Source organism: Streptomyces sp. NBC_00385 (genome assembly GCF_035917155.1).
GTDB lineage: Bacteria > Actinomycetota > Actinomycetes > Streptomycetales > Streptomycetaceae > Streptomyces > Streptomyces poriferorum.
This window is the reverse complement of sequence record NZ_CP107951.1, coordinates 8,260,431-8,375,773: the sequence shown is the minus strand read 5'-3', so window position 1 is coordinate 8,375,773 and position 115,343 is coordinate 8,260,431. Positions and strand designations below refer to the sequence as shown.

The following is a 115,343-nucleotide window of genomic DNA, read 5'->3' as shown; positions in this document are numbered from 1 at the left end:
GACGGGACCCGGCTGACGACCTACGCGGCCGGGTCCGGCCCCGGCCGGACCCGGCCGAGCAGCGCCCCGGCGGGCGGAGCCGCGCCGGAGGCGACCCGGCTCGTCGACCCCGGCACGCATCCGCCCACCCGGCCGGGTGACGGGTGATGGCCCCCGCCACCGGCCCTCCCGGCGATTCCGCCCTGCCCACCGGGCGGCCCTCCGACCTGATCGGCAGGCAGATCGCCGACTACCTGGTGGAGGACGAGATCGGACGAGGTGGGATGGCCGTCGTCTACCGGGCCAAGGACCTGCGCCTGGACCGCACGGTCGCCCTCAAACTGCTCGCCCCGGAACTCGCGCGCAACGACACCTTCCGCAAGCGCTTCACCCATGAGTCGCGGGTGGCCGCCGCGATCGACCACCCGCACATCGTGCCGGTCTTCGAGGCGGGTGAGACCGAGGGCATCCTCTACATCGCCATGCGCTACGTCGCCGGCCAGGATCTGCGCGCCCTCATCGACCGGCAGGGGCCGCTCCCCCTCGGCACCGCGCTCCGGATCGCCGCCCAGGTGGCGTCCGCGCTCGATGCCGCCCACGATCACGACCTGGTGCACCGGGACGTCAAACCCGGCAACATCCTGGTCGCGGCGGGCACGGACAGCGACCATCCGGAGCATGTGTACCTCACGGACTTCGGCCTCACGAAGAAGTCGCTGTCCCTCACCGGGTTCACCTCCGTGGGCCAGTTCGTCGGAACACTCGACTACGTGGCACCCGAACAGATCTCGGGCCGTCCCGTGGACGGGCGCTGCGACGTCTACAGCCTGGCGTGCGTCGTGCACGAGACGATGGCCGGCGCGCCGCCGTTCCAGCGCGACGACGACATGGCGCTGTTGTGGGCCCATCAGTTCGACCCGCCGCCCGCGCTGACGGGGCTGCGCCCCGATCTTCCGGCCGGCATCGACGCGGTGCTGGCGAAGGCCCTGTCCAAGAGTCCGGACGACCGCTACGACTCGTGCCTCCAGTTCGTGGCCGCGCTGCGTGCCGCGGCACGGGGCGAGGTGGGGGGCGGTCATCCGCCGACGCAGGTGGACCGGAGGATCGGCGCCTGGCGGTCGGGACCCGAACCGCCGCCCGAACCGCCGCGGTGGGCGTCGCCGGTGTTCGGCGGCGGGAGGTCCTAGGGTCTTCCCGCATCCGCCTCGCCGCGCCGGTGGACGCGCAGGGCCAGCAGCCCGCCGAGGAAGCCGGTGACGAGCCCCCACAGCACGGCGATGCCCAGCGCGCCCCACAGCCGCGGTCGCAACAGCACCTCGCCGCCCAGCCCCCCGCCGAGGTCGCCGAGGCCGAGGAGGGACAGACCGTAGTGAGCCGAGATCCGGACGAGCAGGCACACGGCGAGCACGGTGAGGGCGAGCGCCACGGCCATGTGCACGGCATGCTGCCAGGGACGCATCCGGGCCGGTGAACGCGCTGCCGTCAGGAACGCGGCCGCCACGGTGAACAACGCGGCGGCGACGACACACCACCAGACGCGGCCGTCCTGCTCGGCGAGCGTGCCGACGTTCAGCGTGGAGAGGTCCGGTGTCCGCAGGACGGAGTCCAGCACCTGCGGCATCGGCAGTCCGAACGGCCCGTCCACCTTGCCTTCCCAGGAGGCCCCGAGGCCCAGGGTGAACACCAGCCAGACGAGGTTGGGCAGTCCGAGCAGGATCACCGCGAACGTCTCGGCGGGATGTCCCCGGGTCACCACGACGACGAGCGCGATGACCAGACCGACCAGCACGTAGGCGAGCAGCAGCGCCACCATCGCGTACGCGGCCGGGCGCACCGATTCCTGGAATCGCACCAGCCGTGCGGGGAGCGGCGCGCCGCGCGAGACGAGCAGGGCCAGGACGAGGACGCCGGCCAGCCAGAGCAGGCCGAGGACCAGAGTCAGCGGGATCTCGGCACGGAACCCGACCTGCGGCGACGCGTCGAGCACGTCGCCGATGACGCCGCCCGTCGGGTCGGCCGCCGGGACGTCGAAGGTCTGCCGGGCCAGGAGGGACAGCGCGACGAGCACCAGGAGCCACAGCACCGCGATCCGGCCCGCCCATCCGGCCAGTTCGCGAGTGGTGGCGACGGCCCGGTGCCGCAGGGGGCGGAGGAATCCGGCGGCGAGAACGAACGCGCCGACAAGGGTGACCGAGAGCGGCAGTGCCGAGATGTCCGCGTGCGTCCTGGCGAGTTCCCCCGCGTTCCCCGACAGGGCGACCGATCCGCCGGCCGCCATGACGACGACGGCCGCGACCACGCGGGGCAAGGAACCGCCGGGCAGTTCCGCGGCGCCCGCCGCCCACAGTCCGAGGGCGGCGGTGACGCCCATGACCAGCAGCCCGGCGAAAACGGCCAGCAGGGCGTCGCCCCAGCCGTGCGCGGCCCGCGTCCGCGTACGGTCCCGGCCGTCCGATCCCTGTGTGCTCACGGCCCCACGCTAGGCAGCCGCGAGATGCTCCGCCCCTCGGGTGGGCCGCCCGCGTCGGCTTGCGGGCCGCGCGGGTAGCGGGCACACAATGGCTGATACCCGAAGAATCCGGTACCGATCCTGGCGTGGGAAAGAAGAGCCGTGAGTGACCAGCCGCCGTCGTCCGGCCGCCCCACGGGGCCGCCGTCGGGACCGCTTTCGGGCCCTTCCCAGGAGGGCCCCGTCCCGCCGCCTCCCGAGCGCCCGTCCGGCCCGCCGGCGGGCCCGCCCTCCGGAGGCGGCCATGACGGACCTCCCGGCCCCGGCGGTCCGGGCGAGACCCCCGAGAGCCCGGGGCGCGGCCCCCGCACCCCTTGGTGGCGGTCGGTCCCGAAGGTGGCGACGATCGTGGTCGCGCTGGTGGCGGCAGTGGTGCTGGCCGTCGTCCTCACCCGGCCGGGCGGGTCGGACCAGGCGGGCGGGGAGGTGTTCCTCGAGGCGGCCGGATCGACCGGTCCCGATCCGTTCACCGGTTCGACAGCACGCAGCAGCGCCGGGAACGCGACGCCCACCGCCGTACCGAGTCCGGTGGCGAGCGCTTCCCGGACCCGGTCCAACATCACCCAGGGCGTGGACGGTTCGGCGCCCGGCCTGTACGGCGGCACCCGCAAGGTCGCCTCCTGCGACGTGGAGAAGCAGATCACCGCCCTTGCGGACCAGCCGGCCAAGAACAAGGCCTTCGCCTCGGTCGAGGGCATCGCCCCGTCCGGCGTCCCGGCGTATCTGCGCGCCCTCACTCCGGTCCAGTTGCGGCTCGACACCCGCGTGACCAACCACGGTTACGAGAACGGCGCCGCCACGAGCTACCAGGCGGTCCTCCAGGCCGGCACGGCGGTGATGATCGACGACCGCGGAGTGCCCAGGGTCCGGTGCGCCTGCGGCAACCCGCTGTTGCCGCCGGTCGCGCTGAAGGGAACCCCGGAGCAGAAAGGCGAGGCGTGGCCGGGCTACCGGGCCGGAGACGTCGTGGTGGTGGAGCCCGCCGCACGGCCGGTGAACGTGTTCGTCATGTTCGACCCCGGGACCGAGGGGTGGTTCGAGCGGGACGCGGGCGACACGGGTGACAGCGACAAGAAGACCGATCCGCCCGCCGACCCGGACGCCTCACGGTGTCCGCCGCGGTCCGGCGGCGGTTCGGCCGAGCCCTGCCCCTCGGATCCCTCCTCACGTGCCCCGTCGTCCGGGGAGCCGTCGTCGCCCTCGACGGAGCCCGGTGGGTCGACGGAGCCGCCCCCGCCGCCGCCTCCTTCGTCCGAGGAGCCGCCCCCGTCACCGCCGCCCTCCTCCGAGGAGCCCCCGCCGACATCGGAGTCGGCCCCGGAGCCCGTGACCCCGCAGACCGGGGAGTCCGAAGCCCCACCGCCCGCCCCGCCGGCGTCCGGTGACGGGACGGCGGACGGAACGGCGTAGGGCCCGGGTTCCGTCGGCCGGAGACCGAACCGCCCTCGGACGGGCATCGAGCCCCGCCGGCCGGAAACAGGAGAGCGCCAACCGCCCGTACGCTGCCACGATGCACCGCATGGATGCCGAGAACCTCAAGGGACTCCGAGTGGACAGGGCGGACACGGCGGACCGGGCGGCGTTGGCCGCGCTCGACCCTGTCGCGGAAGGGGGCGACCCCGCACGACGGGACGCCATCCGGCGCTGGTGCGAGCGTGGTGTGGTCCTCATGGCCCGGGACGCGTCAGGACCTGTGGGTTACTGCGTGCTGGAGTACACGTTCTTCGAGCAGGGCTTCGTCACCATGCTGATGGTCGCCCCGCGTGCCCGGCGGCGAGGCGTGGGAGCGCATCTCCTCACGGCGGTCGAGACCGCCTGCGCCACCGCGAAGCTGTTCACTTCGACCAACGTCTCCAACCACCCCATGCGGCAGTTGCTGCGACGCGCGCACTGGCACCCCAGCGGTGTGCTCCACGGTCTCGACGACGGAGATCCCGAACTCTTCTTCCGCTGCCCGGGCACTCGCACCGTCCGGGACGCGGGCGCGACTCCCTTCTCCGCCCCCTGACGTGGTCGCCCGGCGAGGAACTCGCCGTCCCGGGGAGCCGGCCGGCGGCTGCGGGTGGTCGCCTGCAGCCGCCTTCCCTTGAGCTCAGGAGGCCCGTGCCCGCGCGGCTAGGGCGTCGACACCGTGGGCCGGGGCGCGGTCGCCATCCCGCTCCCGATGAAGAAGCTCGGGTGGGGCGGCTGGTTGTACGCCGTGTTCTGCCAGGCCAGCGCCGTGCGGTAGGTGGTGTCGTGGAGCAGTGTGGTGATCTTCGTGCCGGTCTCGTACGGCGTGGAGTAGATCCGCAGAGCGGTGTTGTTCGTGGTCGCCCAGACCACTTCCTCACGCCAGTCGCCGAACAGGTCGCCCGAGATCGCGGGGGTCGCCTTGGTGCCGTTGTTCGAGTGGACCGACGCCCCGGTCAGCTGCCTGGTGTCGCCGGAGGTGCCGTACTTGTCGATGTGGGTCCCGTCGAGGAGTTCCCGGGTGGTGTCGCCGTCCCACCAGGACAGGAAGTTGGCGCTGGAGGGCTTACGGCTCGCGACGACGGCGCCTTTGGGGTTGCGTACCCCGTCGGCCGCCGACGACCACGACTCGGCACCGGCGCTGCCGGACCAGATGTCGTCGCTGACGCCGCGTCCGTTGTCGCCGGCGGCGGGCGTCGACCAGATGATCTGGCCGGTCCTGGCGTCCGCCATCCATGACGAGGGTTTCGAGCTGTCCTCGTCGACCTTGAATTCCTCGAGTCCTGATCGGGACGGGTCCAGGTCACCGACGTGCATGGCGTCGCCGTGGCCGTTCTTCGTGGTCCACAGGGCGTTGCCGTTGTCGTCGACGGCCATGGCTCCGTAGACGATCTCGTCCTTGCCGTCCGCGTCCACGTCGGCGACGGACAGCTGGTGGTTGCCCTGGCCGTCGTATCCCTTGCCGGAGTTGGTCGAACTGTTGGTGTCGAAGGTCCACCGCCGGGTGAACGCACCGCCCCGCCAGTCCCAGGCGGCGATCACCGTACGCGTGTAGTAGCCGCGGGCCATGATCAGCGAGGGCCTGGCGCCGTCGAGGTAGGCGGTGCCGGCCAGGAAGCGGTCGACGCGGTTGCCGTAGCTGTCGCCCCACGAGGAGACCGTGCCGCGCGCCGGGACGTAGTCGACGGTGCCCATGGCCGCGCCCGTCTGGCCGTTGAACATGGTCAGGTACTCGGGTCCGGACAGGATGTAGCCGGAGGAGTTGCGGTGGTCGGCCGACGCGCTGCCGATCACCGTTCCCTTGCCGTCGACGCTGCCGTCGGCGGTCTTCATCGCGACCTCGGCCTTGCCGTCGCCGTCGTAGTCGTACACCTGGAACTGGGTGTAGTGCGCGCCGGAGCGGATGTTGCGGCCCAGGTCGACGCGCCACAGCCGGGTGCCGTCGAGCTTGATCCCGTCGACGATCGTGTTGCCCGTGTAGCCGGACTGGGAGTTGTCCTTGGCGTTGGTGGGCTGCCACTTCAGTACGAAGTCGAGTGCGCCGTCGCCGTCGAGGTCGCCGACGGAGGCGTCGTTGGCCTCGTAGGTGTAGGCGACGCCGTCGGGGGTCGTGCCGCCGGCGGGCGGGCTGATGGGCACGTCCTTGTAGCCGCTGCGGAACTGGATCGCGTGCACGGAGTCGCTCTGCTCGACGCCGCCGACGATCGCCCGCACCGTGTAGTCCGCCGAGTTGGGGGCCCCGGCGTGGAAGTAGTTCGTCGAGCCGGTGACCGGTGCGGCGTTGACCTTCGTGCCGGCTCGGTAGACGTTGAAGGACACGTCGTCGGCGTCGGTGGCCAGCCAGCGCCAGCTGATCAGGTTGCCGGCGTCCGTGTGGACGCTGACGACGCCGCGGTCCAGCGCCTCCGCCTGGCGCGCGGTCGCGGCATGCGAGGTCTGACCGGTGACGATCAGGCCGGCGGCGGCCAGCACACCTGCGGTGACGGCGCCGATCAGGGTACGGGTGCGGCGGCCGCGGGGGGATCTGGGTTGCTCAGGAGCCACGGTGCGTGCCTTCCGGAGTGGGGGTGTCGGGTACCTCTCAGTCACCGCCGGGGCCGGAAAGGTTGCCGTCGGGGCGCACCGGATGTGTGCGGAGGTCCGGGCGGGCCGGCTTCACCCGTCTGCCGCAGTGCGGTGGCGGGCCGGGCGGGGTATGCGCAGGCTGTCGGCAGAGCTGCCGATTCGCAGGGGCGGCGGAGCCAGATGGGGGTGCGACGTGCCGGACGCCGGTGCACCGGTCCCGGGGACGCCCTCGGCCGAAGGGATGACGGACGCGCTCCTGGACACGCTGTTCAGCCAGTCCGCGGTGGGACTGCACGTGCTGGACACGGACTTGCGCGTGGAACGGGTCAACTCCCTGTCCGACGCGGTCGCGCCCGAGCGGATCGTGGGACTGCACTTCACCGGGGCGTACCGGGTCGACGACCCCGAAGGGGCGGAGGAACTGCTGCGCGGTGTGCTGGAGAGCGGTGTGCCGGTCCTGAACCACATGATCCGCGGGCAGCTCATGGGGGCGCCCGGACCCGACCGCAGTCTGATGGTCACGGTCCACCGCCTCGACGACCCTTCCGGCCGGCCGCTCGGACTGCTGGCGGCCGTCGTCGACGTCAGCGAACGGGAGAAGTCCCGCGACCGGGTGGACGCTCTGGCCGCGGTCCGCAGGAATGTGGGCCACTCCCTCGACATGGAGGCGATCTGCCAAGGGTTCGTGAGAGCACTCGTGCCCCGTTTCGCGGACTTCGCCGTGGTCGAGGTGGTGGACGACGTACTGCGTGGTTCACGCGCACCGCTCAGCCCGCTGGGATCCGATGTCCCGCTGCGCCGCGCGGCCCAGCTGGGGACCGACGGGGACACCCCGGTGGGCGTGACGCGGCGGTTGCCCGCGGGCACTCCGTACGCGCTCGCCGCCAGCGACCTGAGGCCCCGGCTCGTCCAGCTCGGCCCGGACACTCCTTGGCTGGACTCGGATCCGGTCGCCGGGCACATGGTCACGGCGATCGGTGCCCACTCCCTGATCGTGGCCCCGCTGAAGCTGCACGGGTCCTTCCTCGGCCTCGTGAGCATGTACCGCTGCCCCGGCTCCGAGCCGTTCGACGAGAGAGACCTCACCTTCGCCCTGACTGCGGCCGCCCATACGGCGCTGAGCATCGAGACCTCGCGGCGCTACGCGCGCGACCATGTGATCGCCTCGACCGTCCAGCGCCGGCTGCTGCCCCAGTACAACGGCACCCGGATCGCCGTCGAGACCGCACATGTGCTGCTTCCGGGGCGCAACAGCGGCTGCTGGTTCGACACCATCGGGCTGTCCGGTGCCCGGACCGCGCTGATCATCGGGAACGTCGCCGGGCACGGTCTCCAGACCGCCATCACCATGGGGCAACTGCGTACCGCGCTGCACGCCCTGGCCGGTCTCGACCTGGACCCCGACGAGGTACTGGCCCGCCTCAACGACACGGCCGACCGCCTCGCCCGGGAGCGCCGGTCGCTCCCGCCGGGTGACTCGCTGCACCGCCAGCCGCTGACGGCGACCTGCCTGTACGCCGTCTACGACCCCTTCACCCGGACCTGCACCGTGGCGCGGGCGGGGCATCCGGGGCCGGTCGCCGTCGATCCGGACGGGCGCCCGGTCGCCCTCGACGTGCCCGAGGGGCCGCCCCTGTTCTCGGACGACAGCGCCCCGTTCGCCACCGCGACGGTCGAACTCGCCGAGGGGAGTGTGCTGGCGTTCTTCACCGGTTCCCTGCTGTCCGACGATCAGTCCGTGACCAGGGTCCAGGACGCGCTCGCCTATCCGGACCGCCCCCTGCAGGAGCTGTGCGACGCCGTCGTGTACAACATCCCCGCCGAGACGCACCCGGACGGTGCCGCGCTCCTCCTCGCCAGAACGGGCGTCGTCCCGCCCGACCGGGTCGCCACCTGGGAGCTGGCGCACGACCGGACCACACCCGCCATGGCCCGGACCCTGGTCCGCGACCGGCTCGAGGGCTGGAACCTCGGCGAGGAGACGATCGAGGCGACCGAGCTGATCGTGAGCGAGCTGATCACCAACGCTGTCCGATACGGAACCCCGCCGCTGCATCTGCGGCTCCTGCTGGACCGCACCCTCACCTGCGAGGTCCACGACACGAGCCCGGTGGCCCCGCATCTGCGTCACGCCCGCACCGTCGACGAGGGCGGCCGCGGCCTGTTCATCGTCTCCCAGCTCGCCACGCACTGGGGCACCCGGTACAGCGTCGACGGGAAGGCCCTCTGGACCGAGCAGGAGGTCCCGCCCGACGACGTCTCCTGACGGGGCAACACCCGCCGCGAAAGGAGCCGCGGAAGGCTCCGGCTCGCAGCATCGCCCGGGGAGACGGGGCATGAGGGCACGGGCACGGGCAAGGAGGCCTTCCGCGGGGAGCCGCACCCTCTGCGTGCCGTCGCGTTCGTGCTCGCCGCCCTGTGCACGCTGGTCATGGCCCTGACCGCGACCGCGCGCTCCACCCTGCTCTCGCCGGCCTTCTACCAGCCGGTGCTCGACGACCAGGGGGCCGACGCCCGGCAAGATGGTCGACAGCGGCCGGCGGCTCGTGGTCTTCGCCGAGCAGGCCGACGGGCCGGCGCCCTGGTACCGCAACTTCCACCGGTACGGGATGGAGACGCCGTTCGCATTCCGCTCCCCCGCCGACATGACCTGCGTCCCGCACCTCGGCGACGCCGGCAAGCGGCTGTTCCTGCTGAACCACTTCATCACGGCCGCGGGCGGCAGCCGGCTGGACGCGGGGAAGGTCAACGCCCGTGACCGGGTGCTGGACCGGGCCCACCGGTGCGAGCGGGAGCGGGGAAGTCCGGTGAACTTCGTCGCCGTCGACCACACGACGATCGGCGATGTGCGCGGGGCGGTGGCGGCGCTCGACGAGGAGCGGGCGGCGGCTGCCGGCACCTCGTGACGGACAGGGGTGCGGCGCACCACGGAGGTCGGGCCGTGGTGCGCCGCGGTCAGGACGCCGGCGGCCGCCCCGGGTTCAGTGGGCGGCCGCCGACGGGTCAGTGGCGGCCGCCGTGGCGGTGACCCCAGGACTTGGAGTCGACCTTGTGGCCGTGCGCGTCACGCAGGGTCGCCGTGTCGCTGCTGTCCCAGACGTAGCGGCGCAGGTCCTGGTAGACGTCGGTGCGGGAGTCGCGGCCGACTCCGGTGTGCACACGCACCGAGGAGCGGCCGGGCAGCCGCAGGTCGAACCGGTAGGTACGGCGGCTCTCGTCACGAAGGGTCCAGCCGCGCAGGTTGACCGAGTGGCGGCTCGTGTTGGTGACGGTGACCCACTCGCCGTTCAGGCTGCGGTTCGAACCGTTGTCGCGGCCGGGGCTGTCGTACTGGATCTTGCCCAGAACGACGGCCGAGCGCGGGGCGTGACCGCGGCCGTGGCCGTGGTCATCGGCGACCGCCGGGAGAGCGGCGGCGGCCACCAGCGCGCCGGAAGCGAGAACAACAGCGGTGATCCGTCGTGCGGAACGGGACATGAAGACCCCTCAAGTGCAGGCCCGGGCCTTGCGGTCCGGGCGTTTTTCGGCCCCGGTGTAGTGCCGGGAAGGCATACTTTGACCGGGTTGCCCGGTGTCCGGTAGCCATCCGGGGCCGTGTTACGAGACGCGGACATTTCCGTCACACGCGGTTGTACGCGACATCCACCGAAACATCCGGGTACCTGTCAATCGCTGGCCGCTGCACCCACCCCCACGGCGCCGGGTTGACGGATGCCGGCACCCGAGCGGGTCCCCGCGGGACCGGGGCCCATGAGCTGCCGGTCCTGGCCCGGCATCCGTAACAGCGGCGTCACGGCCGGACCTGAACGCCCGTTCCGTTACCCCGGGAAAGCAGCACGAAGGTTCCCTCGAACACCGTCCGAAGATCCGGTCACGTCCGGCTCGTCCGTCATTCCCCGGCCGTGCGGGCAGGGCGGCCCGCGGTCCCGGCAGGGCGCCTCCCGGACCAGCCGAGCAGGACCACCGAGCAGACCGCGGCGAAGGCGCACCAGGTGGAGATGAATTCCAGCCGCCACAGCGCGGCGCAGACCGCGGCCCCGCCCGCGACCAGCACGCCGAGCCACACCAGCACCCGGTCACCGGACAGGAGCAGCGATCCGACGGTGGCCAGGAGGTAGCCCGCCACGAGCAGTTCGGGCCGCGGCAGGTCGAGGACGTACCCGAGCGTGTGGCCACGGATCTGCGCCGTCACCGGCCGGGTCGCCAGGCTGTACGCGAGCGCCGCCGAGGTCGCCGCCCCCACCACCACCGGCACCGCGAGTCCGCGCCGGGCCCGCGGCGGAGCCGAGCACAGCACGCCCAGCGGCACCCACAGCGCCAGGGCCGGCAGGGCGATGACCGCCCAGGCGACGGTGGCCGGCCCCGTTCCGCCGTCCGCGCGCCAGACCACGGACTCGATGATCTGGTGGGCCCCCAGGAGCAGCGGCAGCGCCGCGAGCGGAAGGTCACGGACCCGACGGGTGCGGAGCACGCAGGCGGCACCGATCGCCGCAATCGCCGTGCCCGCGACGAGGTCGGCGGTCGCACTCCAGCACATGGCGTCACCCTGGGGTTTCTCGTCCGTGGCGACCGGTCTCCGCCGCGGCCGCTCCCCCTGTCACGCTACGGCCCGCCCCGGTGGGTGCCGAACCATGACACTCCCACTTCTTGACCGGTCCATGCCGTTGACGTACCGTCACCGCTGTTCTCATACAAGAACTCGGTTCACCATACGGAACATCACGAGTCGTGGTTCCGATGGTCGAGGGATTGCCTACCACCGCACCAAACCACTCATTGGTGCCTGCGGAGGACACCGCAGGCGGTGAAAGGAATACCCAGTGCGTACCAGAAATCAGCATGCCAGACGCAGGGGCGGCCGGGCAGCCGCCTCGTTCGTCGCGATAGCGTCGCTCGTGCTCGCGGGGCTCACGGCGCTGTTCGCCACCGGCTCCGCGACGGCGGCCCCCGCAGCCGGCTCGTACAGCCTGTCGAACGCCGCGAGCGGACTGTGTCTGGAGGTTCCCGGCGCGGGAACCTCCGACGGCGTCCAGCTCGCCCAGCGGTCCTGCAGTGGTGCCGCGCACCAGACGTGGCAGCTCAAGAGCTCCGGCAGCGGCTACACGCTGACCGCCGCGCACAGCGCCAAGTGCGCCGGTGTCCGCGGCGCCTCGACGAGCGCGGGCAAGGCCGTGGAACAGCAGAGCTGTACCGGTGGGGCCGGCCAGGTGTGGACGCTGACCCAGGTCAGCGGCAGCACGTACCAGGTCGTCAACGCCAATGGCGGCAAGTGCCTGAACGTCAAGGACGGTTCGACCGCGGCCGGTGCCCTGGTCCAGCAGAACTCCTGCGACTCGGTGACCAGCAAGCGCTGGACGTTCACCGCGGCCGGATCGACGCCCACCGACCCGCCCACGGACCCGCCGACCGACCCCGGCTCCGCGCCCGCCTGGCCGACGGCCACCAGCAGCCAGGCCGTGACCTCGACGATGAAGGTCTCCGGCACCTACGACGGCAGCCTGAAGCGCTTCTACGGCAGCGGCGACCTGGGCAGTGACGGCCAGGACGAGGACCAGCCGGCCCTGATCGAGCTGGCCGACGGCGCCACGCTGCAAAACGTCATCCTCGGCTCCCCCGCCGCGGACGGCGTGCACTGCCTGGGCGCCTGCACGCTGAAGAACGTGTGGTGGGAGGACGTGGGCGAGGACGCCGCCACCTTCCTCGGCGGGTCCTCCTCGCTGGTGCGCACGATCGACGGCGGCGGCGCGAAGCTGGCGGACGACAAGGTGTTCCAGCACAACGGCGGAGGCACCCTGATCATCAAGAACTTCCAGGTCAGCGACTTCGGCAAGCTCTACCGCTCCTGTGGCAACTGCTCCACCCAGTACGGCCGCCACGTCCAGGTGCAGAACGTCTGGATCACCGCACCCGGCGACGGCCTCGTGGGGATCAACCCCAACTACGGCGACACGGCCCGCCTCTCCGGCGTGACGATCTACGACGACGGGGACCGTGACATCGACGTCTGCACCAAGTACAAGGGTGTGACCAGCGGCGAGCCCAGCAAGACGGGCACCGGCCCGGACAGTACGAACTGCCTGTACGCCACCTCCGACATCACCTATGTCGACTGATCACCGGTGACGCGCCGGGCCCGCCCGTCCCGGACACCGGGGCGGGCGGGTCCGCGGCGGTGACCTGCCGGCCCGGAGGCCGGCAAGTCCTCAGGCCGTCGCGTCCGACCAGGCGTACGGCGGTGGCACGGGCCCGTCCCCGGGTCCCGCGCCGGCCCGGCCCAGCTCACGGTCGGCCACACTCATCAGCTGACCCGCGACATCGCGCATCGCGCGGCTCGCCGCCAGTTCGTCACCGATGGTGGGCACGTCCGGGTCCTGCGGGCTGCATCGGGCGACCCCGTGGCCGGTGAGTTTCGCCGTACCGGTGTCCAGCACCGCCTCCGCCTTCGTCGTACCGTCGTCCTCCGACAGATCGACACGGACCGTCCACTCCATCGTGCGGTTCATCGTGCACCTCCCGGCCCGTACCGGCAGGCGGGCGCCCGCCGCCGTACGGCTCCGTTTCCAGCATCCACCCAACCGGCGCCGCACGCCCGTCACGGCTCGGCCTGCGAGGACGCCCGGACCGAAATAGGATGCAGGGACCACGCCCGCAGCTGCCGGGCCGGGCGCTTGCCCTCCGGGTCACCGGCGTCGACCTCATGGCTCGACCCGCCCCTGTGGTGCGGACGGCCATCACCTGCCCTGCGGAGCGGCCCATGAACCGGCGTCGTCCTCCCCGCCCGGCCAGTTCCGACGAACTGCTCACCACCCTCCAGGACCTCACCTCGCGGGCGCGCCGGGAGGTGGAGCTGCATCAGGCGCGGGTGGAGCTGGCCGAGGCGTTGCAGCGCGGAATGCTCCCAGCCACCCTTCCCGCGCTGCCCGGCCTGCAGACCGCCGCCCGGTACACCCCCGCGCGCAACGGCCTGGACATCGGCGGCGACTGGTACGACGGGTTCCTGCTGCCGGACGGTTCGCTGGCCTTCGCCATCGGGGACGTGCAGGGCCACGACGTCGAGGCTGCGGCCTTCATGGGCCAGATCCGGATCGCGATGCGCGCGCTGGCGGCCACGGCGGCCGATCCGGGCGAGGTGGTGGGCCGGACCAATGACCTCCTGCTGGGCGTCGACTCCGGTCTCCTGGCGACCTGCACCTTCGTCCGGCTCGATCCGCGGACCCGGGAACTGCAGAGTGCCCGTGCCGGTCATGTGGGCGCGGTGTGGGCCACGGCGGACGGGCGGTCGGGCGTCACGGAGGACGAGGGCGGTCTGCCCCTCGGGATCCAGAGCGGCGAGGAGTACCCGGTGACCACCCGGCGGCTCACAACGGACGGGGCCTTCGTGCTCCTCACCGACGGCGTGATCGAAGGGCCGTCGTACCCGATCGACGAGGGACTGGACGCCGTCGTACGGCTGGTGCGCTCGCGGGTCGGCGACGATGCGGACGAGCTGGCCGACGCGATCCTGGGGACGGCGGAACGTACCGGGCACGAGGACGACGCCGCCGTTCTCGTGCTGCGCCACGCGGCGATTCCCGCCGCCCCCGGATGAGGCCGGGAGAGCGGCGCGTGTCACGCAGCGGCCTCCTGTCACGGCCGGTGTCTCATGAGAACCGTGATCCACAGCGAGAAGAACCGGCTCAGGGCCATGGCTTTACTGCGCGTCCTGGCCGTCGCCGGTGCCTATTACGTGGCCGCGGACCTGGGCCTGCTCCGGCAGGTGACGGTCAACGGGGCGGTGGTCACGCCGCTGTGGCCGCCGACCGGAATCGCGCTGGGTGCCCTGCTGGTCATGGGGCTGCGCGTGTGGCCCGGGATCGCTCTCGGCTCCCTGCTCGTCATCGCCACGCTCAGCGGTTCGGTGTCGGCGTCCACCGCTCTCGTCGTGGCGGGCAACACGCTCGCGCCCGTCTGTGCCTTCCTGCTGCTGCGCGGTGTGGGTTTCCGTCCGGAACTGGCACGGCTGCGCGACGGTGTCGTCCTGGTGTTCCTGGGTGCGATGACCGGCATGGCCATCAGCGCGAGCGCGGGAACCCTGGTACTGCTGGCTGACGGAAAACTGCCCGCGAACGGGTTCTGGCCGGTCTGGGCCGCGTGGTGGGCCGGGGACGTCATGGGCGTCCTCGTGGTCACCCCGCTGCTGCTCGTCCTGCGGCGCCTGCGGATGCCGCGGCTCACCGACCGCTGGATGGAGGGAACCGCGCTGCTGGTCGTCGCGGTGCCGGGCACTCTGCTGGCCACCCGCAGCTCGTTGTCGATGCTCTACCTGGTGTTCCCGATCCTCATCTGGGCGGCGCTGCGCTTCCAGCTCCCGGGCAGCGCTCCGTGCGCCCTGCTGATCTCGGTCCTGGCGGTGGTCGCGGGGACGGACAGGGTGGGCCCGTTCACGGACCACACCATGCTCGAGGTCATGGTCAACCTCACGGTCCTGAACGGGGCCGTCTCGCTGACCGCGCTGCTGCTGGCCGCCCTCGTCGCCGAACAGCAGACCGTCCGGCACCGGATCGAGCGTGCCTGCGAGGAACTGGCCGACCTGGTGGACCAGCTCGCCCCGGGCCGATCGGCGGCCGCCTGGCCGTCCCGGTCGAGGGACGAACGCGAGAGCCGCTGATCCACCCGGGAGGCGGGCCGGGTCACGGCCGGAAGTGCCGGTCCAGGAAGTCGTTGCGGAACATGCCCTCGGGGTCGTAGCGGGTCATCAGCCGCTCGAAGTCCTCGTACCGCCCGTACAGCGCGCGCAGGACGCCGGGATCGGTGCCGAAGACCTTCCCCCAGTGCGGGCGGGCACCGAACGGAGCCAGCGCCTCCTCGATATCCGCGAGCACCGGTGCGACGGCCGCGCCGTCGGGGACCCAGGTGAAGTGGAAGGCCACCGAGTCCCGGCCGGACGCGGGACTCAGCCACAGGTCGTCGCCCGCCACGGTACGGATCTCGGAGATCTGGAGCAGCGGCGTGATCCGCTCGCGGAGCCGGGCCACGGCCTCGTACGCCGCTGCGGCGTCCTCCCGGGCCACGAAGTACTCGGACTGCAGCTCGTCGCCGTTGCTGGGGGTGAACTCCAGCCGGAAGTGCGGCAGCCGTCGGTGCCACGGCCCGGGGACACCCTGCTGACGGGTGCAGTTCCCGGCCGGCACCCCGGGGATCGGGTGGCGCGGGCCGTCGGCGAGCCGCGCGCCGAGCCATGCGGCCGGCGCCTGCTGCGTCCCCTCGTCCCCCACCCGCTGCTTGAGCCACACCTGTCCCACGGGGCCCGGCCGCCAGTCGGTGAAGACGCTGACGCTGTACGCGGCCGACATCACCTCGTCGAACCGGCCGGTCAGCACGGACTCGGGCAGGTCCTCGTAGACCCACTGCCGTACGTCGAAGGCGTCCACCAGGTCGAGGGTCAGCCGGGTCACCACGCCCAGGGCGCCCAGGGACACCACCGCACCCGGAAAGTCGTCGTCACCGCGCCGCAGGGTGGCCGTCCCGCCGTCCGCCGTCACCATGTCGAGGGACCGGACCGCCCCCGCGAGGGAGCGGTTCGCCACACCCGAACCGTGGGTTCCGGTCGCGCAGGCACCGGCCACCGAGATGTGCGGCAGCGAGCCCAGATTGTGCAGGGCGAAGCCGCTCCCGTTCAGCTCGGCGGCGAACTCACCGAACCGGAGCCCCGCGCTGACCGTGACCGCCCGCGCCTCCCGGTCGATGTCGACCACCCGCGGCAGTCCGGCCACGGACACGAGGTCCCCGGTGGTGTCGGCCACCGTGTTGAACGAGTGCCGGGTGCCCAGGGCGCGCACCGTGGTGGAGGCGGCGACCGTTTCCCGCAGCTCGGCCTCGGTACGGGGGATACACACCCGCCTCGCCCCGAACGTGATGTTGCCGGCCCAGTTCGTCTCCGCGGGAGTCACCGTGCGTTCCTCTTTCGCTCGTGCCGGGCGCTGTTCCCCGGCACCGCATTCTCCCAGACGGCAGCGCGTGTCACGGCGGCGAGCAGGGTGTCCCACCCAACCCTGCCGCCGCTGACGGCAGTTGGCGGGCAGTCGTACATATCCGCACACCATCCGATTCCGGTGCGTCCCAAATACCAACAGCCGCCCACAGAACCTGAGATCCAGTACGGAACGGGACGAGTTCCGGTGCGATCGGCCTGTCTGAACTTCACGGGAACTCCAGCGAAATGGCACGTGTGTGGATATCGTGCACCGAGCGAGGGCGCATCCGTCAGTCCACAGGATCGGCGGATGCGCCCCGTTTGTGGCAATGCAACTGTGACTGGGGGGTTCATGGGGCATGTCGAGCTACCCGAATCCGAAATATCAGGACCCGTGGGACTGGCGGGGGCGCCTCGTCCACGGACCGCATCGCACCGGCCTCGCCGCCAGGACTTCGACCGCCTGCGGCAGGGCCCGACCGTACAGCGCGACCGTTCCGACCGGCCCGGGCCGAAGAACAGACCCGGCCGGTATCTGCCACTCGTCATCGCCTTCGACCTCTTCGGCCTGGGGATTCCCGCCTGGCTCGTCCTGCGCACCGACGGACAGCCCAGGGCCCTGGCCGGCGCGGCGGCCGCCGCGATGGTGTGGTCCGGCGTGCGGGCCGTGCGCGGCCGGTACACGGCACGGGACACGGTCCGGCCTCCGGGCGCGCTGACCGCCACCGGCGACTGGCTGCTGCTCATCGGGCTGATGGCGGTGCTCTGGACCGCTGTCGACGGCACCATCGACCCGGCGACGGCCGTCGTGGCCCTGGTCCCGGGCCTGCTGGCGACGGCGGCGGCGTCCGGAGCGCGGCGGCTGCCGTGGTCCGGGCGGCGCAGGACGGCCCGCCGCGTCCTGGTGGTGGGCGAGGCCGCCGGGGTGGACCGGGCGGTGCGGCTGCTCGCCGCCCGGTCGGACCACGGCTACCTCGTGGTGGCCGCCGTGCCCGTCGGGACGACGGCCCTGACCTGCGAGGCACCGGTGCCGGGTCGGCTCGCGCCGCAGCCGGCCGACGACGACGCCTCGACGGTGCTGGGTGCGGCATTCGCCCACGAGGCGGACCTGGCGCTGGTGGTGCCGGGGCCGCAGCTCGCCGAGGAGCGGTTACGGCAGCTGTCTTGGGGGCTGCACGACGGCGGGCTCGACCTGTCGGTGCTCTCGCACCTCTCGGAGATCACCGAAAGCCGGGTCCGGCCCTCGTCGGCCGCAGGGCTGACCCTGCTCCACATAGTGCCGCCCCTGCGGCGCGGTCCGCAGCAGGCCCTCAAGGCCGCGGTGGACCGCACCGGCGCCGCGCTCGGCCTGATCGCACTGGCCCCGCTGCTGGTGGCGGTCGCCGTCTCGGTCCGGTTCACCTCGGCCGGGCCGGTCTTCCACCGGCAGATCCGTCAGGGGCAGCACAACCAGCCGTTCACCATGTGGAAGTTCCGCACGATGGTGGTGGACGCCGAACAGCACAAGGCGCGGCTGGTGACAGCGAACGAGAACGACGGCCCGATGTTCAAGATGCGCCGGGACCCCCGGGTGACCCGCATCGGCCGGCTGTTGCGCCGCTCGTCCCTCGACGAGCTGCCCCAGCTCTTCAACGTGCTGCGGGGTGACATGTCCCTGGTCGGCCCACGGCCGCCGTTGCCCGACGAGGTGTCGCGCTACGACGAGCGTGAGCTCAGGCGGCTCGCCGTCAGGCCGGGACTGACCGGGCTCTGGCAGGTCAGCGGGCGATCCGACCTGTCCTGGCAGGAAACCGTGTCACTCGACCTGTGGTACGTCGACAACTGGTCGGTGGCCACGGACGTGGGACTCATGGCCCGTACGCTGCGCGCCGTCACCGACGGCCGCGGGGCCTACTGAGGGCGGGCGGCACGCATGAGAGGGAAGAGAGCGGGCCGGGTGGAGGGCCGCACTGCCGCGGCCGTCCACCCGGCCCGGGCGCCCGGTGCCGGAGGCCGGTCAGGCCTGTGCGCCCTGCTGGTCCAGCCACCAGGCATAGGTCCGGGCGATTCCGTCACGCAGCGGGACGTGCGGCTTGAAGCCGAGGGAGGACAGCCGGGACACGTCCAGAAGCTTGCGCGGTGTGCCGTCCGGCTTGGCCGTGTCCCACTCGACCTGGCCCTGATACGACGTCACATCGGCGACTGTGGAAGCGAGTTCGCGGATCGTCAGGTCCTCGCCGGAGCCCACGTTGACGGGTGCGTCACCGTCGTACCGCTCCAGCAGCAGGACGCAGGCGGCGGCCAGGTCGTCGACGTGCAGGAACTCCCGGCGGGGGCTGCCCGAGCCCCAGAGCGTGACGGCCGGGGCGTCGCCCTGCCGTGCCTCGTGGAAGCGGCGGATCAGAGCGGGCAGGACGTGCGAGGTCTCCAGGTCGAAGTTGTCACCCGGTCCGTAGAGATTGGTGGGCATGGCGCTGATGTACGCGGCACCGTACTGACGGCGGTAGGACTGGACCTGCACGATTCCGGCGATCTTCGCGAGGGCGTAGGCCTCGTTGGTCGGCTCCAGCGGGCCGGTGAGCAGCGCGGACTCGGGTATGGGCTGCGGGGCCAGCTTGGGGTAGATGCAGGACGAGCCGAGGAAGAGCAGCCGCTCGGTCCCGGCGGTGTGCGCGCCCGCGATCACGCTCAGCTGGATGCGCAGGTTGTCCTCGATGAACTGCACGGGATACGTGCTGTTGGCCATGATTCCGCCGACCTTGGCGGCGGCCAGCACCACGGCGTCGGGGCGGGCGTCGCGCAGGAAGGCCCCGGTGCGCTCGGCGTCGCGCAGGTCGAGGAACTCGCGCCCGCGGGTGATCACTTCATGACCGTCGGCGGTCAGGCGCCGCACCAGCGCCGAGCCCACGAGACCGCGGTGGCCGGCGACGAACACACGGGCGCCGGGGCGTAGCAGGGACGGGACGGATTCCTGGGGAGGGCCGGGGAGATCAGTCGTCATGGCTCGGATTGTGCCAGCAGCTGTATGACGCGGTGACGTTTTACCGCAGATCGCTCAAACTCTGAAATTTCGGTGTTGCCCGTCCGCCTCTCAGGCGGCCGCAGAAGGGGGAGACATGGCGAAGACCGCGCTCATCACCGGCGTGACCGGACAGGACGGTTCGTACCTGTCCGAGCTGCTGCTCCAGAAGGGATACACGGTCCACGGACTCATACGCCGCTCGTCGAGTTTCAACACCGAGCGGATCGACCACATCTACCAGGGGCCGGAGGAGGAGAACCGCTCGTTCGTGCTGCACCACGCCGATCTCGCCGACGGGGTAGCCCTGGTGAACCTGCTGCGCGACATCCGCCCCGACGAGGTCTACAACCTCGGCGCGCAGTCGCACGTCCGGGTCTCCTTCGACGCCCCCCTGTACACGGGTGACGTCACCGGTCTCGGGACGATCCGGCTGCTGGAGGCCGTGCGGGCCAGCGGCATCGACACCCGGGTCTACCAGGCGTCCTCCTCGGAGATGTTCGGCGCCAATCCGCCGCCGCAGAACGAGCAGACCCCCTTCCATCCGCGCAGCCCGTACAGCGTCGCCAAGGTGTACTCGTACTGGGCGACCGTCAACTACCGCGAGGCGTACGGGATGTTCGCGGTCAACGGCATCCTGTTCAACCACGAGTCGCCCCGCCGCGGGGAGACCTTCGTGACCCGGAAGATCACTCGTGGCGTGGCCCGGATCAAGGCGGGACTGCAGACGCATCTGCATCTGGGCAACCTGGAGGCGGTGCGTGACTGGGGGTACGCCCCCGAGTACGTCGACGCGATGTGGCGGATGCTGCAGTGCGACACCCCGGACGACTACGTGGTGGCGACCGGTGAGGGTGTCAGCGTCCGGCAGTTCCTGGAGTACGCCTTCGAGCACGCCGGTCTCGACTGGCGCGAGCATGTCCGCTACGACGCGAAGTACGAGCGCCCCAGTGAGGTCGACGCGCTGATCGGGGACGCGTCCAAGGCCGCGGAGCTGCTGGGCTGGAAGCCTGCCGTGAAGTCGCAGGAGCTGGCCCGGATCATGGTCGACGCCGATGTCCGGCAGCTGGCCGATCAGCTCACCGGAGCAGCTGTGCGGGTGGACCGATGAGATATCCCGGACGTCTCAGACGCAGCCGCGGCGGTGTGTTCGCCGCCGTCCTCGCGCTCACGGGCGGGGTCCTGACCGCTTCCGCGGTGACCGCTCCCGCGGCCGCCGCGCTCACCGATCCGGTCGGCTTCACGGCCGACCACCTCGCCACGTACCAGACGAACGGCATCGTCTGGTCGCTCGCCGAGGCGAACGGGGTCGTCTACGCGGGCGGCACCTTCACCAACGTCCGCCCGGCGGGCTCCCCCGCAGGCAGCAACACCAGATCCGCCGTCAACTTCGCCGCGTTCGACGCGGCCACCGGGGCGCCCACCGGCTGTTCGCTCTCCTTCACCCGCTCCAGCGGCACCGCGACGGTACGGGCGCTCGCGGTCTCCCCCGACAAGTCCACGCTGTACGCGGGTGGTTACTTCAACGCGGTCAACGGGACGCCGGCCAACGGTCTTGTCGCCGTCAACACCGCCACCTGCACCCTGCGTCCGGGTTTCGCTCCGGACTTCGGGGCGACCGTGCGGGCACTCGACGTGGCCGCGAACGGCACCGTCTACGCGGGCGGCGACTTCCAGAGCGTCAACGGGCAGACCCGCCGCTTCTTCGGCGCGGTCACGGCCGCCGGTGCGCTGACGGCCTGGAACCCGGACGCCGATGATCCCGGACGGACGCTGAAGGTCACTCCGGACGGGCAGAGCGTGCTCATCGGCGGGGACTTCTTCACGGTGGGCGGGGCGAACTCGCACGCGCTCGCGGTGACCGCCGCCGGCACCGGGGCGCTGACCCGCGCTTATCCGAACAACTTCATCCCGTCGTCCGCCGTGATCAAGGACATCGTCACGGACTCCGTCTCCGGCGGCTGGTACGTGGGCGGCGAAGGGGCCGGCGGCGCCTCGTTCGACGGCAGGCTCGCGATGGATCTCACCACGTTCGACCAGCGCTGGCGGGACACCTGTCAGGGTGCCACGCAGGCGCTGCGGGTCTACCGGGGGGTGCTGTACGCGGGCAGCCACGTCCATGACTGTTCCACCATGGGCGGCTTCCCCAACCAGGTCCGCAAGCACCTGACCGCACAGGCCGTCGACGATCCGGCGATGCTCGGCTGGCTGCCGGACACCAACGACGGCATCGGTGAGCCGGTGGGGCCGCGCGCGCTGACCGTCTCGTCCCGCGGCGGACACGACTACCTGTGGGTGGGCGGCGAGTTCACCACGGTCAACGGGGTCGCCCAGCAGGCCCTGACCCGGTTCGCCGACTCGCCGGACACCGGGGCACCGTCCGCACCGGTGGTCAGCCTCTCCGCGCCGCGGGCCGGTGAGGTGCGGGTGAGCTGGCGTTCGAGCCTGGACCTGGACGACAGCCGGCTCACCTACCGGGTGTACCGCGACGGCGGCTCGACGCCGGTCCACACGACGACGGGTTCCTCGCTCTTCTTCAGCCGACCGCAGCTGACCTTCACCGACACGAACGTCGTGGCGGGCCGCGCCTACTCCTACCGGATCACCGCGAGCGACGGCACCAACACCAGCGCCCTCTCCGCCAACGCCTCGGTCACCGCGGCCGGTTCGGCGAGTCCGTACGCGGAGCGCGTGCTCGCCGACGGAGCGGAGCTCTACTGGCGTTACGACGAGGCGGGCGGCGCCTTCGCCTCGGACGCCTCGGACAACGACGACGGCGGGGTGTTCGTGAACACCCCGTCGTACCGTTCGACGCCGCCCGCCGTGACCGGCTCCACTGCGCTCACCCTCAACGGCACCGACGAGTACGTCTACAGCGACCAGCTGCATCACTACACCTCACCCACCCCGTACTCCATCGAGACGTGGTTCCGTACGAGCACGACCCGCGGCGGGCGCCTCGTCGGCTACGGCAGCAACATCGGTACCGCTCAGGGGCACACCAGCGGAATCTCCGACAAGATCCTGTATCTCACCGACAACGGGCGCCTCGCCTTCGGGGTCCAGGCCGGCAGCTCCAGCAGCCGCCCGACGATCACCTCCACCGCGTCCTACAACGACAACACCTGGCACCACGTGGTCGCCACCCAGGGCCCGTCCGGCATGCGGCTCTACGTGGACGGGGCGCAGGCCGGCACCAACGCCGCCACCGGCAACCGCTCGTACAACGGGTACTGGCGGGTCGGCGGGGACGCCATGGCCACGGCCTGGCCCAACCGTCCGACCAGCACCTACTTCGCGGGGCAGGTCGACGAGACCGCCGTCTATCCCTCCGCGCTGACCGCCGCCCAGGTGGCCGCGCACCACGATCTGGCGGACACCCCGCCCGGTCCCGGGGACACCACGCTCACGCTGACGCCGACGGAGGACGCGTACGTCAACGGGGTCGCCGCGAACACCACGTACAACGACAACCAGCTCGCCTCCCGGGGCACCACGCCGTACCTCGGCTACCTCCGTTTCGCCCTGCCCGCCGCCCCGGCCGGGCAGGAACTGACGAGTGCCCGGCTCACCTTCCGTACCTCGTCGGACTCCACGGCGGGCTCGGCCGAACCCCACACACTCGTGCCGGTCACCGGCGCGTGGACCGAGTCGGCGGTCACCTACAACACCCGCCCGTCACTCGCCCCGACGGTGCTGGGCACGATCTCCGGCGCAACCGCCGTCTCCACCGACTACTCGGTGGAGCTGAACGCGCCGGTACTGGGCGGGGCCCTGGGCTCCGCCTACTCACTCGCTCTGACCAGCAGCGGGACGGACAGTCTCCGCATCTGGTCCGGCGAAGTCGCAACCGCGGCCTACCGGCCGCAGCTCGTTCTCACCTTCGGAGCTGAATGATGAACGAAAGTACGGGGCGCAGACGCGGCGCCCACGGCCGCGCGCGTGCCGCGGCCGCCGCGCTCTGCCTGCTCGCCGGGGCCCTGAGCGCCGCTGCCGGGGGTTCCCCTGCAGCGGCCCTCACCCCACCGGTCTCGATCACGGCGGACGACCTGACCACCTGGCAGACCAACGGCATCGTCTGGTCGATGGCCGCCTCCGCCGACGGGGTGGTCTACGCGGGCGGCACCTTCTCCACCGTGAGGCCGCCGGACGCACCGGCCGGTACGTCCGAGCAGCCGGCGGTGAACTTCGCGGCGTTCGATGCCGCGAGCGGGGCGCCTACGGGATGCAGCCTGTCGTTCACCCTTTCCTCCGGTACGGCGACCGTGCGGTCCCTCGTCCTGTCCCCGGACGGCGACACCCTTTACGCGGGCGGCCAGTTCGGCGCGGTCAACGGGGTCGGGGTCAGCAACATCGCGGCCGTCGACACGGCCACGTGCACCCCGCGCGAGAACTTCAAGGTCGCTGTGTCCGCGACCGTGCGGGCGCTCGCCGTCACCGATGACACCGTCTATCTCGGCGGTGACTTCAACAGTGTCGCGGGGCAGACCCGCAACAAGTTCGCGGCCGTGACCACCGGCGCCCAGCTCAAGCCGTTCACCGCGAACACGGACGAGGTGGGCCGGGCCGTGGAGGTCACCCCCGACGGCTCGCACGTGGTGATCGGCGGGGACTTCTTCACCGTCAACGGGACGAACTCGCATGCGCTGGCCGTGGTCGACGCCACGACGGGCGCCCTGGACAAGAGCTATCCGGGGTTCATTCCGAACACCTCGACGGTGCAGGACCTGACGTCGGACGCCACCCAGTTCTACACCGCCAACGAAGGCACCGGGGGCGGTGTCTTCGACGGCCGGATCGCCCTCGACCTGGGCACGTTCTCCCAGGTCTGGCGCGACACGTGCCTGGGTGCCACGCAGGCACTGCTGGTGCACAACGGGGTGCTGTACAGCGGCAGTCACGCCCATGACTGCGCGTCCATGGGCGAGTTCCCCGACCAGCCGCGCAAGCACCTGCTGGCGCAGGCGGTCGACGACCCGAAGCTGCTGCCATGGTTCCCGGACACCAATGACGGGATCGGGGAGCCCGTCGGTCCGCGCGTGATGGCGCAGACGGACAAGGGCGGCCGTCACTATCTGTGGGTAGGCGGCGAGTTCACCACGGTCAACGGCTCGGCGCAGCAGGGGCTGACCCGGTTCGCCGACGGTCCCGACACGGGGGCGCCGTGGGTTCCCAACGCCAGTGTCTCCACGGTCCGCCCGGGCGAGGTGGACGTGAACTGGCAGACCAGCTTCGACACCGACGACGGGGAGCTGACCTACCGGATCTACAAGGACGGCGCGAGCACTCCTGTGCACACCGTCACGGGCTTCTCGGTGTTCTGGAACCGTCCCCAACTCACGTGGACGGACCGGACCGTGGCACCTGGTGAGACGCACACCTACCGGATCAGCGCGAGCGACGGCACCAACACCAGCGCCAAGTCGCCGGCGGTGACAGCGGTCGTGGCGTCCGCGTCGGAGGCGTATCCCGCCCGGGTGATCGCCGACGGTGCTTCGCTGTACTGGCGCTACGACGAGGCCACCTCGACGTTCGCCGCCGACGCCTCGGGCAATCTGAACAACGGCTTCCTGCGCAACGCGCCCTCCTACCGCCAGACTCCGGCGGCGATCTCCGGTCCGTCGACCGCCATCGGCTTCAACGGCACGGACGAGTACGCCTACAGCAACCGGAGGCACGCCCAGCCGGCCACTTTCTCCTTGGAGACCTGGATCAGGACGACGACCACCAGGGGAGGGAAGATCATCGGCTTCGGCAACCTGACCATGGAGAACAGCGGCCAGTACGACAAGCACGTCTACATGCGCAACGACGGGCGGCTGATGTTCGGGGTCTACAGCGGTGGCACCCGGACCGTGGCCACCTCCGCCGCGTACAACGACGGGGCCTGGCACCACGTGGTGGCCACCCAGGGCTCCGGCGGCATGGCGCTCTACGTCGACGGGCAGCTCCGCGCCTCCAACCCGCTGTACACCGGCAACGAGAGCTACCCGGGCTACTGGCGGGTCGGCGGGGACAATCTGGCGAGCTGGCCGAACCGCCCGACCAGTAACTTCTTCGCCGGGCAGATCGACGAGACGGCGGTCTATCCGACCGCGCTGAGCAGCTCGAAGGTCGCCGCCCACTACGCACTGAGGACGGGTGGATGAGGTATCCGTTCCTGGCCGGTGCCGCCGTCGTCGTCATGACGGCGGCGCTGGCCGCCTGCGGTTCGTCCTCCGGCGACACGGGCGGGGAGAAGCCGGCCGCAGCCGGCCCCGCGGCGTCGTCGGGGGTGGCCTCATCGGGGCCGGAGGCCGGATCCCGGAGTCCTTCCGCCACGGATCCGCAGGCTTCAGCGACCAGCGAGCAGCCGAAGATCCCCGCAGGCGAACTCACCCCGGCCACTGGCACGTTCACCAAGAAGCAGAAGGAGTACCTCGTCGACCGCGTGCCCAGGGGAATGGACCCCGCGGCCGTGCTCCAGACCGGCCAGGAGACCTGCGACCGGCTGACGTATCTCGTCAAGGTGGACCGGGACACGGCCGTCGGCGCCATCGTCACCGGTGAGATCGCCGACGCGAAGCCCGCCGTCGAGCACCTGTGCGTGCAGCACAAGGAGCTGGTGGAGCGGGCCTCCGGGGGGTACGCCGACGGCACGCACGAGGGCAAGGTGCTCCGTGCGGGGCGCTACCGCGACGTCTCCCCCACCATGACCTGCAGTTGGCAGGTCACCGGGGCGAACGGCAAGAACCTCGTGTCGGGGTCCTCCGACGACGGCGGGCGGACCGTGATCACGATCCCGGAGGCGGCCCGCGCCTTCACCTCCACAGGCTGCTACGCCTGGCTGCCCGAAGGAGACAACGGATGAGCAGACTGCCGATAGCCGTGGCGATCCCCACGAAGAACGAGGGGCTCAACATCGCCGAGGCGGTGAAGTCGGTCCTCGGCCACTTCGAGGCGGTCGTCGTCGTCGACTCGCACAGCACCGACGACACGGCGAAGATCGCCGCGGAGTGCGGGGCCGAGGTCGTGATGTACACCTGGGACGGCGGGCACCCCAGGAAGAAGCAGTGGTGTCTGGACCATGTCCGCACGGACCTGGACTGGATCCTGCTGCTCGACGGCGACGAACGGCTGAGTCCGGGCCTGCTGGCCGAACTGCGGCAGATCTTCGCCGATCCGGACGCGCCCCGGCCGGCCGCGTACGACATCCCGCTGGGGTACTGGTTCTCGGGGAAGCGGCTGCGGCACGGGTACACCATCCGCAAGCGCTCACTGACCGATCGCACCCGCAGCCGCTACCCGGAGGTGGGCGATCTCGACGCTCCGGGCATCGGCGAGGTGGAGGGGCACTACCAGCCGGTCGCGGAGAGCGCGGGATCCCTCCGCAATCCGATCGAGCACCAGGATCTCGATCCGGTGACCGCCTGGTTCGAGCGGCACAACAGGTACTCGGACTGGGAGGCGTGGCTGGAGCACCACCCCGACGTCAAGGAACAGGTGCGCAGGGTCAAGTCGCGGCAGGGGCAGCTGTTCCACAAGGCGCCGTTCAAACCGCTGGTGTCCTTCGCGTACATGTACGTGTACCGGCGGGGCTTCCTGGACGGGCGGGCGGGGCTCGACTTCGCCCTGGCGATGAGCTTCTACCGGTGGCAGATCGCGCTCAAGTCACGGGAGAATCCGTCTCCTTGACTCATCGGAGCTTCCGGCGGGCCACCACGTCCTCATAGGTCCGCCGGAGCGTCCGGGTCACGACGTCGATGGTGAAGTGTTCGTTGACCAACTCCCAGGCGGCCTTTCCCGCTGCGGCGTTGGCCTCGGGATCCAGCAGTTCCAGGACCGCCTGCGCGACCTTCCGCGCGTTGGCACCGTCCTCGCCCACCCGGCTGTCGATCACCCGGCCGGCTCCGGACCGGGCCACGTCCGGGCCGAGGCCGCAGGTCCGGGTGATGACCACCGGGGTGCCGACGGACATCGCTTCGAGGACCGAGACGCCGAGGGGTTCCTCGATCGAGGGCAGGACATACACATCGGCCTGCCGTCCTGCGGCCAGTACCTCTTCGTGGTCCAGCGCTCCGACGTGGTCGAGCGAGTCCCGCACACCCAGGCTGCCGGCCAGTCGCAGGGTGCCGGGGAGTGCGCCGGTGTCGGGCCCTGCCAGGACGAACCTCGCGTCCGGGTGTTTCGCCAGGACCGCGGGCATCGCGGCCACGAAGTCCTCCGGGCGCTTGCGCTCCTGGATCCGGGCGAGGAAGAGAACGGTCGGCGGGCGGGCCGGATCGCGGGCGGGCTTGAACTCCTGCGGGCGCACGCCGTTGACCAGGCGCACGGTCCTGGTGAGCGCGACGGGGGCGGCGACGGCGTTCACATCGGCGCGTTCGGCTTCGGTCAGATGGAGCACCGCGTCCGCGCCGCGCAGGACCTTCCGTACGCCCAGCAGGTCCGTCAACTGCGCCACCCGCTTCTCGGTGGGGTCCACCATGCCGTGTGTCTGCACGACGAGCGGGGTCCGGGTGGCCAGAGCGAGGAGCGCGGCGGGCAGCGTCACCAGGTCGCGCATCAGATGGACGTGTACGAGGTCGGCGCCGCGCATCATGCGGTGCGCGGCCCGCAGCAGGGCTCCCGAGGTGATCCCGCTGACCTCGAACATCGGCAGCAGGTGGCGGGCCTGGAAGAGGTGGACGGGCACGCCCTCCACCTCGCCGGGCAGGGGGCCCTCGAATCCGTCGCCCAGGGCCATGATCCGGGCGTCGTCGCCCCCGGCCCGCTGGACCTTCGACAGGTTCAGGGCCACCCGGGTCGGACCGCCGAACGCATGGTCCGGGGTGTGCAGTGTGACGATGTGCAGGATCTTCACCAGGGTTCCCCTCGACCTCGGCCGGCTGTTCACAGACTAGTCATCACATCACCTCAAGTGGGTTGATTCGCTAAGGTGTTCACAGGCGCGCAGGCTCACGGAACGGGGAGACGATGACGTCCGTGCACCAGGCACCGCCGTCCGCGCCCGTCCGGGGGGACGGCCCGCGCCATCCGGTCGAGCCGCCCGCCAGGCCGATGTCCTGGGCGATGCTCTCGCGGGCGATGGCCGTGCCGCTCATCCTGGGGCTGGTCTGCTTCCTGCCGGCCCTGATCGCCGCCCAGCCCGGGACCGGATCCCGGGACACGGCGTACTGGCTGCAGCTCGTGCTGACGTGTTACGCCGGCGCGCGGCTCTCGACCATGATCCTCTCCACCCGGCGGCGGCTGCTGCAGGGCGTCTTCTGGATGTTCGTGTACATCGCGATGGGAGTGGCTCCGTTCGCCCAGGCGGTCATCGGTCAGACGCCGACGCCGGTGGTCGGGCCGCGCGCCGATCTGGTCACGGCGATCGCCCTGATCCTGGTGGGGTGCGCCGCCTTCGACCTGGGGGCGCTGCTGGCATCCCGGCGTCCGCTGCGCCGGCGCACCACGGCCCGCGGGGGCCGCGGCCCGGCCACGGCCCATCCGGTCAGACTGCGGCTGCTGGTACTGCTCGCCTTCGCGGCGAGCGGCTACTACGTGCTGAAGCTCGGCGGGCCCGGCGTGTTCTTCTCCAGCAGGCAGGAGATCAGTGCCTCGGTGGCGGAGAGCGGCGTCGCGTCCGGGGAGTCCAATGTGGGCTCGGCGTTCCTGAAGGGCTTCGGCACGGTTCCGGCCCTGCTGGCGCTGCTGTTCTACACCCGTCGGCTGGTGACCTCGCGCCGGGCCCGGCGCTCGCCGTCCACCGTCCTGGTGTGGATCGCGCTGGCCGGGGTGAACCTGGTCGTGAACAACCCGATATCCAACGCCCGTTACTGGTTCCTGACGGTGCTGGTCTCGCTTCTGTTCACGGCGTTCCCGAGCAGCGCGGCGATGTACCGCTCGGTGCTGGCCATGGGGGTGGTCGGCGCCCTGGTGCTGTTCCCGTACGCGGACAGGTTCCGCTACGACGACTCCGGGTACCGGCCGGTCCAGTCGTCGTCGGTGTTCGAACCGCTGGCCACCAAGGACTACGACCAGACGGTGATGTTCGCCAACACCATCTCGTGGGTCGACACCCGCGGCCACACGTACGGCCGCCAACTCGCGGGCTCCGCGTTCTTCTTCGTGCCCCGGGCGGTGTGGAGCGGGAAGCCGGAGGACACCGGGGTGCGCGTCGGGCAGTGGATGGGGATGAACATGACGAACCTCTCCGCGCCACTGTGGACCGAGCTGTGGGTGGACTTCGGGGCACCGGGCCTGATCGGCGGGTTCGCCCTGATCGGTTACGCGACGGCTCGCACCGACCGCCGCTATGCGCGGGCGGTGTCGCGGGACGGTCCGGGGCCCGGCAGTGTCCTGGCGATCACGGCGCCACTGATCGCGGGATACACCTTCATCCTGTTGCGCGGTCCCCTGCTTCAGGCCGTCGGGAAGCTCGCCATCGCGGCGCTGTGCCTGGCCCTGATCACGAGTTTCACGGGCCGGAGCCGACGGCGGTCGCACTGACCGGGGCGTGACCGCGCTCGCCCCGTCGGGTCAGCCGCGCCACCCGGGTCCAGGTGGCGACCGCCTTGCAGACGGATCCCAGGCACAGGCCCCAGGCGGCGCCCATCACTCCGCCGGCCAGATAGCCGCCGGCGAGGAAGGCGACGGCGGCGAGGGAGAAGACGACCTGGATGGAGAGCGTGGTGCGCGGATCGAGCAGCCTGAGCGCCAGCAGTCCGCAGGTGCCGACGGCCATCGCCGCGTACTGGCTGCCGGTCGCCGGGAGCAGCGCCGCCGCCGTCGGCCAGGTGTCGCCGAGCAGATGACGGCCGGCCGATCCGGGGAGCAGGGCGAGGAAGGTGGCCCAGCCCGCGGCGGTGAGCGCCAGCACTGCGGCCAGGGCCGCGGTGGCCCGCACCCTGAGCCGATCGGTGGCGAGCCGCCCGAGGAGCGGGGGGCCGAATCCGGTGGCCGAGGTGTACAGCACGTTCAGCGGGCCGAAGAGCGTGGTGGCGCCGCGCAGGGCGCCGACGACGAGGGGATTGCCGACGGCGCCGAGCCCGAGCACGGAGAGCTGGCTGGTCGCGTTGCCCACGCCGAACTCGACGACGAACCGGCGGCCCAGGTGCCCCTTCCCCAGCAGGGGCCTCAGCCGGACCGGTGTACCCGCCGTCCTGCGGTGCAGCACGGCCGCGGACAGCAGGAAGGCGGGCAGGGCGGAGAGGCCCCAGACGATGACCAGCCGGGCCGCCGGGGTGCCGTGCGGCTGTACGGCCAGCGCGCCGAGGACGCAGACGAGCCGGAGCGTGTCGGAGGCCAGCGCCAGGTGCTGGGCCTGCAGTGTGGCGAAGGCGTAGCGGGCCGTGTCCTGCGCGAGGACGACCGGCAGTACGAGTCCGAGCATCGCCGCGGCGCGTGCCGTCTCCCCCGGTAGCAGCGCGCAGACCGCGGCGAGCAGGCCGCCGATGGCGGCCGAGACCAGCAGGGTGAAGCCGACCGCTGACCGGCAGGCACCACGGGTCCCGTCGCTCGCCGCCCCCCTGCGCAGCACCAGGGGCTGTCCGGTGTAGGCACCGGACACCCCCAGCAGTACGGAGAAGACGAGGTAGACGGCGGAGAAGCGGGCGAAGTCGGCGACGGTGGAGAGCCGGGCGGCCACCACCAGGACCAGGATGTTGGTGAGCGCCGCCACCCCTTGGTCCGCGACCGAGCAGGCGACGGCGGTGCGCGCCCTCATCTGTGTCCCGCGGTGCTGCTGTGGTCGCTGCCGCCGCCGCGCCCGCCGCTGTCGAGCGTGCGCAGGCCGAGTGTCTGGGTGGGATCGCCGGTGTGGGTGACGTCGTCCGCCCGGTCGGGGCCGTCCGTCTCCGCTTCGTCGTCGGAATCACGGCCGTCCGGGGGTACCGGCCGGCCGCGGCCGCGGCGTTTGGCCGCCTTCCGGCGGGCCCGGCGCTCCAGGCGCCCGTAACCGGGGTGGAGCAGGGTGCCGAGGACGGATCCGCCCGCGGCACCGATGATCTCGCGGATGCGCTCCAGGTCGCTGCGGTGCACCTCACGCGGGTCGCAGACCACGACGACACCCTCGACACGGTCGATGAGGGCGACGGCGTCGGCGTACGAGAGCACGGGCGGGGCGAGCACGATGACGACCGCTCCCGGCCGGCCGCCCTCGGCGAGGATGCGGCTGACGGGGGCGGAGGTCAGGGCACGCGGCACGTTGTCGGTGCGGCGGCCGGCGATGAGCGTGAAGGCCCCCGATCCGGGCACGTCCACGTTGGTGCGGCTGTCCGAGGGCCAGCCGCGCCCGTCGCGTTCGGCGGCCCAGCTGGGCCTGCCTGCGCGTCCCACCGCGCCGAGCGCCCCGGCCAGGGACGGGGCCCTCAGATCTGCCTCGACGAGCAGGACGTCGCGCCCCATCTCGGCGAAGGCGGCCGCGAGGTTGGCCGCCGCGGCCGTCGCCATGTCGTTGTCGCCGCGGGGCGCCGTGACGAGGATCCGGCGGCGCTCGGTGAACGAGGGGTCGTACGCGAGCCGGAAGGCCACCGCCCGGTACTCCTCGGCGAGTCTGCTGCCGCCGCGTCCGATGGCGAGCAGCGTTCCGGCCGCGGCACGTTCTCTGGGCAGGGTCCCGAGCAGCGGGGCGCCGAGCGAGCGGACGAGTTCCCTGGTGGAGCGCACGGCGGGATCGAAGACGAGCCGTACCCAGGACAGCAGCAGGCCGAGCGCGAGTCCGACGACGCCGCCGAGCCCGAGAAGCAGCGGCAGCCCGGCGCCACTGGGTTGCTCGGGTGCGACGGGCTTCTTGTTGAGATAGCCGGGTGTGGTGTCCAGAGCCCGCAACTCGGAGATCTTCTGGCTCAGTTCGGAGATGGAGACGATGAGGTTGGCCCGTGCGCTGGTGACGTCGTTGCCCACCGTGCCGGTCTCCTGCTCGGCCAGCCTGTCGCGCTGTTCGGTGAGCGGCTTCAGCTGGGCACGATAGCCGTCGACCATGTTGTCGATGCTGTTCTCGGTGCGTTCCCGGCGTATCTCCAGGTAGGCCTCGGCGAGCGCCTGGGCGCGGGCCTTCGCCTCTTCGGGGGTGCGGCCGGTGTAGGAGAACCTGAGGACCAGGGTGTTGGGCGGGTTGGTGACCTGGAGCCCGGAGAGCAGCGTCCCCACGTCGACGGCGTCGCCGGACTTGGTCAGCGAGCCGACGGCGACGGTGCCGACGGCGTCGCTGACCGCGGTCTGGCGCTCGGAGCCGATGTTGATGCCCTTGTCGGCCGAGGCACCGGCGGCGAAGGGGTCGGACGTGGCGGAGCGTACGGACACCTCACCGGTGGAGGTGTAGGTGTCCTCGCCGCCCAGGGCCAGCCAGCCGGCGCCGAGCAGTCCGACGACGACGCCGCACGCGAGCAGGGTGCGGTAGCGCAGGAGCTGGCGGAACTGGTCCCTCAGCAGCGCGGGTTCGTCCTGGTCCTCCAGGGCGCGGATCGGGTGGGTCATCGGCGGTCTCTCCCTTCGGCGTCCTGAAGGACCTCGGTGATCAGTGCGTCGAAGCGGGCGAGACCTGCTTCCCGGCCGAGATGGCGGGCTACGTACCGCGGCCCGTTGGAGCCGAGTTCGTCGGCGCAGGAGGGTTCCTCGACGAGTTTGCGGACCGCCGCGAGCACCGCGGCCGGGTCCTCCGGCGCGACGAGGAGCCCGGCGCCCGAGCGCTGCACCTCCTGGGCCGTGCCGCCCCCGTCGGCCACGGAGGCGATGACGGGGCGGCCGGAGACGAAGTACGAGGTGAGCTTGGAGGGCACGCTCATGTCGAGCACGGACGCGCGCTGGGTCACGGCGAGGACGTCGGCGGCGGCCAGGACGTCGGTGAACTCGTCCGCGCCGGCGGGCGGCAGGAAGTCGAGGTTGGGCAGGCCGGAAGCACGGGCCAGCAGGGCGTCGCGCTGATTGCCGTCCCCCATCAGGACGACGCGTATCTCCGGGGCGAGCCGCGCCGCGTCGACGAGGACCTCCAGTCCCTGTTTCAGCCCCATGTTGCCGGAGTGCAGGACCACGGGTGTGCCCTCGCGCCAGCCGAGGCGGGCCCTGGTCGTGGCGCGATCCGCCGAAGGGGCCTGTACGTGGGTCCAGTTCGGCACCAGCCTGATCCGTTCCGGGTCCACTCCGTAGGCGGTGACCCGGGGGACGAAGCTCTCGTGGATGACGCCGACCAGCGTGGCGGCCCCCAGCGCGTACCGCTCGGCCCGTGACGCCAGGGCGGCTGCCCTGCCCCCGCCCCGGATGCCGCTCTGCGCGGCGGCGGCGCCCATCAGGTCCTGCACGACGGGGATGTAGGGGATGCCGTGGCGGCGGGCCAGCCGGGCGCCGATGACGCCGCCGGCCAGGCTCGGCAGCTGGGCGATCACCGCGTCGGGCCGCAGCGCGGGCGGGGCGGCGAGACCGTGCGCGAGCACGCTCGCCTCGAAAGCGGCTCTGCGCAGGGCGCTCTGACGGGGCGGCACATAGTGTCTTCGCCGGTGGACGGTGACACCCGCGCGCTGCTCCTCGGCCCGCCACACCCCCCGGTAGGCCGCCTCTGTCCGCCAGGACGGGTAGTGCGGCATGCCGGTCAGCACATGGGTGTCGGCCCCGGAACGGGCCCAGTGCTCGGCGAGCTGGGCGGCGTACGGGCCGATGCCGGTGAGCTCGGGTGCGTAGTTCGTGGAGACCACCAGCAGACGGCGGCCGTCGAGCGGCTTGCGGTGCTCTTCTTCTGGCATCGGACGATCGCCTTCCCCCCGGAGCCACCTGTGTTCCCCCCAAGGAACAGCCCCAAAAGTGAGCTTATCCGTTCACGTGATGCGCAAGTGGTCTTCACAGTAAGGTCGTTGCACCATCAACACCGATACCGATATCCCACCGGACCGGATGCCATGTCCGGACACCATCCGATGGGACTCGGACATCACGTTCACACCGTGGGGGGAGAGAACGGATGGTGCACAGGGTCGGCTACGCGCCGGGGGTCTACGACCTGTTCCACATAGGCCACCTCAACATCCTGCGGCATGCCCGCAGTCAGTGCGACTACCTGGTAGCGGGGGTCGTCTCGGACGAGATGGCGGCGCTCGCCAAGGGGCACAAGCCCGTCATTCCGCTGCCGGAGCGGTTGGAGATCGTCCGGAGCGTGCGGTACGTGGACGCCGCCTTCGTCGAGACCGTCCCGGACAAGGTCGAGACCTGGCAACAGGTCAGGTTCGACGTCATCTTCAAGGGGGACGACTGGCGCGACACGGAGAAGGGCAAACGGCTGGAACGCGACTTCGCCGAGGTCGGTGTGGAGGTCGTCTACTTCCCGTACACCGTGCACACGTCCAGCACCCAGCTGCGCCGGGCGCTGGACACACTGGTCAGTCTGCCCGGAGCGCTCTCAGCTCCCTGAACCATTTACCGAGGAACGCCACGAGGAACAGCGCGTGCACGGCGGCGAGTACGGCGTATCCGGTCCGGAACGCCGTCTCGTCGCCGAGCAGCAGGAACACCAGGCAGAACACGCCGTAGTCGGCCGGCAGCAGCACCACGGCCCGCAGCCGGGAGACGGGCCCGGCCGGCGCTCCGCCGGAAGGTGCGGACCGGGCGGCGGCCTTGCCCAGCTGCTCGCGCAGCAGCCCGGCGCAGAACGTGAGCACCGCGACGAACAGGAAGCCGAGCGGCAGCAGCAGCCAGGCGTCGGATCCGGGACCGAAGTAGCGGTGGAACGAGATCAGTACGGCGGTGTGGACGAGGATCATCTTCGCGCAGTCGACGACATGGTCCAGCCATTCGCCGTCGGGGCCGCCGCGGCCGGTCAGCCGGGCGAGCTGACCGTCGGCCGAGTCGAGGGCGAACCCCACGGCGAGCCCCAGGTAGACCAGGACCGCCAGCCCCCAGGTGGGGCGTGCCAGAGCCACCGCCGCAATGGCGGCAAAGGTGAACGCCGCACTCACCAGGGTGACCTGATTGGGTGTCATGCCAAGTCGGTACGCAGCCGCCGCAAAGACCCGCCCGCCCGGCCGGTTCACGTACCGGGAGTAGAGCGACACCCCCTTGGCCGACTTCTGCGCCCCGCGCAGTTCACGCAGCACCGTGCCCGTGCTTTCCATACGCCCCCCAGCGTGTCGCCGTTCCCCACAGCTCCGGCGGCAACTCGGACCGCGCCGCCGGAGCCGCATCATGGCACGCGTGCCCCCTCACGGGGGCGGGATCTCCGGGACCCGGCCGGGAGGGGTGTCCTGCCGGATGCCCGTCAGGCGGTGGCGGTCCGGCACTCCGGGTGGCCCCAGCCATGGTCGTTCTTGGCGATCATGTCCTTGGCCGCGTACGGCTTTCCGCAGTGGCACCGCCCGGAGAACTTGGCGCGGATGGTCGCTCCGGCCCGGGCCGCGCTCCCCGCCTTCTTCGTCGCGGCGCCGGTCCGCCGTCCTTCCGTGGCACGGGAGGGTGCGGGAACCGGGAGGTCCGCGGAGCCCTGCGAGGTGCCCGCCGCGCGCTGCGCGACGGCCACTTCGCTGGCGGCCTGGTCGGCCAGGGCGTTCAGCGGGTCACCGTCCACCTGGTGGGCCGGCACGTAGACGAACTCCACGCTCCGGCCGGTCAGCAGGGAGTCGATGCGGGCCACCAGGTCGCGGTTGGCGACGGGCTTGCCCGCCGAGGTCTTCCAGCCGTTGCGCTTCCAGCCCGGCAGCCACTTGGTCACGGCGTTCATCGCGTACTGCGAGTCCATCCGGACTTCGAGCGCGACGGCCGGATCGAGTGACTCCAGCAGTTCCTGCAGGGCGGTGAGCTCGGCGACGTTGTTGGTGGCGGTGCCCAGCGGACCGGCCTCCCACCGCAGCGGCCTGCCCGCCGCGTCGGCCACCACATAGGCCCAGGCGGCCGGCCCCGGATTACCCTTCGACGCCCCGTCACACGCGGCGATCATGCGCTCGTTCATACCCCTGATCATGCCAGCGTCCGGAGGCCCGGATCACGCCGGTTCCGCTCCCGGTGTCCGCATCGCGTCGGCCCTGCGTCGTACCCGCCCCACCTGCCACTCTCACCGTACGTGACGCTTCGGGGTGCGCTGCTCACGCAGCGCTGCTTCCCTGAGGGGGCCCGCTCTTCCCTACCGTTCAAGGAGCGACGATGAGCGTTGCAGGAGAAACCGGCCGAGCCCAGCAGATGCGCGAGAAGGCCAGGCACATGACCGAGGCCGCGGAGCGCACGAGCGATCCGGAGCAGCGGCGCCGGCTCCAGGAGAAGGCCCGGAAGCTGCAGGAGCAGGGCGAGCAGCAGAGCGTCCGGAGCGGCAGCGACCGCCCCGTGTAGTCACCGCACACGCGGATGACGGGCTGCCACCCTTCCATGAGGGGGTGGCAGCCCGTCGGCATGCCCGCGCCGCGCCTGCCCCCGGACACCGAAGGCCCACCGGGAGAAAGCTGATCACCGCTCCCTACGATGGGTCCTCACCGAGGACGTCACGTCGTCGTCGCACAGGAGCAAGGGGCCTTGCATGAGCCGTCAGCCGGTCACCGTGGTCACAGGTGGCAGTCGCGGGATCGGAGCAGCCGTCTGCCTGCGTCTGGCGGCCGACGGTCATCACGTCGCCCTGGGCTACCGCTCCGACGCGGCTGCGGCCGAGGCCGTCGCCGCGGCCGCACGGGAGGTGGGCCGGCGCTGTGTGACGGTGCGGATGGACACGACCGACGAGGCCGGCGTCGACCTGCTCTTCGACACCGCGGCGGCCGAGCTCGGCCCGGTCACGGGTCTGGTCAACAACGCCGGGGTCGGCGGCCCGCTGGGCCCGCTGGCCGATGCCGACGCGGCCGGGCTCCGGCGCGCCCTCGACGTCAACGTCGTCGGCTACCTGCTCTGCGCGCGGCGTGCCGTGCGCGACATGAGCCGGTCGGGCGGCGGGGCCATCGTGAACATGTCGTCGGCGGCCGCCACGCTCGGCAGTCCGGGCGAGTACATCCACTACGCCGCGGCCAAGGCAGCCGTGGACACGATGACCATCGGGCTGTCCAAGGAGGTGGCGGAGGCGGGCATCCGCGTCAACGCGGTCGCCCCCGGCATCATCCGAACCGGTTTCCACGCGGACCCGGAGCGCCCCGACAAGGCTGCCGCCGGGATCCCCCTGGGCCGGCCGGGAGAGCCCGAGGAGATCGCCGGCGCCGTCGCTTGGCTGCTGTCCGAGGACGCCTCGTACGCCACCGGGGCGATCCTCAGGGTGGCGGGCGGTCGCTGATGTCCCGTTGTACCGTGCGGCGGTGACCGGTCCCGGCGGGCTTCCGCTGCTCTTCCTCGACGTCGACGGCCCCCTCGTCCCGTTCGGCCCGCGCGCCGGCGGGCACCCCGTCTTCCCGGGAGCGCCGGGTCCGCCGGAGGCCGGGGCGCATCCGCTGCTCGACAGGATCGACCCGGCGCTCGGGCCCCGGCTGGCCGCGCTCGCGTGCGAGCTGGTCTGGGCGACGACCTGGGCGGACGAGGCGAACGAGGTCGTCGCACCGCGTCTCGGGCTGCCGGATCTCCGCGTGGTCCCCTGGCCCGCTCCTTCGGACGAGGACGAGCGGGACACACGGGCGGGACTCCGCTGGAAGACGCGCACGCTCGTCGGCTGGGCCGCGGGGCGCGCCTTCGTCTGGGTGGACGACGAGATCACCGAGCGGGACCGGCTCTGGGTGGCGGCCCACCACGGCGGACCGGCCCTGCTCCACCATGTCGATCCCGGGCTCGGCCTGACCGAAGCCGACCTGCGGCTGCTCGACGTCTGGCTGCGCACGGTCTGAGGGCGCACGGTGTGCGGCCGCGTGTCCGGGTCACACCGGGGCGGTGCCGCGGACCAGCAGGAGCGTCACGTCCGCCGCCGCGACCACGGCCGCCGCGGCGAGCGGCGCTTTGCGCCAGGTCCGGGCAAGCAGGAGCCCCGCGAGAGCCGCGGGCGCCGCGACGGCGAGCGTGACCGCTCCCCAGGGCCCGGCCGGCCCGGCCGGGCCGAGGGCCAGGACCACCGAGGCCACCACGAGGGGAACCGGAAGCAGCAGCCCGGTGGCGGCGGGGCCCAGCCGGTGCGGGAGACCGCGCACACCGCTGCGCAGGTCGTCCTCGATGTCGGGCAGCACATCGCCCAGATGGGCCGCCAGGCCCAGCAGGGCGCCCGCCGTCACCGCCCACCACGTCGGCCCGGGGCGGCCGGGCAGGGCCAGCGCGGCCACGGCGGGCAGGGTGCCGAACCCGATGACGTAAGGAAGCCAGGACAGCGCTGTGGCCTTCAGCTTCAGGTTGTACGCCCAGGCGGCCGCCACCGCCGTCAGATGCACCGCGCCGGCGAGCAGGCCGCAGGCCAGGGAGAGGGGAACGCACAGCAGCGCGGCGGTGAACGCCGCCGCCCAGACCGTCCTGCGGCTCACCGAGCCCTCGGCCACGGGTTTGCCGGTGCGTCCGGCGGCGGCGTCCCGCCGGGCGTCGAAGGCGTCGTTGCACCAGCCTACGGAGAGCTGGCCGCTCAGCACGGCGGCGACGAGGACGGCGCACCGGACACCGTCGAGGCCGACGCCCACGCCCAGGGCGCCCGCGATCGCGGTCACGGCGACGACCGGCCCCGGATGGCAGGAGCGGGCCAGGCCCGCCGTACGGCGGAGCGGCAACGTGGTCGGAGCGTAGGCGCGAGAGGGGTCCTGAGTGCCCATCACGTGATCGTAGGTACTCCGGACACCGCAGACTGACAGCCGCACGGGTTGTCTGCGGTGTTCTGTCCCCGGTTCGGGGCAGGGATGGGCCATGACGCCTGACAAGCAGGGCCCGGGATGACCCGGATCGCAGCCGTGCACGGCACCCTGGCCCCGTACCGCCACACCCAGCGCGAGGTCACCGACATGGTGGCCCGTACCTGTCTGCCGCCGGGGGCCGACCGGCGGGTCCTGGACCGGCTGCACGAGAACGCCCGGGTGCGCAGCCGCACCATGGTGCTGCCGCTGGAGCGCTACGCGGAGCTGGACGGTTTCGGGGACGCCAACGACGTGTTCATCAAGGAGGCCGTGAACCTGGGCGCCGACGCGGTGCGCGGTGCGCTGCGGACGGCGGGGCTGCGGCCCGCCGACGTGGACCTGCTGATGTTCACCTCGGTGACCGGTGTGGCCGCTCCCTCCGTCGACGCCCGGCTCGTGGGGCGCCTCGGTCTGCGCCCGGACGTGAAACGGCTGCCGGTCTTCGGGCTCGGCTGTGTCGCCGGGGCCGCGGGGATCGCCCGCCTCCACGACTACCTGCTCGGCCGGCCCGACGACGTGGCGGTCCTGCTCTCGGTCGAGCTGTGCTCCCTCACCTTCCAGCGCGGCGACGCGTCGCCCGCCAATCTGGTGGCGACCGCGCTGTTCGGTGACGGCGCCGCCGCCGTGGTGGCGCTCGGCGAGGGCAGGGCTGCCCAGGCGGGTCCCGAGGTGGTGGCCACACGCAGCCGGATGTACCCCGACACCGGGCACGTCATGGGCTGGGACATCGGCGACTCGGGCTTCAAGGTGGTGCTCGATCCGGGCGTTCCCGATGTCGTGCGCCGCTATCTGGCGGACGACGTGGGCGACTTCCTGTCCGAGCACGGACTCAAGCCGAAGGACATCGCCCACTGGGTGTGCCACCCGGGCGGGCCCAAGGTGCTGGAGACCGTCACCGACGTCCTCTCGCTCCCCGACGGCGCGCTCGACGTCACCTGGCGTTCGCTGGCCGACGTGGGGAACCTGTCGTCGTCCTCGGTGCTCCACGTCCTGCGGGACACACTGGAGCAGCGGCGGCCCGAACCGGGTTCTCCCGGGCTGCTGATCGCCATGGGACCCGGATTCTGCTGCGAACTGGTGCTGCTGCGCTGGTAGGTCGGAGGACACATGATCTGGTACACGGCACTGGTGCTGGCGGTGGCGGGCGAGCGCCTCGCCGAACTCGCCGTCGCCCTGCGCAACACGCGCTGGGCGCTGGCCCGGGGCGGAACGGAGTCGGGCCGCGGTCACTATCCCGCGATGGTCGCCCTGCACACGGCGCTGCTGGCGGGGTGTCTGGCCGAGGCCGGACTGGCGGACCGGCCGTTCGTGCCGCTGCTCGGCTGGACGATGGTGGCCGTGGTGGTGGCCGCGCAGGTCCTGCGCTGGTGGTGCATCCGGACGCTCGGCCACCGGTGGAGCACCCGCGTCATCGTGGTGCCGGGGCTGCCGCTGGTGACGGGCGGCCCGTACCGTCTGCTGCGCCACCCCAACTACGTCGCCGTGGCCGCGGAGGGTCTCGCGCTGCCGCTGGTGCACGGCGCGTGGGTGACCGCGGTGGTCTTCACGGTGCTCAACGCGGCGCTCATGGCCGTACGGGTCCGGTGCGAGGAGGCGGCCCTCGCCTCCGCCGGGGGCGTGCCGGCGTGATCGATCTCCTCATCGCGGGCGGCGGCCCGGCCGGTCTGGCGGCGGCGATCCGGGCGGCCTCGCTCGGTATGGAGACCGTGGTGGTCGAACCCCGCGCCTCCCCCGTCGACAAGGCGTGCGGCGAGGGCATCATGCCCAGTGGGGTGGCGGCCCTGCGCTCCCTCGGCATCGAGGTGTCCGGCCACCCCCTGCGCGGGATCCGTTACGTGGACGGGGCGCGGAGCGCGGCGGCGGCGTTCCGCGGCCGGTCCGGGCTCGGGGTGCGCCGGACGGCACTGCACACCGCGTTGCACGCGCGTGCGGTGGAGCTCGGGATCCGGATCGTGCCGGGGAAGGCAGGGGAGGTTAGCCAGAGCGATGACCGGGTCGGGGTGTGCGGGCTCACCGCCCGATGGCTGATCGCCGCCGACGGGCTGCACTCGCCGGTCCGTCGTGGGCTCGGCCTGGACGGGCCCGGGAGCGCCGTGCGCCGTTACGGGCTGCGCCGGCACTACAACGTCGACCCGTGGACGGAGTTCGTGGAGGTGCACTGGTCCCGGCACGGTGAGGCGTACGTGACACCGCTCGGGGACGGCCTGGTGGGTGTGGCGGTGCTCAGCGGGAAGCGTCGTGCGTACGAGAGCCAGCTGGCGGACTTCCCCCGCCTGGCCGCCACGCTGCTGGGCCGGGAGGCCGGTGCCGTGCGCGGCGCCGGGCCCCTGCGCCGGCGGGCGCGCAGCCGGCGGGCGGGACGGGTGCTGCTGGTCGGCGACGCCGCGGGCTACGTGGACGCGCTGACCGGTGAGGGGGTCGCGCTGGCCGTGGCGACGGCCGGTGCGGCGGTGGACGCGCTCGCCGCGGGCCGTCCGCAGGACTACCCGGCCAACTGGGCCCGGCTGACCCGGCGTCATCGACTGCTCACAGCGGGTCTGTTGTCGGTGGCCCGCCGTCCCGCCACCGCCCGGTTGATCGTCCCGGCCGCGCATCGGGCTCCGGCCCTGTTCGGCGCCGCGGTGCGCGCACTGCAGTAGACGCCGCGCCGTACCGGGTTCCGCTCCGGTGCAGGCCACCGGCCCGGCGGGCTTCCTGGTGCTCCCCAACACCGCATGATCATCGGTAAGTTGCTGTGGCAGACTTCACCGCAGACACGGTTTCACCTCATCTGCAACGGAGCTCGCCATGACGGCAGGGACGTCCCAGCCCCCGATAGACACCAGCAGGCCGCAGTCGGCGCGCGTCTACGACGCGCTCCTCGGAGGCAAGGACAACTACCCCGTCGACCAGGCGGTGGCGGAGCAACTGCCCATCGAGGCGAAGATCGGCGCCCACCAGAACCGCGCGTTCATGAACCGCGCCACGGCGTGGCTGGCCGGGCAGGGTGTCGACCAGTTCCTCGACATCGGTACCGGCATTCCGACCGCGCCGAACCTCCACCAGATCGCCCAGGAGATCAACCCGGCCTCACGGGTGGTCTACTGCGACAACGACCCCATCGTCCTGCGGCACGCCGAGGCACTGCTGATCAGCCGGCCCGAGGGCGCCACCGACTACGTCCCGGCGGACGTCCGTGAACCCGGCACCATCATCGAGGCGGCCCACAAGGTCCTGGACTTCCGGCGCCCGGTGGCCCTGTCGATGCTCGGCCTGCTGCACTTCCTGCCCGATGACGTGGACCCGGTCGGCATCGTCCGGACCCTGACGGACGCGCTGTCCCCGGGCAGTTATGTGGTGCTGTCCCAGGGTGCGTCCGACGTCAATCCGGAGCGGGGGCAGCAGGGGGCCGACGAGTACGACAAGGGCGGCATCCGGCTGGCGCTGCGCACCCGGGCCGAGTTCGCCCGGTTCCTGGACGGGCTGGCCGTCACCGAGCCGGGCCTGGTCACGGCGCCCGAGTGGTTCCGCGACACGCCCGCGCCGGAGCCCGAGCACAGCGGGCTGTACGTGGCCGTCGCCCGCGTACCGTAGGTACACCCGGAGAGGAAGGGGATCCGCCATGGATTCGGACCGGCACCCCACCGCAGCGTCGGTGTTCGACGCTCTCGGTGCCGACTACGAGCAGGCGTTCGGCGGATCGGCCGCGCACCACGCCTCGTTGGGGTCCCTGCTGGAGCGGCTCGCTCCGGGCAGCCGGGTGCTGGACATCGGCTCCGGTACGGGACGGCCGACCGCGCAGAGCCTCGCCGACGCCGGCCACGAGGTGCTCGGCGTCGATGTCTCCCCCGTCATGGTGGACATCGCGTCCCGGCAGGTGCCCGGGGCGGAGTTCCGGTGCGCCGATGTGCGTGATCTGACTCTGGAGGACGGGAGTTTCGACGCGGTCTGCGTGTACTTCTCGCTCCTCCAGCTGTCCCGTGCGGAGCAGACCGACGTGCTGCGGCTGGCCGCCCGGGCGCTGCGGCCCGGCGGCCATCTGGCTGTCGCGACGGTGCCGCTGGACATGGAGGGCGTGAGCGGCACGTTCATGGACCAGGCGGTACGGGTGACCAGTTTCGGCGAGGAGGCGTTCACCGGGGTGGTGACGGCGGCCGGGTTCACGGTCCTGGCCCGGGAGAGCGTCCTGTTCACTCCGGACCATCCGACGGCCTTGCCCGAGCCCCAGCTGTTTCTCCTGGCGCGGCGGACCTGACGGAGTGGCGCCGCGGGGCGTGTTGCCCCGCGGCGCGGGACGTACCCGGAAAAGAATCTTCGCGGACGTGTCACGTTTTCCCGTCGGGGCGTTTCAGTGCAGTGCCGGACCGGCCACCGAGGCCGGTGAGAACACCCCGGCACCCGCCCGCTGAGGAGCTCCCCACATGTCCGTCGCCCACGTCGTCGTCACTCTCGTCGCTGCCGCCATGGCCGGCTACTCGGCCGGCGCCCTGCTGTTCCGCGCCCAATGGGTCGTCCAGGCCCTGACCGACTACAGCGTCCCGCGCTCCTGGTGGACGTGGCTCGGTGCGGCCAAGGCCGCCGGGGCCGTGGGTCTGGTCGCCGGGCTGTTCGTCCCTGCCGTCGGCGTCCTGGCCGGTTCCGGACTGGTGCTGTACTTCGCCGGTGCGGTCGTCACGGTGATCCGGGCCCGCTGGTACACGCACATCCCCTTCCCGCTGGTGTACGCGGCGCCGGTCGTCGGGGCCATGGTCCTCGGCCTCGCGGCCTGAACCCGGCGGCTCCCTGCCGGGGCGGCGCCCGGGCAGGGAGCCGGACGCCGCCGGGCGGGGCTGCCCGTGGCGGAGATGCCGAACCCCTCCCGAGGACATAGCGTCCAGGTGGCTCGTACCGCACGTCGGGAGGCGCTGATGCGGAAGACGGATCGCCCTCGGCCCAGCGCCTCCCGCGGGCCCGCGCAACGAGCGGCGGGCGAAGGTGGCGCAGCCGCCTCCCGGCACACGCCGGCGTTCACCCGTACGGCCGCACGTTGCGCGTCGGCCGTACTGCTCGCCGGCTCGCTCGTGCTCGCCGCCCCGGCCCCGTCGTCGTACGCGGGCGCTTCCCCCGCCCAGTCGTCCGGCAGCCGTGAGACGGTCGCCGAGGGGTGCGACGAGGGTCCCGCGGCATGCCACGGCGGCGTGAAGTGGCTGTACCGGTACAACTACTCGCTGGGTGTGCATCCGTTCACCAGTCCCCACGAGGTACGCCGGCAGCTCACCGACCACTTCTGGCTGTTCCCGGTGAGCGGCGCGTGTCCGGCCCGGATCCGGCCTGCGGACGAGTGCGATCTGCTGGGCGGAAACCCGGTCCGGGTGGAGGCCGTCGGCGCCACCCGGTTGCAGATCGCGACCCTTCCCGGTCACGACCTGGGCGACGGCCTGCACATCCGCTTCGCCTTCAGCCGCACGTTCGGCTTCCACTATCTGGCCGTGAGCGCCTGGCAGGACCGGCCGACCCGTTGCACGCGGAGCACCCCGTGCGCGGTGGCGAGCCGTGCGGGCGCCTGGGCGCTGTGGAAGGTGCTGTCCGCGACACTGGCGGTCACCGCGTACGCCGCCTGACCGGCCCCGCACCTCGCGTGGGAGCTGTGGGAGCTACAGGGCGTCGGCGCCGTCCCGCCCCTCCGCGGTGGCCGCCGCGTCGAGTGCGGAAGTGAGCCGGTCGAGGCGGTCGCGCAGTTCGCTGATCTCATCGAGGCCGAAGCCCGTCGCGGCGGCGATCCTGCGGGGTACGAGCAACGCCCGCTCACGCAGAGCGGTGCCCTCGTCCGTGAGCCGCACCTGCACCGAGCGCTCGTCCCGGGCGCTCCGCTCACGACGCACCAGGCCCGCCGCCTCCAGCCGCTTGAGCAGCGGCGACAGCGTGCCGGAGTCCAGCCGCAGGTGCTGGCCGAGCGCCTTCACCGGGAGCTCTCCGTGCTCCCAGAGCACCAGCATCACGAGGTACTGGGGATAGGTGAGCCCCAGATCCCTGAGAAGGACCCGGTAGACACTGCCGAAGGCGCGCGAGGCGGCGTTCAGGGAGAAGCAGATCTGCTTGTCGAGGCGGAGGTAGCCGGCCTCGGGCGGGTCCTGGCGGGCGGTGCTGGGCGTGGCGGTCATGGATTCAGCATAGCGCCGGACACCCCATTTGATTGTGCACAACTAAGTTGTGTGCTTCACTTCAGAGGCAGCGGCCGGAGCCGCCGCGGTACACCACCTTCGAGAGGAACCGGTTTCCATGGAATCGATCTACACCGCCGTCGCCACCGCCACCCACGGCCGTGACGGCCGCGCCGTCAGCTCCGACGGCAAGCTGGATCTGGAGCTCGCCATCCCCGTGGAGATGGGCGGAAACGGTGAGGGTACGAACCCTGAGCAGCTGTTCGCCGCCGGGTACGCCGCGTGCTTCGCCAGCGCCCTGGGCCTCGTGGGCCGTCAGGCCAAGGTCGATGTCACCGACGCCGCCGTGACGGGCGAGGTCGGCATCGGCAAGCAGGGCGAGGGTTTCGGGCTCGCGGTCACGCTGCGCGTGGAACTGCCCGCGTCGGTCGACGAGGCCACCGGTCGCAAGCTCGTCGAGCAGGCCCACCAGGTCTGCCCGTACTCGAACGCGACCCGCGGCAACATCCCGGTCGAGCTCGTCATCGAGTAGCCGAGCCGCCGGGCACCGCGTGCGCGGCGGTGGACGCGGGAGGAGCCCCCGGGCTCACCCGGGGAGCGAGAGCCGCCTGGACACGCGGATCGCTGACGACAGCAGCCCTTCACGGACCTGGTCGGACCGGTACATGCGGTCCGACCGGAAGGAGATGCCGAGGGACCCGATCTGATCGCCGCTGTACACGGGCACCGCGATACAGGTCGTACCCCGGGCGTACTCCTCGCGGTCCATCACCAGCGGCGCCGCCGACGAGGCGTCCAGCTGCCGGAGCAGCTCCTCCCGGTGCGTGATGGTCCTGGGTGTGAGCCCGGTCAGGGAGTGCCGCGACAGATACTCGGCCCTCGCCTCCCCGTCCAGCTCCCGCAGCACGCTCTTGCCGAGGGCGGTCGCATGCCCGGCATCCTCGAAGCCCACCCAGAGGTCCACCCGCGGAGTCCTGGCGCTGTCGACGATCTCCATCACACGGATCTCGCCCTCCTCGTACAGCGTCAGGTAGACAGCGGCCGAGAGATCGTTCCGCAGTGCGGTGAGCACGGGACGGACACGCTCGTGCAGCGCGCGGCCGTCGTGTACGGCGCCCGGCGCGGTCCCCGTGTCGGCGAGGACGTACGCGCCGTCGCCCAGGTCGGTCACGAACCCGTCCCGGGCCAGTCCGGGCAGCAGCTCGGACACCGTGACCGGGGGAAGCCCCGCTTCCCGGGCCAGCTGTTGCGCGGTGGCCCCGCTCCCGTGCGCCCCGACGGCCTCCAACAGGCGGAGAGCACGTCTGACGGCCGCGACAGGCTCAGGACCGGCTTGGTCAGCCATGTCCCCAAGCATCACCCCGGTACCCGGGAGTGGCAAGGCGTCCCCGCCGCGGGGCACCGGGAGCCCCCTCTGCGCGCGGCCCCGGCCGGCCCGCCCCGCCGCCCCCGGGTCAGCCCGTGACGATTCCGGCGACGAGGTTGATGGTGGTGGCGAGGATGCTGGCGCCGAAGACGTACGACAGCAGACAGTGCCTCAGGACGATCGCGCGGAGCGCGGTGTCCGACACGTTGGTGTCGGACACCTGATAGGTCATTCCGAGGTTGTAACTGAAGTAGAGAAAGTCGACGTAGCGCGGCGGGTCTTCGGAGTTGAAGTCGATCCCGCCCTTCGGCCCCCGGTGGTAGAGGTACGCGTAACGGGTGGCGTACATCAGATGGAGTGCGGCCCAGGCCATGAACACGCCGCACAGCGCGGTCGCGGCCGCGGCGTGGCTCAGGTCCGAGCGGCCGACCACGAGCAGCAGCACGATGCCGACCAGCCCGCACAGAGCCGCGGCGACGACGACGAGTTCCTCCGCGACCGGGCGGAACTCCTCCCGCCGGGCGTTGCGATGGGTGGTGGCGGGGTCCATGGGCCACAGAACGAGCCAGCCCGCCACGACGAACAGCGTCTCCGCCGCGGTGATGCCTGCGAGCAGACCCATCGGGTGGTTGGTCAGCATGCCGACGGCCACGCCGATCACCGCTCCGGCGAACGCCGAACCGGCGAGTCGGGGAACGGCTGACAGTGGCAGCAAACGCCTGGGGGACTTCAAGATCGACCCCCTGGCCGGCTCGATGAAGGTCTCGGACGTCCCGTGCGGTCACGGGCCGCCAGGACGCCGCGAAGATCGTCGTCCCGTGGCAGTACAACCCGATTCCGCAGCGGTCGCCACAGGGCACGACGGACCGCCGCCGAGTGCCGGAGCCCGGCGTGGCGAGGGTCCCACGGGTCGGATGGCAGGGGTGTACCCCCGGGCGTAGCCTGCCGGAAAACGTCGTTCTGCCAGCCACCCCACATGGTTGAAGGGTCGAGGAACTTGAGCGCCAACAGTGACAGCCAGGAACCCCGGGAGCCCGAGATCGGGCCAGCCCCGGACGCGAAGCCCGAGTTCCGCCCCTACCACCACCCCGCGGCGGGCTGGGGCGCGGCCAGGAGCGTGAGCCGCTTCCTCGTACGCGAGGGCGCGCTGGTGGACGGGCCGCGGGCGATCATGCGGATGAACCATGAGAACAAGGGCTTCGACTGCCCCGGATGTGCGTGGCCCGACGACACCAAGGGCCTGCATCTCGACATCTGTGAGAACGGCATCAAGCACGTCACCTGGGAGATGACCCGCAAGCGGGTCGGTCGCGAGTTCTTCGCCGCCCACTCGGTGACCGAGCTGTCCGGATGGAGCGACTACGACCTGGAGAACCAGGGCCGGCTGACCGAACCGATGGTCTACGACCCCGGGTCCGACCACTACGTCCCGATCAGCTGGAAGGACGCGTTCGAGCTGGCCGGGCGTGCCCTGCGCGAACTCGACAGCCCGGACCGGGCGTCCTTCTACACCTCGGGACGGCTCGGCAACGAGGCCACGTTCCTGTACCAGCTGATGGCCCGCGAGCTGGGCACGAACAACCTGCCGGACTGCTCGAACATGTGTCACGAGGCGAGCGGCCGTGCCCTTCAGGCCTCCCTGGGCACCGGCAAGGGAACCGTCGACCTCAAGGACTGGGAGTCCGCCGACGCACTGTTCATCCTGGGGGTCAACGCCGCCTCGAACGCCCCCAGGATGCTCACCGCCCTGGCCGAAGCCCACCGCCGCGGCGCCCAGATCGTGCACGTCAACCCACTGGTGGAGGCAGCGGCCACCCGCACCATCGTCCCGCACGACTTCACGGACATGGCCCTGTTCAAGCCCACCCGGACCAGCACCCTGAACCTGCAGCCTCGCATCGGCGGCGACATGGCGCTGCTGCGCGGCATGGCCAAGGCGATCCTGGAACAGTCGACGACCGATCCCAAGGCGCTGGACCAGGAGTTCATCGACCGGCACACCGCCGGATTCGAGGAGTACCGCACGGTGTGCGCAGCCACGCCGTGGGGGGAGATCGAGACCCAGTCCGGGCTGAGCCGCGCCGACATCCTGAAGGCGGCACGCGTGTACCGCGAGGCCGACCGTTCCATCGTCAGCTGGTGCCTCGGCCTCACCCAGCACGAGCACGGGGTGGACACCGTCCGGGAGGTGGTCAACCTGCTGCTGCTCCGCGGCAATCTGGGCAGGGAAGGGGCGGGCCCCTCCCCCGTACGAGGACACAGCAACGTCCAGGGCAACCGCACCTGCGGTATCGATCACCGCCCCACCGACGCGTTCCTGGACCGTCTCGGCGAGGTCTGCGGCATCGAGCCGCCCCGCGAGCACGGTCTGGACACCGTCCGCACCATCCGGGCGATGCACAGCGGCGACGTGAAGGTGTTCGTCGGCATGGGCGGCAACTTCGCCCTGGCCGCCCCCGACACCCCGTACACCTACGAGGCGCTGCGCGCCTGCGACCTCACCGTCCAGGTGAGCACCAAGTTGAACCGCAGCCATATCGTCCACGGCAGGCAGGCACTGATCCTCCCGTGCCTGGGGCGTACCGAGAAGGACCATCAGCGCAAGGGGATCCAGAGCACGTCCGTCGAGGACTCGATGAGCATGGTCCATCTGTCGATCGGCATGAAGCGGCCGGCCTCACCCCACCTGCTGTCCGAACCGGCCATCGTCGCCGGCCTGGCGCGCGCCGCTCTCCCCGGCAGTGCCACGCCGTGGCACTGGTACGTCGAGGACTACGACCGGATCCGGGACACGATGGCCCGGGCGCTCGACGGCTTCGAGGACTTCAACCGCCGGGTGCGCCTGCCCCTCGGCTTCCGGATCAAGCAGCCCGCCCGGGAACTGGTCTTCCGCACCCCGTCCGGGCGGGCCGAGTTCTCCGCCGCCGCGCTGCCGGACGTCGTCCCCGCCGCCGGCACCCTGGCCCTGGGGACCATGCGGTCCCACGACCAGTGGAACACCACCATCTACTCCGACAACGACCGCTACCGCGGCATCAAGAACCTGCGCACGCTCGTCTTCATGAACCGGGCCGACATGCGCGAGCGCGGCATCGACGACCTCGGCCCCGTCGACATCACGAGCACGGCCAAGGACGGCAGCCGACGGTCGCTCAACGGCTACCTCGCGATCCCCTACGACATCCCCCGCGGCTGTGCGGCCGGCTACATGCCGGAGATGAACGTGCTGTGCGCGCTCAGCGACTACAGCACCCAGAGCGACCAGCCGATCATGAAGCACGTCAAGGTCACCATCGGCCCCGCCGCCTGAGCGGGAGGCCGGCGGAGGGCCTCCGGCCGGCAGGAGTCGCCGCGCAGGCCCGCCGGCACCAGCACCGGCAGGCCTGCGCTCCGGTGCCGTCAGCCGCTGTAGACGCCGGCCTCCTGGAGCGAGTAGCCCCACTTGGTGCCGCGCTCCAGGCCGTGCATACGTACGTAGCGCGCTTGGACCGGGGTGAACCGCGCCGTGTCCAGGCCGCCGTCACCCGTGGCAGTGGACCACACCGTCTGCCAGTTCCTGCCGTCCTGCGACAGCTCGACGCGGTAGGCCTTCGCGTAGGCCGCCTCCCAGTCCAGGGTGACGCGCCCGACCGGCTTCGCTGATCCGAGGTCGATCTGCAGCCACTGGTCGTTCGTCCACTCGCTGGCCCAGCGAGTGCCCTCGTCTCCGTCCACGGCACGGCCGGGAGCGAAGCTGACGGCCGGGTTCCACCACTCCGACGTGGACGCCGAGGCGGCCGCGCCCGAGGCCAGATTCACCCCGGACGTGTGTTTCTCGGCGTTCCCCCAGGTACGCAGGTAGGACTCGGCGCCCGTGAAGAGGTCGTCCACGACCCCCTGGCCGCCGACGATGCGGATGTCCTCGATCCAGTCCGGGACCATGCCGTAGTGCGCCGCACCATCGGTGTTGAAGTCCCATGTGCGCTCGCCGGTGGTCTGCTTCTCGATCACCGAACCGCCGTCCGTGCTGCGGAAGGGGTACCGCACCGGGTCGGGGACGTCCCCGCCCCGCGGGGCCGGCCAGCCTCCGACACCGTTCATGTCGGTGCCGTAGCCGTAGCCGACCTGGTACTTCTCCCGCAGCGCGTCCGTACGTTCGGCCTCCGCGCTGAAGGCCGCGGAGCCGCTCATGTACTGGGCGGCGAACCCGCCGAGCTTGTAGAGCCGCTCGGTCCATCCCAGGTCCATCCAGCTGTGCGAGGAGATGGCGCCGGGGTACGACGCGGACTCGAGAACGTCGAAGGCCTGGTCCGCCGCCTTGACGCTCATGTGGTCGAGCTCCAGCATCATGTGACGCTTCATCATCCCGCGCACCGCGTACTCCCCCAGTCCGGTCAGTCCGCGGGTGTTGCACTGCGCGTCCGAGGCGTACGTGGGGACGGCCACCCCGCTCGGCAGCAGCTTCTGCGCCCCGGCCGCCACCGCGTTGCCGATGGGGTTGTCGTGCTGCGGGCCGCGGCAGGCCTCCGTCTTCCAGAAGGTGCCGGTCGACAGGAACTGGCCCACGTTGATCGCCGTACCGAGTGCGCCGGAGTCGTACCGCACCCCGCACAGGGCGTTGTCGAACTTGTGGCACAGGAACATGCTGCTCACGCCGAGTTCGCGCAGCTCGTCCAGGCCCCGGTCGATGTCCTCCTTGCTGCACTGCGCGATGTCCAGGATCTGCTTGCAGCCGAACGGTTCGGACGTCTCGACACCCAGGACCACAGCCAGCTTGCCCTGCTCGATGACCTCGCGGGCCTGGGCGCTGCTGGTGACGATCCGGAACCAGCCCTTGCCCGGGCCGCCGTACATCTTGTCGATGAAGGCCTGCATGTCGTACGACTTCTTCGCCTCCAGACGGATGGCAGTCATCTCGTCGCAGCTGCGGTCCTTGAAGAAGTAGACCGAGCAGATCACACCGTTGGTGACCAGGTCGTTGACCAGCACCCGCTGGCCGCCGCGCCAGGCCCGCTCGATACTGGCGTAGTAGTTCTGCTGGTGGGTCAGCGAGTCATGGGCGGGCCAGTCCTTGAAGGTGGGCCACCCGTCGGGGTCATGCCGGCCGTCGCCGCCCTTGGTGACGAAGTCGAAGACGGCGAGGGAGCCGTCGGGGTAGTGCTCGGGGCAGTCCTTGAGCGCGTCGGCGACGCCCTGCTCCGAGAACGGCTTGCCGCAGATCAGGCGGCCGCCGAAGCCCTCGTTGGACATGATGTGGTCGTGGGCGTCCACGAAGCCTTTCACGCGGCCCTGGGCGTCGGTGCCCTTGAAGGGCTCACCCGTGACGTTGATCTGCGCGTCGGGCGCGGGCCGCGCGGTCGGGTTCCACCAGCCGGCGTCGGGCTCCGCCGCGGAACTGGGCATCGGGCCGAGCACCAGGGACAGCACGGCGAGGAGCAGTGACACCACCGTGAGAGATCCGAATCTGCGGCGCGAAGGTTGAGCCATGGTCATCACTCGCTTCGATTGACATGCTCATTCACGTTACTGACGAGTTATCAGAATCACGACCACGGCCGGCGGAGTCAACGGTCCCGGCAGGGAAACATGAGAATTTCTCATCTTTGATGAACTCGCGCTCGGACAACGCACGGTGCCGACCGGACGAGTGTCGGGAGTCGCACGGCCGGACGGCCGGTCAGGCTCGTCCGTCCGTCGGGCCGTTCATCAGGCCACGCCGCGGACGCGGTTGACGAGGAGGCCGCCGACGAGGATGACCAGGGCGGCGGTGGCGTACAGGCCGGTGTATCCGCCGAGGTGGGTGATGATCGGCGCGGCGAGAGCGGGGGCGAGTACCTGCGGGCCGGAGTTGGCGATGTTGATGACGCCGAGGTCCTTGGCACGGTCGGTCGCCTCGGGCAGGACCTGGGTGACCAGGGCCTGGTCTACGGCGAGGTAGATGCCGTAACCCGCGCCGAGGACGGCCGCGGCGGCGAGGGCGGACGGCCAGGTGTGGAGCGCCGCGAGCAGCAGTGCCGCTGCGGCCATGACCAGCGAACAGAGGACGACGAAGACCTTGCGGCGCCCGAGGCGGTCGGACAGGACACCGGCCGGAACGGCCGTGAGCGCGGCGCAGAGGGTGTAGACCACCGTGAGGATCAGGACGCCTGTGCCGGGGTCGTCGAAGTGGACGGCGTCGGCGAGGAAGTAGAACAGGTACAGGGTGCCGAGGGCGTTGCCGAGGTTGATCAGGAAGCGGGTGAGCCAGGCCCAGGCGAAGTCGGGGTGCTGGCGGGGGCTCACCCAGAGCGAGCGGGCGAAGGTGCGGGCGTCGAAGGCGGGGCGCAGGGCCCGGGTCAGGGGCGGTTCGGAGTGGCGGAGCACGAAGGGCAGGGCGAGTGCGACGGTGAGCACGGCGAGGGTGACGTAGCCGGAGCGGACACCGGTGACGAGCAGTGTGGTGATCAGCGCGCCGAGGACGAGGCCGAAGGACTGCATGATGCCGGTCCAGCCGGAGACCTGGGCGCGCTGGGTGAGCGGCACACGGTCGGCGATCGGGGTGGTGACCCCGGCCAGCATCGCGTTCAGCCCTGCCTGTGCGAGGCACCAGCCGACGGCCACCCCGGCCACGGCGTGCTGGGTGGCGGTGATCGACAGCCCCGCCGCCCCGGCCAGGGCGCCGCCGAGGATCCAGGGCCGGCGGCGGCCGAACCTGCTCGTGGTGCGGTCCGACCACGCGCCGGCGAGCGGGTTGGCGAGCACCGCGACGAGTGCGCCGAGGCCGGTGACGAGCGAGAGGGCGTCGTTCTTGTCGTGCGGGTCGATGTGCTCCAGCTGGAGAGGCAGCAGGATCTGGATGGGGGTCATGAACGCCATGAAGACGGCCAGCGTGGCCAGCGAGAGGTCCACCGTCCACACGGCCTCGACCGGGACGGTGGGCTCGGCGAAGACGGCGGCGTCGTCCGCCGTGGAGGCATGGGACATGACGGGTCCGCCGCTCAGGACCGCTGGGAGGCGATGAGGTCGCGGTACCACTCGAAGCTCGCCCGGGGCGTGCGCTCTCGGGTGGTGAAGTCGACCTCGACCAGACCGAAGCGCTGGTGATAGCCCTCGGCCCACTCGAAGTTGTCGAGCAGCGACCAGGTGAAGTAGCCGCGCACGTCCACCCCGCGGGACACGGCACGGGCGATCGCGTCGATGTGCCCGGCGAGGTACTCGATGCGCGGCCGGTCGTGCAGTCCGGCCGGCTGCGAGCAGCCGTTCTCGGTGATCCACACCGGTGGAAGGTCGTTGCCGTAGCGGGCCTTGAGACCGGTGAGCAGCTCCGTGAGCCCATCGGGAACCACCGGCCAGCCGAACGCGGTCCGCTCGTACGGCTCCGCGGGCTCGGCCAGGTCGAAGGGCAGCGCGGCGGCCGGATCGGCCGGTGCGGTGACCCAGGTGGGGTTGTAGTAGTTGACACCCAGTCCGTCCAGCGGTGCGGCGATCGTGGCGAGATCGCCCTCGCGCACCACTCCTCCCCAGCTCGGATCGGTCATGCCGTAGGCCGACAGGTCGGGATAACTCCCCCGCAGCAGCGGATCGTTGAAGAGCCGGTTGTGCAGGGCGTCATAGGCGGAGGCGGCCGCCACGTCCTTGTCGTGCCGGGCGTCGTGGCGCAGGCGGACGGGCGTGCAGTTGTTGGCGATCAGTATCCGCCCGCCGGGAACGGCGGCTCGCAGCGCCGCGGTCGCCAGGCCGTGGCCGAGCAGTTGGTGGTGCGCGACGGGCAGCGCGTCCAGCATCAGTGCGCGGCCCGGGGCGTGGACGCCGAAGGCATAGCCGAAGGACATGTGGACGAAGGGCTCGTTGAGGGTGATCCACCGCTTGACCCGGTCGCCCAGCCGTTCCGCGACCACGGCCGCGTACTCGGCGAAACGATGGGCGGTCGTGCGGTTCAGCCATCCGCCCTCGTCCTCCAGTGCCTGCGGCAGGTCCCAGTGGAACAGGGTGGGTGTGGGCTCGATCCCGGCGTCGAGCAGCGCGTCGACCAGGCGGTCGTAGAAGTCGAGCCCGCGCGGCTCGACCTTGCCCGCACCGGTGGGCAGGATGCGCGGCCAGGAGACCGAGAAGCGGTACGCGTCGAGCCCGAGCCGGCGCATCAGCGTGACGTCCTCGTCGAACCTGTGGTGGTGGTCGCAGGCGATGTCGCCGGTGTGGCCGTCACGGACCGCCCCGGGGCGCCGCACGAAGGTGTCCCAGATGGAGGCCCCCTTGCCGTCCTCGTAGGCGGCGCCCTCGATCTGGTACGCGGCGGTCGAGGCGCCCCAGACGAAGCCGGCCGGCAGCCGGGGAGGTCGAGTGGCATCGGTGGAGCTCGTCGTCACTGGCGTCACCTTCATCGGTGGTGCGCGAGTCGCCCAGGTTCGGCCGCCCGCGCGGTGGCTCCGGAATCCTGCCGACGGTCGGCCTTCGCACCCCAACGGCAGCCCAGGGGGCGGCTGTTCGCGACCGGGGCGCGCCACCGAGGTGGGCCGCACCATAACATGAACTTTTGTTCATGTTCTATGGTCCGGGCGCGGCCGGGCTCTGGCCGGCGAGGAGAGCGGGGTGGGACGGGCCGATGACGGTCCGGGGCTCCCGTGCCACGACACGACGCCCAGGGTGCGGGCTGGTCAGCGGCGGAACCGGCCGGCCCGGAAGTCCGGAACCGCGGCCCGGGGCCCGGCGGGCCGCCGAGCGCCCCGGATCACCCTTCCGCGGCCGTCAGCCGGCCGCGCAGGTCCTCCCAGTAGGCGTTCAGCATCCGCTTGAGCTCGTCCACGGCCTCCAGGTCCGGCTCGCCGTCGCTCTTGAACACTTCGTGCAGCACGGCGTTGGCGGCCCACACCACCATCCGCGTCGCCCGTTGCGCCCGGTGACCGCCGGGCCCGCCGATGAGGTGCTCCACGATGCGCTGCAGCCCCTCGGCGATGTGCGCGTTGCTCGCCTCGTCGGCCCGCGCGAGCTCAGGGCTGAGGTGCCGCCCGGCCCACAGAGCCATGCCGCCCGTCTGGGACCGGACGAGCTCGGCGTAGACGCCGACCATCGTGCCGACCGGGTCGGACAGGTGGCCCTCGACCGTACGCTCGACGAGTTCGTCGATGGCGGCCTTGAAGGTGTCGAGGTACCTCCGGCCCAGGGCGTCCACGATGGCGCCCTTGTCAGCGTAGAACTGGTAGATGCTGCCGACCGGCGTACCCGCCTCCTCGGCGATCCGCCGCGTCGTCAGCGCCTCGTACCCCTCCTGGGACAGGATCCGGTCGGCCGCGGCGAGGATGGCCTCGACCCGGGCCCGGCTGCGTGCCTGCTGCGGCTGCCTCCGCAGCCGCGCCCTCGATGCCGGCTGCCGCTCGCCTGCTTCCGTCACCACGTGCCCCCGGTCGTCCGATCACGCGAACGTAGCACGCGGCCGCGGAGCGGGGGCCGGTCATGCTGCCGGCCGACGCGCTACTGGACGGCGTCGCTTCCAGCGGTGTCCGGCTCCTCCGCCACGCTCCCGGTCCCGTCCTTGCGCACCGCGCAGTGGAGCGAGCCGTCCCGCACATCGGCGACGATCGTGTCCCCCGGGTCGCTTTCGCCGCTCAGGAGCAGAGAGGCGATGCGGTTGTCGAGTTCCGCCTGGATGGTTCGTCGCAGCGGACGAGCGCCGAACTCGGGCTGATAGCCGTGGGCGACCACCGAACGCCATCGACATGTCAGCTCCGGACGGGCAAAGGGGTTCTTCCACTCGAACCCCACGTCCAGGGCTCCGCAAACGGAGTGGAAGCGCCCTCAGGTGCCCGCGCCGCGGGCGACCGGAAACCCCCGCCGGCGACGAGCGGGCAGGACGGCGGGATCGGCACCCGGACTCCCTTCGTTCAGGTTAGGCTAAGCTAACTTCTCGAACGGGGTGGGGCAGACATGACACCGGTCGTCACAGATCGCGTGAACCCGGACACGGATGCGTCGACCGGGCCGGCGAGGAGGCCCGCGGAACCACGGCCCCGTGTGGTCGTCGTCAAGTTCGGCGGCAACGCTATGGTGGACGCGAGCCTGCAACGCCTCTTCGCCCAGGACGTCGTGGAGCTGTGGCACGCCGGCCTTCACCCGGTCGTCGTGCACGGAGGCGGGCCCCAGATCAGTGCGATGCTCGACCGCCTCGGACTGGAGAGCCACTTCGAGGCGGGCCTGCGCGTGACGACGGCGGAAACCATGGATGTGGTGCGCATGGTGCTGTCCGGCCGCGTCCAGCGGGAACTGGTCGGCCAGATCAACGCCCATGGGCCCTTCGCCGTGGGCATGACCGGCGAGGACGCGCACACGATGACGGCGGTGCGACGGCCCGCCTATGTGGACGGCCGCCCGGTGGACATCGGTCTCGTCGGAGACATCGTGGACGTGAACCCCGGCATGGTGCGCACACTCCTGGCACGGGGCCATATCCCGGTGGTCTCCCCCGTGGCCCGCGGCGACGACGGGCAGGTCTACAACGTCAACGCCGACCTTGCCGCGTCCGCGCTGGCCGTGGCCCTCGGGGCGGAGCGGCTGGTCATGCTCACCGATGTGGAGGGACTGTACGCGGACTGGCCGCGCAGCACCGAGGTGATCAGGCATCTGACGGCCGACGCGCTGGCCGGGTTGTTGCCGGAGCTCGCGAGCGGGATGCTGCCGAAGATGGAGGGCTGTCTGCGGGCCGTCCGGGGCGGTGTGCGCAGGGCACAGGTGCTCGACGGCCGGGTGCCGCACGCGGTGCTGCGAGGCGTACTCGGCGAGAACGGTCCCGGCACCACCGTGGTGCCGGACACCGTCGTCGCACCCGGCACCGGCCCGGACCGCGACCTGAGCACCGTGTGACCGCCGGCGGCGGCCGCGATGCGGACCGCCACTCGGCGTCAGGGGCGCGGCGCCACCGCGCCGCGCCCTGACGCGGACGTTCTACACGGCCCTCGCGAGGATCCGGGCGTTGCGCCGCGGATCCAGCGACTCCGCCCAGGTCCGGGGCGCCAGACACGCGGCCGTCGAGGTGAATCCGTACCGCTGGAACAGCCGTCCGCCGCCGGTCGTCGCGGTGAACAGGGAACCGAGCGACCGCGCACGCGCCCTCGTCAGCGCGGAGCGCAGCAGCGCCGCTCCCACTCCGCACCCCTGCCGGTGCCCGGCCACACAGAAGTTGTACAGAACACCCGCGGGTGCGCCGGCCTCCGCCGGGCCGGCCGGGTACACGCGCAGACCCACACAGCCTTCCAGCCGGCCTGCGGGGCCCACGGCCACCAGGAAGTCGGCCGCGTGGGCGGCGTAGAGCGAGACAGGGCGCTCCCGCAGCGCGCCCGCACGGACGAAGGGCCCGGACAGGGCGGCGAGTTCACCGGCGTCCTCCGGACGCGCGAAGCGTACGGAGGACGCAGGCGCACGGAGCGCACGCGCCTCAAGGGCGGGACGCGGCAGGGTCGTGGTCAACGCATTCCTTCCGGGTTCCACGAACAGGCAGAACGGCCCGACGGCAGCACCCCGGCTGCGGGCCGGTGCTGGACCGCTCAGGCGTCCGCGGGGACGGTGAGGGAACGAGGCCGCAGATCCGTCCAGTTGGTCTCGACGAAGTCCAGGCACGCCTCCCGGGTGTTCTCTTCGAAGGCGATCGTCCAGCCTCCGGGCACGTCCACGAAGGACGGCCACAGCGAGTGCTGGCCCTCACCGTTCACCAGGACCAGGAACCGGCCGTCGGGGTCGTCGAACGGGTTGGTGCTCATGTGTCAGTACCTCCTCGGGTCCGACGGGCCGGTGACGGCCGCGCCGAGCGTGTGCTTCTGCCCGCCGGCGGGCCGGCGGTGCTCCCCGTAAGCGAGCCCGGAGAGCGAGTTCGAATGATGAGCCAGGGATATGGAAGGAGAAGTCCAACTTAGGTTAGGCTCCCCTAATCGATCAGAGCTTAGCCTTTCCTCTTCCCCTCTCACAAGGAGACGTTCATGCCCCCGGTGACCGAACGGATCCGCACCGAGAGCGACTTCGCCGGCTTCGGACTGACCGGTGCTCCCGGCACCGACGCGTTCTGGGCGGCTGCCCGCACGCCCGCGTCGGTACCCGCCGGCGACGGCGGCTGGGTATCGCTGTTCCTCTGGCGCGGCTCTCCGGCGACCGTCGACTTCGAGAGCTGGTCGGAGCCGGTCCCCCTGCGCCGGTGGCGCGACACCGACTGCTGGTACGCCGAAGTACCCATGCCCGAACGGCTCCGCGTGACCTACCGGTTCCTCGTGGAAGACACGCCGCACGCGGACCCGTTCAACCCGGCCGGCGCCAGCATGGACCGTTCCCTCGCCGCGACACCGGACGCCCCCGCCCAGCCGCACTGGCCCGTGGTCGGCGCCGACGACGTGCTCCCCGTACCGCACACCCGGCTCCGCTGGAACAGCGCACGGCTCGGCGGACGACGCACGGTGCGCGTCCACCCGGCCGGGGGCGGCGGACCGGTGGTGCTGCTGCTGGACGGGGACGACTGGCTGTACCTGCATCCGGCCATGGCCGCGTTCGACTCGGCCGTCGCCGAAGGCGAGATGCCGCCCGTCACGCTGGTCTTCCTGCCGGCCAAGGACCGGGCCGCCGAGTTCGCGGAGGGGTCCGGGCTGTGGGAGGCCGTCCGCGACGAACTGCTGCCGCTCGTCGCGGAGTCCGGAGTGACGGCGGACCTGGACCGGCTGGTGGTGGCCGGGCAGAGCCTCGGCGGGCTCAGCGCGGTGAACGCGGCACTGGACTTCCCGGAGCTGGTCAACCGGGTCGCCTGCCAGTCGGGGTCGTTCTGGTGGGCACCCGGGGCGCCGGACCTGGCGGACCCTCTCGGCGGCCCGGCCGGTGGCTCCGTGGCCGCACGGCTGCGCGAGCGCCCCGACCTGACCGGGCTGCGGGTCGCGTTCGACGTCGGGGAACACGAGACGCGGATGCTCCCCCACTGCCGGCCGGTCGAGACCCTGGCCGAAGAGGCGGGCGCGACGGTACGGGTGTCACGGTCGCCGTCCGGCCATGACCGGGCAGGCTGGCGGCACGCGCTGCTCAGGGATGTCGCCTGGGCCCTCGACGGGCCGCTTCACGCCCCCGGGACCACGCAGGCGGGCGCTTCCGCGGTCTCCTGACGGCCGTGCGGCAGAGTGGGGACGTACCCATGTACGAGACGATGCCGTGCCGCCTTCGGACCGGGCTGCTGCTGCGGCCCTGGGCCGAGTCGGACGCCGCCGGGTTCCGCTGCGCCCCGAACGGGAGAAGCCGCACACCCACGCGCCGGGGATGCCCGGCGGACAGGAAGCGTGCCTTTCCGCATTCCGGCGCCCGGTCCGGGGCGGCCCCTTCGGCGCAGCGGCCCCGGCCGTTCACCTCGCCACTGCCAGACAGTAGGCCTCGTCGGTGGCGAGGAGGTTGCGATGGGTGTCCTCGGCCGTGATGATCCCGTCGTCCAGGACGAGCACCCGGTCGGCCGCGTCCAGGACGGCCGGACTGCTGGAGATCACGACGGTGGTACGGCCCCGGCGCAGCTTCACGAGGTTGCGTGCGATCAGCTGCTCGGTGACCGCGTCGACGGCCGTGGTCGGATCGTGCAGAACGAGGACGTCGGTGTCGGCGGCCAGGGCGCGGGCCAGGGACAGCCGCTGGCGCTGTCCCCCGGACAGGTTCGCGCCGCGGTCGCGGATGGCGTAGTCCAGCCCGTCGCGGTGGAGCGCGACGACATCGGTCAGCATGGACGCCTCCACCGCTTCGGGAACCGTACGGCTGGTGCCCGCCGGGTCGATGTTCGTACGGAGGGTGCCCGCGAAGATCTCGCCGTCGTACGGGTTCACCAGCATGTGTTCACGGATGGCCTCGACCGACAGGTCCGCGATCTCCCGCCCGCTGATCCGGACCGTCCCGTCGTACTCCTGCGGCGGGACGTTCACCGCCAGGATCGACGCGAAGTCGGCTGCCGCGCGCGGCTGATAGGCGGTGATCGCCACGAACTCCCCGGCGGCGACCCGGAACTTCAGCTTGCGCAGCGTCCCGTACCGGACCCCGTCGATCTCCAGGTCCCCGCCCGCGGACGGGCGCTGCGGGCCCGGAGCCGCCACCGGCGGCGCCGCCAGCACCAGCGCCATCCGCTCGGCCGAGGCGCGCGCCATCATCACGTACTTCGGCATCTCCGAGAACATCTTCAGCGGTTCCATGATGAACTGCGCGAGGCCCACCGCCATGACGAGTTCCCCGATGGTGATCTGGCCGTCGAACGCCAGCCAGCCGGCCGTCAGGGTCACGGCGGCGGCCAGGACCGCGTTGAGTGCCTGTGCGGCGCCGGCGTACGCGCCGTTCACCCTGGCCACGGTGATCGCCTGGTGCTTCGCCTCCGCGCTGACCTTCCGGTAGGACACGAACGCCGCGTGGTTCCCGCCGAACCCGTGCAGCGGGCGCAGGCCGGTGATCAGGTCCGCGACCTTCGCACCGGCCCGCGCCACCCGGGCCTGCTGCTCCTGGGTACTGGCACCGATCCGCTTGGACATCACGCTGAGGATCGTCAGGATCACGACGGTTCCCATGATCACGAGCAGTCCGAGCCGGAGGTCCGCCAGGCCCAGCGCGACCGCCGCGACCACGACCGCGACCAGTGAGCTGATCAGCAGGGGCACCACTTCGATGATGTCGGCGGTGGAGTCGGCGTCCTCGGTGGCGATGGTCAGCACCTCGCCGGACTTCAGATCGGTGTTCCTGTCCACCGGCTGGAGTCCGCACTCCGCGACCTGCACCCGCCAGCGGTGTGCCTCCGTCGTGTTCGCCTTCTGCAATACGCGCATCCCGAACCGCCATGACAGCGACACGGTCGTGATGATCACGGCCAGCGCGCCGATCGACACCCCGAGGGAGCCGGGGCTCCGGTCCTGGAGGGTGTACTCGACGATCAGGCCGAGCGCGATGGGGAAGGCGGTCTCGCCGGCCTGGTACAGACCCATGAGGACCGTGCCCCAGGTCATGGCACCGAGGTTGCGGCGCAGCGCCGTCCGCAGGATGCCGGCTCCGTCGAGGGGCCGGTGGGGATCAGGAGTTCGCATCGAGGTGACCGGCAATCGCTTCGGGGGTTCGCAGGGTGAGCAGGTCGCGGATCGTGATGACTGGACCGTACTCCCGGCGGAGCAGCCCGATCAGGCGCACCGCCAGCATGGAGTGTCCGCCGAGGGCGACGAAGTCGCTGACCGCGCTGACCTCGTCGTCGTCCAGGTCCAGCGCCTCGGCGAAGAACTCGCACACCGTGACCTCGGTGTCCGTCTCCGGTGCGCGTTCGGCCACCGTCGTCAGCACACCCAGCGGCCTGGCCTCCGGGAGCGCCTTGGTGTCGGCCTTGCCGTTGACGGTCAGCGGGATGCGGTCGACCCGCGCGTAGTGCGTGGGGCGCAGGAAGTCGGGGAGGGCGGCGCCCACTTCGGCGGCGACGGATGCCAGATCGGAGCCGTCGAGCACCAGGTAGGCGGCCAGCCGGTACGCTCCGTCGACCTGTGGGTCGGGCTGGGCGACCGCGGCGGCGAACCGTACCGCCGGGTGCGCCGCGAACGCGGCCTCGACCTCTCCCGGCTCGACGCGGTGCCCGCGGATCTTGACCTGCTGGTCGGTCCGGCCCAGGTACGTCAGGTTGCCGTCGGGGCGACGGACTACCAGGTCCCCGGTGCGGTACATGCGCTCGCCCGGTTCCCCGAACGGGCAGGCCACGAACCGGTCCGCCGTCTGCGCGGGCTGCCCGAGGTAGCCGCGGGCGATGCCGACGCCCGACACGTACAGCTCGCCGGGCACACCGTCCGGCAGCGGCCGCAGCCACGGATCCAGCACGTACACCTCGGTGTTGTCGATGGCCACGCCGACCACCGGGTCCTCGCACTCGAAGGTGCCGACGCCGAGGGTGTTGATGGTGTACTCGGTGGGCCCGTACAGGTTGTAGCCGGCCGTGCCCTCGGTCTCCGCGAGCCGCCGCCACAGTGCCGGGGTGACGGCCTCCCCGCCCAGCAGAACGAGCGCGGGCCGGCGTCCGGGGGTGTCGAGCAGTCCCTCGGCCACCAGTTGCTGCGCGTAGGTCGGGGTCACGTTGACCACGTCGATCCCGTGCTCCAGGCAGTACTCGACCAGCCGGGGCGCGTCGCGGCGCAGTTCCTCGTCGCAGATGTGCACCTCGTGGCCGTCGGCGAGCCAGAGCAGTTCCTCCCACGACATGTCGAAGGCGAACGACACGGTGTGCGCGATCCTGAAGACGCGGTGCTCGTGCTCCGCCAGCACCGGTTCGAAGATGCGCCGCTGATGGTTGATCAGCATGTTGGTGAGTCCGGCGTACTCGGTCACCACACCCTTGGGCTTCCCGGTCGAACCGGAGGTGAAGATCGTGTACGCGGGGTGCCGCAGGCGGTCCGGATCCTCCGGCGCGAACGTGCGGAACGGTTCGGCTTCGGGCAGGGGACGGTCGAGCTCGATCAGCTCACCGGTCAGCCGGGGCGACACCGCGCCGACGGTGAGGATCACGTCCGGGCGGGCGGCTTCGACGATCGCGGCGATCCGCTCGTCCGGGTGGTCGAGCTCCAGCGGCACATAGGCGGCTCCGACGCGCAGTACGGCGAACAGCGCCACGATCGAGTCCAGGGAGCGCGGAATCGCGAGGGCCACGGTCCGCTCCGGTCCGATACCGCGGCCTGCCAGCACTCCGGCCACCGCACGGCTGCGGTCCCGGAGTTCGGCGAAGGTCATGGCCGAACCGTGGGCGACGAGGGCGATGCGCTGCGGGTCGCGGTCGGCCGCCCGGTCGAACCGGTCGACGACCGTGTCCGTGCCGACGTCCGTGCGGGGCGCCGGCTCGGGCAGGGTGCCCACGCCGGGCAGCGCACCGACCGGGCCGGCCGACCCGGCCAGGTCCTCCAGGACGCGCAGGTAGCCGTCCAGAAGTCGGCGGGCGCCCGCGGGGTCGTCGTCGCGGTGCTCCAGCTTGACGGTGAGCCGGTCGCCTGGCGTGACGACCCAGGTGAACGGGTAGTGGGTCGAGTCGTCGGCCCGCACCGAGGTGATGCCGTGCCGGGCGTTCATCTCGGCGAACGCGTCCAGGTCCAGGAAGTTCTGGAGCACGAACAGGTTGTCGAACAGGGTGTCGTGTCCGCTGGCCCGCTGGATCTCGCCGAGGCCCAGGTGCTCGTGCTCCATCGCCTCGACGCGGGCCGTCTGGACGGCCGTCAGGTACTCCCCGACCGTGTCGTCCGGCCGGGCCCGCGTCCACATGGGCACGGTGTTGAGCAGGACGCCGACGATGCCGGACAGGCCTTCGCCCTCGCGGCCGGAGACGGTCACGCCGAACACGGCGTCGCCGCGGCCGGTGTGCGCGCCCAGCAGGAGGCCGAACGCCCCGGTCAGCACCGAGTTCAGGGTGACGCCGTGCGTCTTGGCCGCCTGCCGCAGCAGACCGGACAGTTCGGCGGACATCGTGTGGACGAGCGCGCGCGGCAGTTCGTCCGTGACGGCCGGCTGCTCCCCGGCGAGCAGGGTGGGGCCGCTGAGGCCGTCGAGGTGGTCCGCCCAGAAGCGTTCCGCCACGGCGGGGTCCTTGGCGGCGAGCGCGCGGGCGTAGTCCTCGAAGCCGGGCGAGAGCGGGATCGCGGCCGGCGGTTCGCCCGCGAGGACGGCCCGGTAGGCGTCGAACAGGTCCCGCAGCAGGATCTCGCGGGACCAGCCGTCCCACAGCAGCAGGTGGTAGCTCAGCAGCAGGCCGTCGCGGTCACCGGGCAGACGTACCACGGTCAGCCGGACCAGCGGCGGCTCGCCCGGGTCGAATCCCGTGTCGCGGTCCCGGGCGCGCAGGGCGTCGGCCTCGGTCTCCGTCGCGACGGTGACCGTACGGACGCCGACGCGGCGGCCCGCCCTGAGGACCTGGACCGGGTTGCCGCGGTCGTCGGTGGTGAAGCCGGCGCCCACGACCGGGTGCCGGGCGATCACGTACGCCATCGCCTCGGCGAGCGCGTCGGTGTCCAGGCGGCGGTCGAAGACGAAGTAGCTCTGCGCGACGTAGTGTCCGGCCGTGCCCGCCATCTGGGCCTGGAAGTACAGGCCGCGCTGGAGCGGGGTGACCGGTGCGGTGCGCTCGGCCGTGATGGACGCCTCCGCGACGCGCTCCAGCGCGGTACGCCAGTGCCCGGTGATCTCGTCGGGGATGCCGTCGGCGAGGGTGAAGGCCGCGTGCAGGCTGCCCGTGGTGTCGTCGGTCCACGCGTTGACCTCGACGGCGTACGGACTGCCCTCGTCCGCGCCGGTGATGTGCGGTGCCCGGGACTCGCCGCTGCGGCCGAGGTAGTTGAACAGGACCTGCGGGCGGGCGGTCAGCAGCGGGGCCGTCTGCGGGTTGAGGTACCTGAGCCTGCCGTAGGCGACGTGACCGTCCTCGTCGGGCTGGCGTTCGGCTACTTCGCGCGCCGCCTCGACGGGGTCGGTGTGCGCCGTGAGCCGTACGGGCGCGATGGCGGTGAACCAGCCGACCGTGCGTGTGTAGTCGTGGTGTTCCCGGACAGGGACACGGCCGTGGCGCTCCAGGTCGACGGCGAGGTCGGTGGGGGCCGTCTGGACGTGGGTCAGTGCGGTGCGCAGTGCGCCGCACAGGAGCTCGGTGAGGCCGATCCCGAGTGCGGCGGGTGCGGTACGCGTCACCCGGTCGCTCACGTCGGGCGCGAGCACGACGGTGGTCTCGCGCGGGCCCTCGACGGAGGGCAGCAGCGCGGGCGCCCCCAGCGTGGTGATCCAGTCGCCCAGGCCGGTCACCTCGGCGCAGCGGGCGCCCGTCGCTTCGGCGTACTCGCCGTAGGAGGTGGTGGGCGGCGCCAGGGCCGCTCCGCTCAGGGCGGTGGCCAGGTCGTCGAGGAGGATCAGCCAGGACACCGCGTCGACGGCGAGGTGGTGCGCGGTGACCACGAGGGTCCGGCTCTCGGGTATCCAGGAGAAGGCGACGACCTCCCCCGACTCGGGGTTCAGGCGGCCTGCGGCCTCGTTCGCGGCGGCCGTCGTGTCGCCCCTCTCCACACGGACGACGGTGACCTCGCGGTGGGGTTCGGTGCGCAGGGCCCACACGCCGTGCTCCACGTCCAGCTTCAGCCGGAGGACGGGGTGCGCGGCCACGACGGCGTTCGCGGCGCGTTCGACATCGCCGAGCCCGGCGCCCTCGGGGACCACCAGCGACCTGGCCTGGGCGAACCGGGCGAGCGAGCCGCCCAGTTCCCGCCTGCGCATGATGATAGGTGTCGGGAGCAGCGGGCCGTCCTCACGGCGGCCGGGCCCGGCGGCCGGGGTCCGCGGTGTGCGCGAGTCCAGCTGCTCGGCGAGTGCGCGCGGGGTCTTGAACAGGAAGACGTCCCGCGGCGCGATGTGAAGTCCGAGGGCTCTGGCCCGGTTGATGACGGTGATGGCGAGGATGCTGTCGCCGCCCGCCATGAAGAAGTCGGTGTCGGCGTCCACGTCGGAGCCCGGCAGCGTCTCGCCGAAGACGCCGGTCAGGGCCGCGAGCGAGGCGCCTGTGGTGGCCGGTGGGACGACGGCCTGCGGGACTGGTTCCTGCGCGGACTGTGCGGACTGCGCGGCCAGGGCCTCGCGGTCCAGTTTGCCGTTGACCGTCAGCGGCAGCGCGTCGAGGAACCGCACCTGGCCCGGCACCATGTGCACGGGCAGCTTCGCCGCCAGGAGTCCGGTGAGGTCGCCGGGTGCCCGGCCCACGACATGCGCGACCAGGTGGTCGCCGCTGCCCGCCACGGTGACGGCCACGTCGACCACGGTGTCGAGCTCCCGGATCGCCGCCTCCACCTCGCCGGGCTCGATCCGGAACCCCTTGAGCTGCACCTGGCCGTCGGCCCGGCCGGCGAACTCCAGCTCGCCGTCGAGCGTCCGGCGGGCGAGGTCGCCCGTGTGGTACATGCGGGAGCCGTCGCCCGCGAACGGGTTCGCCACGAACCGGCCCGAGGTCAGTCCGGGCCTGCCGAGGTAGCCGAGGGAGACCTGGTCCCCCGCGACATAGATGGCACCCAGCTGGCCGGGCGGCACCGGCCGGAGCCGGTCGTCGAGGAGATAGGTGTCCAGACCGGGGATCGGACCGCCGATCGGGCTGACGTCCGCACCGAAGTCCTCGTCGGTGAGCACCCGGTGGGTGACGTGGACGGTGGTCTCCGTGATGCCGTACATGTTGACGAGCTCGGGCGAGCGGGTGCCGTACCGCTCGACCCAGCCGCGCAGCCGCGCGGGATCCAGGGCCTCGCCGCCGAAGATGATCCGGCGCAGTGCGGTAGCCGGTTCTCCGGCGTGCCGGTCCGCCTCGATGAACCGGTAGAACGCCGACGGGGTCTGGTTGAGCACGGTGACTCCGCGCTCACGGACCAGGCGGTGGAAGTCCACCGGGGAGCGGGTCAGCGCGTAGTCCGGCACGAGCAGCTCCGCGCCGTGCGCCAGCGCGCCCCACAGCTCCCAGACGGCGAAGTCGAAGGAGTACGAGTGGAACTGGACCCACACGTCCTGCGGGCCGAAGTCCATGTCGGGGCGGGTGTTCGCGAGCAGGGCCACGACGGAGGCGTGCGGGACGACGACGCCCTTGGGCCGGCCGGTGGATCCGGACGTGTAGATCACGTACGCGGGGTCCTGCGAGCGGGGGACCGCGGTCTGCGGCGCCGTCCCGTCCGCCTGCGGCAGTTCGTCCCCGAGCACGAGCACCCGGGCCGGCACTCCGGCACGTGCCAGCAGTCCGGTGAACCGGTCGCGCTGCTCACGGTCCACGAGAACGGCCTGCGGTGCGGCGTCGGCCAGGATGTACTCCAGCCGTTCGTCCGGGTATGCCAGGTCCAGCGGTACGTAGGCGCCGCCCGCGGTGACGATGGCGACCAGGGCGACGACCTGTTCCAGGGAACGCGGTACGGCGACGGCGACGCGTCCGCCCGGTCCGACGCCGGCCGCCCGCAGCGCCGCGGCCAGCTCGTCCTTCGCCGACGCCAGTTCGCCGTAGCTGAGCGACCTGCTGTCGCCGTCGAGGGCGCACTGGGTGACGGCGACCGCGGCCGGGTCGCGGAGGGCGGCGGCGTCGAACAACGCGCCCAGGGTCGTCGGTGTGAGCGCGGCGGGGCGGCGGCCGCCCTCGGCCACCGGCTCCCCGACCCGTGCGTCCGGCCGGGTGAGCAGACCGGTCAGCGTGCGGGTGAACGTACGCAGGATCTCCTCGGCGCCGGACTCCCGGAGCAGCGCACCGTCGTAGATCAGGTTGAACCGCGGACGGCCGTCGTGGGTGCGTTCCACCACCAGCGTCAACGGGTAGTGCGGGGCTCCTTCGTTGACGATGCCGCTGATGACCAGTTCGTCGTCGGGCCTGCGCAGCGCTGCCACGTCGGTCGCGACGTCGAACACGACCAGGGTGTCGAAGCGGGCACCGGCGCCGGTCAGCCTGCCGATCCGCGCGAGCGAGACGTGCTGGTGCGGCAGCACGGCGCTCTGGTGTTCCCGCACCGAGGCGAGCAGGCCGGCGCCCGTCGTCGTCGCGTCCCAGCGGGCACGTACGGGAATCGTGTTGATGAACAGGCCCACCATGTCGGCGATGCCGGGCACCTCAGCGTCGCGTCCGGACACGGTGGAGCCGAACACGACGTCGTTGCCGGGCAGGATGCCGCCGAGCGTCACCGCCCAGGCGCTGTGCACGGCCACGCTCAGGGGCACGCCGGCCGCCCGGGCCGCCGCGTCGATGTCGTCCGACGGCTCCACGGCCGTGTCGGCGAACCGGTCGGAAGGGATGTGCCCCTCGGCGACGAGTGAGGGGCCGGGCAGACCGGCGAGCTGCTCGCGCCAGACCCGGTCGCTCTCGTCGTCGTCCCGTCCGGCGAGCCAGTGCACGTAGTCGGGGAAGCCGCCGGTCCGGTACGCGGTCCCCGGCCGGTGGTACTCGGCCAGCAGTGTGCGGAGCATCGGCGGTACCGACCAGCCGTCGGCGATGATGTGGTGCACGGTCTGCACCAGCACATTGCGGCCGGCGCCGTCGCGGATGAGTGTGTAGCGCATCAGCGGGCCGGTGGCCAGGTCGAAGCCGGCGCGGCGGTCCCGCTCGGCGTGGTCGCGGATCTCTGCGTCGGTGATGCCCGGGCGGTCCAGCGTGGTGAAGGGCGCCTCGGCGCCGCTTTCGAGTACCGAGACGACCCGGCCGTCGGCGAGGGCCGTGAACCGGGCGGCCAGGTTGGGGTACAGCGTCAGCAGCCGGGTGGCCGCCGCCGCGAGCCGACCGGCGTCCACCTCGCCGTCCAGCGTGAGCAGTTGCTGCTCCACATAGCTGCCCGCCGAGTCGTCGTCGAAGACCGAGTGGAAGTACAGGCCCTCCTGCAACGGGGTCAGCGGCAGGATGTCGCACAGTCCGGGGCCGTCCAGGGCGTCGACATCGGACTGGGTGAGCGGCAGCGGGGCGAAGTCGCTGGGCGAGTGGCCGCCGTCCTCGAGCGCGGCCAGCCCGGCCAGGGCCTCCCGCAGGTACGCGCCCACGACGGTGATGTCCTCGTCGGTGAACACGCCGTCGGGCCAGGAGATCGTGGCGACGAGTTCGTAACCACCGGTGGCGTCCGGTTCGGCGATCAGGTTGAACTCCAGGGCGCGCTGCAGGCGCATCCTCGGGTCGCGCTTCTCGCCCAACTGCCCGGTGGTACCGGCGAGCTGCCAGTCCCCGGAGGAGTCCGAGTCGAAGCGGCCCAGGTAGTTGAACAGCACCTGGGGCGCGGGCGCTTCGAACCGGGCGTCGGCCAGGTACCGCAGGGCGCCGTAGGAGAGACCGTTGCCCGGGACACGGGCGAGGTCCTCCTTGACCGCCTTCAGTGCGGTGGCCAGGTACGCGGGTGAGGTGAGGTCGGCCGCGGCGCCCGGGTCGACGATCACCGGGAAGAGGGTGGTGAACCAGCCCACGGTCCGCGACAGTTCGGGTTCGAAGCCGGCGGCGTCCGCGACGAAGCGTCCCTCTCGGCCGTGGCCCTCCAGCTCGATGTGGGCGAACGTCTGGTCCTGGCCGAGGTCGCGGCGCCACCGGGCGAGGGCGACGGCGAGCGCGGTGAGCAGGACGTCGTTGACGCCCGCGTGGAACTTCGCGGGTATCTCGCCGAGGAGCGCCGCCGTGATCCCGGGTCCGACCGACACCGTCCGTTCCCGCTCGTGCGCCACGGTGTCGGCGCCGGACAGGGCGCGCCTGCCCAGGGGGCCGTCCGCGCCGGGCAGCGGACGCGCGAAGTGGGCGCGGTCGGCGTCGAACGCGCTGCCTGCGAGCAGCTCGGTCCAGCGCCGGAACGACGTGCCCACCGGGGGCAGCTCGACCGGTGCACCCGCGGCGGACTGCCGCCATGCCGTGGCCAGGTCCTCCATCAGGATTCGCCAGGAGACTCCGTCGACGACCACGTGGTGAACGACCACGACCAGTTCCCGCGCCTCGCGGCGCCAGACGGCCCGCAGCATGACTCCGCGGTCCGGGTCGAGCCCGCCGGTGGCCAGCTCGACGCAGGCGTCGAGCGGCAGGCCGCTCTCCTGCCACCCGGCGGCGGCCTCCCCCGCCTCCGGAATGTCGAAGCTCCAGCGCTCGCCGCGCACCAGCCTGGCCCGCAGCATGTCGTGCCGCCGGACCACGGCGGTGAGGATCTCGTCCAGGACTTCGGCGCTCAGTTCCGGCGGGGTGTTCAGCACCACCGACTGGACGAAGCCGTCGACCGCGTCCGTGACCTCGCCGAGCCACTGGACGACGGGTGAACCCACGACAGGCCCGGTCGCCACGTCGTCGTCCTGCGCCGCGCAGGCGTCCTCGCGGCTCGCGACCGCGGCGAGGGCGCCGACGACGCCGTGGGCGAAGATCTGCCGTGCGGTGACATGGAGCCCGGCGTCCCGCAGCGCGCTCAGCAGGGAGATCGCCAGGATGCTGTCCCCGCCGAGCCGGAAGAAGTCCTGGTCGACGCCGACCTCGTCCAGCCGCAGGACCGCGGCGACGGCGGCGCAGACCGCGCGTTCGTTCTCGGTGGTGGGCTGGACGACCGGGCCGGCCGAGGTCACCGGTTCCGGCAGCGCGGCCCGGTCGATCTTGCCGTTGGCGGTGAGCGGGAACTCCTTCATCACGACGGTGTGGGTGGGCACCATGTACTCGACCATGCGCGCGTCGGCCCATGCCCTGACCTCGTCGGCGTGCAGGTCCTCTTGTCCGGCGGCCGGGATCACGTACCCGACGAGGTAGCTGCCGCCCGCCGTGTTCTTCCTGGCGACGACACAGCTGTGCCGTACGCCGGGGTGTTCGGCGAGGCCGGCCTCGACGTCCTCGATCTCCAGGCGCATCCCCCGGATCTTGATCTGGTTGTCCGCCCGGCCCAGGAAGTCCAGTGAGCCGTCCGGGGCGAAGCGGGCGAGGTCGCCGGTCCGGTAGAGCCGGGAGCCGTCGGTGGCGAACGGGTTCGCCACGAAGCGGGATGCGGTCAGGCCGGGCGCGTTGACGTATCCGCGGCCCAGGAGGAAGCCGCCGACGTACAGTTCGCCGCCGGCCCCGACCGGGACCGGGCGCAGTTCGTCGTCCAGCACGTACAGCTGGGTGTTGGGGTTGGCCCTGCCGATCGATGTCGACAGGCGTTCCGCGGCGCCCCGGTAGATGACGTGCGAGACGCCGATGGTCGTCTCGGCGGGGCCGTAGCCGTGGTACATGGGGATGTCGAGGCGGGTGCGGAATCGCTCGTAGAGCTCGGGGGTCAGCACCTCGCCGCCGCACCACACATGGCGCAGGCTGTCCAGCCGTCCGGAGTCCCCCGCCATCTCCAGCAGGACGTCCAGCATGGACGACACCAGATAGGTGAAGGTGACGCGCTGCTCGGCGATCACGCTCAGCAGGTGGTGCGGGTCGCGTTCGCCGCCGGGCCTCAGGACCACCAGCCGGCCGCCGCACACCAGCGGCAGGAAGATCTCGTTGATCGAGATGTCGAAGGACAGCGGTGCCTTGAACAGGGACGCGTCGTCGTGGCCGAAGTGCAGGATCTCCTCGACCTGCCACAACAGGCGCTCACTGATCGCCTCGTGACGGATCATCGCACCCTTGGGCCGGCCGGTCGAGCCGGACGTGAAGATCACATAGGCCAGGGCGGGGCCGGGAACGGCGACGTCGGGCGCCTCGACGGGGTGGGAGGTGAACGCCCAGTCGTCGAGGTCGACGGCCACGGCCTCCGGCTCGTTCGGCTCGCGCTCGCCCGAGCCGTTGAGCTGGAGGACGGCCCGGGCGTCCTCGATGACGACCGCCCGGCGCGCGGCGGGCCACATCGGATCGAGCGGGACGAACGCGCATCCCGCCTGGAGCACACCGAGCAGCCCGACGACCATGTCGGCACTGCGGCCCAGGGAGATGCCCACGACCTGCTCGGCCGTGAGTCCGCGCTCGATCAGGTGGTGGGCCAACTGGCCTGCGTAGCCACCGACCTGACCGTACGTCAGTGATCGCTTCCCGTCGACGATCGCGACCGCGTCGGGTCGCTTCCTTACCTGCTCGTGGAACATCTCCACGATGGTCGGCCGGTCCCGGTCCGCCTCGGTGTCGTTCCACCGGACCAGGTCCTCGATCCGCGCCGCGAGGCCGGAGGGGCCGATGGTCCCGAGAGGCCGGTCGGGGAAGTCGGCGAGGTCGTCGAGGGCGAGCTGGGCATCGGCCAGCGAGACGCCTTCCGGGACGGCGATGGTGCGTCGCGCCGCGTCGACCTCCCATCCGGCTGCCCCGGAACCGCCGCTGGCGGCCCATCCGAGGACGTCGGCGAACAACGTGCCGGGGGCGAGGTCCATGCCGTCGGGGCTCTGTTGCCTCGCCCAGTGGGCCAGAGCGATGGCACACGCGGTGACAAGGGTCCCGTCGCCGTGATCACCGGTCCTCCGGCGCAGGCCGGCCAGGCCCTCTTCGGAAAGCAGTACGAGACGAGCGCCCGGTTCCATCATCGAAGACTCCGCTTCCCATCCGACGAGCTGTCCAACTTAGCCTAGCCTAATTAAGGTTTACCTAACTACCTTCGCGCCAGGCCTGCCACAGTCGCGCGTACCGGCCCCCCAGGGCCACCAGTTGCTCGTGCGTCCCCTGCTCCACCACGCGCCCCGCGTCCAGCACGGCGATCCGGTCCGCGGCCATCGCCTGGGTCAGCCGGTGCGCCACGAACAGCGTGGTCCGGCCGGCACACGCGGCGAGCACGCCGCGCTCCAGCTCCGCGGCGCCCTCGCTCCCGGCCTCCGCCGTCGACTCGTCCAGCACCACCACCGGCGAACCGGCCAACACCAGCCGGGCCAGGGCGATCTGGGCGACCTTGGTGACGTCGAGGCGTTCACCGCCCTCGCCGACCACCGTCCGCAACCCCTCCGGCAGCGCATCGGCCCACACGCCCGCACCGACCGTCCGCAGCGCCTCCGTCAACTCGGCATCGGTCGCCTCCGGCGCGGCAAGCCGCAGATCGCCGGCGAGCGGACCGGAGAACACGTGCGTCTCCTGAGTCAGGATGCTCACCAGCGCCCTGGCCCCGGCCTCGTCGAGATCCGCGAGATCGTTCGGCCCGATCCGCACCGAGCCGGACTGCGGCCTCCCGATGCCAGCGATCAGCGCGGCGAGGGTCGACTTGCCCGCGCCCGTCGCCCCGACCAGCGCGAGTGAACCACCGGCCGGAATCGTCAGGCTGACGTCCCTCAGGACCGGCTCCTCGGCGTCGGGATAGCTGAACGTCAGCCCCTCCACCGTCACCGGGTACGGAGCAGCGTCCGCGGGCGCCACGGTGGAGTCGCCCACCAGACGGTCCTGCGCGTCTTCCCCCAGCACCCCGACCAGCCGGGTCAGGCTCGCGCCCGACTTCTGTGCCTCGTCGAACGTGAACATGATGGCGCCGAGCGGCGTGAACAGCCGGTGGAACATCAGCGGGGCGGCCGAGACCTCGCCGAGGGTGGCGGCGTCACCTTCCAGCAGGGCGTACCCGACCAGGAGGATCAGGACCAGCCCGATGAACTCGGCGCGGTTCTCCCGGCCGACGAAGCGGCCGAAGAACCGGAACACCTCGATGCCGTACTCGCGCACCCGCCACGACTCGGCCGTGACCTTCTCGCGGAACGCACCCTCCAGGCGGTACGCCCGGACCGTGTCGATCCCGTTCAGACCGCTGATCAGCGCCTGGGCCCGGTCGGCCTGAGCCGCCCGCTGCTTGCGGTAGAGCGGCGCGGACCGGGGAAGGTACCAGCGCAGGGCCAGCGCGTACGCGGGGAGCGCACCGGCGCCCGCCAGGCCGAGCCGCCAGTCGAGACCGAACATGCCGGCCGTCGCGATGGCGACGAGCACGCCCGCCGAGAACACCGTGGGCACGGCGGACCGGATGCCCCGGGACAGCACGGCCACGTCGTCGCCCACCCGGGAGAGCACATCTCCCCGGCCGACCTGCTCGATCCTGGCGCTGGGCATCCCCAGCACCGCCCGGACGGCGCGTTCGCGCAGCCGGGCGAGCAGATCCGCGCCGAGCCGCCCGATCAGGTACGTCGACGCCGCGGTCGCCGCCGCCCCGAGAAGCGCGGCGGCGACCATCAGCACGCCGATCCGGACGAGGAGGGAACGGGGTTCGCCGTCGACCACCCCGTCGACCACCTGGCCGAGCAGGAGCACCGGGAGCACCTGGAGCGCGGCCCCGGCCACCGTGGTGAGCACGGTGGCCGAGGTCAGCCACGGAACCTCGCGGCAGTGCGCGGTGATCCACCGGGTCGCCTCACCTCCGGTGGCCGTGCGCAGCGTTGCCGGGGCGGCTCGGGTGCCTGTGGTGCTCACACGCGGGCCGGGGCGGGCCGGCCGTGGTTGCCGGACGACATCACTGCTCGGCCGACTTCACGAGCTCGTCGATCGCGTACGGCATCGACAGCAGCGTGCCCTGGGAGATGGCCGCACCGACCGCCGGACCCTCACTGTCGAGCAGGTACGACACCCGGCCGTCCTTGACCGCCTTCAGGTTGCTGAACAGCTCGGACTTCTTGAGGGCTTCCTGGTCGGCCTTGTCGTTGATCACGAAGATGCGGTCGACATCGACGAGGTCCATGCGCTCGGGCGAGAGCACCGTGTAGAACTTGCCGCCCGCGATCTTGTCGATCTCCGTCGCACCCTTGTAGCCGATGCCCGTCACCAGGCGTCCACGGACGTCGGTGGTGGTGAACGGCGCCACGGACTTCTCGTACCAGGACAGCGCGACACCGGTCTGCTTCGCGAACTCCGGGTGGGCCTTGGCGGCGGCGTCGAGCTTCGCCTGAATGCCCTTCACCATCGCGGCGCCCTCGGTCTCCTTGCCGAGCGCCTTGGCGATGTGGAGCGCGTTGTCCTGCCAGGGCGCGCTGAAGGGCTCCTTCTCCGCCTTGGTGCGGCCCACCGTCGGGGCGATCTTGGAGAGCTTGTCGTACGCGGCCTGGTCGACCTCCGAGTAGACCGCGACGATGAGGTCCGGCCGAAGGGCCGCGATCTTCTCGTAGTTGGGGCCCGCGTCACCGTTCTTCATGATGACCTCAGGGCGGGCGTCGCCCCACTTGTCCTTCACCCAGGGCCACTGGGTGTTGATGTCGGGGGACTTGCCGGCCGGGTTCGGGTACTGGTCGACCATGCCGACCGGCTTGATGCCGAACGCCAGGATGGTCTGGTCGTCCGTGTAGCCGACGGAGACGACCCGCTCGGGCGCCTTGGTGATCTTGGTGGATCCGAACGCGTGCTCCACGGTGACAGGGAACGCACCTGCTGCGGCCGGGGCCTTGTCGCTCGCCTTGTCCGTCTCGTCCTTCGAGTCGGAGCCGCAGCCCGCCAGGAGGCCGATGCCGAGTGCGGCGGCGGAGACCGTCGCCGCCAGCCGCTGCCAGGGCTTGGTGAGCGTCGTTCTGTGGAGGAGCATCCGGATTCCCTTGCTTTCGCACTGTCCAATGGGCCCCGTATAAGGGCAGCCAAACCTTACCCCGATGGAGTGAGGTAAGCCTAGCCTAACCTTTGCATTTCCTTTGTTCAAAACCTAGTTGAGCGATACATGCGTCCGCCCGATCGGCACGATGAGCGGACGGTCGCCGACCGGGTCGTCGATCACCATGGCCCGCAGACCGAACGCCTCCTCCAACAGCCCGGCGGTGATCACGTCGCGGGGGTGTCCCTGCGCCAGGATCGCGCCGTCGCGCATCACGATGAGGTTGTCGCTGTAGCGGGTGGCCAGGTTGAGGTCGTGCAGCACCATGACCACGGTGCATCCCGACTCGTGCAGGTCGTCGACCAGGTCGAGCACATCGATCGCGTGCGCCAGGTCCAGGTAGGTGGTCGGCTCGTCCAGCAGCAGCAGATCCGTGCCCTGGGCCAGCGTCATCGATATCCAGACGCGCTGGCGCTGTCCGCCGGACAGCGAGTCGACGGGACGGTCCGCCAGTTCGGACACCCCGGTCATGGCCAGTGCGGACGCCACCACATCGGCGTCGTCCGACGACCACTGCCGCAGCCAGCTCTGGTGCGGATGCCGCCCGCGGGCGACCAGGTCGGCCACCGTCAGCCCTTCCGGGGCGACGGGGGCCTGCGGCAGGAGGCCGAGCTTCTTCGCCACGTCCCTGGTCCTGAGACCGGCGATGTCCTCCCCGTCCAGGACGACCGCGCCCCTGACGGGCTTGAGCAGGCGGGTCAGCGTGCGCAACAGCGTGGATTTCCCACAGCCGTTGGGGCCGATGATCGTGGTGATCACGCCCGGCGGGATCGCGACGTCCAGTTCGTCGATGACGGTCCGTCCGCCGTACCCGACCGTGATGCCCCTGGCCGCCAGCCGGGCGGCGTCCGTGCCCACCGACTCGACCTCGGTGGTGGTTTGGTGAACGGCCACAGGCCCCCCATTCTCCGGGTAGTCCGACTCGTCTTTCATCTATCTGAGATTCGCCCGTACCAGCAGGTACACCAGGAAGGGTCCGCCGATCGCGGCGGTGACCACCCCGACCGGGAGGCCGATCGGCAGCGCCGAGCGCGCCACCAGGTCGGATCCCATCAGCAGCAGCGCACCGGTCAGTCCGGAAGCCACCATCGGCGGTGTCGGGCACCTCGCCAGACGCATCGCCACCTGCGGCGCCACCAGCGCGACGAACGGGACCGGGCCGGCCGCACTCACCGCGACCGCGGCCAGCAGAACCGCGCACAGCAGCAGAACGGCCCGCACCCTCGTGTACCGGACGCCGAGGCCCGCGGCGACCTCGTCACCGAGGTGCATCGGCTTGAACTGGAACGCGACGCAGGAGACGACGGCCATCAGGGCGAGCGAGCCCCACAGTGCCACCCGGACCTCGTCCCACGACCGGTTGTCCAGCGAGCCGACGAGCCACGCCTGGGCCCGCGCCACATCCCTGATGTCCGCCGAGACCAGCAGCCAGGTCGTGACCGCCTCCGTCATGGCGCTCACCGAAATGCCGATGAGGATCAGCCGGAAGCCGTCGATCCCCCGCCGCCACGCGAGGAAGTAGACCAGCAGCCCCGCTCCGAGGCCGCCGGCGAGCGCCGCCGCGGAGAGACCCACGGAGCTGACGACCGCCGCGGCGGTCCCGCCCGACACGGTCACCAGGAACACCGCGACCATGCTGGCGCCCCCGGTGATCCCGAGAACGTCCGGGCTGGCCAGCGGATTTCGTGCGACGGACTGGGTGATCGCCCCGGACACCCCGAGCGCGACCCCCACGACGAGTCCGGCCAGGGCCCGCGGCATCCGCAGGTCCATGACCACGAACTCGTCGACCTGCTCGCCCCGGCCGAGGAGCGTGGCGATCACCCGGGACAGGCCGATGGGGAAGTCCCCGACGCTGATGGAGAGGCAGAACACGAGGAAGCCCGCGGCCGCGAGCAGCAGTGTGACCAGCACGAGCCAGGGCCGCCATACGAACGACATCTGACCGACCCGCACGCCCGGCGCCGGCGCCGGCGAAGTCTTCGTCCCTGTCACGTTCATGCGCTCCTGAACTTTCCGCGCCAGACCAGACCCGCGAAGAACGGGGCGCCGAGAAGGGCGACGACGACACCCGCGTCCAACTCGCCCGGCCTTACCACCAGTCGGCCCACGATGTCGCAGACCAGGAGGACCACCGCGCCGAGGAGACCCGCGTACGGCACCAGCCAGCGGTAGTCGGGTCCGGTCAGATAGCGGGCCACATGAGCGACCATGAGCCCGAGGAAGGCGATGGGACCGCACGCCGCCGTCGCCGCGCCCGCCAGCAGCGTGATGGCGAGAATGCCGACCGTCCGGCTCAGCGCGATGTTCACGCCCAGTCCCCGGGCCACGTCGTCACCCAGGTTCAGCAGGTTGAGGGAAGGCAGCATGGTGAGCGCCAGCACCAGCCCGGCCGCGATGAACCCCGTGACCGGCCAGATCACTTCGAAGCCGACGCCGGCCACGGAGCCCGCGTTCCAGAACCGCAGCGCGTTCAGCGACTTCTGGTCCGACAGCGCGACCGCGGTCGTCATGGCCGCGAGGAACACCGTGATCCCCTGACCGGCCAGTGCCAGGGTCAGCGGATTGCCCGCCCCCCTGCCGATGCTCGCCAGCCCGAACACGACCACACCGGCGACCGCCGCCCCAAAAAAGGCGAACCAGACGTACTGGAACGGATCGCTGAACCCGAACACGGCGATCACCGACACCACCGCGAACGAGGCGCCCGCGTTCACGCCCAGCAGACCCGTGTCCGCGATCGGGTTGCGCGTGTAGCCCTGGATCAGCGAGCCGCCGACGCCCAGGGCGATGCCCGCCACCACGGCGAGCACCGTCCGGGGCACCCGCACGGTCTGCACGATGAGCCGGATCTCGGTGAGCCGCTGGTCGGACTCCGGCGCCGCGAACAGCCCGTGCCACACCTCTGCGGGACTCAACGCCCGCGCACCCACGGCCAGGGACACCGCTCCCGCGGCCACGAGGATCACCAGGAGCATGCCCAGCCCCACGACCCGCCTCCGGCGGGCCGTCGTCGTGCCCCTGGATGCGGGGCGCTCCACTGCAGTCGTGCTCATGTCGGCGTACGTTATCCCTTTGATCCACTCGGAGGCGTGGCGGTCCGGACCTTGGTGACCGTGCTAGGGCCTGTCGTCAAACTGCCGTCGTGGCCCGAAGGGCGGCAGCGCGGCGTCAGGTGCGTGGTCCCGGCGTGCCGGCTCCAAGTCCCTGCACTGGAGGTACCGGGGCCTGGGGCCGGTGCGGCGAGAGTGCGTGCATGGCGTCGCGCGGCAGACGGCGGTTTTGACGACAGGCCCTAGCGGGCCGAGCCGCCCGTGGCGCCGGCAACCGGTTCGGCGCAGCGGACCAGCAGCGAGTCCAGGATCTCTCCGACCCGTATCGCGGTGTTGGACAGTAGCGCCGACGTGATGCCGTGCGTGTGCTCGGTGCCGCCCTGGAGGTAGATGCCGCAGCGCAGGGCGGAGTCCGTCGCGATGCGGTAGTCGCGCTCGACGCGGAGCCGGCCCTGCTCGTCGCGCAGGCAGCGGTCCGCCACGTCGCCCAGCAGTCCGGTCGGGTCCGCGGGGCTGTAACCGGTGGCGAGCACGACCACGTCGGCGTCCAGGAGCGTCTCCTCGCCCGTGACGAGGGACCGCACGGTGGCACGGACATGGTCCGGCGTCTCCTTGACCTCTTCGAGGCGCGACACGTTGAGGAAGCGCAGCCGCTCGGCGCCGAGCACCTTCTCCTGGTACATCTGGCGGTAGAGGTCATCGATCAGATCGATGTCCACCACGGAGTAGTTGGTGTTGCCGTGGTAGTCCATGAGTCTGCGCTTGACGCCCTCGGGCGCGGCGAAGTACTCGTCGACCGCGCCGGGGTCGAAGATCTTGTTGGCGAAGCTGCTGTCGTCGGCGGGGCTGTAGCCGTAGCGGGAGAAGACCGCGCAGACCTCGGCCCCGGGGAAGCGCCGGTGCAGGTAGGCGACGTTCTCGGCGGCGCTCTGCCCGGCACCGACCACCACGAACCGTGAGGGCGAGGTGCCCTCCAACGTGTCGACCTTCGCCAGCAGTTCGGAGTTGTGCCAGACACGGTCGCCGCGTTCCACCCCCTCCGGCACGAGGGGACGCAGCCCGGTGCCGATGACGAGGTTGCGGGCCCGGTGCACGGTGAGCCCCTCGCCCGACCGGACCGTCACGTCCATGTACTCCACGGCACCGTCGACGAGGACGGGCGTGACGCCGACGACCTCGTGGTCGTAGGAGACCATGCTGTCGACCTGCGCGGCGGCCCACTCGAAGTAGTCGTGGAACTCCACCCGCAGCGGGAAGAGGTTCTTGTGGTTGATGAAGTCGATCAGCCGCCCCTTGCTCTGCAGGTAGCAGAGAAAGCTGAACTCGCTGGACGGGTTCCGGAGCGTCACCAGGTCCTTGAGGAACGAGACCTGCATGGTCGCGTCATCGATGAGCATGCCGCGGTGCCAGCCGAACTGCGGCTGCTGCTCGAAGAAGTGAGCGCTGAACGCCTCCTGGGTTCCGCCCCTTGCGTTGTGCTCACTGATCGCGATCGCCATGGCCACATTGGACGGCCCGAAGCCGATGCCAATGAGGTCGTGGACCGGTGGTGCGTCGCCAGGACGAACCTGTGACATGTCACTCCCATCGTGCGGGGAAGCCGCCTGTCAGGTGTGGGGAACGAGCGATAGACGGGCACGCCGAGGGAGCGACCCGGTGGAACTTAGGTGAGCCTAAGCTAATCCTGTGAAGCTGTCGATAGAGCGAATCCGGTCATTCGGGACCACCGGGGCCGGTCAACTCGTGCACCGTACCCGCCCATTGCAAGATTAGGTAAGGCTTGCTTTACTGACTTTCGCTCCATCCCTACGCTGAGGAGGAACCCCTATGCGGGTCGTCATGTTCGGTTACCAGACCTGGGGGCACCGCACCCTGCAAGCCCTCCTGGACTCCGAGCACGACGTGGTGCTGGTCGTGACCCACCCCAAGAGCGACCATGCGTACGAGAAGATCTGGAGCGACTCCGTCGCCGACCTCGCCGAAGAACACGGCGTTCCGGTACTGATCCGCAACCGCCCCGACGACGAGGAACTGTTCGAGCGCCTCAAGGAGGCCGAGCCGGACATCATCGTGGCCAACAACTGGCGGACCTGGATCCCTCCGCGCATCTTCGCCCTGCCCCGCCGCGGCACGCTGAACATCCACGACTCGCTGCTGCCGAAGTACGCCGGCTTCTCGCCGCTGATCTGGGCCCTGATCAACGGCGAGCGCGAAGTGGGCGTCACCGCGCACATGATGAACGACGAGCTCGACGCCGGCGACATCGTCCGGCAGGAGGCGGTTCCGGTCGGACCGGCGGACACCGCCACCGACCTGTTCCACAAGACCGTCGACCTCATCGCCCCGGTCACCACCGGTGCACTCGACCTCATCGCCGGCGGACAGACGGAGTTCACCAAGCAGGACCGTTCCCGGGCCAGCTTCTTCCACAAGCGCTCCGCCGAGGACATCCGCGTCGACTGGACCTGGCCGGCGCAGGACCTCGAACGCCTGGTGCGCGCCCAGTCCGAGCCGTACCCCAGCGCCTACGCCTTCCACCGGGGCAAGCGCCTGGAGATCCTCGCCGCCGTGGTGTCCCAGGGCCGCTACGGCGGAACGCCCGGCCGCATCTTCTATCGCGAGGGAGAGGGCGTGGTGATCGTCGCCGGCGCGGACGCCCGCACCGGCCGCAACCACGGCCTGGCCGTGACACGCGTGCGCACCGAGGAGGGCCGGGAGATGCCCGCGACGGAGTACTTCACCTCGATGGGCGGATACCTGACCAGCCGCCCCTGACCCACAGGGTCACGCGACCCCTGACACGGACCGCACCTGCCGCGAGCGGAGCCGTGGCGGAGATCCTCCGGGAGCCCGCCACGCTCTTCGCGCGGCGCCGGTCGTCCTGGCCGGCCCGCTCGACCGGCGGCTCAGTGAGCTGTCGCGACGAGGCGTCGCAGTGCGGCCAGGGCCGGTGGGCCCCAGCTGGGCTTGCCGCCCGGACGGCCGTGAACGCCCGCGTCCCCGATGAGGATGCCGCTGAGGGCCTGACGTACGGCCCAGCCGCGGGCCCGGCGCAGGGTCGCGGGGTCCGTGCTCCGCCCGTAGCTGTCGTGGAAGCGGTCGACCGCGTCGTCCGGCAGCAGCACCCAGGCGGCGGCGAGGTCGCAGGCCGGATCCCCGGAACAGAGATCACCGAAGTCGATCACGCCGCAGATGGTGCCGTCGGCGGTGAGGACGTTGGCCGGATGCAGGTCACCGTGGATCCAGAGCGGTGGGCCGCCCCACTCGGGCGCGGCGACGGCATCCTCCCAGACGGCACGGACGGCTTCCGGGTCGGGGATCAGCCCCTGGGCGACGGCCGAGGCGAGGGTGCCGATGAGGTCGTCGGAGAGACCGGACAGCGACCCGCCGCGCCCGAACCGGCCGACGGGCGCAGCGTCGGGGGCCGGAACATGCAGAGCCGTCAGAAATCCGGCCAGGGCGTCGGCCGCGTCCGCTGCCCGGACGGCGGGAGCGCGGTCGGCGGGCTCACCCGGCACCCATGTGGTGACGATCCAGGGCCGCCGGAACCTCTCGGAGGGCTCGCCCAGGCGCTGCGGCACGGGGATCCGGAGCGGAAGGCGTGGGGCGAGGACCGGCAGCCAGGCGTGCTCCTCCAGCAGCAGCGCGTCGGCCGACTGCGTCGCCCACGGCAGCCGGACGGCGAGGTCGTCGCCGAGCCGCCACAACTGGTTGTCCCAGCCACGCGCACCGAGCCGCACGGGCCGGTCGGCGAGATCGGGGTGCTGGTCGCGCAGCAGTGCCCGTACCAGCTCCGCCGTCATCTCGATCTCGGTGTTCCCGGTGTGCGTCATGCCGGCCAACGGTAGCCGGAACCTCCCGCCCGGCCGGCTCCGGGAGAGCGCCGAGTGGCGGGACCGCTCCTCATGAGCCGCCTCACGCGCCGCCTCTCGCGCTCGTCGGGGAGAGCCTCCGCCGCGTCTCCTCGGCGTCGGGGACCGAGACCGCCAGTCTGCTGAGCTGTGCGCTGCGGTGCAGTTCCACACACAGCACCGGGCCGCCCGACCGCACCAGTGTGAAGTCCTGGCCTTCGCGGTGTCTCCGGATGCCCGCGCACAGTCTGCCGGGAACGCAGGTGCCGCTCTCGCGTTCACCGCGCAGCGCGCGCCACCAGTCGGGCTCGACGTACACGTGGCGCAGAGCGGACAGGGGCACCCGCACCTCGCGGCGCCGGGCCGCCGCCTTCTCCCGCCACGACAGCCGTACGACGATGTCCGTGCCCTCGATCAGCACACGAGCCATGGGTCAGCCCTCCTGATCGGCTTCCGGTCCGTTCGGTGGCTCACTTGGCCAGTTCGACCCGGACCAGGGCCGCCGCCAGCCTCGGCAGGTCGTCGCCGGTGACGAGGCGGGCCAGCCCCTCGGGCGTCTTCGGCAGGTGCAGCTCCGCGGCGGCGTGACGGGCCCGGGTGTCGAACGCCGGGCGCAGCTCCGGCCACACGCCCTGTGCCTCCCGGCTGAAGATGTCCGCACCCACGGGCCCGATCCGGGGGAACTCCCGCAGCAGCCCGCGTATCCGCCCCGGATCGCCGTCCGCCTGCTCGCGCAGCCGCCGCAGATCCCCGCGGTACCGGTCCAGGAGGAGTTCCGCCCCGTCCCCGAGCGCGGTGGCCGTGCTCTCGTCGTAACGGCGGTAGTGCGCGCGGCCCAGGGCGTCCACCCGGTCCTGCCAGGAGGCATCCGCCATCGCGCGTGGTGTGCGCATCCCTGCCGCGGACAGCTCCCGGGCCGCGGACACCGCGATGCCCGCCTTGATGCGCACCGACAGCAACACACAGAGTGTCAGCAGCCGGTACAGCGGCGAGGGGGTGTTCCGGAGCCGGATTCCGGCTTCGTCGGCGTACGTACGCCCGTGCTCCTCCAGCAGACGCTCGGCTCCGGCCGGCCGGGACATGAGGCACGCACCTCCCGCGCATGACACACGATGGTGCGGCTCGGCCGGCGTCGTCCACCGCGTGTCGCAGTTCGTCGCCGCGCCGGCTCGTGTGCCGGGCCGCCGACCGGCCCTTCATTCTACTCGTCCGGGTGCGAGCGGGCCTTTGCACGCACCCGGTTCCGCCCCGAACGGCAGTGCGCCCGAGGTCACCCGAGCGCACGACCCGATGGGCGTTCGCATGGCGGCGGTGCCATGTTTCGGACGTAGGTCAGTGGCAACCCGGTTGTACGGCGACGCCGCATCTGCTTGCCGGTGCGGACCGTACGCCACTGGGCAGGGAACCCGACGAGTACCAGGAGGAGAGCGCCATGCCGGCAGGATCCAGCCGCAAGCGAGAGCGTCAGTACGAGCACGTGAAGGAGAGCGCCAAGGACCGCGGCGAGCCGGAGAAGCGCGCGAAGGAGATCGCCGCCCGCACCGTCAACAAGGAACGCGCCCGCTCGGGTGAGGCGAAGACATCGAGCAGGACGTCCACACAGGACCCGAAGTCGGCTTCCCAGCGCGGCGGCGAGCGCTCGCACAAGGGCGCCCAGGGCCGCACCAGGGACCAGTTGTACGAAGAGGCCAAGAAGAAGAACATCGAGGGCCGCTCGACGATGAACAAGGAGCAGCTCCGCAAAGCGGTCAGCCGCTGAACCTCCGGGCGTCGGCCGTCGGCTCGCGAAGTCAGCGGCCGGCCGCCCGCCGGGACGCCCTGGCGTCGGCCAGAACGCTCCGTGCCGCGGCCTCCCTTCGCCGGCCTTCCTCTTTGAGACGCTCATCGCCGAGCGCGGCGCCGTCCGACTTGAGCTTGGCCGCACTGGCCCTCATGGCCAGCGCGCGGACGAGTTCGGCTTGCCTTCCCATACGTCCTCCGCACCTCCCGGGTCGCACTTCACGGGTGTATCCGGACATTCACCCTGCGCGGAGGGTTCCCCTCATATACGGATTTAACCGGAATGACCGAACCCACTTCTCCCGTCGACGCCGTCCACACCTTCTTGGAGCTCTGGTCATCAGCCCCAGTCGTACGGGGTGGCGGCGAATCTGCGGGCCGTCTCCGACGCATGTCATCGCCGCCCCGCCGCTCGTCGTCGAGGAGGCGTGGGACGGCGCGTGAACCGGAACCGGTCCGGCCCCCGCTGACGGCTCACGGAGCCGGGCCGCCGCGGCCTCATCCACGTGTTCTGGAGACGCACTCCGTCACCACGGCCCGCAGGCTGCCCGTGCGGGCGAACGTGTCCCGCTGAGTCCGCGCCCCCGTCCCTCGCTCCATCACGCGCCGGACCGCGGCCTCGGCCGCGGCGCTGTCACCGCTGTCCTCCATCGCGTCGTGAACATGCGCAAGCAGCGCGCCCACCACATCGGACGCGGGCTCGGGGCGCATGGTCACGGGGTGGAGCAGCTTCCCCTCCAGGCCGGACCGGCCGGCCTGCCAGGTGGCCATGCGCAGCAGACCCACGCCGACGGGGTCGGGCGGTTCCCCCGCACGCCGGCTGCGTGCCGCCGTCTCCACCAGACCGCGTACCAGCGAAGCGAGCAGCACGGCATCGGCCGGATCCAGACACACGTCCGCGACCCTGACCTCGACGGTCGGATAGCGGTGCGAGAGCCTGGCGTCGAAGTAGATCATCCCCTCGTCGCGCAGGACGCCGGTGTCGACCAGTGCCTGAACCTGCTCGTGGTAGCGGCGCGCGGAGCCGAAGATCTCGACCGGGCCGGCCGAGGGCCAGCGCCCCCAGACCCTGCTCCGATAGCTGCCGTAAGCGGTGTCCTGCCCCTGCCAGAAGGGTGAGTTGGCGCTGAGCGCGAGCACGACCGGAAGCCACGGGCGCACCCGGTCCAGCACGCCGACGCCCTCCTCGTCCGACTCCACGGAAACGTGTACGTGGCATCCGCAGGTCAGCTGTTCCTGAGTGGTCACGCCGAATCTCTCGGCCAGCCAGCGGTAACGCTCCCCGCCCCCGATCGCGGGGCTGACCGGAAGGGGCGCGGTCGCGAGGGCGGCCACATCGGCACCGGCCCGGGCGGCACTCCCGGCGGCCTCGGCCCGCCAGCGCAGGATCTCCTCCGCGAGTTCACGCATGTCGCTGCGCGGCTCAGTGGCGAACTCCAGTTGCTGAAGATGGAGTTCGGACTCGAAGGCCGAGTCGCCCGCCGCCCGGTTCTCGGCCAGGGCCAGCACCGCCGTCGACAGCGCCCGGGGCTCACCGCTCCGCGCGTCGACGAGCAGCAGTTCCTCCTCCACTCCCACCGTCCGCACCATCGCGTCCTCTCAGCCGCACGCCGTCGGGCGCACCGTGTCGTCCGCGTGCGCACCGTGCCCGTGGCGCGCGTGCGGGCGCCCTCGCACCCGACGCCGTCCCCACGTCGCCCGTGGTCCCGTTCAAGCTTCCCGCACAACGTCGTCAGTCACCTCCCGGGCTCCGCCGCTCCGGCGCTGCGCCGTTCGAGCGGCGCGCGGTTGCGGGCTCCCCGGCACGGCCGCAGGCTGCCGGAGACCGGGTGGGCGCGGGAATGCCCCACCGCTACGCGGGGAACGCGGAGGCTCCGGTCCCGGAGAAGCGGGATCGAGGCACTGCGCACCGACACAGACAGGACGGACGAGGCTGATGACTGACCACGATGTGAGCAAGCGGAAGGTACTGGCCATCGTCACCAACTACGGCGTGGAGCAGGACGAACTCGTCGTTCCGGTGGACCACCTGCGCGGATGGGGAGCCCAGGTCGATATCGCGGCCATGAAGAAGGACCCCGTCCAGACCCTCGTCGGCGACAGGGAACCCGGCAGGACGCTGGACCCCGACCTCACCCTGGACGACGTCGATCCGGAGGCGTACGACCTTCTCCTCGTACCGGGCGGGACGCTGAACGCCGACACGCTGCGCACGCAGAGCTCCGCGGACCGGATCGTGCGCGCCTTCACCGGGTCCGGCCGCCCCGTCGCGGCCATCTGCCACGGCCCCTGGGTGCTGGTGGAGGCAGGAGCCGTCGCGGGCAAGCGGCTCACCTCCTACGCCTCGTTGCAGACCGACATCCGCAACGCGGGTGGCGACTGGGCCGATCTGCCGGTCGTCACGGACGATTCGGGCGGCTGGACGCTCATCACCTCACGGAACCCCGGCGATCTGGAGCCGTTCGTCCGGGAGATCGACGCGGCGCTCGCCGTCCCCGGCCCGTCCGGCACCTGACCGCCGGACGACCCACGGGACCGGCACCGGGAGGGTCCCGGAGTCGCCCCGGTTCGGGAGCGGCACGGAACCGGGAACGTGTTCGTGGCCTACACGGGTTCGGGAACGAAGGGGAGGAACTCGTCGGCGCCCGGCTGGATGACCCCGTAACTGCTCTCGGGCACCTCGTTCCATTCGCCGGGCAGCCCGCCCAATGGCTCCGAGACCACCATGCGGGTGCCGTCGGACACCTCCCTCAGGACGTCCAGGTCCGGCTGGAGTGCCTGCACGGTGTCCGCGCCCGCGCTGCAGAACAGCGACCTGGACGCGCGCATCGTCGAGTGGCGGAACGCCCACAGCCGTTCACCGTCGGACACCGCCACCGTCATCTGCAGGGGATGCTCCACCCCGTGCTCGTGGCCCAGCCGTTCGACCAGCCCGGCCATGCGTGCCACGGCACCCGGCACGTCCTGGTCGAGACCGAAGGTGATGGCCAGATAGAACATCACCTCCGAGTCGGTGGACCCTTCCAGGGCGGAGAACAACGCCGGATCCACGGCCAGGGAAAGGGCCCGCCGCAGGCGGTGGAAGTCGGCGACGGCTCCGTTGTGCATCCACATCCAGCGGCCGCGCCGGAACGGATGGCAGTTCGTCTGCTGGATCGCCGTTCCCGTGGACGCCCGGACATGCGCGAAGAACAGCGGCGACCGTACGTGGTCCGCGAGCTCCCGCAGATTGCGGTTGTTCCACGCGGGTCCGGTGTCCCTGATGACGGCGGGCGTGTCCCTTTCGGGCCCGTACCATCCGACTCCGAATCCGTCGCCGTTGGTCGTCTCGACGCCCAGGCGCGAGTGCAGGCTCTGATCGATCAGCGAATGCTCCGGTTTGTAGAGGAGGTCGCTGAGTACGACACTCGTGCCGGAGTAGGCCATCCATCTGCACATGAGCGGCGCCCTTTCCCGAGTGGACGTGCACAAACGGTCCCGGCGTACTGGGATCGCCGCCACGGTCCCGGCGCGCCCGGGTGTCGTCGTGCTGTCCACGCTACCGACTCGGTGCGGCGGTCGCCCCACCGCACGGCGGCCCGATCGCACGGGATGTCCGGCGTGACGGCCGGCCGGATCCGGTGGGCGGTGCGGAGCCGGGTCGGCAATCACCGGGCCGGTGCTGGCGGCGGAACGGGTCAGGCCCCGGTCGTAAGGCGCTCTTCCGCCGCCAGCACCGCATCGTGCACGCCGGTTCTGCCCAGCAGTACGCACAGCGTGTACGCGGCGTCGTCCAGTGCCTGCCGCGCTCGCATGTCGGACGGAGCGTCGGTCAGCCGGGACTGACAGCCGCGGAACTCCGCCAGGACCTCCGCGGTCCGGGCGCGGCTCGGCATCAGTCCGATGTACGCGGCCCGGGGCGGCAGGGCGCGAGCCGCCGCCACCGCCCGGTGCAGCGCCCGCTCGACACGCGCCGGCATCGCGACGCCACGTGCGTCGGCGGCCATGGCGGCGGCCACCTCCGCCGAGGTGACACCCGCCGCCTTCGCCGCCGCGCCGAGCACCCGCCCGGCGTCCCGCGCCGAGCACGGAATCGCCGCCATGACGGTGCCGACCGCCCACGCGGCCCTGGGCTCGTCGATGGGGGGCTGCGCTGCGGGAGCCGCCAGCTCGGGCGAGGTGTTCCCTCCGCCGGGCTCGGGGTTGCGCGGACTGCGGGCTGACATCATCAGGGCCGTTTCTCGACGAGGCGACGGAGAAGTTCCGCGACGGACGGGTTCCGCGACGACCGGGACGGGGACACGCCGGTCTTCGCCCGCCCCCGTGTGCTCATTTCCGAAACATGACACCCGGAACAGGAGTGCGCCTGTGGACCAGGCCGCTCGGGTGACCCTCCGCGGCCCGGGCGGCCCCGTCGACCGGCACAGCTCCGTGCGCGGTACGGGGAATGCGCGGTGTACGGGGCGCGGTCCGGGTGCGGCGGGGTTGCGGCCGTGTACACAGTTGCTGGGGAGGCCCGGCGGCCGGACCGCACGAGCCGGGGAGGTTCACGGCGGCCCGCCGGAAGGGGCAGCGCGTGTTCTCCCTTCGCTTCCGGCGTCCTCCACCGAGCGGACGACGGGTCGCAGTCGGGACCCCTGGTCAGCGTCCCTCACCACGCAAGGAGTCTTCGATGCCGGCCCTCGGAACGACGATGCCGGTGACCGGCGCGCCCTGCTGGGTGAGCCTGGTGACGCCCGACCCCCACACGGCCCGGTCGTTCTACGCGCGGGTGATGGGGTGGGAGTTCCGCGAGAGTTCCCTCGGACGCGACTTCTCGCTCGCCGTGGCGGACGGCGAGCCTGTCGCGGGCCTGGGCTACTGCCACGGTCGTGGCCTCGCCGCCCGCTGGACGCCGTACTTCGCCGTGACGGACGCCGACGAGACCGCGGACCGGGTCAGGGAACGGGGGGCCACACTCGCCGTCGGGCCCGCACGGCTGGGCGGAGGGCGTGCCGCCCTCGCGGCGGACCGCGACGGGGCCGCTTTCGGCTTCTGGGAGGGCCCGGCCCTGGCCTGGACCGTGGGGCTGGGCAGCGCTCCCGCACGCCTGGACCTCCTGACGCGTCATGCCTTCGAGGCGGCCATCTTCTACGCCGGGATCTTCGACTGGGCGAAGCCGAGCGGCGGCTGCACGGTGGACTACGCGCAGGACCACGTCATGGTGCAGGTGGCCGGACACACCGTCGCCACCTTGCGGGGCGGCGGCGTCGAATCCGCGCCGGACCCGAGGATGCGCCCGAGGTGGGTGGTGGACTTCCACGTGGAGGACAGCCGGGCGACCGCGGCGGCGGCCGATGCGGCCGGCGGGCAGTCCGCTCCGGCCCCTCCCCCGCTCGGCTGCTCGCAGGACACCTGCATCATCCGCGATCCCGGCGGCGCACTGTTCACCGTCTCGGGGACCGGCAGGGCCTGACGCCGGAGATCCGCTGAGCGGCGGGGCGCGTGAGCCGCCCGTTCGATCAGTGGCTGGTGAGCTCTCCGGAGAGCTTCCCGTGGAGGTGTGCGCTGGAATCGTTGAGGCCGATGATCTCGACGGTCTTGCCGCGCTGGGCGTACTTCGTCTCGATGGCATCGAGGGCGGCCACGGAGGAGGCGTCCCAGATGTGGGCGGCGGAGAGATCGATGACGACGCGCTGGGGGTCTCCCGCGTAGTCGAACCGGCCGACGAGATCGTTGGAGGAGGCGAAGAACAGTTCGCCGTTCACGGAGTAGACCACCGCACTGCCGTCGGGGTCGGTGACCGCGGTGACGTCCGCGAGGCGGGCGACGCGCCGGGCGAAGATGACCATCGCGGTGACGGTGCCGACGACGACGCCGATGGCGAGGTTGTGGGTGGCGACGACCACGATCACGGTGATGACCATGACGGCGATCTCACCGGCGGGCATCCGCCTGAGCGTCTTCGGGGCGATGGAGTGCCAGTCGAAGGTGGCGAACGACACCATGACCATGACGGCGACCAGGGCGGCCATCGGGATGTCGGACACCACCGGGCCGAAGACGATGCACAGCACCATCAGGAAGGAACCGGCGAGGAAGGTGGACAGCCGGGTGCGGGCGCCCGAGACCTTCACGTTGATCATCGTCTGGCCGATCATCGCGCAGCCGCCCATGCCGCCGAAGAACCCGGTGACGATGTTGGCGATGCCCTGCCCGATGGACTCGCGGGTCTTGGACGAGTGGGTGTCGGTGATGTCGTCGACCAGCTTCGCGGTCATCAGCGACTCCATCAGCCCGACCAGCGCCATCGCGAAGGCGTAGGGGGCGATCGTCGTGAGGGTGTCGAGGGTGAAGGGAACGTCCGGCAGCCCCGGCACCGGCAGCGAGGACGGCAGCTCCCCCTTGTCCCCCACGGTCGGCACGGCGATCCCCGCCGCGACCGTGATGACGGTGAGGATCACGATGGAGACCAGTGGGGCCGGAATCACCCGGGTGACCTTCGGGAAGAACACCATCAGCGCCAGGCCGCCGATGATCAGCGGGTACACGGCCCAGGGCACGTCGTGCATCTCGGGCACCTGCGCCATGAAGATCAGGATCGCCAGAGCGTTGACGAACCCGACCATCACCGAACGCGGCACGAACCGCATCAGCTTCGCCACTCCCAGGGCGCCGAGCACGACCTGGAAGACCCCCGCCAGGATGACGGCGGCGATCAGGTAACCCAGGCCGTGCTCACGGTTCAGCGGAGCGATCACGAGGGCGACGGCGCCCGTGGCGGCCGAGATCATGGCACGCCGGCCGCCGACGACCGAGATGACCACCGCCATGGTGAACGAGGCGAACAGGCCGATCGCCGGGTCGACGCCCGCGATGATCGAGAACGAGATGGCCTCGGGGATCAGCGCGAGTCCGACCACCAGACCGGCCAGGATCTCGGTACGCCAGACCTTCGGGTCGGACAGCCAGTCGGGCTTCAGGCCGCGCAGCACAGCGGCGGGCGTCATGACGGGAGAAAACAAGGAGGTGAGAACCTGTCGTGCTCGGGCAGACCCCGCCGGCAGGCCGGGGGCATGCGGGTAAAGCGCGAAGGGGCCGGGCCGGCACCCCGCGGACGGCCCTGGAGGGCCGGAGTTCGAGGGGGAGGGGCGGAGCGCGGGCGCACGGCCGGGTCACTCACGTCCGGGGAGCGGATGTCACGGCGGGCAGGCGGGGGCGCTCAGCACCATGGGCTCGCGCACGCTCACTCCTGCAGGAATCGGATCTGCGCCGGGTCGTCGTCGGCCCCGGAAACGATGGGTGGGAGCGGGTCGGTCGAGCGGTCCGCGCCGTCAGCAACTCTACCCTAACGTTAGAGTAGAGGTCGGTCGCGGTCGCGCATGATGCGGCCCGCCACGAGGAGAAGGGCCGGGACCACGGGCGTGGACGACAGGCACATGCAGATCGGCGAGGTCGCCACACGGACCGAACTGTCCCTGCGCACGATCCGCCATTACGAGGAGACGGGCCTCGTCGTTCCTTCCGCCCGCTCGCAGGGCGGATTCCGGCTCTACACCGAGAGTGACGTCCAACGGCTCATGGTCATCCGCCGCATGAAGCCGCTCGGTTTCACTCTCGACCAGATGCGTGACCTGCTCGACGCCACCGACCGCCTCGACGCGGGCGACGCGCTGGACGCCGGTGAACGCGAGGGGCTGCTGGACCGGGTACGCGCATACGAACGGGCCGCCGCGGAACAGGTCACCAGGCTCCGTATCCAGCTCTCCCGGGCCGAGGACTTCGCCGGCACCCTCCGTGCACGCCTGCCGCAGGACGCGCCGAACTGAGCCGACCGGACGGGCCCCGGCCCTCCGCAGGTGGCCGGCCCGGCGCACCGGGTGCCTGGTGGCTACGTGCCGGACTTCCCGTCCGGGACCGCGATGCCCACCGCTTCGAACGGGCCGGTCAGGGCCCGGAAGCGCTCGGGTCCCAGTTGCTCGCGCTTCCAGATGGCCTGGGCCGCGATGGTGGTCAGCGCGATCGCGGAACGCAGGCCCCCCGGCCGGCCGGAGCGCAGTTCCATGGCCCGGTCGCCGAAGGCGTCGCGCACGTGTCTTTTGAGGGCGCTGAACCGGGCCGCGGAAAGGGCGGGGGGCCGCAGGGCATCATCCGCACCCGCCGCCGTCGCCGCGGCGACCGACCGGCGGACCTCGTCCAGCGACTCCGCGGTCAGCCGCGAGGCGGCTGCCACGAAAGCCTCGACCTCACGCGGAAGCGTCGCCATCGTGTTCCCTTCACGTGGCGGACCGGCTCGCCAGGTACTCGGTCATGCCCTCGCCGGTGAGCGGATAGTAGTCGGAGAGCCTGGCGCCCTCGTCGAGGCGGCGACGGGCGAACGCCTCCCGGTCCTGGTGGAGCAGGGAGTCCTCGGCGAGCGGGATCGCGTTCTGCTGCGGCACGACGACGGCCCCGTCCTCGTCGGCGACGATCAGGTCGCCGGGGGTCACCAGTGAGCCGCCGACCCCGACGGGCACGTTGAACGCGGACGGGAACAGCTCGGTCTGCGAGGCGTAGTGGGGAGTGACACCGGTGCACCAGATGGGCACGCCGAGCGCGCGCACCCTGGCCGCGTCCCGCACCCGGCCGTCCACCACGATCCCGGCGCCGCCGCGCAGCTTGAAGTAGCGCACGAGCATGTCGCCGAGGCAGCCGGTGAAGTGACTGCCCTGGGCCGAGATGACCAGCACATCGCCCGGCTGGATGGATTCGAGCACGCCCCACAGCGGGGTCTTGCGCTCGATGTCCTCCTGCTCCGCGCCGTTGAAGACGTCTTCCCGCTGCGGGAGGAACTGCAGCGTCACGGCACCGCCGGTGACCTTGACGTCCGGTTCCCGGTGCAAGGGCACGGGGCCGTCGATGAACGTCCGGGTGATGCCCATCTGGTGGAGCTTCGCACAGGCCGTCGCCGCGCTCACGTCCTTGAGTGCGTCGACCATCTGCGGGGTGGGCCGTACATAGGCGGAGGTGTGGACGGGTGATCGCATCGACTCATACGCACCGGGCCTCCCCTCCGTCCCCTTGGTGAGGGTCTCCCCCGCCGACGCCGCTTCCTGATTCCCGATCGAGTGCATGCACGTGCCTCTCCGCGCGCTCGCCGCACGCAACGCCAGTGACATCATCGCCTATCGATGGTAGATAACAGCCAATCGATTAGTGCTGTCAATGCGTCAGGAGCCCTCCATGAACGGTGCGACCGCGGATCCCGCCGATCCCCCCGCTGCCACCGGGTGGTTCGAGGCCGCCCGCTTCGGCCTCTTCGTCCACTTCGGCCTGTACAGCCTGGCGGCGCGGCACGAGTGGGTGCGCAGCCGTGAGTCCATGTCGCAGCCGGAGTACGACCGTTACCTGCACCGGTTCGACCCGGACCTGTTCGACGCCCGCCAACTCGCGCGTACCGCCCGTGAGTCCGGGATGCGCTATGCGGTACTGACCGCCAAGCACCATGACGGGTTCTGCCTCTTCGATTCGGCACTGACCGACTACACGTCAGTGCGCGTGACCGGGCGCGACCTGGTCCGTGAGTTCGTCGACGCGATGCGCGCCGAAGGGCTGCGCGTCGGCCTGTACTACTCGCTGCTCGACTGGCACCACCCCGACTTCCCCGTCGACGAGCACCACCCGCTGCGCGACACGCCGGCCCGGCAGGAACCCCGCGACATGGAGCGCTACCGCGCCTACATGGAGGGCCAGATACGTGAACTCCTCACCGGGTACGGACCGATCGACACCCTGTTCTTCGACTTCACGTACCCGGAGAAGGGTCCTGAGGAGTGGGGGGCTGAGCATCTGCTCTCCACCGTGCGGGAGTTGCAACCAGGCATCCTCGTCAACGACAGGCTCGGCATTCCGGGCGACTACGTCACGCCCGAGCAGTACCAGCCCGACCGGCCGCTGGAGCGTGACGGCGAGCGTGTGACGTGGGAGGCCTGTCACACACTCAACGGCTCATGGGGCTACGACCGTGACAACCACGACTACAAGGACCCCGCGCTGCTGGTCCGCATGCTGGTGCAGTCCGTCGCCTGCGGCGGCAACCTCATTCTGAACGTCGGACCCAACGGCCGGGGCGCCCTGGATCCCCAGGCCCGCGCCACTCTCCGGGCCATCGGCGCATGGACGGAGCTGCACGCACGGTCCGTGCACGGCGCGGGGCCGAGCGATTTCGAGCCGCCCTCGCACGCCCTGTACACACAGTCCGGCGACCGCCTGTATCTGCACCTGCCGGCCTGGCCGCTCAAGCACCTTCACCTCCCCGGGCTGGCCGGGCGCGTGCGCTACGCCCAACTCCTGCACGACGGTTCGGAGATCCGCTTCCACGAGACGGACGGCGCACGGCACGAGCACAACAACCTCGCGCCGCCGAGCCAGCCGCCGGGGACGCTGACCCTCACCCTGCCCATCGCCCGGCCCGACGTACTGGTCCCGGTGATCGAGCTGGAGCTGGACGCGAGCACCGGAACCGAGAGGTTGCGGCAGCACCCTTGAAGAAGCCGGGAGCCGCCTCTAGCATCAACAATCGATAGACGATAGGCCTGTTGGAGGCGCGGGTCCGGCCCCGCCTCCACGGCATCGCACCGCCCCGCCGGGCGATCCGAGCCCGCGGACACCCGCACCCTCCTGCCGCCATTCCACCCAGGAATCCGCGGCTGGAAGCCAGCTATCGATTATTCACGACTACGCAACGGAGCGTGTCCCGATGAAAACAATGTGGCGCCGCGCTTGCGGGCTCGCCGTGGCTCCCCTGGTGATGGCGTCGGCCGTCGCCTGCGGTGGCGGGTCCGACCAGGCGTCGGAGGGCACGACCCTCCGCGTCATCGTGAACATCACCCCCAACCTGACGGAGAAGTACTGGAACGACCTCTTCGCCGGGTACGAGAAGGCTCACCCCGGCGTGAACATCAAGCTCGAACTGACCGGCACGATCTCGCCGGACGCGAAGCTGAGGCAGGACCTGGCAGCGGGCGATCCGCCGGACGTCGCGCAGCAGATCACGCCGACCCCCGACAACGCTTCGCTCTTCGCGGACCTGTCGGACCAGCCCTGGACCGCGAAGACACCGCTGACGGACCAGTACGCCCTCGACGGCAAGCACTACGTGGTGGGTGTGGGTGAGCAGATACAGTCGCTCGTCTTCTACAACAAGGCCGCCTTCGCGAAGGCGGGGCTCGACGCGGCGCAGATCAGGACGATGGATCAGTTCACGTCGGCCATGGGTGAGTTGAAGGACGCCGGTTACAAGCCGCTGCAGACTGCCGGGCAGTGGGTCACCGGGGCCCAGTTCTCGATGATGGCCGACGCGGGCGTGCTCACCGCCGATCCCCGGTGGACGGTCGAGCGCAACCAGGGCAAGGGCTCCTTCGCGGAGAGCGGCTACCTGCCCTACCTGGAGCACTACAAGAGCTGGATCGACGAGGACTATCTGGAGAAGAGCGCGCTCGGCCTCACCTACGCGGACGGCCAGACGGCGTTCCTGAACGGCAAGTCCGCGATGTACGTCATGGGCTCGTTCTTCGTGCCCGCCGCGGACGCCGCGAAGAAGAGTGACGACATCGGCGTGTTCCCCATGCCGACCGACGGGTCCTATCCGTCCGGCCAGTTCGGCAACATCTCGAACCCGTACGTCGTCGTGAACAAGTCGCGTCACAAGGCCGAGGCGATCGAGTTCGTGAAGTGGGCGACCACCGATCCGGAGGCAATCAAGAGCCAGCTCGCCTCCGACGGCAACCTGCGCGAAGGCTTCACCTACCCGATGTCCAGCCTCGGCACCTCCGTACAGCAGATCCTCGACAAGGCACCGTCGGTCATCGTGAAGTCCGGTGAGAGCCAGCCGATCACCGGCTTCAGCGACGAGCTCAACAAGCAGATCCAGTCCCTGTACACAGGCGCTTCCCCCGAGGACGTGGCCGGCGGATTGGACAAGTGGTGGAACTCGCAGAGCTGACCGCAGGGCCCGACCGGCAGGCGCGGCGTCGGGCGAGGCTGCGCGAGTCGGCCGTGTCCTTCGCGATGATGGGTCCGGCCGTCCTCCTGTACACGGTGATGACCGTCGTGCCGGTGGGTGTCGCGGTCTATCTCAGCCTGACCGACTGGGACGGCTTCTCCACCGCCGCGTTCATCGGGCTGGACAACTACAAGCACCTGTTCGACGACCCGAGTTCGTCGGACGCCTGGTACGTGACAGCGCTGATCGCCACAGCGGGCACCGTCCTCATGGTGGGCCTGGGGCTCGTGTACGCGCTGGCGCTCAAGGGCCGTTCGCGCACGAACTCCTTCTTCCGGGCCGTCGCCTACTTCCCGCACGTCATCAGCGCGCTGATCCTCGGCTATCTGTGGGCGGCGATCCTCGGCACCAACGGCGCCATCAACAACACGCTGGCCAAGTTCGGCATCGAACCGCTCGGGTTCCTCTTCGACGAGCAGTTCGCCCTGATCTCACTGATCGGCGTGATCGTGTGGGCGGGGTTCGGCTTCAACGTCGTTCTGTTCGTGGCCGCGCTGCAGACGGTGCCGGCCGAGCTGCTCGAGGCGGCGGCGATCGACGGCGCCTCCAAGCGGCAGATCAATCAGCGGATCGTGATCCCGATGATCGCGCCCGTGGTGACCGTGGCGACGGTGCTGAACCTGGTGGGACTCATCAGGGCCTACGACATCGTGGTCAGCCTCACCGGCGGCGGTCCGGCCGGGTCGACGCAGACCTTCACCTATCTCATTCTCGCCCGTTCGTTCGAGGGCACCAAAGTCGGATACGCGACCGCGCAGGCCGTGTTCCTGATGGTGGTCTCCGCGGTGCTCGCCCTCGTGGTGACGGCACTGCGCAACCGCCAGGACCAGGCCGCGACAGGAAGTTAGGAGCCGTTGGTGGTCGTACTGGAAGCAGAGGTCCGCGACAGGCCGAAGGCCGCGCCGGCCAAGGGCGCACAAGCGCGTGAACCGGAGCGCAAGGAGCCTCGCTCGCCCGCACGGTGGGCGCTGCTAGGTGTGCTCCTCGTCGTGATGATCGTGCCCGTCTACCTGCTTGTGGTGAACGCCTTCAAGTCGCAGCAGGACATCCTCGACAACCCCTTCTCGATCCCGCTGAGCGGGCTGACCTTCGAGCACATGTCAGCCGCGATCAGCAGCCCGCAGTTCAACGTCATCGACGGCTACGGCTTCACGCTGTTCCTCGTCGTGCTCGTCGACGTGCTGTGCATCCTGCTCGCCGGCCCCGCCGCGTACGCGATCGCGCGCAGCCTCAAGCGGCGAACCCAGCTGGTCCTGCTGTACTTCCTGGCCGGCACGTTCATCCCGGGCGCCGCTGTGATCATCCCGGTGATCTACGTGCTGCGCGAGATCGGGCTGGCCAACACCGTGACCGGCCTGGTCGCGCACGACGTGGCATCCACGCTGCCGGTGAGCATCTTCCTGTTCGTCGGCTTCATCCGCACCATTCCGGTGGACATCGACCATGCCGCCACGATCGACGGTGCGGGCCGCTTCCGGACGTTCTGGGCCATCGTCTTCCCGCTGATGCGCCCTGCGGTGGTCACCGTGCTCATCCTCAACTCGATAGGAATCTGGAACGACTTCATCTCACCGCAGATCCTGCTGAGCCCGTCGTCCGGGCACTACACGGTGACGACGGCGGTCTACGCCGGCATCAGCCAGTACTCGACCGATCTGACGAAGGTGTTCCCCAACCTTCTGCTCGCCATCGCGCCCGTCGTCATCTTCTTCATCTATATGCAGCGCCACATCATCAGCGGTCTCACCGTGGGCGCCGTGAAGGGCTGACCGGGGCCGGCGTGCCCCTTCCCGTCCGAACAAGAAACGAGAGCCGAGAAAGGACCACGCGTGCTGAGAAACCCGAACCGAGGGTCCCGTGGAGGACCGTGGACCGCGGCCGTCCTGTTCGCGTCGCTGGCCATGGTCGCGGTAGGACATCCCGCCGCAGCCCATCCGGTCACGTCCAGGGCGGGGCACACCTATTACGTCGCTCCGTCCGGCCAGGACACGGCGGACGGGAGGAGCGACAAAACCCCGTTCCGGCACATCCAGAAGTGCGCCGACGTGATGGTGCCGGGCGACACCTGCCTGGTCCTGTCCGGGACGTACGAGGAGACGGTCGTGCCGGCTCGTTCCGGCACCGCCGAACTGCCCCTCACCTATCGCGCCGCTCCGGGCGCGAAGGTGACGGTGAGCGGTGCCTCCCGGATCGGCGGCTTCGATCCTGTCACCGCCGCCGACGTCACCGAGATCGCCGCGACCGACCCGTTCGCCGCCGGCTCGCAGTTCAGCGACGCCGTGGCGGACGGGCACATCTACAGCACCAGCGCCGACCTCGGCCCGGACGTGACGACGGTGCAGGTCTTCACCGACCGGAAGATGGGCGTCGAGGCCCAGTGGCCCTATCCCGGCCTCGACCTGCTCGGTCCGTCGCTCCAGTACGCCGGTGCGGGCAGCGCGGACGCCACCGTCGCGGACGCCGATCTCACCCGCCCGGCAGGGTACTGGGACGGTGCGCGTGCCCTCACCGGCTACTGGTACGTGTCGGCCACGACCACGGTCAAGAGCTCCGCCGTCGGCTCCGTGACGCTGGACGCGGCGCCGCCGTGCGTCCACAAGGTCGTTCCCGAGGAGACCCGGTACGCGCTCTCCGGGAAGATCGGCGAACTCGCTCATCCGGGCGAGTGGTTCTACGACCCGGCGGCGAAGCGCCTGTACGTCTACAGCACCGACGACCCGGACACCCACACCGTCGAGGCCAAGCGGCGCACCCTCGGCTTCGACCTGACGGACACCTCTCACACGACGATCGACGGCATCGGCCTGTTCGCCACCACCATCACCACGGGCCCTTCCAGCACCGGTGTCACCCTGGACGGCATCGACGGCCGGTATCTCTCGCACTACACGGACATCACCCGGGGCGCGACGGACTGCGGCAGCACGGTGACACGGGGCGTCGGCGACAGCGGCATCGTCCTCGACGGCACCCGGAACAGGATCGTGAACAGTGATCTGTCGCTGAGCGCGGGGAACGGCATCGCGCTCCGCGGACAGAACAACACCGCCACCGACAACGTGATCCACGACGTCGACTACATGGGCACCTACGCGGCGGGCATCGCCGTACAGGGCAACAGCCAGACGGTCACGCACAACACGATCTCCCGGGTCGGCCGCAGCGGCATCAACCTCCAGTGGAACGAGGTCGCGGGCCTCACCCCGGGCAAGGACCTGATCGCGTACAACGACATCTCCGGCTACGCCCGTATGAGCCTGGACGTCGCCGCGATCTACACCTGCTGCAGTGCCTGGATGATGGGCACCTCCATCGACCACAACGTGCTCCACGACCCGGCTCCCGCCACCACCTCGACCACGTTCGGCATCTCGGGGGTCTACGCGGACAACGGCCAGAGCGACCTCGTGATCGCGAACAACGTGGGCTGGGGCAACCGGGAGGGCACGGTGATGCTCAACGGTCTGGGTACCGGATCGCACGACAACGGCGTCTACAACAACACCGGCGGTATGACGCTGTTCTACGTGAAGGAGCCGGGGCAGTCGACCGGAACCGAGATCTACAACAACGTCGGAACGATCCGGGGCCTGGCCGGCGCCACCGACGGCGGGCTGGTCCTCTCCCACAACCTTCCCGCGGAGACCGACCCGTTGTTCGTCGACGCGGCGAACCACGACTACCGGCTCACCGCCGGATCCCCCGCACGCGGTCAGGCGCTCGCGCTTTTGGGGATCAACGACGGCTCCACGGACGCGGTGCCGAGTCTGGGCGCCTACCAGTACGGGGCGCCCACGTGGACGGCGGGTGCCCGCCGGTAGCCCGCACCCGGCACGCACGGGGGCCCGGTCCGGAGGTTGCGGACCGGGCCCCGGCTGTTCGGTCAGGTCGGCTTCGGCGCGGTCTTCCCGGCCGTCGTCCGCTTCGTCGCCGCGGCCTTCTTGCGCGGCCGCTTCGTCTCCCGTGCGTCGGGAACGGGTCCCCGGCCGGCGGCGTGGTCGGCGAACGCCTGGGCCGCCTTGGCAGGCTCCCGGGACCTCAACAGGCCGACAAGGCGCCCGTGTTCTTCGGCCATGGCACGCCGGTCACCGTCGAAGAGCGGGTCGGAGATGGCCCGCAGGGTGCGCAGACTCGGCTCGATGACCTCCCACATGCGGGCCAGGAACGGATTGCCCGCGAACCGGCTCACCAGGGTGTGGAACTCGATGTCGGCGTCGCGGAAACTGCTGACGTCGTTCGTGGCGACCGCCTCGTGCATCCTCTCGACCTGCGCGTCGAGCTCGGCCAGCTGGTCCTCGGTGATGTGCTCGGCGGCGAGCTGTGCGGCCAGGCTCTCCAGTGGTTCGCGTACCTGACGTGCGTACTCCGCGTCCCGCGAGGAGATCTCGACGACGAAATGGCCGCGGCGCGGGACGTGCGTGAACAGGCCCTCACGGGCCAGCCTCTTGACGGCCTCTCGCACCGGGGCCTGGCTCACGCCGAGCCGCCGGGCGATCTCGGATTCGACCACGCGGTCGTTCGGTGCGAGATCCCCCTCGACGACGGCCTGGCGGAGCAGGTCGTACACCTGGTCCGAGATCAGGGTCTTGCGGAACCGGTCCTTGTTGGTGGCCAGCGTGGAGACGAACCCACCGGACGCATGTGATGCCATGAATTCCCAATCCTGCCCTGGGGCACGTCAGTTGCGACATAATACGCGCCCGTCCTCTCTCGATGGAGTCACACCGAGGTTTCCAGCTGATCGGCCAGCCACTCCAATTTGACTACCTCATGGGCGGCCCCGCCGCCTTCGTGGTCGTTGAACGGATAGACCCGTATCTGCTTGTCGGACTGATCCACGTTCGCTTGGGCGCCGTAATGGTTGAACGCCGCGTACACCGTGGAGGGCGGGCAGACGCGGTCCATCAGCCCGACCGAGAACAGGGTCGGCGCATTCGCCCTCCGGGCCAGGGCGGCCCCGTCGAAGTAGGACATGGTGCGGGCCACCGTGGCCGCGTGCTCCCGGTGCCGCTTCACGAACCGGGTGACCTCGTCGTACGGGGGCATGTCGGTGATCGTCGTGGCGCGCGGGAAGTGGCACAGGAACGGCACGTCCGGCATGACGGCCACGAGGTCCGGGACGAGGCCCGCGGCGGCGAGCGTGATGCCGCCGCCCTGACTGGTTCCGGTGACCACGACACGGGCCGGGTCGACGTCCGGGTGCGTGCGCGCCGCGGCCACGGCACGCACCGCGTCGGTGTAGAGGCGCCGGTAGTAGTAGCGGCGCGGGTCGAGGACGCCGCGGGTGAGGAAGCCGGGCGCCGCGATGTCACCGGTGGCCGGGTCGGCGTCGGGGGTCTCGGCGCCCTGGCCGCGGGTGTCCATGACGAAGTGCGCATAGCCCGCGTCCGCCCACAGGCGAGTCTCGTGGGGCGCTCCCCGCCCGGTGCCGTAGCCCAGGTACTCCACGACGGCCGGCAGCGGGCCCGTGCGGGTCACCGGCAGGTGGAGCCAGCCGCGCACGGGGTGACCGCCGTAGCCCGCGAAGGTCACATCGAAGGTGTCGATCGTGACGAGCCCGTTCGTCACCGGCTCGAACGAGACCGCGAGGCCGATGTCCTCGTGCCGGGCAAGGGTTTCCTGCCAGAAGACGTCGAAGTCGTCGGGCTCGGCGAGAGCCGGACGGTAACGCTCCAGCTCGTCCAGGGGAAGGTCGAATTGTGCCATGAGCATCTCCGCGGAGGTCGGGGCCTGCTCTCGGCGATGCCGAGTCGGCCGCTGATCATCGCCTATCGATCATCGAGGGAATCGAATCAGGGGCGTTCGAACACTGTCAACCGGGCGGACGGTCAGCTGTCGAGTCCGTACACGCGGACCGCCGTCGTCCGCAGGACGCGATCGCGCTGGTCGTCCGTCAGGTGCGCCAGGCCGAGCCTGGACGCCGCGAGCGAGTCGGCCCGGGAGCCCCGTGGCAGACAGATCGGCCAGTCCGAGCCGATGAGGCAGCGGTCCGGGCCCAAGGTGTCCACGACGTGCCGCACCATGTGTGCGACGCGCTGCGGAGGTGCGCCGTGCTGTTGGGTGAGCAGCCCGGAGATCTTCACCACCGCCCCCGTTCCCTCGGCTGCGCGCTCGACGTCGCGGTACCACTCCCCCACCTCGGGCGTGCGCGGGTCCGGGGGGTTGCCCAGGTGGTCGACGACGACCTTCAGGTCCGGATGCCGGGCGATGACGTCGGCCGCCGTCCTCAACGCCCCCTGATGCAGGTTGAGCTCGAGGACCGCCCCTTCTGCGGCCAGCACGGGGACGAGCGCGCGGGCCGCCCCGGGAGTGTCCGCCCAGGAGGTTCCGCCGAGCCGCATCCCGTTCGGACGCGAGGCACCCCACTCGTGCAGCAGGGCACGGAACGGGCCTGGCCCGTCAGCGCCGTGGACGTGCAGGTTGGCCACGTACCCGGCGACCAGGTCCGGGCGGCGCAGGCGCAGTTCGCGCAGCGCGCGCGTCTCTCCCGCGTCTCCGCGCGACGCTTCGACGAGGATCGCGCCGGCCAGTCCGAGACCCGCGCCCGAGCGCTCCAAGTCAGCCTCCCCGAAGGGGTGATGGTGCTCACTGCCGGGCTTGATCCACGGGAATCCCCCGGCCGGATCCCACAGGTGGACGTGGCAGTCGATCACGGTGCGCCTCCTCCTCGGGCTTGCGGGGCAGCTCCTGAGTATTGACACGTCGGCTCCCCGCCGGTGAGTCTAACCATCGGCTATCGATGGGCGATTATTCAATGCTTACGTGACGAGGGAGCAGGTGTTCTCGATGCTCGGGCCTGAGCGGACCGGCGGCACACATACAGGGGCGGAGGCACACGGGCCTCTGCTGAACGCGACCCTTACCGTTACCGACATCCCCCGATGGGCAGAGCTGGAACGGCAGTTGTTCGCCTTCCAGGACAAGGCCTGGCGGCTCTTCGCCGACCGCTACACCGAGGGCGACGGCCGCCTCGTCTTCCGTGACACGCTCGGCCGGGGGCTGGACGGCCGGGACGGGGTGGACGACTTCTACGAGCCGTTCTTCAACTGGCCGATGCTGTACCTGCTCGGCGGAGATGCGGATCTGCTGGCGGCCGCGCGGCGGCACTGGAGCGGTGTCACCGCGCAGCTCACCGACATGGGCATGCTCGTCGACGGCCTGGAGCGGGGCTACGACTGGTTCCACCAGGGCGAGGGACTGCTCCTCTTCTACGGCCTGTGCCTCGCCGACCCGGACGACAGGGAGCTGCGCAAACTCGCCCTGCGCTTCGCCGACTTCTACCTTCCCGGCGGGCCCAACTACGACCCGCGACACCGCGTGGTGCGCGCCCCGCACAACGGCTCGGCGGGTCCACGGTTCGGCTTCAGCGACGAGGAGCCCTACTTCCCGTGGAGCCCGGCCCTGCGCCCGTACGGTATGCCGCTGGACGGGGTCGACGACCTCGCGTCCTTCGATGACCTGGAGGCGTCCCCCGAGCGAGCCCGGGCGTACGGCCGGGCGATGTGGGAACGGATGGGCCGCGGTGACACGATCGTGAACCTCGCGGCCACGGGCCTCGCGACCCAGGCGTTTCTGCTCAGTGGCGAGCAGCGCTACGCGGACTGGGTGGCCGAGTACGTCGGCGCGTGGCAGGAGCGGCTCGACGGCCGTGCGGTCGTGCCCGACAACGCCGGCCTGAACGGTGTGGTGGGTGAGTACCTGGACGGCCGCTGGTACGGCGGCCACTACGGATGGTCCTGGCCGCACGGCCTCTCCCCCGTCGGCAGCGCCACCGTCATCGGCGCGGCCAACGCGACCCTTCTCACCGGGGACCGGGGCTTCCTGGACCTCGCGCGCAATCCGCTCGACGTCGTGATGTCCCACGCCGAGCAGCGCGGCGCGGCGGAGATGGGCACGCTGGGCGAGCGCTGGGAGCCGCACCTGCGCGCCATGACGGACGAACGCACCCTCATGGTTCCACAGCGGCACAACGACTCCGGCTGGTTCGACTACACCGTCATGCCGGGACAACTTCCTCTCGCGCTTTGGCACTTCAGCCGCGACGAGGCCGACCGGGAGCGGATCGAGCAGCTGCGGGAAGCGTCCCGCTGGGACTGGACGGCCGTGCACACGCAGCGGATCAAGGACGAGGCGGGCCATGAGGAGCCCTGGTACGAGTTCCTGCACGGGCGGAACCCGCACTATCCCGAGCGGATGCTGCGCAGCGCCCTGGCGAGCTGCGCCGAGCGCGTGGAGGCCATCGAGAACGACACCGTCGACCCGGCGGTCGGCCCGGACGCGCTGGACATCCACCACTGGCAGCACCTCAACCCCGTGGTGACCGAGGCCCTGTTGCAGCTGACGACCGGCTCTCCGCAGGTGCTCTACAACGGCGGACTGGCCCACCTGCACGTGCGCTACCACGACGCGGACGCCCGCCGCCCCGGCCTTCCGCCGGACGTCGCCGCGCTCGTCTCCGACATCCGCCCGGATCACACGGTGGTGGAGCTGGTGAACCTCGGCGGTGCGGCGCGTTCCCTGCTGGTGCAGGCGGGTTCGTTCGCCGAGCACCATGTCGCGGCCGTCCGCGTGGACGACGGCCCCGCCCAGCCGGTCGGCGGACCGTACGTCCGCGTAGGCCTGCCCGGGAACGCGCGGATCCGGCTGACCCTGACCATGACCCTGCGCGCGGGCCGCGCGGCCTGTGCCTCACCGTGGGAGACGGCATGACCGACCGACCGGCAGCCAACCGGCTGCCCTTCACCCTGCCCCGCCTCGGTCTGGGCACCGCTCCCCTGGGCGGTCTCTTCGAGGACGTCAGCGACGAGGAAGCCGCCGCGACCCTCAAGGCGGCGGCCGAGGGCGGAATGTCGTACGTCGACACCGCTCCCCGCTACGGACACGGCCTCGCCGAGCGGCGCCTGGGCCGGCTGCTCCCCTCCGCCGGGGGCGCCGCCCCGGTGATCTCCACCAAGACGGGCTGGCTGCTGCGCCCCCGGCCGGACGGCTCACCGGGCGAGGTGATCACCGACTGGACCGAGCGCGGCATCCGGGAATCCCTGGAGTCGAGCCTGGCCCGCCTGGGCCGCTCCAGCGTCGACATCCTGTATCTGCACGACCCTGACAACCACCCGGACGAGATCCGCCGCACGGCCTATCCGGCGGTGCGCAGACTGCGCGAGGAAGGCCTGGTCAAGGCCATCGGATTCGGCATGAACCACAGCGGTCCGCTCGCCTCGTACGTGGCGGAGTTCGAGGTCGATGTCGTACTCGTCGCGGGCCGTCTCTCGCTGCTCGACCACGAGGCGCTCACCGAGCTGCTGCCGCTGTGCGCCAGGACGGGCACCTCGGTGGTCGTCGGCGGTGTCTTCAACACCGGCCTGCTGGCCGACCCCGCGCCCGGGGCCATGTTCAACTACCGTCCTGCTCCCGCTGCGTCACTGGAGCGGGCCCGGCAGTGCCGGGCCCTGTGCGAGGCGTACGAGGTGCCGCTGACCGCGGCAGCGATCCAGTTCCCCCTGCTGCACGGTGCCGTGGACTCCGTCGTCCTCGGCTGCCGTTCGGCGGCGGAGGTCACGGCGAACGTGGCAGCTTCCCGCTTCCCGATTCCGGACGAGCTCTGGCAACGGCTCGCCGATGCGGGATTCGTCCCCGAACGGCTGCTGGAGGAGCGCGCCGGCTGACTCCGCCGTACCGGGGCGGCCCTCCGCGGAGCCCGCTCGGGCGCACGCACCCCGTGTGGCCGAGCGGCCCCGTGTGTGCGGCGGCGGCAACCGGGCACCTGGCCGATATTGGATGCACTGCGGCCACGCGGCACCCCCGCCGCCCGGGACGAGGAGGGAACCGCTGTGAGCAGCCCCGACGCATCGGAGGAGCCCGGAGACAGGGAGGGAACGGCAGCGCCGGGTGATTCCGGGATCGGTGTGGTCACCACGGCCGTCCCGGCGCGGCTGGACCGGCTGCCCTGGTCACGCTGGCACTGGATGATCGTCATCGGCCTCGGCACGGTGTGGATCCTCGACGGGCTGGAAGTGACGACGGTCGGCAACATCGCGAGCCGGCTGTCGGAAGAGGGCTCGGGCCTGGCCATCACGTCCGCCCAGGTCACCGGCCTGGCGGCGGCCCTCTACGTGGCGGGGGCCTGCTCGGGAGCACTGTTCTTCGGCTGGCTCACGGACCGGTACGGCCGTAAGAAGCTGTTCATGGTGACGCTCGCGGTCTATCTCGCCGCGACCGCGATGACCGCCCTGTCCTTCAGCGCGTGGTGGTTCTTCCTCTTCCGCTTCCTCACCGGCTTCGGCATCGGTGGGGAGTACGCGGCCATCAACTCGGCGATCGACGAACTGATCCCGTCGAAGTACCGGGGCCGGGTCGACCTCATCATCAACGGCAGCTACTGGCTGGGCGCGGTCGGCGGGGCGCTGCTGTCGATCGTCATGCTGAACACGGACTACTTCCCGAAGGACCTGGGCTGGCGGCTCACATTCGCCCTGGGCGTGGTCCTGGGCCTCGTGATCCTGCTCGTCCGGCGGCACGTGCCGGAGAGTCCGCGGTGGCAGTTCATCCACGGGCACGGCCAGGACGCCGACAAGCTCGTCGGATCGGTCGAACGGGAGATCGAGGAACAGCGTCACGAGAAGCTGCCGCCGCCGGCGGGTGAGATCACGATCCACGAGCGCAAGAGCATCGGCTTCGGCCTCATCGCGAAAACGGTCTTCCGGAGCTACCCCAAGCGCGCGGTGCTCGGGCTGTCCCTCTTCATCGGGCAGGCCTTCCTCTACAACGCGATCACCTTCGGCTTCGGCGCGATCCTCACCACGTTCTTCGACGTCGAGAGCGGTCAAACGGGTTACTACTTCGCGGTGATCGCTGCCGGGAACTTCGTCGGACCACTCGTACTCGGCAAGCTGTTCGACACGATCGGACGGCGCATCATGATCGCAGCCACCTACATCGTGCCGGGCATCCTGCTCTTCATCACGGCCTGGCTCTTCGACCGGGGTTCGCTCAATGCCACCACCCTGACCGCGTGCTGGTGCGTGGTGCTGTTCTTCGCCTCGGCGGGAGCGAGCAGCGCCTACCTGACCGTCTCCGAGGTCTTCCCGATGGAGACCAGGGCCATGGCCATCGCCTTCTTCTACGCGGTCGGTACGGCCGTCGGCGGGATCAGCGGCCCGCTCATCTTCGCCGACCTCACCGAGTCGGGCGTGCCGCGCGACACCGCCCTCGCCTTCTGCATCGGGGCGGGGCTGATGTGCGCGGCCGGCATCGTCGCGGCCTTCCTCGCCGTCGACGCCGAGCAGCGTTCCCTGGAGGACATCGCGAGGCCGCTCTCCCAGCTGGAGGAAACCGGCGGCGGCTCGAAGGGGTGAGCCAAGGCGTACCCGTTGCGTGGTGCGGTCGCGGGTTCCGGTCACCGTCCGGCCGTCCTCGCCTCAGGACGGGCTCCCGGTCGTCCCTTCCCGCAGCCGCCGGGTCGCCGTGGCCAGGCCCCGGGCGTGGCGCGCGAGTCCCGCCCACGGGTCCTCGTCGAGGCGGTCGCCGAGGTCGGTCACCGTCCAGCGGCGGGCTGTCAGGCCGGGGGTGTCCAGTTCGTCCCAGGCCAGCGGCACCGCGACGGGAGCGCCGGGCCGGGACCGGACGGCGAACGGCGCGACGACCGTCTGCGCGTAGCCGTTGCGGGCGACGTCCAGATAGAGCCGTCCTCCACGGGCGTCCTTACGGGGCTCCGTCGTCAACTCCTGCGCATGGCGTGCTGCCAGCGTCTCCGCGGCCGTGCGGGCGAACGTCAGCACGTCGTCCACGTCGTCCCGCCTGTTCAGCGGGACGACGACGTGCAGGCCACGTGATCCTGTCGTCATCAGGCCCGAGGGAAGGTCCAGCTCCTCCAGCAGTTCCCGCACCCGATGGGCCGCACGCCGTACGGGCTCGAAGTCGTCGGAGGGCGGGTCGAGATCGAAGACGAGGCGGTCGGGACGTCGCGGACGGTCGGCGCGGCTCAGCCAGCGGTGCGGGGTGATACACGCCTGGCTCGCGAGATAGACCAGGGTCGCGGTGTCGTCACACAGCACATGCGTGACCTCCCCACCCTTCTTGGCCACCGCCGCGCGCCGGATCCAGTCGGGGAAGTAGCCGGACACCTCCTTCTGGTAGAAGCGGTCTCCCTCGATGCCGTCCGGCATCCGCTCGAGCATCAGGGGACGGCCGCGCAACTCGGGCAGCATGCGCGGTGCCACCCGCCGGTAGTGCTCGACGAGATCGGCCTTGGTGATGCCGTCCTGCGGGAACAGCTCCTTCCCGGCCCGCTTCACGGCGATCCTGCGTCGCCCGACCCGGAGCTCAACAGTGGCGTTCACGCCACCGCCTCCTTCACACCGATGTGTCCACCGCTTTCCCGTCCAGCTTGCCCCGCGATGACAGGAGTCGCGAACGCCCCGGGCTCAGAACGTGAACTGATCGATGTTGGCCCGGTCGAAGACGGTCGGCTTCCCGAGCAGGACAACGCCGTCCTTCCCGATCGTGAACCTGCCCAGATCGCCTGCGGTGAAGGTCTCCCCCTCGGCACCCGTGATCCGGCCGGACTCCAGGGCGACGGCCGTATGGGCGGCGAGGGCGCCGAGCTTCGCCGGGTCCCAGAGCTCGAAGGCCTCGACGGTGCCGTTCTTGACGTAGGCGCGCATGTCGTTCGGGGTGCCCAGGCCGGTCAGCTTGACCTTGCCCCGGTACTTGGAGCCGGACAGGTACTGGGCGGCCGCCTTGATGCCGACCGTGGTGGGGGAAACGATCCCCTTCAGGCCGGGGTACTCCTGAAGCAGCCCCTGGGTCTGCTGGAAGGACTTCTGGGCGTCGTCGTCGCCGTAGGCGGTCTTGACCAGCTTGATGTCCTTGTACTCGGGCTTCTTCAGCTCGTCCTTCATGAAGGCGATCCAGGTGTTCTGGTTGGTGGCCGTCTGGGCCGCCGAGAGGATCGCGATCTCGCCCTTGCCCCCGATCTGCTTCGCCAGCAACTGGATCTGGGTACGGCCCAGGTCCTCGGCACTGGCCTGGGAGACGAACGCCTGACGGCAGCCGGTCTGCGTGTCGGAGTCGTACGTCACGACGCTGACGCCGTTCTTCATCGCCTGCTTCAGTGCCGTGCACAGGGCGCCCGGATCCTGTGCGGAGACGGCGATGGCGTCGACCTGCTGCTGGGTGAGGGTGTTGACGTACGAGACCTGTCCGGATGTGTCGGTGCCACTGCTGGTGCCGACCTCCTTGTACGTGGAGCCGAGCTGTTCCACGGCCTTCTTGCCGCCGCCGTCCGACGTGGTGAAGTAGGGATTGTTGACCTGCTTGGGCAGGAAGGCGACCGTAAGACCCTTCGTGATGGCCTTGTTCGGATCCGCCTTGCCGGTGGCAGCGGCCGGGCCGGCCTCCTTGTTCGCGGAGTCCTTGGTGGTGCCGGAGCAGGCGGTGGCACCGAGGGCGAGAACGGCGGTGACGGCGAGAGCTGCGGTCAGCCGGGCGCTTTTGGCGGTGGGGCCGTACATGACGGGTTCCTTTCGCTGCCGCGAGCGGCAGGGGCTGGCGTGCGGATGTCCGGACGGTGACGTGGTAGGTGCGGGTCGGTGCGGCTCCGCACTGGTGCGGCATCGGGAGCCTGCGGACCGGGCGGCGCCCGGCATTCAGGAGGTACGGGGCGGGGGCGGGACGACCGTGGCCCCGGTTCTCCTGCGGGCCCGGGACTCGGAGACCTGGCGGCCGACCCGGGGGGCGAGCACCGAGATCACCAGGAGGACGCCGGTGACCACGATCTGGGACTGGGCGGAGACGTTGATCAGGCTCATGACGTTCTGCAGTGTGCCGAGCAGCAGCACACCGGCGACGGCTCCGCCCAGGGTCCCCTTGCCGCCGTCGAAGTCGATGCCGCCGAGCAGCACCGCCGCGATGACGGACAGTTCGAGGCCGGTGGCGTTGTCGTAGCGGGCGCTCGCGTAGTGCAGCGCCCAGAAGACGCCGGTCAGCGAGGAGATCAGTCCGGTGGTCACGAACATGGACAGTCTGAGCCGCTTGACCCGGATGCCCGCGAACCTCGCCGCCTCCTCACTGGCGCCGGTCGCGAACAGCGAACGGCCGGTCGGTGTGGCGTGCAGGACCACGACGGCCACGGCGAGCAGCACGGTGAAGGGGACGGCGGCGTACGGGATGAAGGTGCCGCCTATCCGGCCCGCGCCGAAGTCGAGGTACTGGGTGGGGAAGTCGGTGACGGAGTCGGAGCCGAGGACGATCTGTGCGATACCGCGGTAGGCGGCCATGGTGCCGATGGTCACGGCGAGGGAGGGCAGTCCGAGCCGGGTGACCAGCACTCCGTTGATCAGACCGCAGACGACACCGAGCAGCAGGCACAGCGGAATGATCGCCTCGATCGTCATGCCGGCGTTCCACAGCGCGCCCATCACCGCCCCCGACAGGCCTGCTGTCGAGCCGACGGAGAGGTCGACCTCTCCGGAGACCACCAGCATGGTCATGGGCAGGGCGATCAGGGCGATCGGCAGGGTGTTGCCGATCAGGAACGAGAGGTTCAGCGCGTTGCCGAAGTTGTCGACGAAGGTGAACGAACAGATCAGGAGCGTCAGCAGCAGGGCGCCGACGGCGGTGTCCCAGCGGACCGCTCCCCCGAGGCGGGCGAGGGCCGGTTGCTGAACGGCGGGGGCCGTGGCCTTGGTGGTGGTGTCAGGCATGGCGGGCGCTCCTCGTCCGTGCGGCCTTCTTGCGCAGCGCCGCGGCCACCCGCAGGGCCAGGATCCGGTCGGCGGCTATGGCGAGCAGCAGCAGGAAGCCGTTGATCGCGGTGACCCAGACCGAGCTGACGCCGATGGCCGGGAGCACGCTGTTGATGGAGGTGAGCAGGAGGGCGCCGAGGGCGGCGCCGTATACGGTTCCGGAGCCGCCGGTGAAGGCGACTCCGCCGACGACGACGGCGCTGACCACGGTGAGCTCGTATCCGTTGCCGGTGGCGGAGTCGACGTTGCCGAAGCGGGCCAGATAGAGGGCTCCGGCGAGACCGGCGAGTGCGCCGCACAGGACGTACGCCGTCATGATCCGCGCCCGGACGGGAATGCCCGCGAGCCGGGCGGCCTCGGGGCTGGAGCCGAGGGCGTAGAGGTCGCGTCCGCTGTGGTAGCTGCGCAGGTAGTACGCGACGCCGGCCAGTACGGCGGTGGCGAGCAGGGCGAGGTAGGGCAGTACCCAGATCCCGTCGTGGCCGAAATCGACGAAGCCGGCGGGCAGTGCGTCGGCCGTGATCTGGCGCGAGCCGACCCAGATGGAGTCGATGCCACGGACGATGTAGAGGGTGCCCAGGGTGACGACGAGCGCGGGGACCTTGCCCAGGCTCACCAGGGCTCCGTTGAGGACGCCGAAGAGCGCGCCGAGACCGACGGCGACCAGGACGGCGACCAGTGGACTGCCGCCGTCCCGGAGATGGATGCCGGCGGCGAAGGCGCAGATGCCGAGGACGGAGCCGACCGAGAGGTCCACGTTGCGGGTGATCACCACGACTGCCTGGCCGGTGGCGACCAGGACGAGGATCGTCGCGTTCAGCAGCAGGTCCTTGACGCCCTGCTCGGACAGGAACGCGGTGTTGGAGAGCTGGGTCGCGCCGAGCATCAGGACGAGGACGAGGACGACGGCCAGTTCGCGGGCCTTGAACACCCTGTCCACGAGTCGCCGTGCGGCGTCGGGCGGGGGTGCGGGCTGCTGCCGCACCGGGTCTGCGGTCACGGTCATGCCGCGGTCCTTCCTCGGTCGGCGCGGCCGGTCGCCGCAGCCATCACCGCCTCCTCGGTCGCCTCGGATCCGGGGATCTCGGCGGTCAGCCTGCCTTCGTGCATCACCAGCACGCGGTCTGCCATGCCGAGGATCTCCGGCAGGTCGGAGGAGATCATCAGCACCGCGACTCCCTGTGCGGCCAACGAGGAGAGCAGCCGGTGCACTTCGGCTTTGGTCCCGACGTCGATGCCCCTGGTCGGCTCGTCCACGATCAGCACCTGCGGGGAGGTGGCCAGCCACTTGGCGAGGACGACCTTCTGCTGGTTGCCTCCGGAGAGCGTGCCGACGACGTGGGCGAGCCGCGCGTACTTGACCTGGAGCCTGACCGCCCAGTCCACCGCACGGTCGCGTTCGGCGGCGCGGTTCATCAGACCGGCGCGTGTGGTCGTGGCGAAGCCCGTGAGGCCGATGTTCCGCTCGATGGACATGTCCATCACCAGGCCCTGGGCCCGGCGGTCCTCGGGTACGAGGGCGAGGCCCGCGGCCATCGCCGCGCTCGGAGCGCCCGTGCGCAGCTTCCGGCCGAGGACCTCGACTTCACCGCCGTCGAACCGGTCGACGCCGAACACGGCGCGCGCCACTTCGCTGCGGCCCGCCCCGACCAGCCCCGCCAGGCCCACGATCTCGCCTCGCCGGACTTCGAAGGATACGTCCGTGAAGACACCCTCTCGGGTCAGCCTGCGTACTCCGAGGGCCACTTCACCGATCTCCGTGCGCTGCTTCGGGTAGAGCTCGTCCAGGTCGCGGCCGACCATCCGGCGTACGAGGTCGTCCTCGCTCAGCCCGTCGAGCGGTTCACTGGAGATCAGGGCGCCGTCGCGCAAGGTGGTGACACGCCGGCAGAGCGCGAAGATCTCCTCCAGACGGTGCGAGATGAACAGCACCGCCGCGCCTTGCGTGCGGAGCGTCCTGACGACGCCGAACAGCCGGGCGACCTCGCTGCCGGTGAGAGAGGCGGTCGGCTCGTCCATGATCAGGACGCGGGCGTCGAAGGAGAGAGCCTTGGCGATCTCGACCAGCTGCTGGTCGGCGATCGACAGCCCGCGCGCCGGCCGGTCCGGGTCGAGGTCGACGCCGAGGCGTTCGAACAGCTCCGTTGCGGCCCGCCGGACCGCACGGTGGTCCACCCGGCCGAAGGAGCGGCGGGGCTGACGGCCCACGAAGATGTTCTCCGCGACGGTCAGGTCGGGGAAGAGCGTCGGCTCCTGATAGATCACGGCGACGCCGGCGTCGCGGGCATCGGCCGGGCCGTGGAACCCCACGGGTCTGCCGTCCAGCAGGACGGTTCCCGTGTCGGGGCGGTGCACACCGGCGAGCACCTTGATCAGCGTCGACTTGCCGGCACCGTTCTCACCGGCCAGGGCATGGGCCTCTCCGGCGTACAGCCGCAGGGACACGCCGCGCAACGCCCTTACGGCACCGAAGGACTTGCTCACCCCCTCCAGCGCGAGTACCGGGGTCGTCTCCGGTTCGGGGTGCTTCATGGCTGTTCTCCCGTGCTTGTGGCGACCAGAGGGCTCGTCATGAAATGTTTCAGTGGAGTAGCCGGGAAGCTAGCCCCGCCCCGATCAACACGTCAAGAGGTGTTCCGCGTTGAACATCACGAAACGTCAGGAGGCCGGAGAAAACGTTGTCAGCCCACAGTGGACTGCCGGGGCGTACCCACGTGGACGGATCCGGACCGGCGACGACACGATCCGGCAACCGCACCCGCCGCCAGGCGAAAAGCCTTGACTCCTCATGCGTGGGCCGTTAATTTCACCACGCGGGATGAATCGATTCACCAACTGCCTGAGTTGCGAGCTGAGTTACGGCCTGAGTTACGGCCGCTCAAGGTGGGCAAGCCGATGCCGGCGAAGGCCCGGGTCCGGCGCCCGTAGGAACCCCGTCCGGAGGCGCGGCGTCACCGGACGAGACGTCCTGGGGCCTGTCGTCAAACTGCCGTCGTCGCCCGAAGGCCGGCAGCGCGGCGTCAGGTGCGTGCTCTCGGCGTGCCGGCTCCAGGTCCCGGTACTGGACGTACCGGGGCCTGGGGCCGGTGCGGCGAGAGTGCGTGCATGGCGTCGCGCGGCAGACGGCAGTCTGACGACAAAACCTAGGCGGGACCGCAGGGGAGCACGGGCAGTGCGGCCAGACGGCGGTGCAGATAGCCGCCGCCCCAGGTCAGTTCGTCCAACGGCACGGCTGGGGCAAGCCGCTGCCAGCGGCCGAGGAGGGTGGTCAGGGCGATCGTGAGCTCCAGCCGGGCCAGCGCCGATCCGGGGCAGTAGTGCGGGCCCAGACCGAAGGTCAGGTGGCGGCTCGCGGTGCTCCGGTCCGGATCCAGCGTTCCGGGGTCGGCATGGCAGCGGGGGTCGTGGTTGGCCGCCGCCACGGACAGCAGGACACCGCTGCCCGCCGGAACGACCGTGGACCCGAACCGGACATCCTCCAGCGCCACTCGCTTGGTACTGAAGGGCCCCGGAGTGTCCCAGCGCAGCAACTCGTCCACCGCGCGCGGGATCCGCCCGGGTTCCTCCCGCAGGGACCGCTGCACTTCGGGGTGGTCGAGCAATGCCACCACGCTCATACCGATCGCCTGCACGGTGCTGTCGAAACCGGCCAGCAGCAGCATCGCCAGGAGGGAGGCCACTTCGTCCTCGGTCGCACCGCCCTGCTCACGCCATGCGGCAAGTACGCGGGAGACGACATCATCACCCGGCGCGGCGGTACGGAGGGTCATCGTGGAGCGCACGAACGCGTCGATCCGGGCGACGCTCTCCTCGATCGTGGCGGCGGTGCGGCCCGCCTTGTCCGCGAGGCAGGCGACCGGTTCGTACAGTGCGGCCCGCTCCTCCTCCGGCACGTCGAAGACCTCGCACAGCGACCGGAAGGCGAGCGGGCGCGCGAAGGCGTCCATCAGCTCGACCGGGCCGTCACCGCGGGCCGCGTCGGCCGCGTGGAGGAGTTCGCCGGCGGTTCGCTCGATCCGCTCGCGGTGGGCGGCCATACGCGCCGGAGTCAGAGCCGGTGTCGCCAGGCGGCGGATCCGCGTGTGATCGGGCGGGTCGTAGTTGACCAGCGTCAGGTCGAGTGCGCGGCGGCGCACGCCGGGGTCGGGAACACTGCCGCCGCTCAACGAGAGCCGTGGGTCCCGGAATCCGGCCCGCACGTCCTCGGCCCGGGTCACCAGCCACACAGGCCGTCCGGCCGGCGTCCTGACGCGGGCCACGGGACAGGTCTCCCGGATGCCGGCCAGCGCCTCGGCCGGCCGCTTCAGAAAGCCGGCTCCGAGCGGCTGCGGCAGCGGCTGCTGCCCTGCCGACGCGGGCGCG

93 protein-coding genes and 2 pseudogenes (2 of these 95 cut by a window edge) are annotated in these 115,343 nt (G+C 71.2%); 44 read left to right on the top strand and 51 right to left on the bottom strand.

The window, feature by feature from the left end; genetic code table 11:
- A protein-coding gene (locus OG959_RS37000; RefSeq protein WP_326665622.1) for a hypothetical protein crosses the window boundary here: on the top strand, nucleotides 1–147 show its 3' end. The gene continues 441 nt to the left of window position 1, outside the view; 147 of the gene's 588 nt are visible here — the last part of the coding sequence; its start codon lies off the left edge, out of view; its stop codon occupies nucleotides 145–147.
- Nucleotides 147–1,166: a serine/threonine-protein kinase gene (locus OG959_RS36995; RefSeq protein ID WP_326665620.1), complete on the top strand. Its 1,020-nt coding sequence runs from the start codon at nucleotides 147–149 to the stop codon at nucleotides 1,164–1,166. The genes OG959_RS37000 and OG959_RS36995 overlap by 1 nt, the downstream gene beginning before the upstream one ends.
- On the opposite strand, the gene OG959_RS36990 is transcribed toward OG959_RS36995, so the two are convergent.
- The gene (locus OG959_RS36990; RefSeq protein WP_326665618.1) at nucleotides 1,163–2,449 is read right to left on the bottom strand and encodes a streptophobe family protein; all 1,287 of its coding nucleotides are present in this window, start codon (nucleotides 2,447–2,449) and stop codon (nucleotides 1,163–1,165) included. The genes OG959_RS36995 and OG959_RS36990 overlap by 4 nt on opposite strands.
- Before the next feature lie 141 nt (nucleotides 2,450–2,590).
- Between OG959_RS36990 and OG959_RS36985 the strand changes: the two genes are divergently transcribed.
- Complete coding sequence (locus OG959_RS36985) at nucleotides 2,591–3,898, top strand: DUF6777 domain-containing protein (protein ID WP_326665616.1); 1,308 nt, start codon at nucleotides 2,591–2,593, stop codon at nucleotides 3,896–3,898.
- A 100-nt stretch (nucleotides 3,899–3,998) separates the two neighbouring features.
- Entirely contained in the window at nucleotides 3,999–4,496 is a 498-nt protein-coding gene (locus OG959_RS36980; protein WP_326665614.1) for a GNAT family N-acetyltransferase, read from the top strand.
- Between the two features lie 107 nt (nucleotides 4,497–4,603).
- Here OG959_RS36980 and OG959_RS36975 read toward each other — a convergent pair whose 3' ends face one another.
- Nucleotides 4,604–6,484 carry a rhamnogalacturonan lyase gene (locus tag OG959_RS36975; protein WP_326665612.1) on the bottom strand — a complete coding sequence of 627 codons (1,881 nt, stop codon included), beginning with the start codon at nucleotides 6,482–6,484 and terminating at the stop codon, nucleotides 4,604–4,606.
- Nucleotides 6,485–6,746: 262 nt separating this feature from the next.
- Between OG959_RS36975 and OG959_RS36970 the strand changes: the two genes are divergently transcribed.
- Both OG959_RS36970 and OG959_RS36965 read left to right on the top strand, forming a co-directional pair.
- Complete coding sequence (locus tag OG959_RS36970) at nucleotides 6,747–8,771, top strand: SpoIIE family protein phosphatase (RefSeq protein ID WP_326666825.1); 2,025 nt, start codon at nucleotides 6,747–6,749, stop codon at nucleotides 8,769–8,771.
- A gap of 241 nt (nucleotides 8,772–9,012) precedes the next feature.
- Nucleotides 9,013–9,411: pseudogene (locus OG959_RS36965) on the top strand (hypothetical protein); the annotation flags it as partial.
- Nucleotides 9,412–9,508: 97 nt separating this feature from the next.
- Here the strand turns inward: OG959_RS36965 and OG959_RS36960 are convergent.
- Together OG959_RS36960 and OG959_RS36955 are read right to left on the bottom strand one after the other, a co-directional pair.
- A complete protein-coding gene (locus tag OG959_RS36960) occupies nucleotides 9,509–9,982 on the bottom strand; it encodes a lamin tail domain-containing protein (protein ID WP_326665610.1) in 474 nt (157 codons plus the stop codon).
- A gap of 412 nt (nucleotides 9,983–10,394) precedes the next feature.
- A complete protein-coding gene (locus tag OG959_RS36955) occupies nucleotides 10,395–11,042 on the bottom strand; it encodes a DUF6629 family protein (RefSeq protein ID WP_326665609.1) in 648 nt (215 codons plus the stop codon).
- A 283-nt stretch (nucleotides 11,043–11,325) separates the two neighbouring features.
- Here OG959_RS36955 and OG959_RS36950 point away from each other — a divergent pair, with 283 nt between their 5' ends.
- Nucleotides 11,326–12,618 carry a pectate lyase gene (locus OG959_RS36950; protein WP_326665607.1) on the top strand — a complete coding sequence of 431 codons (1,293 nt, stop codon included), beginning with the start codon at nucleotides 11,326–11,328 and terminating at the stop codon, nucleotides 12,616–12,618.
- A 90-nt stretch (nucleotides 12,619–12,708) separates the two neighbouring features.
- Here OG959_RS36950 and OG959_RS36945 read toward each other — a convergent pair whose 3' ends face one another.
- Complete coding sequence (locus OG959_RS36945) at nucleotides 12,709–13,008, bottom strand: DUF1876 domain-containing protein (RefSeq protein WP_326665603.1); 300 nt, start codon at nucleotides 13,006–13,008, stop codon at nucleotides 12,709–12,711.
- A gap of 251 nt (nucleotides 13,009–13,259) precedes the next feature.
- On the opposite strand from OG959_RS36945, the gene OG959_RS36940 reads away from it, so the two are divergent.
- Both OG959_RS36940 and OG959_RS36935 read left to right on the top strand, forming a co-directional pair.
- Nucleotides 13,260–14,093 (top strand): PP2C family protein-serine/threonine phosphatase, encoded by an 834-nt coding sequence (locus tag OG959_RS36940; RefSeq protein ID WP_326665601.1) that lies wholly within the window; start codon nucleotides 13,260–13,262, stop codon nucleotides 14,091–14,093.
- Nucleotides 14,094–14,156: 63 nt separating this feature from the next.
- A complete protein-coding gene (locus OG959_RS36935) occupies nucleotides 14,157–15,152 on the top strand; it encodes an MASE1 domain-containing protein (RefSeq protein ID WP_326666823.1) in 996 nt (331 codons plus the stop codon).
- A gap of 22 nt (nucleotides 15,153–15,174) precedes the next feature.
- Here the strand turns inward: OG959_RS36935 and OG959_RS36930 are convergent, their stop codons facing one another.
- The gene (locus OG959_RS36930; RefSeq protein ID WP_326665599.1) at nucleotides 15,175–16,434 is read right to left on the bottom strand and encodes an FAD-binding protein; all 1,260 of its coding nucleotides are present in this window, start codon (nucleotides 16,432–16,434) and stop codon (nucleotides 15,175–15,177) included.
- 417 nt (nucleotides 16,435–16,851) lie between these two features.
- Here OG959_RS36930 and OG959_RS36925 point away from each other — a divergent pair, with 417 nt between their 5' ends.
- Nucleotides 16,852–18,354 (top strand): sugar transferase, encoded by a 1,503-nt coding sequence (locus OG959_RS36925; RefSeq protein WP_326665597.1) that lies wholly within the window; start codon nucleotides 16,852–16,854, stop codon nucleotides 18,352–18,354.
- Between the two features lie 99 nt (nucleotides 18,355–18,453).
- Here OG959_RS36925 and OG959_RS36920 read toward each other — a convergent pair whose 3' ends face one another.
- Entirely contained in the window at nucleotides 18,454–19,437 is a 984-nt protein-coding gene (locus OG959_RS36920; RefSeq protein ID WP_326665594.1) for a GDP-L-fucose synthase family protein, read from the bottom strand.
- Between the two features lie 115 nt (nucleotides 19,438–19,552).
- Here OG959_RS36920 and gmd point away from each other — a divergent pair, with 115 nt between their 5' ends.
- From gmd to OG959_RS36895, 5 genes are read left to right on the top strand one after another with little or no spacing between them, the layout of a single operon-like run.
- Nucleotides 19,553–20,566, top strand: a complete 1,014-nt coding sequence (gene gmd / locus OG959_RS36915) for a GDP-mannose 4,6-dehydratase (RefSeq protein ID WP_326665592.1) — start codon at nucleotides 19,553–19,555, stop codon at nucleotides 20,564–20,566.
- Nucleotides 20,563–23,352 carry a LamG-like jellyroll fold domain-containing protein gene (locus OG959_RS36910; RefSeq protein WP_326665590.1) on the top strand — a complete coding sequence of 930 codons (2,790 nt, stop codon included), beginning with the start codon at nucleotides 20,563–20,565 and terminating at the stop codon, nucleotides 23,350–23,352. Before gmd ends, OG959_RS36910 begins: the two co-directional genes overlap by 4 nt.
- Complete coding sequence (locus tag OG959_RS36905) at nucleotides 23,349–25,604, top strand: LamG domain-containing protein (protein WP_326665589.1); 2,256 nt, start codon at nucleotides 23,349–23,351, stop codon at nucleotides 25,602–25,604. The genes OG959_RS36910 and OG959_RS36905 overlap by 4 nt, the downstream gene beginning before the upstream one ends.
- On the top strand, nucleotides 25,601–26,305 hold the full coding sequence (locus OG959_RS36900) for a hypothetical protein (protein WP_326665588.1): 705 nt from the start codon (nucleotides 25,601–25,603) through the stop codon (nucleotides 26,303–26,305). The genes OG959_RS36905 and OG959_RS36900 overlap by 4 nt, the downstream gene beginning before the upstream one ends.
- Entirely contained in the window at nucleotides 26,302–27,129 is an 828-nt protein-coding gene (locus tag OG959_RS36895) for a glycosyltransferase family 2 protein (RefSeq protein WP_326665586.1), read from the top strand. Before OG959_RS36900 ends, OG959_RS36895 begins: the two co-directional genes overlap by 4 nt.
- A gap of 1 nt (nucleotide 27,130) precedes the next feature.
- On the opposite strand, the gene OG959_RS36890 is transcribed toward OG959_RS36895, so the two are convergent.
- A complete protein-coding gene (locus tag OG959_RS36890; RefSeq protein WP_326665584.1) occupies nucleotides 27,131–28,294 on the bottom strand; it encodes a glycosyltransferase in 1,164 nt (387 codons plus the stop codon).
- Nucleotides 28,295–28,407: 113 nt separating this feature from the next.
- Here OG959_RS36890 and OG959_RS36885 point away from each other — a divergent pair, with 113 nt between their 5' ends.
- Nucleotides 28,408–29,922, top strand: a complete 1,515-nt coding sequence (locus tag OG959_RS36885) for a hypothetical protein (RefSeq protein WP_326665583.1) — start codon at nucleotides 28,408–28,410, stop codon at nucleotides 29,920–29,922.
- Here the strand turns inward: OG959_RS36885 and OG959_RS36880 are convergent.
- Genes OG959_RS36880 through OG959_RS36870 form a run of 3 tightly spaced genes read right to left on the bottom strand, consistent with a single transcriptional unit; the run spans nucleotide 29,891 to nucleotide 34,148 of the window.
- The gene (locus OG959_RS36880) at nucleotides 29,891–31,138 is read right to left on the bottom strand and encodes a hypothetical protein (protein ID WP_326665582.1); all 1,248 of its coding nucleotides are present in this window, start codon (nucleotides 31,136–31,138) and stop codon (nucleotides 29,891–29,893) included. The two genes, OG959_RS36885 and OG959_RS36880, sit on opposite strands and share 32 nt — an antisense overlap.
- A complete protein-coding gene (locus OG959_RS36875) occupies nucleotides 31,135–32,889 on the bottom strand; it encodes a lipopolysaccharide biosynthesis protein (RefSeq protein ID WP_326665580.1) in 1,755 nt (584 codons plus the stop codon). Before OG959_RS36875 ends, OG959_RS36880 begins: the two co-directional genes overlap by 4 nt.
- Nucleotides 32,886–34,148, bottom strand: coding sequence for a glycosyltransferase (locus OG959_RS36870; protein WP_326665578.1), 1,263 nt, complete (start codon nucleotides 34,146–34,148; stop codon nucleotides 32,886–32,888). Before OG959_RS36870 ends, OG959_RS36875 begins: the two co-directional genes overlap by 4 nt.
- A gap of 215 nt (nucleotides 34,149–34,363) precedes the next feature.
- On the opposite strand from OG959_RS36870, the gene OG959_RS36865 reads away from it, so the two are divergent.
- Nucleotides 34,364–34,810, top strand: a complete 447-nt coding sequence (locus OG959_RS36865; RefSeq protein ID WP_219568850.1) for an adenylyltransferase/cytidyltransferase family protein — start codon at nucleotides 34,364–34,366, stop codon at nucleotides 34,808–34,810.
- On the opposite strand, the gene OG959_RS36860 is transcribed toward OG959_RS36865, so the two are convergent.
- Nucleotides 34,779–35,510 carry a CDP-alcohol phosphatidyltransferase family protein gene (locus OG959_RS36860; RefSeq protein WP_326665576.1) on the bottom strand — a complete coding sequence of 244 codons (732 nt, stop codon included), beginning with the start codon at nucleotides 35,508–35,510 and terminating at the stop codon, nucleotides 34,779–34,781. The two genes, OG959_RS36865 and OG959_RS36860, sit on opposite strands and share 32 nt — an antisense overlap.
- 143 nt (nucleotides 35,511–35,653) lie before the next feature.
- Complete coding sequence (locus OG959_RS36855; RefSeq protein WP_326665575.1) at nucleotides 35,654–36,340, bottom strand: ribonuclease H family protein; 687 nt, start codon at nucleotides 36,338–36,340, stop codon at nucleotides 35,654–35,656.
- Between the two features lie 191 nt (nucleotides 36,341–36,531).
- Here OG959_RS36855 and OG959_RS36850 point away from each other — a divergent pair, with 191 nt between their 5' ends.
- The 3 genes from OG959_RS36850 (at nucleotide 36,532) to OG959_RS36840 (ending at nucleotide 38,174) form a co-directional block, all read left to right on the top strand.
- Nucleotides 36,532–36,714, top strand: a complete 183-nt coding sequence (locus OG959_RS36850; RefSeq protein ID WP_326665574.1) for a DUF6381 family protein — start codon at nucleotides 36,532–36,534, stop codon at nucleotides 36,712–36,714.
- Between the two features lie 184 nt (nucleotides 36,715–36,898).
- Nucleotides 36,899–37,633, top strand: coding sequence for an SDR family NAD(P)-dependent oxidoreductase (locus tag OG959_RS36845; RefSeq protein WP_326665572.1), 735 nt, complete (start codon nucleotides 36,899–36,901; stop codon nucleotides 37,631–37,633).
- A gap of 22 nt (nucleotides 37,634–37,655) precedes the next feature.
- Nucleotides 37,656–38,174: an HAD domain-containing protein gene (locus tag OG959_RS36840; protein ID WP_326665570.1), complete on the top strand. Its 519-nt coding sequence runs from the start codon at nucleotides 37,656–37,658 to the stop codon at nucleotides 38,172–38,174.
- A gap of 30 nt (nucleotides 38,175–38,204) precedes the next feature.
- On the opposite strand, the gene OG959_RS36835 is transcribed toward OG959_RS36840, so the two are convergent.
- The gene (locus tag OG959_RS36835; RefSeq protein WP_326665568.1) at nucleotides 38,205–39,074 is read right to left on the bottom strand and encodes a UbiA family prenyltransferase; all 870 of its coding nucleotides are present in this window, start codon (nucleotides 39,072–39,074) and stop codon (nucleotides 38,205–38,207) included.
- Nucleotides 39,075–39,191: 117 nt separating this feature from the next.
- Here OG959_RS36835 and OG959_RS36830 point away from each other — a divergent pair, with 117 nt between their 5' ends.
- From OG959_RS36830 to OG959_RS36800, 7 genes are all read left to right on the top strand, one after another.
- Nucleotides 39,192–40,247 (top strand): type III polyketide synthase, encoded by a 1,056-nt coding sequence (locus OG959_RS36830; protein WP_326665566.1) that lies wholly within the window; start codon nucleotides 39,192–39,194, stop codon nucleotides 40,245–40,247.
- Between the two features lie 12 nt (nucleotides 40,248–40,259).
- On the top strand, nucleotides 40,260–40,781 hold the full coding sequence (locus OG959_RS36825; RefSeq protein ID WP_326665564.1) for an isoprenylcysteine carboxyl methyltransferase family protein: 522 nt from the start codon (nucleotides 40,260–40,262) through the stop codon (nucleotides 40,779–40,781).
- Nucleotides 40,778–41,791 carry an NAD(P)/FAD-dependent oxidoreductase gene (locus tag OG959_RS36820; RefSeq protein WP_326665562.1) on the top strand — a complete coding sequence of 338 codons (1,014 nt, stop codon included), beginning with the start codon at nucleotides 40,778–40,780 and terminating at the stop codon, nucleotides 41,789–41,791. The genes OG959_RS36825 and OG959_RS36820 overlap by 4 nt, the downstream gene beginning before the upstream one ends.
- Nucleotides 41,792–41,939: 148 nt before the next feature.
- Entirely contained in the window at nucleotides 41,940–42,725 is a 786-nt protein-coding gene (locus OG959_RS36815) for an SAM-dependent methyltransferase (RefSeq protein ID WP_326665561.1), read from the top strand.
- 28 nt (nucleotides 42,726–42,753) lie between these two features.
- Nucleotides 42,754–43,386, top strand: a complete 633-nt coding sequence (locus OG959_RS36810) for a class I SAM-dependent methyltransferase (RefSeq protein ID WP_326665559.1) — start codon at nucleotides 42,754–42,756, stop codon at nucleotides 43,384–43,386.
- A 166-nt stretch (nucleotides 43,387–43,552) separates the two neighbouring features.
- Nucleotides 43,553–43,900, top strand: a complete 348-nt coding sequence (locus tag OG959_RS36805) for a DoxX family protein (RefSeq protein WP_326665557.1) — start codon at nucleotides 43,553–43,555, stop codon at nucleotides 43,898–43,900.
- A gap of 138 nt (nucleotides 43,901–44,038) precedes the next feature.
- On the top strand, nucleotides 44,039–44,731 hold the full coding sequence (locus tag OG959_RS36800) for a hypothetical protein (protein WP_326665555.1): 693 nt from the start codon (nucleotides 44,039–44,041) through the stop codon (nucleotides 44,729–44,731).
- Between the two features lie 33 nt (nucleotides 44,732–44,764).
- On the opposite strand, the gene OG959_RS36795 is transcribed toward OG959_RS36800, so the two are convergent.
- The gene (locus OG959_RS36795; protein ID WP_326665553.1) at nucleotides 44,765–45,271 is read right to left on the bottom strand and encodes a MarR family winged helix-turn-helix transcriptional regulator; all 507 of its coding nucleotides are present in this window, start codon (nucleotides 45,269–45,271) and stop codon (nucleotides 44,765–44,767) included.
- Between the two features lie 118 nt (nucleotides 45,272–45,389).
- Here OG959_RS36795 and OG959_RS36790 point away from each other — a divergent pair, with 118 nt between their 5' ends.
- Nucleotides 45,390–45,803, top strand: a complete 414-nt coding sequence (locus tag OG959_RS36790; protein WP_326665551.1) for an organic hydroperoxide resistance protein — start codon at nucleotides 45,390–45,392, stop codon at nucleotides 45,801–45,803.
- Nucleotides 45,804–45,857: 54 nt separating this feature from the next.
- Here OG959_RS36790 and OG959_RS36785 read toward each other — a convergent pair whose 3' ends face one another.
- Nucleotides 45,858–46,616, bottom strand: a complete 759-nt coding sequence (locus tag OG959_RS36785; protein WP_326665549.1) for an IclR family transcriptional regulator — start codon at nucleotides 46,614–46,616, stop codon at nucleotides 45,858–45,860.
- A gap of 109 nt (nucleotides 46,617–46,725) precedes the next feature.
- The gene (locus OG959_RS36780; RefSeq protein WP_442805702.1) at nucleotides 46,726–47,370 is read right to left on the bottom strand and encodes a DUF1345 domain-containing protein; all 645 of its coding nucleotides are present in this window, start codon (nucleotides 47,368–47,370) and stop codon (nucleotides 46,726–46,728) included.
- A gap of 243 nt (nucleotides 47,371–47,613) precedes the next feature.
- Here OG959_RS36780 and OG959_RS36775 point away from each other — a divergent pair, with 243 nt between their 5' ends.
- On the top strand, nucleotides 47,614–49,947 hold the full coding sequence (locus OG959_RS36775; RefSeq protein ID WP_326665547.1) for an FdhF/YdeP family oxidoreductase: 2,334 nt from the start codon (nucleotides 47,614–47,616) through the stop codon (nucleotides 49,945–49,947).
- Between the two features lie 89 nt (nucleotides 49,948–50,036).
- Here OG959_RS36775 and OG959_RS36770 read toward each other — a convergent pair whose 3' ends face one another.
- The 5 genes and pseudogenes from OG959_RS36770 to OG959_RS36750 form a co-directional block, all read right to left on the bottom strand.
- Entirely contained in the window at nucleotides 50,037–52,109 is a 2,073-nt protein-coding gene (locus tag OG959_RS36770) for a discoidin domain-containing protein (protein WP_326665545.1), read from the bottom strand.
- Between the two features lie 213 nt (nucleotides 52,110–52,322).
- Nucleotides 52,323–53,579 (bottom strand): MFS transporter, encoded by a 1,257-nt coding sequence (locus tag OG959_RS36765; RefSeq protein ID WP_326665543.1) that lies wholly within the window; start codon nucleotides 53,577–53,579, stop codon nucleotides 52,323–52,325.
- A 14-nt stretch (nucleotides 53,580–53,593) separates the two neighbouring features.
- Nucleotides 53,594–54,976, bottom strand: coding sequence for a GH1 family beta-glucosidase (locus OG959_RS36760; protein ID WP_326665541.1), 1,383 nt, complete (start codon nucleotides 54,974–54,976; stop codon nucleotides 53,594–53,596).
- A 347-nt stretch (nucleotides 54,977–55,323) separates the two neighbouring features.
- Nucleotides 55,324–55,986, bottom strand: a complete 663-nt coding sequence (locus tag OG959_RS36755; RefSeq protein ID WP_326665539.1) for a TetR/AcrR family transcriptional regulator — start codon at nucleotides 55,984–55,986, stop codon at nucleotides 55,324–55,326.
- Nucleotides 55,987–56,063: 77 nt separating this feature from the next.
- Nucleotides 56,064–56,294, bottom strand: a pseudogene (locus tag OG959_RS36750) (hypothetical protein); the annotation flags it as partial.
- 222 nt (nucleotides 56,295–56,516) lie between these two features.
- Here OG959_RS36750 and argB point away from each other — a divergent pair.
- Nucleotides 56,517–57,449: an acetylglutamate kinase gene (argB, locus tag OG959_RS36745; protein WP_326665537.1), complete on the top strand. Its 933-nt coding sequence runs from the start codon at nucleotides 56,517–56,519 to the stop codon at nucleotides 57,447–57,449.
- An 81-nt stretch (nucleotides 57,450–57,530) separates the two neighbouring features.
- Here the strand turns inward: argB and OG959_RS36740 are convergent, their stop codons facing one another.
- Both OG959_RS36740 and OG959_RS36735 read right to left on the bottom strand, forming a co-directional pair.
- Nucleotides 57,531–58,052, bottom strand: a complete 522-nt coding sequence (locus tag OG959_RS36740) for a GNAT family N-acetyltransferase (protein ID WP_326665535.1) — start codon at nucleotides 58,050–58,052, stop codon at nucleotides 57,531–57,533.
- A 77-nt stretch (nucleotides 58,053–58,129) separates the two neighbouring features.
- Nucleotides 58,130–58,342 carry an MbtH family protein gene (locus OG959_RS36735; protein WP_306081075.1) on the bottom strand — a complete coding sequence of 71 codons (213 nt, stop codon included), beginning with the start codon at nucleotides 58,340–58,342 and terminating at the stop codon, nucleotides 58,130–58,132.
- 216 nt (nucleotides 58,343–58,558) lie between these two features.
- Here OG959_RS36735 and OG959_RS36730 point away from each other — a divergent pair, with 216 nt between their 5' ends.
- Nucleotides 58,559–59,716, top strand: coding sequence for an alpha/beta hydrolase-fold protein (locus tag OG959_RS36730; RefSeq protein WP_326665532.1), 1,158 nt, complete (start codon nucleotides 58,559–58,561; stop codon nucleotides 59,714–59,716).
- Between the two features lie 234 nt (nucleotides 59,717–59,950).
- On the opposite strand, the gene OG959_RS36725 is transcribed toward OG959_RS36730, so the two are convergent.
- The 8 genes from OG959_RS36725 to OG959_RS36690 form a co-directional block, all read right to left on the bottom strand.
- Entirely contained in the window at nucleotides 59,951–61,651 is a 1,701-nt protein-coding gene (locus OG959_RS36725; protein ID WP_326665530.1) for an ABC transporter ATP-binding protein, read from the bottom strand.
- Nucleotides 61,638–72,545: a non-ribosomal peptide synthetase gene (locus tag OG959_RS36720; RefSeq protein ID WP_326665529.1), complete on the bottom strand. Its 10,908-nt coding sequence runs from the start codon at nucleotides 72,543–72,545 to the stop codon at nucleotides 61,638–61,640. The genes OG959_RS36725 and OG959_RS36720 overlap by 14 nt, the downstream gene beginning before the upstream one ends.
- Before the next feature lie 61 nt (nucleotides 72,546–72,606).
- A complete protein-coding gene (locus OG959_RS36715; protein ID WP_326665527.1) occupies nucleotides 72,607–74,394 on the bottom strand; it encodes an ABC transporter ATP-binding protein in 1,788 nt (595 codons plus the stop codon).
- A gap of 40 nt (nucleotides 74,395–74,434) precedes the next feature.
- The gene (locus OG959_RS36710) at nucleotides 74,435–75,493 is read right to left on the bottom strand and encodes an iron-siderophore ABC transporter substrate-binding protein (RefSeq protein WP_326665525.1); all 1,059 of its coding nucleotides are present in this window, start codon (nucleotides 75,491–75,493) and stop codon (nucleotides 74,435–74,437) included.
- 114 nt (nucleotides 75,494–75,607) lie between these two features.
- Entirely contained in the window at nucleotides 75,608–76,450 is an 843-nt protein-coding gene (locus OG959_RS36705) for an ABC transporter ATP-binding protein (RefSeq protein ID WP_326665523.1), read from the bottom strand.
- Nucleotides 76,451–76,489: 39 nt separating this feature from the next.
- Nucleotides 76,490–77,557: a FecCD family ABC transporter permease gene (locus OG959_RS36700; RefSeq protein ID WP_326665521.1), complete on the bottom strand. Its 1,068-nt coding sequence runs from the start codon at nucleotides 77,555–77,557 to the stop codon at nucleotides 76,490–76,492.
- Entirely contained in the window at nucleotides 77,554–78,612 is a 1,059-nt protein-coding gene (locus OG959_RS36695) for a FecCD family ABC transporter permease (RefSeq protein ID WP_326665518.1), read from the bottom strand. The genes OG959_RS36700 and OG959_RS36695 overlap by 4 nt, the downstream gene beginning before the upstream one ends.
- Before the next feature lie 239 nt (nucleotides 78,613–78,851).
- Complete coding sequence (locus tag OG959_RS36690) at nucleotides 78,852–80,186, bottom strand: lysine N(6)-hydroxylase/L-ornithine N(5)-oxygenase family protein (protein WP_326665517.1); 1,335 nt, start codon at nucleotides 80,184–80,186, stop codon at nucleotides 78,852–78,854.
- A 250-nt stretch (nucleotides 80,187–80,436) separates the two neighbouring features.
- On the opposite strand from OG959_RS36690, the gene OG959_RS36685 reads away from it, so the two are divergent.
- Entirely contained in the window at nucleotides 80,437–81,384 is a 948-nt protein-coding gene (locus OG959_RS36685) for a methionyl-tRNA formyltransferase (protein ID WP_326665515.1), read from the top strand.
- A gap of 131 nt (nucleotides 81,385–81,515) precedes the next feature.
- Here the strand turns inward: OG959_RS36685 and OG959_RS36680 are convergent, their stop codons facing one another.
- The 3 genes from OG959_RS36680 to OG959_RS36670 all read right to left on the bottom strand — a co-directional run bounded on the left by OG959_RS36680 (nucleotide 81,516) and on the right by OG959_RS36670 (nucleotide 83,542).
- Nucleotides 81,516–82,442 carry an aminoglycoside phosphotransferase family protein gene (locus OG959_RS36680; protein WP_326665514.1) on the bottom strand — a complete coding sequence of 309 codons (927 nt, stop codon included), beginning with the start codon at nucleotides 82,440–82,442 and terminating at the stop codon, nucleotides 81,516–81,518.
- A gap of 82 nt (nucleotides 82,443–82,524) precedes the next feature.
- The gene (locus OG959_RS36675; RefSeq protein WP_326665512.1) at nucleotides 82,525–82,890 is read right to left on the bottom strand and encodes a hypothetical protein; all 366 of its coding nucleotides are present in this window, start codon (nucleotides 82,888–82,890) and stop codon (nucleotides 82,525–82,527) included.
- Nucleotides 82,891–82,930: 40 nt separating this feature from the next.
- Nucleotides 82,931–83,542, bottom strand: coding sequence for an endonuclease (locus OG959_RS36670; protein WP_326665510.1), 612 nt, complete (start codon nucleotides 83,540–83,542; stop codon nucleotides 82,931–82,933).
- A 350-nt stretch (nucleotides 83,543–83,892) separates the two neighbouring features.
- Between OG959_RS36670 and OG959_RS36665 the strand changes: the two genes are divergently transcribed.
- Complete coding sequence (locus tag OG959_RS36665) at nucleotides 83,893–84,219, top strand: plasmid stabilization protein (protein ID WP_326665508.1); 327 nt, start codon at nucleotides 83,893–83,895, stop codon at nucleotides 84,217–84,219.
- A gap of 31 nt (nucleotides 84,220–84,250) precedes the next feature.
- Here OG959_RS36665 and OG959_RS36660 read toward each other — a convergent pair whose 3' ends face one another.
- Complete coding sequence (locus tag OG959_RS36660) at nucleotides 84,251–84,430, bottom strand: hypothetical protein (protein ID WP_326665506.1); 180 nt, start codon at nucleotides 84,428–84,430, stop codon at nucleotides 84,251–84,253.
- Nucleotides 84,431–84,737: 307 nt separating this feature from the next.
- A complete protein-coding gene (locus tag OG959_RS36655; protein ID WP_326665504.1) occupies nucleotides 84,738–85,829 on the bottom strand; it encodes a glutamate--cysteine ligase in 1,092 nt (363 codons plus the stop codon).
- 346 nt (nucleotides 85,830–86,175) lie between these two features.
- Between OG959_RS36655 and OG959_RS36650 the strand changes: the two genes are divergently transcribed.
- Nucleotides 86,176–86,754, top strand: coding sequence for a type 1 glutamine amidotransferase domain-containing protein (locus OG959_RS36650; protein WP_326665503.1), 579 nt, complete (start codon nucleotides 86,176–86,178; stop codon nucleotides 86,752–86,754).
- An 89-nt stretch (nucleotides 86,755–86,843) separates the two neighbouring features.
- Here OG959_RS36650 and OG959_RS36645 read toward each other — a convergent pair whose 3' ends face one another.
- Both OG959_RS36645 and OG959_RS36640 read right to left on the bottom strand, forming a co-directional pair.
- Complete coding sequence (locus tag OG959_RS36645; RefSeq protein WP_326665501.1) at nucleotides 86,844–87,677, bottom strand: class II glutamine amidotransferase; 834 nt, start codon at nucleotides 87,675–87,677, stop codon at nucleotides 86,844–86,846.
- Between the two features lie 239 nt (nucleotides 87,678–87,916).
- Nucleotides 87,917–88,447 carry a DUF5133 domain-containing protein gene (locus OG959_RS36640; protein WP_326665499.1) on the bottom strand — a complete coding sequence of 177 codons (531 nt, stop codon included), beginning with the start codon at nucleotides 88,445–88,447 and terminating at the stop codon, nucleotides 87,917–87,919.
- Nucleotides 88,448–88,890: 443 nt separating this feature from the next.
- Here OG959_RS36640 and OG959_RS36635 point away from each other — a divergent pair, with 443 nt between their 5' ends.
- Nucleotides 88,891–89,673 carry a VOC family protein gene (locus tag OG959_RS36635; protein WP_326665497.1) on the top strand — a complete coding sequence of 261 codons (783 nt, stop codon included), beginning with the start codon at nucleotides 88,891–88,893 and terminating at the stop codon, nucleotides 89,671–89,673.
- A gap of 46 nt (nucleotides 89,674–89,719) precedes the next feature.
- On the opposite strand, the gene OG959_RS36630 is transcribed toward OG959_RS36635, so the two are convergent.
- The gene (locus OG959_RS36630) at nucleotides 89,720–91,207 is read right to left on the bottom strand and encodes a SulP family inorganic anion transporter (RefSeq protein ID WP_326665495.1); all 1,488 of its coding nucleotides are present in this window, start codon (nucleotides 91,205–91,207) and stop codon (nucleotides 89,720–89,722) included.
- 414 nt (nucleotides 91,208–91,621) lie between these two features.
- Here OG959_RS36630 and OG959_RS36625 point away from each other — a divergent pair, with 414 nt between their 5' ends.
- Complete coding sequence (locus tag OG959_RS36625; protein ID WP_326665493.1) at nucleotides 91,622–92,026, top strand: MerR family transcriptional regulator; 405 nt, start codon at nucleotides 91,622–91,624, stop codon at nucleotides 92,024–92,026.
- A gap of 62 nt (nucleotides 92,027–92,088) precedes the next feature.
- On the opposite strand, the gene OG959_RS36620 is transcribed toward OG959_RS36625, so the two are convergent.
- Together OG959_RS36620 and OG959_RS36615 are read right to left on the bottom strand one after the other, a co-directional pair.
- Nucleotides 92,089–92,463 (bottom strand): hypothetical protein, encoded by a 375-nt coding sequence (locus OG959_RS36620; RefSeq protein ID WP_326665491.1) that lies wholly within the window; start codon nucleotides 92,461–92,463, stop codon nucleotides 92,089–92,091.
- 10 nt (nucleotides 92,464–92,473) lie between these two features.
- Entirely contained in the window at nucleotides 92,474–93,223 is a 750-nt protein-coding gene (locus OG959_RS36615) for a ribonuclease activity regulator RraA (protein ID WP_219568177.1), read from the bottom strand.
- 196 nt (nucleotides 93,224–93,419) lie between these two features.
- Between OG959_RS36615 and OG959_RS36610 the strand changes: the two genes are divergently transcribed.
- From OG959_RS36610 to OG959_RS36590, 5 genes are all read left to right on the top strand, one after another.
- Nucleotides 93,420–94,724, top strand: coding sequence for an alpha-L-fucosidase (locus OG959_RS36610; RefSeq protein ID WP_326665489.1), 1,305 nt, complete (start codon nucleotides 93,420–93,422; stop codon nucleotides 94,722–94,724).
- Nucleotides 94,725–94,935: 211 nt separating this feature from the next.
- On the top strand, nucleotides 94,936–96,180 hold the full coding sequence (locus tag OG959_RS36605) for an ABC transporter substrate-binding protein (protein WP_326665487.1): 1,245 nt from the start codon (nucleotides 94,936–94,938) through the stop codon (nucleotides 96,178–96,180).
- Nucleotides 96,159–97,088, top strand: a complete 930-nt coding sequence (locus tag OG959_RS36600) for a carbohydrate ABC transporter permease (RefSeq protein ID WP_326665486.1) — start codon at nucleotides 96,159–96,161, stop codon at nucleotides 97,086–97,088. The genes OG959_RS36605 and OG959_RS36600 overlap by 22 nt, the downstream gene beginning before the upstream one ends.
- A gap of 9 nt (nucleotides 97,089–97,097) precedes the next feature.
- Complete coding sequence (locus OG959_RS36595; protein ID WP_326665485.1) at nucleotides 97,098–98,009, top strand: carbohydrate ABC transporter permease; 912 nt, start codon at nucleotides 97,098–97,100, stop codon at nucleotides 98,007–98,009.
- A gap of 60 nt (nucleotides 98,010–98,069) precedes the next feature.
- Nucleotides 98,070–100,061 (top strand): right-handed parallel beta-helix repeat-containing protein, encoded by a 1,992-nt coding sequence (locus OG959_RS36590; RefSeq protein WP_326665484.1) that lies wholly within the window; start codon nucleotides 98,070–98,072, stop codon nucleotides 100,059–100,061.
- Between the two features lie 62 nt (nucleotides 100,062–100,123).
- On the opposite strand, the gene OG959_RS36585 is transcribed toward OG959_RS36590, so the two are convergent.
- The 3 genes from OG959_RS36585 to OG959_RS36575 all read right to left on the bottom strand — a co-directional run bounded on the left by OG959_RS36585 (nucleotide 100,124) and on the right by OG959_RS36575 (nucleotide 102,893).
- Nucleotides 100,124–100,891, bottom strand: coding sequence for a GntR family transcriptional regulator (locus OG959_RS36585; protein WP_326665483.1), 768 nt, complete (start codon nucleotides 100,889–100,891; stop codon nucleotides 100,124–100,126).
- A 68-nt stretch (nucleotides 100,892–100,959) separates the two neighbouring features.
- Complete coding sequence (locus OG959_RS36580) at nucleotides 100,960–101,946, bottom strand: acetylxylan esterase (protein ID WP_326665482.1); 987 nt, start codon at nucleotides 101,944–101,946, stop codon at nucleotides 100,960–100,962.
- A gap of 122 nt (nucleotides 101,947–102,068) precedes the next feature.
- The gene (locus tag OG959_RS36575; protein WP_326665481.1) at nucleotides 102,069–102,893 is read right to left on the bottom strand and encodes an amidohydrolase family protein; all 825 of its coding nucleotides are present in this window, start codon (nucleotides 102,891–102,893) and stop codon (nucleotides 102,069–102,071) included.
- A gap of 109 nt (nucleotides 102,894–103,002) precedes the next feature.
- Here OG959_RS36575 and OG959_RS36570 point away from each other — a divergent pair, with 109 nt between their 5' ends.
- The 3 genes from OG959_RS36570 to OG959_RS36560 all read left to right on the top strand — a co-directional run bounded on the left by OG959_RS36570 (nucleotide 103,003) and on the right by OG959_RS36560 (nucleotide 107,591).
- Nucleotides 103,003–104,949, top strand: a complete 1,947-nt coding sequence (locus OG959_RS36570) for a hypothetical protein (RefSeq protein WP_326665480.1) — start codon at nucleotides 103,003–103,005, stop codon at nucleotides 104,947–104,949.
- A complete protein-coding gene (locus OG959_RS36565) occupies nucleotides 104,946–105,902 on the top strand; it encodes an aldo/keto reductase (protein ID WP_326665479.1) in 957 nt (318 codons plus the stop codon). Before OG959_RS36570 ends, OG959_RS36565 begins: the two co-directional genes overlap by 4 nt.
- A 300-nt stretch (nucleotides 105,903–106,202) precedes the next feature.
- Nucleotides 106,203–107,591 (top strand): MFS transporter, encoded by a 1,389-nt coding sequence (locus OG959_RS36560; RefSeq protein ID WP_442805767.1) that lies wholly within the window; start codon nucleotides 106,203–106,205, stop codon nucleotides 107,589–107,591.
- Nucleotides 107,592–107,654: 63 nt separating this feature from the next.
- Here OG959_RS36560 and ligD read toward each other — a convergent pair whose 3' ends face one another.
- From ligD to OG959_RS36530, 6 genes are all read right to left on the bottom strand, one after another.
- Complete coding sequence (gene ligD / locus OG959_RS36555) at nucleotides 107,655–108,575, bottom strand: non-homologous end-joining DNA ligase (protein WP_326665478.1); 921 nt, start codon at nucleotides 108,573–108,575, stop codon at nucleotides 107,655–107,657.
- An 84-nt stretch (nucleotides 108,576–108,659) separates the two neighbouring features.
- Nucleotides 108,660–109,748 carry a rhamnose ABC transporter substrate-binding protein gene (rhaS, locus tag OG959_RS36550; RefSeq protein ID WP_326665477.1) on the bottom strand — a complete coding sequence of 363 codons (1,089 nt, stop codon included), beginning with the start codon at nucleotides 109,746–109,748 and terminating at the stop codon, nucleotides 108,660–108,662.
- Nucleotides 109,749–109,883: 135 nt separating this feature from the next.
- Nucleotides 109,884–110,939 (bottom strand): ABC transporter permease, encoded by a 1,056-nt coding sequence (locus OG959_RS36545; RefSeq protein ID WP_326665476.1) that lies wholly within the window; start codon nucleotides 110,937–110,939, stop codon nucleotides 109,884–109,886.
- Entirely contained in the window at nucleotides 110,932–111,987 is a 1,056-nt protein-coding gene (locus tag OG959_RS36540) for an ABC transporter permease (protein WP_326665474.1), read from the bottom strand. The genes OG959_RS36545 and OG959_RS36540 overlap by 8 nt, the downstream gene beginning before the upstream one ends.
- Nucleotides 111,984–113,513 (bottom strand): sugar ABC transporter ATP-binding protein, encoded by a 1,530-nt coding sequence (locus OG959_RS36535; protein WP_326665473.1) that lies wholly within the window; start codon nucleotides 113,511–113,513, stop codon nucleotides 111,984–111,986. Before OG959_RS36535 ends, OG959_RS36540 begins: the two co-directional genes overlap by 4 nt.
- 611 nt (nucleotides 113,514–114,124) lie before the next feature.
- Nucleotides 114,125–115,343, bottom strand: the 3' portion of a protein-coding gene (locus OG959_RS36530) for a cytochrome P450 (protein ID WP_326665472.1). 29 nt of this gene lie beyond the right edge of the window; only the last 1,219 of its 1,248 coding nucleotides appear in the window; the start codon falls outside the window, past its right edge; it ends in the stop codon at nucleotides 114,125–114,127.

Coding starts and splice junctions, on each gene's coding strand:
- OG959_RS36800 (WP_326665555.1), top strand. CDS start 44,039: ATGCGGAAGACGGATCGCCCTCGGCCCAGCGCCTCCCGCGGGCCCGCG.
- OG959_RS36605 (WP_326665487.1), top strand. CDS start 94,936: ATGAAAACAATGTGGCGCCGCGCTTGCGGGCTCGCCGTGGCTCCCCTG.
- OG959_RS36905 (WP_326665589.1), top strand. CDS start 23,349: ATGATGAACGAAAGTACGGGGCGCAGACGCGGCGCCCACGGCCGCGCG.
- OG959_RS36655 (WP_326665504.1), bottom strand. CDS start 85,829: ATGGTGCGGACGGTGGGAGTGGAGGAGGAACTGCTGCTCGTCGACGCG.
- OG959_RS36785 (WP_326665549.1), bottom strand. CDS start 46,616: ATGGCTGACCAAGCCGGTCCTGAGCCTGTCGCGGCCGTCAGACGTGCT.
- OG959_RS36880 (WP_326665582.1), bottom strand. CDS start 31,138: ATGAGGGCGCGCACCGCCGTCGCCTGCTCGGTCGCGGACCAAGGGGTG.
- OG959_RS36725 (WP_326665530.1), bottom strand. CDS start 61,651: ATGCGAACTCCTGATCCCCACCGGCCCCTCGACGGAGCCGGCATCCTG.
- OG959_RS36585 (WP_326665483.1), bottom strand. CDS start 100,891: ATGGCATCACATGCGTCCGGTGGGTTCGTCTCCACGCTGGCCACCAAC.
- OG959_RS36565 (WP_326665479.1), top strand. CDS start 104,946: ATGACCGACCGACCGGCAGCCAACCGGCTGCCCTTCACCCTGCCCCGC.
- argB (WP_326665537.1), top strand. CDS start 56,517: ATGACACCGGTCGTCACAGATCGCGTGAACCCGGACACGGATGCGTCG.
- OG959_RS36610 (WP_326665489.1), top strand. CDS start 93,420: ATGAACGGTGCGACCGCGGATCCCGCCGATCCCCCCGCTGCCACCGGG.
- OG959_RS36730 (WP_326665532.1), top strand. CDS start 58,559: ATGCCCCCGGTGACCGAACGGATCCGCACCGAGAGCGACTTCGCCGGC.
- OG959_RS36720 (WP_326665529.1), bottom strand. CDS start 72,545: ATGATGGAACCGGGCGCTCGTCTCGTACTGCTTTCCGAAGAGGGCCTG.
- OG959_RS36855 (WP_326665575.1), bottom strand. CDS start 36,340: ATGAACGAGCGCATGATCGCCGCGTGTGACGGGGCGTCGAAGGGTAAT.
- OG959_RS36640 (WP_326665499.1), bottom strand. CDS start 88,447: ATGATGTCAGCCCGCAGTCCGCGCAACCCCGAGCCCGGCGGAGGGAAC.
- OG959_RS36665 (WP_326665508.1), top strand. CDS start 83,893: ATGCCGGCAGGATCCAGCCGCAAGCGAGAGCGTCAGTACGAGCACGTG.
- gmd (WP_326665592.1), top strand. CDS start 19,553: ATGGCGAAGACCGCGCTCATCACCGGCGTGACCGGACAGGACGGTTCG.
- OG959_RS36675 (WP_326665512.1), bottom strand. CDS start 82,890: ATGGCTCGTGTGCTGATCGAGGGCACGGACATCGTCGTACGGCTGTCG.
- OG959_RS36830 (WP_326665566.1), top strand. CDS start 39,192: ATGACCCGGATCGCAGCCGTGCACGGCACCCTGGCCCCGTACCGCCAC.
- OG959_RS36895 (WP_326665586.1), top strand. CDS start 26,302: ATGAGCAGACTGCCGATAGCCGTGGCGATCCCCACGAAGAACGAGGGG.
- OG959_RS36885 (WP_326665583.1), top strand. CDS start 28,408: ATGACGTCCGTGCACCAGGCACCGCCGTCCGCGCCCGTCCGGGGGGAC.
- OG959_RS36695 (WP_326665518.1), bottom strand. CDS start 78,612: ATGAGCACGACTGCAGTGGAGCGCCCCGCATCCAGGGGCACGACGACG.
- OG959_RS36955 (WP_326665609.1), bottom strand. CDS start 11,042: ATGTGCTGGAGTGCGACCGCCGACCTCGTCGCGGGCACGGCGATTGCG.
- OG959_RS36920 (WP_326665594.1), bottom strand. CDS start 19,437: ATGACGACTGATCTCCCCGGCCCTCCCCAGGAATCCGTCCCGTCCCTG.
- OG959_RS36815 (WP_326665561.1), top strand. CDS start 41,940: ATGACGGCAGGGACGTCCCAGCCCCCGATAGACACCAGCAGGCCGCAG.
- OG959_RS36900 (WP_326665588.1), top strand. CDS start 25,601: ATGAGGTATCCGTTCCTGGCCGGTGCCGCCGTCGTCGTCATGACGGCG.
- OG959_RS36765 (WP_326665543.1), bottom strand. CDS start 53,579: ATGTCCCATGCCTCCACGGCGGACGACGCCGCCGTCTTCGCCGAGCCC.
- OG959_RS36645 (WP_326665501.1), bottom strand. CDS start 87,677: ATGTGCAGATGGATGGCCTACTCCGGCACGAGTGTCGTACTCAGCGAC.
- OG959_RS36630 (WP_326665495.1), bottom strand. CDS start 91,207: ATGACGCCCGCCGCTGTGCTGCGCGGCCTGAAGCCCGACTGGCTGTCC.
- OG959_RS36970 (WP_326666825.1), top strand. CDS start 6,747: ATGACGGACGCGCTCCTGGACACGCTGTTCAGCCAGTCCGCGGTGGGA.
- OG959_RS36535 (WP_326665473.1), bottom strand. CDS start 113,513: ATGAAGCACCCCGAACCGGAGACGACCCCGGTACTCGCGCTGGAGGGG.
- OG959_RS36875 (WP_326665580.1), bottom strand. CDS start 32,889: ATGACCCACCCGATCCGCGCCCTGGAGGACCAGGACGAACCCGCGCTG.
- OG959_RS36850 (WP_326665574.1), top strand. CDS start 36,532: ATGAGCGTTGCAGGAGAAACCGGCCGAGCCCAGCAGATGCGCGAGAAG.
- OG959_RS36770 (WP_326665545.1), bottom strand. CDS start 52,109: ATGACCATGGCTCAACCTTCGCGCCGCAGATTCGGATCTCTCACGGTG.
- OG959_RS36995 (WP_326665620.1), top strand. CDS start 147: ATGGCCCCCGCCACCGGCCCTCCCGGCGATTCCGCCCTGCCCACCGGG.
- OG959_RS36615 (WP_219568177.1), bottom strand. CDS start 93,223: ATGCGATCACCCGTCCACACCTCCGCCTATGTACGGCCCACCCCGCAG.
- OG959_RS36980 (WP_326665614.1), top strand. CDS start 3,999: ATGCACCGCATGGATGCCGAGAACCTCAAGGGACTCCGAGTGGACAGG.
- OG959_RS36690 (WP_326665517.1), bottom strand. CDS start 80,186: ATGTCACAGGTTCGTCCTGGCGACGCACCACCGGTCCACGACCTCATT.
- OG959_RS36960 (WP_326665610.1), bottom strand. CDS start 9,982: ATGTCCCGTTCCGCACGACGGATCACCGCTGTTGTTCTCGCTTCCGGC.
- OG959_RS36845 (WP_326665572.1), top strand. CDS start 36,899: ATGAGCCGTCAGCCGGTCACCGTGGTCACAGGTGGCAGTCGCGGGATC.
- OG959_RS36560 (WP_442805767.1), top strand. CDS start 106,203: ATGATCGTCATCGGCCTCGGCACGGTGTGGATCCTCGACGGGCTGGAA.
- OG959_RS36870 (WP_326665578.1), bottom strand. CDS start 34,148: ATGCCAGAAGAAGAGCACCGCAAGCCGCTCGACGGCCGCCGTCTGCTG.
- OG959_RS36835 (WP_326665568.1), bottom strand. CDS start 39,074: ATGGGCACTCAGGACCCCTCTCGCGCCTACGCTCCGACCACGTTGCCG.
- OG959_RS36685 (WP_326665515.1), top strand. CDS start 80,437: ATGCGGGTCGTCATGTTCGGTTACCAGACCTGGGGGCACCGCACCCTG.
- OG959_RS36620 (WP_326665491.1), bottom strand. CDS start 92,463: ATGGCGACGCTTCCGCGTGAGGTCGAGGCTTTCGTGGCAGCCGCCTCG.
- OG959_RS36945 (WP_326665603.1), bottom strand. CDS start 13,008: ATGAACCGCACGATGGAGTGGACGGTCCGTGTCGATCTGTCGGAGGAC.
- OG959_RS36540 (WP_326665474.1), bottom strand. CDS start 111,987: ATGACCGTGACCGCAGACCCGGTGCGGCAGCAGCCCGCACCCCCGCCC.
- OG959_RS36545 (WP_326665476.1), bottom strand. CDS start 110,939: ATGCCTGACACCACCACCAAGGCCACGGCCCCCGCCGTTCAGCAACCG.
- OG959_RS36700 (WP_326665521.1), bottom strand. CDS start 77,557: ATGAACGTGACAGGGACGAAGACTTCGCCGGCGCCGGCGCCGGGCGTG.
- OG959_RS36805 (WP_326665557.1), top strand. CDS start 43,553: ATGTCCGTCGCCCACGTCGTCGTCACTCTCGTCGCTGCCGCCATGGCC.
- OG959_RS36710 (WP_326665525.1), bottom strand. CDS start 75,493: ATGCTCCTCCACAGAACGACGCTCACCAAGCCCTGGCAGCGGCTGGCG.
- OG959_RS36810 (WP_326665559.1), top strand. CDS start 42,754: ATGGATTCGGACCGGCACCCCACCGCAGCGTCGGTGTTCGACGCTCTC.
- OG959_RS36680 (WP_326665514.1), bottom strand. CDS start 82,442: ATGACGCACACCGGGAACACCGAGATCGAGATGACGGCGGAGCTGGTA.
- OG959_RS36825 (WP_326665564.1), top strand. CDS start 40,260: ATGATCTGGTACACGGCACTGGTGCTGGCGGTGGCGGGCGAGCGCCTC.
- OG959_RS36660 (WP_326665506.1), bottom strand. CDS start 84,430: ATGGGAAGGCAAGCCGAACTCGTCCGCGCGCTGGCCATGAGGGCCAGT.
- OG959_RS36910 (WP_326665590.1), top strand. CDS start 20,563: ATGAGATATCCCGGACGTCTCAGACGCAGCCGCGGCGGTGTGTTCGCC.
- rhaS (WP_326665477.1), bottom strand. CDS start 109,748: ATGTACGGCCCCACCGCCAAAAGCGCCCGGCTGACCGCAGCTCTCGCC.
- OG959_RS36635 (WP_326665497.1), top strand. CDS start 88,891: ATGCCGGCCCTCGGAACGACGATGCCGGTGACCGGCGCGCCCTGCTGG.
- OG959_RS36735 (WP_306081075.1), bottom strand. CDS start 58,342: ATGAGCACCAACCCGTTCGACGACCCCGACGGCCGGTTCCTGGTCCTG.
- OG959_RS36760 (WP_326665541.1), bottom strand. CDS start 54,976: ATGAAGGTGACGCCAGTGACGACGAGCTCCACCGATGCCACTCGACCT.
- OG959_RS36775 (WP_326665547.1), top strand. CDS start 47,614: ATGGTTGAAGGGTCGAGGAACTTGAGCGCCAACAGTGACAGCCAGGAA.
- OG959_RS36795 (WP_326665553.1), bottom strand. CDS start 45,271: ATGACCGCCACGCCCAGCACCGCCCGCCAGGACCCGCCCGAGGCCGGC.
- OG959_RS36860 (WP_326665576.1), bottom strand. CDS start 35,510: ATGGAAAGCACGGGCACGGTGCTGCGTGAACTGCGCGGGGCGCAGAAG.
- OG959_RS36865 (WP_219568850.1), top strand. CDS start 34,364: ATGGTGCACAGGGTCGGCTACGCGCCGGGGGTCTACGACCTGTTCCAC.
- OG959_RS36790 (WP_326665551.1), top strand. CDS start 45,390: ATGGAATCGATCTACACCGCCGTCGCCACCGCCACCCACGGCCGTGAC.
- OG959_RS36670 (WP_326665510.1), bottom strand. CDS start 83,542: ATGTCCCGGCCGGCCGGAGCCGAGCGTCTGCTGGAGGAGCACGGGCGT.
- OG959_RS36940 (WP_326665601.1), top strand. CDS start 13,260: ATGAACCGGCGTCGTCCTCCCCGCCCGGCCAGTTCCGACGAACTGCTC.
- OG959_RS36580 (WP_326665482.1), bottom strand. CDS start 101,946: ATGGCACAATTCGACCTTCCCCTGGACGAGCTGGAGCGTTACCGTCCG.
- OG959_RS36650 (WP_326665503.1), top strand. CDS start 86,176: ATGACTGACCACGATGTGAGCAAGCGGAAGGTACTGGCCATCGTCACC.